The following is a 115343-nucleotide window of genomic DNA, read 5'->3' as shown; positions in this document are numbered from 1 at the left end:
GCAAAGATGCCGTGTCGCGCTTGCTGGTCGAGCAGTTTCTGACCTTCCCACGGTTCTTCCTGAGCGGCGGCTGGTGGCGCGCCTGGCGTGAGCGCCACCGTCGTCACTGATCAGGCGAAAATCGTCACCGTCTGCCGGCTCATGGCAATCAACTGACCGTCCGCGTTCCACAATTTCGCGGCCGCATGACCGTAGCCGTCAGCGGCATGTTCGATTTCAACCAGGTATTTGCACCAGTCCAGCGTGCTCAGTTCAAGCAACGGCTGGACGAATTCGATGGTCCAGGTCAGCGTGCTGCCCATTGCCGGTTTTTTCAGGTGCGGCAACAGCGCCGGAGGCCAGGCGTCGACCAGCGCCAGGATATGCGACTCGCTGACCGCTTCTTCCTTCACGTCCCCACGCAAGCGCACCCAGCCACCCATCTCGCGGGATTTGTTGCCGGTGAACGGCAGACCGCCGACGCTCCAGCGCATCGCCAGATGCTGCATGAACTCCGGGAGTACCCCTTTGATGAACGGCAGTTCCTGACAATCGTCCCAGTGCTTCATCTCGGGTGCCGGTTCGGCGATCACCGCCACTTCCGACGGCCGCGAGGCGCCGAAGCTGCCCTGGACCAACGTCACCACCTGGCCCTTCTGCATCGCCCGACCCAGCACCTGGCTGACCGCTTTGCCTTCGCGCAACACATCGACTTCAAAGCTGACCGGCACTTCAGGCTCGACCGGGCCGACAAAGGTAATCGCCAGCGAACGCACCGGACGATCCGCCGGGACTTTTGCGCGCATGGCTTCGTACTGCAAAGCGGCCACCAGGCCACCGAAACTGGCACGTCCCTGAGCCCATTCGGCCGGGATAGACAGCTCAAGCGGCTGGCGGCGGACAGCGTCGAGCAGATCGGAAAAGCGCATGGAAACCTCAGAGCGGGAAAAGGATGAAGGAATCTTAACCAGCCCGCGAGGATGGCACAGCGCTTATTCCAGCCAAAAGCACTGACAGATGAGCCGCACTTGGCTTGAACACAATCAATGTGGGAGCGGGCTTGCTCGCGAAAGCGGTCTGTCAGTCACATCTGTTTTGGATGTGCCGCCGTCTTCGCGAGCAAGCCCGCTCCCACAGGGCATCGGTAGTGTTTCAGGATTTGAAACAGTCAGCGCTGAGTTTGTCGAGGACTTGGTCGGCACGGCCTTCGGCCTTGGCCATGGCGGTTTTCCAGGCCGCGACGCAGGGCTGCAAATCGGTTTCCTGCTCGGCCATGGCCAGCCATTGCAAGCAATCGTGCCAATCGCCCAAGGCACCTTGCGCGGACTTCAAGCGCGGCATCGCCGCTTTCGGCAATCGATCCAGTTCGGGATAGGCTTCGATGCCGTAACGCACGCGCTTGATCAGCAGGCGCAAACGGTGGCGATCATGTGCCGGATCGTGCAGGGCTTTGTCGAGTTTTTTCCACTGCTTGGCCAAGCGTTTTTCGATGTGCCGACGCAACCCCTTGACCAGGCCCTGACGCTGGGAGGCCCGCAGAAAACGCGGAAAGGCGTCGAGGATCATCAGCAACTGCGCCACTTCAGGGCTCGTCGCGACCGCCGGGTAAGCCTCGGCCATCTGCGCCATACGCCGATAGGCAGCCTGGGGTTGATCATGCTCGAGCAAGCACGCCGCCAGCACTTCGCGATCGCGCAACGGCGTGGTCAAGTCGCCGACCCGGGACGCCGCCGCTTCCAGCTGTTCGACCCCGGGCAAGCCGCGCAATGGCCGCAGCAAACTGCGCAAACGGCGAACCGTGGTGCGTAGATCGTGCAACGCTTCAGGGTCGGTGCGGGCACTCAAGCGTGCCTGACAGGCCAGCAAACGGACTTCCAGGCCCAGGACATGAGCCACCAACCGGTTAATCATGGGGGTTTACTCCGTAAACAGCTGCAAGCCGCCAGCCGAATTCCGGGGCGACTGACCTATTGCTTGCAGCTTAGAGCGGCTTTCAGCGCCCTGCGCGCGATTCACGAATATAAAAACGCGCCTTCTCGGCCTTCCTGGAGCAACCCTCATAGGCTTCGAATTGCTGCTGGGTCTTGGCACCGGTCAGTAACGAAAGTGCCTTGGAGTAGCTGACGGTCCCGGCAAAGCCCTCGACTTTGGCCAGGTCCAGCTCATGCCAGGCAGCGTCGAGTTGGCTACCGCAGCTGTCACGGTAAGCGGTTTTACCGGCACAACCGGCGAGTGCCAGGGCAATCAACGGCACACAGATCCAGACTTTCATCACTCACACCTCAAAGATAGGTAAACATGCATGCAGGTAAGACGGTCTGGCGCGTGAAAAGTGCCTTGGCCCCACCTTGGAAACTCTAGCGCTCGCGAGAATACCCATTCGCCTTCCTGGAGTGTCAAAAAACGACGCACTGGCCGCGCCGAACGACCATAGCGATTGAAGCTTGCCCCTCGATGGGTGCATTGTTGAACCTTGTCAGACGAGGGCGATTCATGAAAAAGCGTGTCGCACTGGTGCTGGGCTCAGGTGGGGCCCGGGGCTACGCCCATATTGGGGTCATTGAAGAGATCGAACGGCGTGGCTACGACATCGCCTGCATCGCCGGATGTTCCATGGGCGCAGTGGTGGGCGGGATCTATGCCGCCGGCAAACTCAACGATTATCGCAACTGGATCGAAAGCCTGGATTACCTCGACGTCTTGCGTCTGGTGGACGTCAGTTTTCGTCTGGGCGCAATTCGCGGGGAAAAGGTTTTCGGGCAGATACGCAAGATCGTCGGCGAGATCAATATCGAAGACTTGCGCATCCCCTACACGGCCGTGGCCACCGACCTGACCAACCAACAGGAAATCTGGTTTCAGGAAGGCTGCCTGCACCAGGCCATGCGCGCTTCGGCGGCGATTCCCAGCCTGTTCACCCCGGTGATGCAGGGCAACCGCATGCTGGTGGACGGCGGCATCCTCAACCCTTTACCGATCGTGCCGGTGGTGTCGAGTCATTGCGACCTGATCATCGCGGTCAACCTCAACTCCACCAACCAGCGCCACTATCAACTGCCGGTGATCCAGCGCCCGGCGGCGTTCAAGACCCGCTTCGACAGCCTGATCAGCTCGCTCGGTTCAAAACTGCCCTTCCGCCGTAAACAGGCGGAACAGTTGCTGCTGCTGGAAAAGGAAGCGTTGATGGCAGAAGCGGCCGAGATCAACCCGTGGATCGAATCCGCCGAACCCGAAGCCCAGCAACCGGCTGCCGCCCCTGAACGCGCCGGCGCGCCGAAGTCCGCTACCGGCTCGTTCATCATCGACAACGTCGGTCCGGCGTCTTTGCTGGACCTGATCAACCAGAGTTTCGAGGTGATGCAAACCTCATTGGCGCAGTACAAGATCGCCGGATATCCGCCGGATATTTTGATCAACGTGCCAAAGCGAGTGTGCCGGTTTTTCGAGTTTTACAAGGCGCCGGAATTGATCGCGCTGGGGCGGGAGATTGCGCGGGATACGTTGGATCGGTATGAGAATGAGCGGGATTCCTGAGGTCCTCGCGTGAGTTTCAGGGCCTCTTCGCGAGCAAGCCCGCTCCCACATTTTGACCGTATCCAACAGGAGGACTCGGTCAAAATGTGGGAGCGGGCTTGCTCGCGAAGGCATCAGATCAGTCAACACAAAACTAAAGACTGCCTTCACTCAACAGCCGATACCCGACCCCAGCCTCGGTGACGATAAACCGCGGCTGAGTCGGATCATCCGCCAGTTTCTGACGCAGGTGCCCGACCACAATCCGCAAATAGTGAGTGTCCTCGGTATGGGTCGGCCCCCAGATATCCTTGAGCAGTTGCTGCTGGGTGATGACCCGCCCCGGATGCCGCGCCAGTTGCGCCAGCACCGCGTATTCCTTGCGGGTCAGCGCGACTTCGGCGCTGTCGAGCAACACCCGGCGATACGCCAGATCCACGGTCAACGGGCCGAACGTCAATGCCGCTTGTTGAGCTTCTCCCGCCGGAGCCTGACGCAACAACGCACGAACCCGGGCCAGAAATTCCTGAATGCCAAACGGCTTGGTCACGTAGTCGTTGGCGCCGTTGTCGAGCGCTTCGACTTTCTGCCCTTCACTGGCGCGCACCGAGAGCACCAGCACCGGCACCGTCGACCACTCACGAAACTCGCGCAGCACTTGCTGGCCGTCCATGTCCGGCAGACCGAGGTCGAGCACCAGCAAGTCCGGTTTATTCAGCGCAGCCTGGGCCAGGCCTTCGGTGCCGGTGCCGGCTTCCAGCACTTTGTAGCCCTGGGAAACAAGGCTGATGCGCAGGAATTTACGGATCTGCGGTTCGTCGTCGATGACCAAAATGGTCGCGGTCTGGCTCATGAATTCACATCAACACAAAGAAGTGGCAAGAGAGTAGCGCAAGCGCGATCAGGCTTCACTTTCGGCTCTTAATTTTCAAAAGCTGGCTGAGCCTGCAACGGCAGGTGCAAGGTGATGCAGGTGCCTCGGCCTTCAATGCCATCGGCGACGCTGATCCGCCCGCCGTGAGCACCGACCATGCCCTGACAGATCGCTAGCCCCAGCCCGGTGCCTTGCCCGCCACGATCACCGCGCGCGGCGGTGTAGAACATGTCGAAAATCTTCGCCCGTTCTTCCTGCGGAATCCCCGGCCCCTCATCGCTCACCGAAAAAAACAGTTCGCTGTCATCGGCCCCGGCGCGCAATTGCAGGCGACCGTTAGGCGGTGAAAACCGCGCGGCGTTTTCCAGCACGTTGACCAGCGCCTGTTCGATCAGCGCGGCGTGGACGTACAGCAACGGCAACTCTGGCGGCACTTCGGTGGTCACTTGCAATGGCGCCAGCACGGCGCGCAGACGATTGAGCGAACTGCCGACGATGTCGGCCGGCGACACCCAGTCCCGCGCCAGCTTCAGGGCGCCGTGCCCGAGGCGGGTCATGTCCAGCAGGTTCTGGATGTAGCGATCGAGGCGCTCGGCTTCATCGCGAGTGCCTTCAAGCAGTTCGCGGCGATCCTCCAGCGGGATCGCCTCACCGAGGGCCAACAGGCTGTCGATGCTGCCGCGCATGGAGGTCAACGGCGTGCGCAAATCGTGGGACACCGAGGCCAGCAAGGCACTGCGCAGTTGCTCGGTTTCGCCATGCAGCCGGGCGGCTTCCAGGTCTTCGGCCAATTGCGCCCGGGCCAGCGCCTGGGCCAGCGGCTGGCTCAGCGCGGTCAACAAACGCCGACGCTGACCGCTCAAGGTCTGTCCCTCTTTGGCACACACACCGAGCAGTGCCAGCGGCCCGTCTTCCACCGACAACGGCCACCACCACCAACGCCCGAACGGCAGCGTGCCGGTGCCCGCGCCGGCCGGTTGATCGTGTTGCCAGGCCCAATCGGCGGCAGCGCGCTCGGCTTCGGAAAACTCCAACGGGCCTCCGGTTTCGACTTTCCAGCCGCCCTGCCCGTCTTGATTGAGCAGGCAGATTTGCAGATCGCTCCAGCCATCGAGGTGCTGCGCCGCTGCGCTGACCACCGCCTGGCGGTCGGTGGCGGCGGTGAGTTTGCGCGACAGGTCGAGCAGTTCCGTGGTCTCTTCCTGGGTGTCGCGCAGCGCCTGCAATTGCCGCCGTTGCCGGGCCGCGAGGTTACCGGTGAGCGCCGCCATCAGCAGGAAGAACAGCAAGGTCAGCACGTCTTCTTCGCGCTGGATGGCGAACGAGAAATTCGGCGGGATGAACAGAAAGTCATAGGTCAGAAACGACAGCGCCGCACAAGCCAGCGCCGGGCCCAGGCTGCTGCGCACCGCCACCAGCAACACCGCGGCGAGGAACACCAGCGAGATATTGGGCAGCGGCAAGACACTTGCCACCGCCCAGGCCAATGCGGTGGCGAGCACCGTCGCCACCAGCGCCAGCGCGTAGTCGAACCACACCAGTGCCTGCGCCGAACGCTGGCGCGGCTGATGTTGTTCGTGATCGCTGTCGAGGACGTTGATTTCCAGCCCGCGCGCATCGCGCAGCAACCGTGACGCCAGACCGCCGCCGAACAACCGTCGACGCAAACGCTGCCGGGACTGACCGACCAACACCAGACTCGCGCGGCGTTCAGCGGCATGCTGGATCAGGGTTTTCGCCACCTCGCCGGCGCGCAGCAGCACCACTTCGCCGCCGAGGCGTTCGGCCAATTGCTGGGCGCTTTGCAGGCGCAGCCGCGACTGCTCGTCACGCACACTGCCGTTGTCCACATGCACCAGGCTCCACGGTAAATGCCGACGCTGGGCGACGCGACTGGCGTGACGCACCAGACGCTCAGCCTGTGCATCGCCATCGACGCCGACCAACAGGCGACCGCGTACCGCTGGCGCCGCTTGGCCGAGCTGGCGATAGCCCTGGGCCAAATCATCATCGACCTGAGCGGCGGCGGTTTGCATCGCCAGTTCACGCAGGGCTGTGAGGTTGGTCTGGGTAAAGAAAGCGTCGATGGCCGCCCTCGCCTGCTCCGGCACGTAAACCTTGCCATCGCGCAGACGCTCGAGCAGCTCGCGCGGCGGCAGGTCGATCAGCAGCAGTTCGTAGGCTTCTTGCAGCACCCAGTCCGGCAGGGTTTCGCGGACCTGCACACCGGTGATGCCGCGCACTTTGTCGTTAAGACTTTCCAGATGCTGGACGTTGACCGTGGTGTACACGTCGATGCCTGCCGCGAGCAGTTCCTGAATGTCCTGCCAGCGTTTGGTGTGGCGACTGCCGGGGGCGTTGCTGTGGGCCAGTTCGTCCACCAGCACCAGTTTCGGTTTGGCTGCGAGCAGGCCGTCGAGGTCCATTTCTTCGAGCATCACGCCACGGTATTCCGAGCGCACCAACGGCTGCTGCGGCAAGCCGCCGAGCAGCGCTTCGGTTTCGGCGCGACCGTGGGTTTCGACCACGCCGGCAATGACTTTCACGCCCTGACGCAGTTGGGTGTGGGCCGCTTGCAGCATGGCGTAGGTCTTGCCGACACCGGGTGCGGCGCCGAGAAAAACCTTGAGCCGGCCACGGCCGTCGCGGGGCAGGTCTGCTAACAGCGCGTCGGCGCGGCCGGAGTCACTCATGCTTGGGGATCTCTTTAATCAGATGTTGGTGTGGTGTCTGTGAGGCCGTCTTCGCGAGCAAGCCCGCTCCCACAGGAGAATGCATTCCAATGTGGGAGCGGGCTTGCTCGCGAATGGCCGCACCGCAGATCTACAGCTTTTCCAACGCCATATTCAGCGCCAGCACATTCACCACCGGCGGCCCCACCAAGGGCTGCTCGATGTGCGCATCCATCAATTGTTGAAGGGTCGCTACCGGCAGATTGCGCGCCGCTGCAACACGCGCCAGTTGATAGGCAATTGCGGCCGGTGGCAAGTGTGGATCAAGACCACTGCCGGAGGTGGTGACCATCGCCAATGGCACCGGACCCTGGCCCGACACCTGCAGTTTGTTGGCATCGTCGATCACCCGAGTGGCCAACGCCGGGTTGCTCGGCGAAAGGTTGCTGGCACTGCTCGACACGGTGGCAAATGCACCGGCCGATGGCCGTGGATGGAACCAGGCGTCACCGACGAAATCTTGCGCAATCAGCGACGAGCCGCGGACCTTGCCATCAGCGTCGTGGACCAGACTGCCGTTGGCTTGATCGGGGAATGCGACCTGGGCAACACCGGTAACCACCAGTGGATAGGCGACGCCGGTGATCAGGGTCATCAGGACAAGCAGGCTCAAGGCCGGACGTATCATTGTGGACATTTCAAAATCCTCGATTCGACTAGGAAGGCACACACATCATCTGTGGCGAGGGAGCTCGCTCCCGCTCGGCTGCGCAGCAGTCGTAAACCCGGTGAATGCAGTGTGCCTGAATAAACACTTTGGCCTGAGGGGGGGGGCCGCTTCGCAGCCCAGCGGGAGCAAGCTCCCTCGCCACAAAAGCCCCAGCCTCAAGCACCAACCGCTAAACCAAATGCAACGCCGTCAACAGCATGTCGATCGCCTTGATCCCCACAAACGGCACCACAATCCCGCCCAATCCATAGATCAACAGATTGCGTCGCAGCAATGCCGCCGCACTCGCCGCCTGCACCCGCACGCCGCGCAATGCCAATGGAATCAGCACCACAATGATCAAGGCGTTGAACACGATCGCCGAGAGAATCGCGCTCTGCGGACTGCTCAGGTGCATGACGTTCAGCACGCCCAGTTGCGGGTAGATCGAGGCGAACAGCGCCGGCAAAATCGCGAAGTACTTGGCCACGTCGTTGGCGATGGAAAACGTCGTCAGCGCACCACGGGTCACCAGCAATTCCTTGCCGATCTGCACCACGTCCAGCAGCTTGGTCGGATCGCTGTCGAGGTCGACCATGTTCGCCGCCTCACGTGCCGCTTGCGTGCCGTCGTTCATCGCCATGCCCACGTCCGCCTGGGCCAGGGCCGGGGCGTCGTTGGCGCCGTCGCCGCACATGGCGACCAGGCGACCGTCGTTCTGCTCGTGGCGAATGCGCGCCAGTTTTTTCTCCGGTGTGGCTTCAGCCAGCACGTCATCGACGCCCGCCTCGGCGGCAATCGCTGCAGCGGTCAGCGGGTTGTCGCCGGTCACCATGACAGTGCGAATCCCCAGTTTGCGCAGTTCGGCGAAACGCTCGCGGATGCCGGGTTTGACCACGTCCTTGAGGTGGATGACACCGAGCAATTTACCGTCGGCGCAGACCAGCAACGGGGTGCCGCCGCTCTGGGCGATCTTGTCGATTTCCCGGGACAGCGGTGCGGCCAGATCGGCGCGTTTCAGGCCGACGAAGGCCAGCAACGAATCCACCGCGCCTTTGCGATAGACCCGGCCCTGATAGTCAACGCCAGACAAGCGGGTTTCAGCGCTGAACGGCACGGCAGTCAGCACCTCGGGGGACGGCTCGGGTTGCGGGTGAAGACCGCGCAGGTACTCGACGATCGATTTGCCTTCAGCCGTGTCATCGGCCAAGGAGGCAAACAACGCGCCCTCGGCCAGTTCCTTGGCAGTGACACCCGGCGCGGCGTACACCGCGGTGCAACGACGGTTACCGAAGGTGATGGTGCCAGTCTTGTCCAGCAGCAGGACGTGTACATCCCCCGCCGCTTCCACCGCACGCCCGGATTTGGCGATCACATTCAGGCGCACCAGACGGTCCATCCCGGCGATACCGATGGCCGACAACAGACCGCCAATGGTGGTCGGAATCAGCGTGACCAATAACGCCACCAGGAACACCAGCGGCAGGCTGCCGTTGGCGAAGTGGGCGAACGGTTGCAGGGTGACGACCACCAGCAGGAAGATCAGGGTCAGGCCGATCAGCAGGATGTCGAGCGCCACTTCGTTCGGGGTTTTCTGGCGCTTGGCGCCTTCGACCAGGGCGATCATGCGATCGAGTGTCGACTCGCCCGGGTTGGCGGTGATCCGCACCAACAGCCAGTCGGACACCAGTCGGGTGTTGCCGGTGACGGCCGAACGGTCGCCGCCGGATTCGCGAATCACCGGCGCGGATTCACCGGTAATCGCCGCTTCGTTGACCGCGGCGATACCTTCAATCACCTCGCCGTCACCGGGGATCATTTCCCCCGCTTCAACGCGGACCACATCGCCCTTGCGCAGGCTGGTGGCCGGCACGACTTGAAAGGCGCCGTTGCTGGTTTTGCGCCGGGCACTCAGGCCTTCGCTACCGGCCTTGAGGCTGTCGGCGCGGGCCTTGCCGCGACCTTCGGCCAGTGCTTCGGCGAAGTTGGCGAACAGCACGGTGAACCACAACCACAAGGCGATTTGCGCGGCGACAAAAGTCGGCACGGCGCTGTCGGGAATGAAGCACAGCACGGTGGTCAGGATCGCGGTCAGTTCGACCACCAGCATCACCGGCGCGCGCTGCAATTGCCGAGGGTCGAGCTTGACGAAGGCTTGCACCAGCGCCGGACGCCAGAGGGCCGAGATCGCGGTTTTCGGTTGTTCCGGCGCCTTGACGGTGGCGGCTTTAGTTGCGGGCATATTCATCATTGACTCCTTAGAAGCCCATGCTCAGATGTTCAGCGATTGGGCCCAGCGCCAGGGTCGGCAGAAAGGTCAGGCCGCCCACCAGCAAAATGGTCACGGTCAGCAAGGTCACGAACAGCGGGCCATGGGTCGGGAAGCTGTTTTGGCCGATCGGTGCGCTTTTCTTCATCGCCAGGCTGCCGGCCAACGCCAGTACCGGGAGGATGTAACCGAAGCGACCGATCAACATGCCCAGGCCCAGCATCAGGTTGTGGAACGCGGTGTTGGCACCGAAGCCGCCAAACGCCGAGCCGTTGTTGGCGCTGGCCGAGGTGTAGGCGTACAGCAACTGGCTGAAGCCGTGGGCACCGGGGTTACTCACCGCCGCAACCGGACCGGGCAGGCTCGCGGCAATCGCGCCGAGTACCAGCACGCCGACCGGCATCACCAGCAAGGTCACGACCAGCAACTGGACTTCCTTCGCCTGCAGTTTCTTGCCGAGGTATTCCGGCGTGCGGCCGATCATCAGGCCGGCGAGGAACACCGCGATCAACACGTTCAGCAACATGCCGTAGAGCCCGGCACCGACGCCGCCGAAGATCACTTCGCCGACCATCATGTTGACCATCGCGACCATGCCGCTCAGCGGGTTGAGGCTGTCGTGCATGCCGTTGACCGAACCGTTGGACGCCGCCGTGGTAGTCACCGACCACAGCACCGTGGCGGTGGTGCCGAAACGCGCTTCCTTGCCTTCCAGCGGCGCGGTCTGTTCGACGGCGACATTGTTCAGGGTCGGGTTCGGCTGGTATTCAGCCCACAGCGATGTCGCGCCGCCGATCAGGAACAGGGCCAGCATGCAGGCGATGATCGCGCGACTCTGACGCAGGTCTTTCACGTAATGGCCGAAGGTGAACACCAGCGCCACCGGAATCAGAATGATCGAGCCGACTTCAAACAGGTTGCTCCACGCCGTCGGGTTCTCGAACGGGTGCGCCGAGTTGACGCCGAAGAAGCCACCACCGTTGGTGCCCAGTTGCTTGATCGCAATCTGACTGGCGGCCGGGCCGAGCGGGATCACCTGATCGACGCCTTGCATCGTCACGGCATTCACGTACTGAGCGAAGGTTTGCGGCACGCCCTGCCAGACCAGATACAGCGCCAGCAGCAGGCACAGCGGCAGCAAGCCGTAGAGGGTGGCACGGGTCATGTCGACCCAGAAGTTGCCGAGGGTCTTGCTCGACTTGCGACCGATACCGCGACACAGGGCTACCAACACGGCGAGGCCGGTGGCGGCGCTGACGAAGTTCTGCACGGTGAGGCCGACCATCTGACTCAGGTAGCTCAGGGTCGCTTCGCCGCTGTAGGACTGCCAGTTGGTGTTGGTCATGAAGCTGACGGCAGTATTGAACGCTTGCGTCCACTCCTGGCCCGGCAGGTTTTGCGGATTCAGCGGCAAGTGATCCTGAAACAACAGGATCGCGAACAACAGCAAAAAGCCCGCGAGGTTGAAGGCGAGCAAAGCCAGGGTGTATTTCTGCCAGCTCTGTTCGGCCTGCGGATCAACGCCGGCCACCCGATAACACCCGCGTTCCACCGGTCCGAGAATCGGCGAAAGCCAGGTGCGCTGACCTTCCATCACCTTGTAGTAGAAGCGCCCCAGAAACGGTGCCGGTATCAGCACCAGGGCGAAGAAGGCGAGGATCAGCCAATAGTCATAACTGTGCATAGCTGCTCCTAGTTCCGGTCCGCGCGCAACAGCGCAACCAACAGATAAATGAACAGCCCCACTGCCAGTAGCAGTGACACCCCGTCCAGAACGCTCATGGAAGTTCTCCGTGTTACGGCGTATTGCCGCGTGTGGAGTCATTGTCGGTAGGGAGGCTGTAAAGGAACGAGAGCGAGGGTGTTGGCTGGGCATAAAGAAAGCGTAAAGAGTGGGTTTATGCCGGCGTTACACGGTGACCGGACGAGCCTCTTCGCGAGCAAGCCCGCTCCCACAGTTGATCGGCGTCGAACACAAACTCTTTGTTCGTTGGAGATTAACTGTGGGAGCGGGCTTGCTCGCGAAGGCGGCATTACGGCCAACAACGCTCCCAACTGGCGCACAAGACACTGACGTCCAGCACCGAATATCCCCGATACGACAGCTTTCGGCGCTTTACGACGCACAAATACAAAATGGCACGCCCACTGCAAACGCCCTCCCCCGAGCTTTCCAAACCGTTCAGGGAGCAACGCATGAACACACAACTCAAACCCACGCTGGGCACGTTGCACTTGTGGGGCATTGCGGTCGGGCTGGTGATTTCCGGTGAATACTTCGGCTGGAGTTATGGTTGGGGCGTGGCAGGCACACTCGGTTTTCTGGTGACGTCCTTCATGGTCGCCACGATGTACACCTGCTTTATTTTCAGTTTCACCGAGCTGACCACCGCGATCCCTCACGCTGGCGGTCCCTTTGCCTACAGCCGCCGCGCCTTTGGCGAGAAAGGCGGATTGATCGCGGGGCTGGCGACACTGATTGAATTTGTCTTCGCCCCGCCGGCCATCGCTCTGGCGATCGGTGCGTATCTGAACGTGCAGTTTCCAGCACTTGATCCGAAACACGCAGCGGTCGGTGCCTACATCGTGTTCATGGGCCTGAACATCCTCGGGGTGAAACTGGCGGCGACCTTCGAACTGGTGGTCTGCGTTCTCGCAGTGGCCGAACTGCTGGTGTTCATGGGCGTGGTCGCCCCGGCGTTCAGCTTCAGTAACTTCGCGCTGAACGGCTGGGCCGGCTCCGATGTATTCGGTGCGCCGGCGATTGCCGGGATGTTCGCGGCAATTCCGTTCGCTATCTGGTTTTTCCTGGCCATCGAAGGCGCCGCCATGGCCGCCGAAGAAGCCAAGGATCCGAAACGCACGATTCCGAAGGCCTACATCAGCGGCATTCTGACGTTGGTATTACTGGCGATGGGCGTGATGTTCTTTGCCGGCGGCGTCGGTGACTGGCGCACCTTGTCGAACATCAACGACCCCCTGCCGCAAGCGATGAAAACCGTGGTTGGCGAAAGTTCGGGCTGGTTGCACATGCTGGTGTGGATCGGCCTGTTCGGCCTGGTGGCGAGTTTCCACGGGATCATCCTCGGCTACTCGCGGCAGTTCTTCGCCCTCGCCCGGGCCGGTTATCTGCCGGTGTCCCTGGCCAAGTTGTCACGCTTTCAGACCCCGCACCGGGCAATCATCGCCGGTGGCGTGATCGGCATTGCCGCGATTTATAGCGATGGTTTGATCAACCTGGGCGGCATGACGCTGACGGCGGCGATGATCACGATGGCGGTCTTCGGGGCGATCGTGATGTACATCATGAGCATGCTCAGCCTGTTCAAACTGCGCAAAACCGAACCGAATCTGGAGCGCACCTTTCGCGCGCCGTGCTATCCGCTGGTGCCGCTCATTGCGCTGGTGCTCGCAGTGGTCTGCCTGGTGGCGATGGCCTGGTTCAACACCTTGATCGGGTTGATCTTCCTGGGCTTCATGGCCGCAGGTTTCGTGTACTTCTTGCTCACGGCGCAACTGCGTGCCGATGCGCCGGCAGACGCGATGCTGACAGGGCTCTAAACAGGCGAAGTGCGGCTGTCAGAACAGGCATAGAATGGAACCACTGCGAAAATTAATCGCTCAAAGTGGTATGCACGATCGATTGGCGAAATCCGCCAATCGGCCTGCCCTCAAGGAGAGCCCTATGCCCTGGTATGCCTGGTTGATTCTGATCGTTGCAATTGGCTCGATCGTTGGTGGTTTGATGATGCTGCGTGACACCGCCAACAAGGTCGAGTTGACCGAGGAGCAACGCAAACGCGTCGCTGAACGCAACGCGCAAGCGGATGCCAAGGATGCGCAGGACCGCTAAAACAAAACCCTGTCATTCACATTGAATGACAGGGTTTTGCGTTTTACTTCTCCCAATCGGCCTTGGCGATGTGCAGGCCATGCAGCCCTTTGTATGCAGCCCGTTCCGGCTGGCTCCAGCCCTCAAGCAACGAATCTTCCAACCGATAAATCTCCACCCCGAGCGGGCGACACACGCTTAGCGGGTCCTGCGCATCCGGCCCCCACATGGCCAGCGACAGATCGCCGCCCGGGCAGGTCGAGAGCGCACACAGCAGATCGATTTCGGCAAAAAACTCCAGGTAATCGCCCTTCTGTGCCGGACAGGCTTTCATGAAGTACATGTCGTCGTGATTCAGGCCCGTGCACTGGAAAATGTTCAGCACGTCATGCACGTCGAACTCGGTCAGGCCATGAGGCAGCACCGCGCGGGTCAGGTTCGAGTGGCAGTGATGGTGGAAGTCTTCGCCGGTGAGCATTTTGTTCACATAAGGGTCGCAGCGGGTGCCGAGCAAATCGTGTAAACGACCGCCATGTTCGTCGATGCCGTAACCGGCCAGGCTGTCATCGGTGATGGTCACCAGCGGCCGCAGAAAAGGCAGGTTCGACCATAGCCGGTCATGGGTGCTGACGTGTGCGCCCTGTAACTGCCGGGTCCGCGCCGCCCACAAACGCTCCCGTGGATCGTTGGCATTCCAGACGTTGAAATCCCCGACTTGCGGGCCAACAGGCGTGGTCACCCGGAACACATGCCCGGCCGGCACTTTCCAGGCGCGACCGGTACGGATCGGCACCTCGAACTCTTCGATCAGCGTGCGCCCGTCCTTCTTGTCGCGGATCCGTTCGTAGAAGGCTTTGTCCACCTGCAAGGCGGAACCTTTGCTGACTTGATAGGCCGCCGGATAGTCTTTGTACATGGCACGAATCCTCGATCAGTGATGGGAAGAACGGGTAAGCATCTGCAACAGGAGGTGTTCGGAATCGTCGAGATACAGGCTCATGGCATCCTCGGCCGCGGGTTTGTCGCCCTCGGCCAACAACTCATGGATCTGCCGGTCACGCGCCAGCCAGGGCGCCTGAAAACGTGACTCATCGGGGGCGGTGCAGAACACCAGGCGCAATTGCGCGACGACGTTGGTGAAGAACTCGTCGAACAACGGACTGCGCAGCAATCCGACGATGTGTTGATGAAAGGCCAGGCTGTGGGTGCCGACGGCGCGCCAGTCTTCGCGCTCCCGGGCAAGCTCGGTGGCTTCCAGGGCTTCGAGCATCCGGTCGGATTGATAGTCGCGCAGCGGCTGACTCGCGCTGATGGCCTGCAACTCCAGAGTGCGCCTGACCTTGAACAGATCTCGCACGTCCTCGACGCCCAGCCTGCGCACCATCACGCCCTTGTTACGCACATAACGGGTCAGACCTTCCTGCCCCAGGCGATGCAGCGCTTCGCGAATGGTATTGCGGGAGGCGTTGTAGGCGGACACCAGATCGTTTTCCACCAACGCCATGCCCGGCAGCAAACGGCCGCCAATGATGTCAGCGCGCAACTCAAGGGTGATCTGGTCAGCCAGGGACAGTCCGCTGTTCATACTCATTGCCTCGTGATTGTTCAACAATCGTCTGTCAATGAGTAATCACTATTCGTGCCAGTTCGCTCAAGACAGCAGGACGGAGTTGGACTCATCTGCATGCTTTTTAGAAGTAGAAGTACAAACACCATACAATTTTCATTGGTTAATATGGCGCATTGTTGCGGAGATACCCGATGCGCTACTCGCAGGACCATAAAGCCCAGACCCACCAACGCATCATCAAGGAAGCGTCAGCGCGCTTTCGCCGCGATGGCATTGGCGCGACAGGTCTGCAACCGCTGATGAAAGCACTGGGCCTGACTCACGGTGGTTTCTACTCGCATTTCAAGTCCAAGGACGAACTGGTGGAAAAGGCTTTGCAAGCCGCGGGCGAGCAGGTCGATATGATTTGCGCCGAGCTCTTCGCCCAGGATCGTCCGCTGGAAGCGTTCATCGACGCCTATTTGTCCGAATGGCACCAGACTTCACCCGATGAGGGTTGCCCGTTGCCGACCATGTCATCGGAACTCGGCCTGCGGGGGCAGCAAAGCCCGACCACTGACGTGGTGCTCAACGCACGGCTTGAACAAGTGCAAGGCACGCTTGAAGACGAGGACGCCGCCGACCAAAGCATCGTCATCATGTCGACGCTGGTCGGGGCTTTACTGCTGTCACGCAGTGTCGAGAATCCCGAGCTGGCTCAGCGGATTCTCGACGTGACTCGCGCCTATCTCAAACAACCCCGGGACTAGCCCTCCCAGCGCTTGAACAGCACGCTGGCATTCACCCCACCAAACCCGAAGCCGTTGGACAGCGCGTATTCGATAGCCATCGGCCGCGCCTGGCCGTGGACAATGTCCACGCCTTGGGCGGCGGGGTCCGGGTTGTCGAAGTTGAGGGTGGCCGGCACGACCTGATCGCGAATTGCCAACAGCGTGAAGATCGCCTCGATACCGCCCGCGGCACCGAGCAAATGTCCGGTGGCCGATTTGGTCGATGTCACGGCGATTTTGTTATCCGCACCGAACAACGCCTTGATGGCCGCCAACTCTCCCAAATCCCCGACCGGTGTCGAGGTTGCGTGAGCATTGAGATGCTGCACCTGCGCCGGCGAAATACCTGCCTGGGCCAATGCCAGCGACATCGCCCGTTGTGCACCGCTGCCATCCTCGGGACCTGCCGTCAGGTGATAGGCATCTGCACTGGTGCCGTAACCGACCAGCTCCGCCAACGGTTGAGCACCACGAGCCAGGGCATGTTCCAGGGATTCGATCACCAGAAGGCCAGCGCCCTCCCCCATGACGAAGCCATCGCGGTCACTGTCGAACGGCCGCGAGGCACGTTCCGGGGTGTCGTTGAAACCGCTGGACAACGCGCGAGCAGCGGCAAACCCGGCGAGACTGACGCGATCGATCGCCGCTTCCGCGCCGCCACATACCGCGATGTCTGCCTCGCCACAACGAATCAACCGCGCCGCATCACCAATCGCCTGGACCCCGGCCGCGCAAGCGGTCACCGGCGCACCCAATGGGCCCTTGAAACCGTGCTGGATCGACACATGACCCGCGGCGAGGTTGACCAGAAATGAAGGAATGGTGAACGGCGACAGGCGTCGCGGCCCACGACTGTCCGTGGTGCGCACCGCATCCGCTATCGCCCCGAAACCACCCACGCCGGAGCCGATAATGGTTGCCGTACGCTCCTGGGCATTGGCGTCCGCCGCTTGCCAACCGGCCTGCTCCAGCGCCTGACGCGCAGCTTCCATGGCGAACAGAATGAAGCGGTCCATCTTCTTCTGCTCTTTGGGCGCCGTCGCCCGGTCCGGGTCAAAACCCGCCTCGGGATCATCAGCCAGCGTCGGCACTGCCCCCCCGACCTTGGCCGGCAAATCGGCCACCACCTCATCCGGTAAATTGCGCAACCCGGAACGTCCAGCCAACAGACGCGACCAGACGGCTTCGACGCCAGAACCCAATGGCGACACCAAACCCATGCCCGTTACCACTACTCGACGATCACTCATACCGCAAATACCTCAAGCCGATTCATGACGCCTCACGTGTAACGCGCGGCGGCCTTACTCTTGGAAAGATTCGGCGCCATGACAAGACGCGCCGCAACGAAGGCATCCCAGTCGGCCACATCCGGCAACGAAGGAATGGTGATCAACTCACCCTGATCCAGACCCGACAACGCAGCATCGACCATGTCCCCGGCCTCCATGACCATATCCGCCGGAATCTGGGTAGCATCGAAACCGGAACGCTCGAAGATTTCGGTGCGTGTTACACCTGGCAACACGGCCTGCACCTTGACCCCGGTGCCCTCCAGTTCGGCGTTCAACGATTGAGTCAGACTTAACACATAAGCCTTGCTGGCGCTGTAAGTTGCATTGAAACGCTCTGGGAACAACGCAACCACTGATGCAATGTTGATAATCGTCCCGCGGCCCGCCTTGGCAAAACTGGCGGCCGCTGCCGAGGCCAACCGCGTGACCGTTGTCACGTTCAGTTGAATCAAACGTTCCAGCTGATCCATGTCGGCATTGGCCAACAAACCTTCAGCGGCGACACCGGCGTTGTTCAGTAACAGGCTGATACTTGAATCACTGCGAAGACGCTGTTCAAGCTTCAGCACCTCATCCTTTTGCGTCAGATCAGCCTTGAGCACTTCGACTTGAACGCCATGCTCGGCGCGCAACCTGGTAGCCGCTGCTTCCAGCCGCTCTTGGTCACGGGCGACCAATAACAAATCAAACCCACGCGCCGCCAACCGCTCGGCGTAAATCGCACCGATGCCGGAAGAAGCACCGGTGACGAGGGCCGTACCTTGGGACTGGACAGAGTTCATCACTGTACTCCTGGGGAGAATGCCTAGGGAAAGACAAGCGCCTGAGTCTCAGAGCGCTTGGCGGAAAGCAATTTATTATAGTCATAATTTAAGGCGTATATGATAGCTGTAATTTTTCACGTAGCGACAGAAGGCGCACCCTCCCAGCGTTCGCCAGAAAGCAAAAAGGCCGATCAATGACCGGCCCCTGGCGCTGACGTATAAGCTTAGTTCACCTCAAGCTTCTCGCGATTCTTATCCAGAATCGCTTTACCGATTCCCTTCACTTCGAGCAGCTCATCCACGGACGCAAACGGCCCATTACCCTCACGATAAGCAACAATCGCCTTGGCCTTGGCCTCGCCCACACCGGACAACTCGCGCTGAAGGGTTGGCGCATCGGCCTGATTCAGATCGACCTTGCCAGACTGTGCCTTGGGAGAAACTTCCAGCACCAAGGGTGCGTTGCCAGCCTCGGGCTTGACCGTCGGCGCAGCAATGGCGGCAATAGAGGCGCTGGTGAGCAGGGCGAAAACCAGAGAGTAGAAATAGCCAGTACGCATAAATGAAGCTCCATGACATCGATTGAGAAAGCAGCTTTTCCGAAGCTGCCTTCCAAACTTAGGCGATATCTGGAGCCTGTCAAAAATGTGTCCGTTACAGGATGTGAAACAATCAGGGTTCGAGGCGACGTTGCTGGTAGATCCAGTCGACGATATCGCCATCAGGGGTGTAGCCGCTGACGGTTTCGCGCAGGAGCTGGCGGACGCGAGCGTAATCATCCGTATGTTGGCCGTCATGATCATCGGAAGTTGCGTCGCTGCCACGCTGTCGCCGATCAGCAACTCTTCGTAGAGTTATTTCTTGGTGAAAAGCCTCGGACAGCGCAGATAAAACAGACCAAAACATTATCATCCTGATCTCGACGTTGGCAGAGAACTTAGCACTGTCGTGCACGTCGAGATACCAAAACGTATCTCACTACTGCAAGCGTTTTTGAAGGTCCAGAGCGGGCAAGACTCAGCTCTATCAGCGCGTCAATAACGCACTGGCGTCGATCCTCCTAAACCTGGAAAACGAACGAGGAAAGACCGTTTGAGCACAAACACGACTCGATTGCGTAGCGTCGTTATGGGACACTTACTGTCGCTGAGCATCAGAAAACCATACAGCCCTACACCACCCAAAAGCCACTGTTTCTGGCTCCGCTCGCAAAAAACTGCGTATTCCAGGGCACAAGCTGTGCTCACGGCACAAAACCCCGACATCATTTGATAGGTTTACCATCATGGCTAACGCCCCTATTTTAATCACCGGCGGTGCCGGTTTTATTGGCTCCCATCTGACCGATGCTTTGCTCGCCAAAGGCTACGCAGTGCGAATTCTCGATGACTTGTCCACCGGAAAGCGCAGCAATCTGCCGCAAGAAAATCCACGCGTCGAATTTGTCGAAGGCGATGTAGCCAATGCCGCTTTGGTTGCGCGGGTCATGATCGGTTGTCGGGCAGTTGTGCATTTAGCCGCAGTGGCTTCGGTCCAAGCCTCAGTAGACGATCCTGTTCGCACCCACCAGAGCAACTTCATAGGTAGCTTGAACGTCTGCGAAGCTATGCGCCAAGCTGAAGTCAAACGTGTGGTATTTGCCTCGAGTGCCGCGGTATACGGCAACAATGGAGAAGGGCAAGCTATCGACGAGGAGACACCTAAGGCGCCGTTGACACCCTATGCCTCGGACAAACTAGCGAGCGAGTATTACTTCGACTTCTACCGACGCCAGCACGCTCTTGAGCCGGTTGTGTTCCGTTTCTTCAATATCTTTGGCCCACGCCAAGACCCTTCCTCACCCTACTCGGGGGTGATTAGCATTTTCAGCGAGCGGGCGCACAAAGGTATCCCCATTACAGTCTTCGGCGACGGTGAACAAACCCGAGACTTTGTTTATGTGGAAGATTTGGTAAAGGTGTTGGTGCAAGCCATCGAAGCACCGCAGGTCGAAGTGGGCGCAATCAATGTCGGAATGAATCAAGCCACCACACTCAACCAGATGCTGGAAACATTGGCCGAGGTAGTAGGAGAACTGCCACCAGTCAGCTATGGTTCGGCGCGCTCCGGAGATATTCGCCACTCGCGGGCAAATAACCAACGACTTCTTGAAAGATTTAAACTCCCCGAGCAGACACCGATGAAGGTTGGATTAGCCCGGCTGTTGGGCACAGAGGTTTGTTGAATTATTGAATAATACCGACACCAGATTACGTGAAAACTTAGCTTCTGACGCTTTTCAAATCAACTGCTCCACCTCTTCATATTTTCACGATGACGATAAGGAGCGGGGACATCTTGAAAAGCGTATGCAAATAAGCTGATATTCAGAAGTGGAAGATATAAACAAGACTGGTTTGGTCAAACGCATCACTTTGCACTCAGACAATGACGAAAATACCCTACATGATTCGACACTGGGTATTTTCTTTAGCCATGATTGTTGCTGGGCTTCCATAAAATCGGAGCTCACCGAGTTCAAATAACAACGTCAATTACTCGACCGACCTCAACTTTGCAACCCTCTTGCCAAGCATCACCTCCCCCATCCTTGATCTTTAGCGACTCATCCATCGACGTAAAAAGCACGCCGCTCTCAAAGTAAGTCGCATATGTGGGGATCAAGGTTCGAGGCGACGCTGCTGGTAAATCCAGTCGACGATATCGCCATCCGGTGTGTAGCCACTGACTGTCTCGCGCAGCAACTGACGAACCCGGGAATAGTCATCCAGCTCAACGGCAGCAAGCAGTTCAGTCAGCCTGGCCTTGAGCACCTCCCAAGCTAGGTGATCTTCATTGGCACTCATGATCATTGGATGCGGGGTTGCTGCCACGTTGTCACCAATCAGCAACTCTTCGTAAAGCTTTTCGCCCGGACGCAGGCCAGTGAATTCGATTGAGATATCGCCGTGAAGATTTTTCTCCGAGCGAACACTCAGACCCGAAAGGTGAATCATCCTCTCCGCCAGCTCGACAATCTTCACCGGTTCGCCCATATCGAGCACAAACACGTCGCCGCCCTGCCCCATCGATCCAGCCTGAATTACCAGCTGCGCCGCCTCGGGAATGGTCATGAAATAACGGGTGATTTTCGGATGGGTGACCGTCAACGGTCCACCCGACTTGATCTGCTTATGAAACAGAGGAATAACTGAGCCGGAAGAACCCAGTACATTACCAAACCGGACCATCGTGAATCGGGTTTTATTTACCCGAGATACGTTAGCCTTATCGCCGAAAAACACCGGCGCAATCTCCCGACTCAGCGCCTGAAGGATCAATTCGGCCAGCCGCTTGGTACTACCCATCACATTGGTCGGGCGCACCGCCTTGTCTGTGGAAATCAGTACAAAGTTCGCAACACTTGCCTGCAATGCAGCCTGAGCGGTATTGAGTGTTCCAATCACATTATTCAGCACGCCTTCGGCGATATTGTGTTCAACCATAGGAACGTGTTTGTACGCGGCTGCGTGATAGACCGTGTCTACATTCCAGGTCTTCATTACATCAAGGAGCTTATGGGGATGACGAATGGAGCCCAGGATAGGCAATAGCCGGACAGGCAGCGACTCACGGGCAATACGCTGCTCAAGCTCGAACAAGATGCTGTAAAGATTGAACTCACTATGCTCGAACAACAAAAGTGTGGTCGGACCAATGGAAAAAATTTGCCGGCACAACTCCGAGCCAATCGAACCGCCAGCTCCCGTCACCATCACCGTTTTACCCTTGATACAGCGCGCCAGCAGATCGGGCTGCGCCGGAACCGAATCGCGCCCCAGCAAATCGGCGATATCAACCTCCTGGATGTCATCGACCGTCACCCGGCCGCTGGCCAGATCAGTAAAATTCGGCACACTGCGAACGTGAAGCGGAAAGCCTTCCAGAAGATTGAGAATCTCCCGACGTCGCGCTCGAGTCGACGATGGCAGAGCCAGAAGAATCTCCTCCGCCCCGGTCACCTCGATCATCTGCTGAATATGCTTGGGCTTGTAAACCTTTAAGCCAGCAATCGAACGATCCGCAATGCTTGTATCATCGTCGATAAAAGCGACAGGCCGCATAACCCGGCCCATACGCAGAGCAGCAACGAGTTGATTGCCCGCGACACCGGCTCCATAAATGGCCACCTTGGTCAGGCCATTGTCACGACTGGTGAATGGAACGTGCTGGGCGGCGGTGAACCAGTCACCCATAAAATATTGGCGCATACAAAGACGTAGCCCGCCAATGATGACGAGGCTCAACCACCAGTAGTTGAAGATAATGGAACGTGGCACCACAGCTTCGTGGTTGCTATACCAATAGACAACGACCGCAAGTAGCAGGGATGACAGGCTGACGGCCTTGATAATGGCAATCAATGCGTCGTTGCCAAAGTAGCGCATGACCGCGCGGTACATACCGAAGCGGACGAAGAGAGGGACCGCCACCACCGGCGCGCACACGAAGAGCCAGAAATGGACCTTAAGGGGATTGTACATGCCGTCAATGCCCAGACGAACGATGAAGGCAAGCCATAGGGCAAACCAAACCAGCACCGTATCAGTGGCCACCTGTAACAATCTTTTTTGCCTACGAGGCAGACCCAGCAAAAAAACTCTAAATTTGTCCATAAGTACTTGACCTGCCAGGTCTGTCCCTCGTCACTAGATCTGTTACGTCATTGTACATAAACATCCCACCTCATCACCTTAAACCTGACGATAGAGACTGCGCTGCGATCAATGATTGCACACCATACGTATGCATGCCTGCAAGACGTTCAACGACAATGGCCGCTAACAAAAAATGATCCTGCGCCAAGCTGGCTCGGGCAGAGGAGCACAAAACCGCTTACACGTCTATATAAGGAGCTTCGCCGACAGCATGTTTGCGACAACCGCAAAAGCAGATTAGCTCATGCCCGGAGCAATTCGTGGATGACCTCGATAGGCAGTAAGCCTGTCGGCATGGTCCACCCTGGCCACTCCCGGCCAGTGTGACGACCTCCTCATCAGTCTGAAAAGCAACAGGCGGCGATGCTTTCGACTTCACTGTAGAGCGCGAGTTGTGGTGTTACAAAGCCGGCGGCGCGCCCCCTCCTAAGGGCACAACCCGGGGGCGCATGATGAGGACAGGTTCGCGACAGAAATCATGTACCTGCGTCGGCGATCAAGCCTCGGTTTGAACGTGGGGGATTATGAACGGTTACGAATGATTTAGGGGTTATACGACCGAATTCGAGGGTGTTACACTTGCTTCCATACGTTTGGATTCTGTCGCCTCCAAGGGGCGAATGTCTATCATGAGTCACCCAAGAAAAACAGCCAGCGAAGGTGCTTTGGGGAGTAGATCTGGAGATCAGCTGGTGAGCCTATTCAAGACGGCGCGGATTAACGTCGGTGTGCTTTATCGTATAAAGAAAAAATCAGGCTCGCTAGAAAGTATCGATCGTGCGTTACCAGCCCCGAAACAACCTTCGACAGAATCTGTTCAGAGAAAGCAGCCCCTATCAAAGGCTCCAATCACTCGCGACACCGACACTGGCAAGAGCTTTTTGGCGGATCCACTCAGATCATTTACTACCCCCCCTCTCAACCGCAAGATTTTAGCTCTTGTTGCGTAAAACAGGGGGATTCAGTTCCTCAGCGAGTGTTGATGGAGACCAGCAGCATTTTCCGCAACAAAGGGTCATGCCCTCTCGGCGACCAATCCTTGAAAAAATGGCTCTGTGATTCGCTTATACTAGGCCACGCAGGGATGGAGAGGTGGCTCGTGATGCCGATCCGGCATTTGCAAGCAAGCAATCAGATTGGTGTGCTGAACTCTGCACTGAAACTATGCACGCAGATTATTGACGCAGGCAGAGCAACCCCCCAAAGGATTCAAAAAGTGAGTGTATCGATGCATAAGGCAACACCGATCAATCCACATAGCAAGCATTCAGTTTCTCCGGTCACCTTGATTTCGTGTTTGTGGCGCAACCGCCGACTCACTCTACAAATGACAAAGAGAGAAGTAATCGGACGGTATCGCGGGTCAATGCTGGGTTTGGCATGGTCTTTTTTTAACCCGGTGCTGATGCTGTTGGTATACACCTTCTTCTTCGCGGTAGTGTTCAAATCGCGCTGGGGCACGGGCGGGACCGACAGCAAAACTGACTTTGCCGTTATATTGTTCGTAGGCATGATCGTTCACGGCTTGTTTTCAGAAATCCTGAATCGCTCTCCAAGGCTGATCCTGGATAATGCTAATTACGTCAAAAAAGTTGTATTCCCTATCGAAATACTTCCGGCCATCAGTATCGGCGTGGCACTTTTCCATGCGACGGTGAGTCTTGCTGTCTTATTGATCGCCTTCTTGATTTTCAACGGCTTTGTTCAATGGACCGCTGTATTTATACCGTTGGTAATATTGCCACTCATCATACTCTCGCTGGGGGCTGCCTGGTTTCTTGCTTCACTGGGCGTGTATTTACGCGACGTGGCTCAAACTATTGGTCTTTTCACCACCGTGCTAATGTTTCTTTCCCCGGTTTTCTACCCTGCCACATCATTGCCTGAGGCCGTACGTCCATGGCTAATGATCAACCCGCTCACCTTCATTATTGAGCAATCACGAGAAGTGATGATATGGGGGAGACTCCCAAACTTTCAGGGTTTGGCGATTTACACACTGTGCGCAGTCATCATTGCATGGCTAGGCTATATCTGGTTCCAGAAGACAAGAAAGGGGTTTGCTGATGTCCTCTAATGACTTAGCAATTTCGGTTGCGGGCGTCTCAAAGATTTATCATCTTTATGAAAAACCACAAGACCGACTGAAGCAAATTCTCTGGAAAGGCGCTACTAATCCCAGCGATGAATTCTGGGCGCTGCGGGATATCAACTTTGATGTAAAGAAAGGCGAAACCGTCGGTATTGTGGGGCGTAACGGATCGGGCAAATCCACGCTGTTGCAGATCATCTGCGGGACCCTTACTCCTTCGCATGGCCATGTAGAACGTCAAGGTCGTTTGTCAGCTTTGCTTGAACTCGGCTCTGGTTTCAATCCAGAGTTTACAGGGCGCGAGAACGTTTACCTAAGTGCGTCGATATTGGGATTATCAAAAGAAGAAATTGATAATCGATTTGATAAAATCGCCGGATTTGCTGACATTGGGCAGTTTATCGACAGCCCTGTAAAACATTACTCGAGCGGTATGTTTGCCAGATTAGCATTCTCAGTGTCTGTTCACGTCGAACCCGAAATATTGATCGTCGATGAAATTCTTGCTGTCGGCGATGCGGCATTCCAGCGACGCTGCCTTTCGAAATTTTACGAAATACGTGATCGTGGTTGCACCATCCTTTTTGTATCACATGACCAGTATCAAGTTAAATCGGTTTGTGAGCGAGCGTTGTACCTCAAAGAAGGCCGACAGGTCATGTTCGGTCCTGCACCTAGAGTCATCGATCAATACATGATCGAAATGGAGGCTCAGGTTGCCCAAAGTACCACCGCAGCATTCGCAGCAACACTGGCAGCAGCGGCGACGGCCGAAAGTCACGACACTTCAGAATCTGGGGAGTCAGAAGCCGACAAGCCAAAAAACGCCGCCCCCAAAGCGACTCTGAGTAACAGCGAGTCTGCGGATCAGCTGTTTAAAATTACGGATGTCCGCCTGACTGACACCGAAGGCACCGCACTGGAGACCGTGACAACCGGGCAATCCGTGAGTGTGTGTTTCGATTTTGTCGCACTGGTTGATACGCCGCCGGAAGAGATCAGTTTCGTCTTCAATCTATATAGACATGATGAGCTGTATCTATGTGGCGCTACCACATTGATGGACAAAATCCCGGCCTACCGTTCCTCAAGCGCAGGAACTGTATCGATTGACTTTGCAGATCTCCCTCTGCTGAGCGGTCAGTACAAGTGGCGGGTAGCAATTAACGACAATGTTGGATTCATAACTTACGCAGAAGCAAAAAATGCGTGCTCGTTCCGTGTTGAAGATAACTTCAAAGCGGTTGGCATGTTAAGCCTTCCGCGACAGTGGAATTTTCAACCAACGATCTCAACAGTATTTGAATAGGCCACAAATGGAACGGTTAGATATCAACTCTGCTCCAGAGAGAGCAAACATAGAAGCGTCAATCCATTTCGCGAGATACTCGGTTGCCACGCCCTTTGTTAAAAACAAGCGAGTCCTGGATATCGCCTGCGGTGAGGGTTATGGAAGTTACCTTTTAAAGCAGGCCGGAGCCGAAGAGGTCGTCGGCGTAGATGTGTTCGTCGACGCAGTGAATCGCGCTACCCGTTCGTTTGGTGGTCCTGGGATCGAGTTTACTGCGGCTGACGCGACAACCATCGAAGACAAGTTTCCGCCCGAGTACTTTGACGTTATCGTTTCGTGTGAAACCATTGAGCACATTGAAGATCCGGCAGCCTATTTGCAATCACTGAAACGTGTCGCAAAGAAAGACGCGATCATTATCATTAGCTGTCCAAATGACTATTGGTATTTCCCGGAAGAGCATCAGCGCAACCCGTACCACTTGCGCAAATACCGATTCGAGGAGTTTCAGCAGCTCGCCAGCAGCGTACTGGGAGACAACGTCAATTGGAGCATAGGAACCGCGGTCTTTGGATTCGGCTCAACGTCGCTAGATATCGAGCGAGACTATGAAACTGTTCCTGATAGCTGGATGAAATTCAACTCAGTCCAAGGTGCATACCTTGTAAATGGTGGCGAAAAACCGGAATTTAATACTGAGAACTGCAGCTATTATTTCGGCATCTGGAATGCACCTGAAATCACTAATGGTGCTGCTGTTTTCCCGATCAGTATGGACGCGTATGCGCGCATGGTTCATGCAATGGACGGGACGTTGCTTGTGGACGAAAGGTTGAAGGTGGACACTCTCCATCAGGGTTTGACGACCCTTCAAATGGAAGCTGATACGCTTAAGGCGGACTTGAGAAAAACACGGCTTAACTATCAGGCAACGCTGACGGAAAATGAACTAGTAAAAGAAAGATTGCAGGTGTTCAACTCCACTCAGCATGAATTGAATGCAGTAGTGCATGCGCTTCAGACCGAAGTGGCAAGAGTGACCGCAGAACGTGATCAAATGCGAGTCGGTTATTACCGTTATCTCCGCTTGGGAGGGCTGGTTCCTCGCCATGCTCGAGCGTTGATAAAAAAGGTCTTCAGAATTGTTCGCAGGAACCCTAACTAATGAAAGTGCTAGGGCTGGATATAATCCCGGGGCTTTCGCGCGGGCTCTATGTTTATGACAATGCGCACGCTCTTCTGGCGTCTGATGCCTGGCGGGAAACGGGGCCGAACATCGGCAGTAGTGGCGAGAACCTGACGATCTCTTTCCTTTCGATGAACCGCTCGTCGCTATCGATCAAGCTACTCAAATCCATTGAAGAGTTCTTACCGCATTTCGCCGGTGAAGTGCTGATTATCGATAACGGCTCTTCGGCAGAAGAAATCGAGCGGATGCGTGAGGCGTGCAAAACGCTATCTTTCCGCACCCGTATTGTAGAGCTTGGGCAAAATTTCGGTGTTTCAGGCGGCCGTAATAGAACCATTCCACATGTCACGACGGAATGGCTGATGTGTCTGGACAACGATATCTACTTCACGATGAATCCGCTAAAGCAGATTCAGCATGATCTAGCGGTTCTTGGCTGTCATTTCATGAGCCTTCCCTTGCTGGACCCAGATGGTCAAACAATCTTCGCCAGGGGCGGTCACGTTTATGTGTCGTATGAAGAGGGCGAACTTCATATCGGTGCGGGAAGCGCTTCCCTGCAGACAAAAATACAGGACGTTATCAGTCAGCCGTTCCTCGGGACTTTCCTGTTTGGTGGTGCTTGTGTCGTTAACAAGGACACGTTCTCTCGTGTCGGTAGTTATGACGAGGGTATGTTTGTTGGCTTCGAGGATATCGATTTTTCGGTACGCCTGTTCCAGCAAGGCTACAAAGTCGGTTGCGCATCGGTATGCGCTTTGGTGCATGACCACCCAATGCCAGATTCAGACGCTGATCGCAACTATGAAAAAGAACGTTTTTCTCGCGGTGTTCTTCACAAATCTGCGATGCACCTTGAGGCAAAACACGGTTTTAAGATCTGGGGTGATGCGGTAGACCATTGGGTCCAGTCACGGCACGATGAACTGGGGCTCAACAATGAAGCCGATCATATTTCCGCTCCCGTAAAGTTGGTACCGGAAGAGCATGAAAAGACGAAAATCGCACTAATCATCGATACAGATAACTGGGCGTTTGGAAATATCGCTCGGCAACTGGAACGCTACTTGAGTGAGCAGTTCGATTTCGTTGTGATACCGATGGACATCATCGACAACATCGACAAAATATTCATGATGACCGAAGACTGTGACATCGTGCACTTCTTCTGGAGAGAGCATTTAACACTCATCGGCACGCCGTACTACAGAAGTTATGTTGAAAGCCTTGGCATGCCATATGAGTTGTTCCATGAGCGCTTTATTGCCACTAAAAAGCTCAGCACAAGTGTTTACGACCACCTGCTTCTAGAAGAAGACGAACTCAGTGGCCGCGCCCATCTTTTTACCGAGATAGTCGCTGGCTACACTGTGGGCTCTGAAAAATTAAACCGCATTTATTCCGAAGTAAGCGGCTATCCGGAACCCACCCGCGTGATCGAGGATGGTGTCGACCTGACAAAATTCATGCCCATGAATATTGAACGCCTTCAAGAAGTCGGTCAGCGTGAACTGGTCATTGGCTGGGTTGGAAACAGTCAGTGGGCGGCAGAACTCGAAGACTTCAAAGGTGTGAATACGATCCTCAAGCCAGCAATTGAGCAGCTTCAGCAAGAAGGCTTTGCTGTAAAAAGTCTGTTCGCTGACCGGCAGGATCAATTCATCCCCCATGACCAGATGCCTAACTACTACTCAAAGATCGACGTCTATGTGTGTACGTCGAAGATAGAAGGTACGCCTAACCCTGTTCTGGAATCGATGGCCTGCGGAGTACCGGTTATCAGTACTGATGTCGGCATCGTGCCGCAGGCTTTCGGTGAATTGCAGAAGGCCTTTATCTTGCCTGAGAGAACAGTCGAAGCGCTCAAGGCCAGTATCCGCAAGCTCGTCGAAGAGCCTGCGTTGCTGACTCGGCTATCAACAGAAAACCTTGAAAGAATCAAGGAGTGGGACTGGTCTATAAAGGCTGCAAAGTTTGGTCAGTACTTTGAAAGCCTTACAGCGATCGACAGCCGTACTTGAAATCAGGGGAATGCCGCAGGTTCGGATCAGCCTGCGGCATGCAAAACGGCTCGAGCGTATGGTTGGCGCAGGTATTCCGGTATCGCAATCGACTGGACATACCTGCCTTATCCGCTATCACACTCCTCAAAACGCTAATCGACATCGATCCCCCTACACGGAATATATGCAGTGAAAAAACCTCCATCGGCGACGAGTGACATCAGAGGAGCCAGCATTGAAGGAAGATCTGATTCGTTCGAACTTTTCGGAGAAATGGCAGACACGCTCCTGTATTGGGTGAGCGAACTGCATCGCAAACTCATTGAGAACGGCGTCAAGCAGGTATTCTTTCTCTCCAGAGAGGGACAACCGCTCAAGCAAATGTTCGACTGCTACTGCGCTCGCGTGGGTGTCCCGATTCAGAGCCGTTACCTGGAGGTTTCTCGCAGATCAACGCTGCTGCCTTCTCTGAATGCGCTGAGCGAAGAGCGGTTTGAAACGCTTTTCCGGCAATATCGGCGAATGTCGCTGCTGGAGTTTCTCTCGAGCCTTGGGCTGGATGAGTTCTGCACAGAGCTGTCAGCCTTGTTGGGCCTGACGACTGAACAGTCTAATCAAAGGCAAGAGGACTTCCCCGAAAGCGACCTCTTCTCCCGACTTAAGGCGTTGCCACGATTCATTGCGGTATATGACGAGCAACGGCTGAGTCGTCGAAAGGCATTTTGGCAGTATCTATCCGCCCTCTCGGAAGGTGATGTTCCCGAAAACCTAGTGGTCGTGGACGTCGGCTGGAAGGGCACGATTCAGGACAACCTTTACGCGCTGTTGTGCAAGGGACCGGCATCGCCAGTCAAATCAGTTACGGGCTACTACATCGGGCTTATAGCACCAGGGGCGGCAGGTTCTGCGAACTCCAAGCACGGCCTCCTGTTTTCCTCCATTGCAGGCCGTACGTCGCGGTTTCATGTCTTTAATGAAAATCGCGCCCTGTTTGAAATTCTCCTGGCGGCAGATCATGGTTCAGCGGCCAGCTACCAAATAGACACTAATGGTCGGGCTAGTGCCATCCATGACACGTTCCATGAGCAGGAGATGCTGGAGTCTCTGGTGTTTCCTGTTCAGCGTCACATCTTCGCTCGTTACAACCAGTTGCTGGACGCCATGACTCTGCAAGCTGGTGCGCAGTCGTTCGGTCTTGAGCAGATCGCTCGCAGCCACGCGCGCTTGGTTTTCCAACCCTCACAGCCCGAGATCGACTGGTTTTCTTCAGTATTTCATGTTGAAAACTACGGTGTGTTTGAGCGCTCTTTCTTTACCGGCGCGCACAAGGTCCCGAGCTTTTCTGATAGGTTGAAGTTCATGCTCACCGTCCTGAGGCGCAACGGACGAGGACTGCTTGGGTTCTGGCCATGGAAGAAGCTCGATGAGCGGGTTGGCCGCCCAATAGCCAACTTATATGGATTAATCCGCTATTTTCAGAAGTAATCATAAATTGAACGATAGAAGAATTTGCTTTCTCGTAGGCTCGATGGCTATTAGCGGTGGCACTTACGTCATCATTCAACATGCCAGCTACCTGCGTAATCATGGATATGACGTAACGTTGGCGGTTCAGGAACCTTTTTCGGCGGCGACGCTTTCCTGGCATGACGAAGCGCCGAAGCTTCGTTGTCTGCCCATAGAAGAGGCCAAGCAAGAGTCTTTCGACCTGGTTATCGCCACATGGTGGAAAACCGCTTTTGAGCTTGGCAACTTCGACGCCAGAAGGTACGCGTATTTCGTACAGTCGATCGAGTCCAGGTTTTATCCTGAATCGGAAGGGCCATTGCGCGCTTTGGTTGACGCTACCTACCACTTCCCGATCGAATACGTGACTGAAGCTACGTGGATCCAGCATTACCTGAAAGACGATTTCAATCGGGATACCACTCTGGTACGCAACGGTGTTCGCAAGGATGTGTACTCACAAACGGGTGTCACAAGCGCTCCTCGCCCTACTGATGCGCAACCCAGAATTCTGGTAGAGGGACATTTTGGTGTCTCCTTCAAAAATACGGCCTTGGGTGTTCGATTAGCCAGAGAAGCCGGCGCGAAAGACATCTGGGTTCTGACGGGCTCCCCCATCAAGTGGCTTCCCGGAGTGTCCCGGGTATTTTCCCGGGTGCCCATGGTCAAGACTGCCGAAATTTATCGCTCTTGCGATATTTTGATCAAGCTCAGTACGGTTGAAGGAATGTTTGGTCCACCGCTTGAGCTGTTTCACTGTGGCGGCACCGCCGTAGTCTTTGATGTTTCCGGACATGACGAATATATCGTGAACGGAAAAAATGCGGTCGTAGTCTCCACGGGTGACACTGACGGCGTCGTCAGTGTTCTAAAAAAACTCATATGCGACCGTACTGAGCTTTCACGGCTTCAGGAAGGAGCGCGCCAGACGGCCGACATTTGGCCTTCCTGGCACGACTCTTCGACTCTTTTCTGCGAATGGGTAGAGAAGAGTTTGGAAGGTCCACTCATGGAAAAATCTGTTTTTACAGAGTTGACTGTAAAAGCGTTCAACGAGTACTCCGTTCAAGAAAAGCAGCGTCTCAATGCAAATCGTTGGGTCGTTCGCCGTCATAAACTCAGTGAACTTGCCGCCAAACTCCCCGCATGGCTCAAGCTTCGGATCAAACAGCTGGAAGCAGTGGGTGAAGTGATTTTTGGTGGGCGAGAAGTACGATGATCTACAAAATCAAGACTGTTGATGTCTGGGACACCTTGCTTAGAAGAGATTGCCACCCTGAATGCATCAAGCTGGCGACTGCTGCTCATGTATTTTTCGAGCTGGCTGGACACTTCAAACCGCTGTACACGGGCTATTGGGATATCTATCAGGCACGGGTGGATACAGAAGCCCGTCTTGCGAGGACAGCTCGAGAAGCAAACAGGGACGAAGAGTACGAAATCGTTCATGTGCTCAAGGAATGGCTGGAAACCATTTTGCTCTCTTCCTTCGATGAGAGTCTGCCCCAGCGCTTTGCCGACTATGAGCTTTCAGTAGAAGTGCGTCGTACTTTTCAGGATCCGGATATCGAAGAGTTTCTCAAGCAGCACTCTGCCGAAAGAACGATATTCCTGTCTGATTTCTACATGACCTCTGACATGCTCAAACACTTGCTCGAGCAGAAGGGGCTCAGTCATCTCTTTGAGGATGGCATGAGCTCGTGCGACGTGGGCTTGAATAAACGTTCAGGAACGCTGTTCAAGCATGTGCACGAGGTCTACGGGATCACTCCTCCCGAACACGTGCATGTAGGCGATCACCCTTGGTCGGATGTAGAGTCCCCTGCGCAACTGGGTGTTACCGGCATTTCATTCGTGCCGGACAAATCTCACGCGGCCAGGAAAGAGCGAGAGAGTCTGTTTGCTTCGCGTGAGGCGCTGTTCCAGCATCTTCGACAGCTCAGTATCCAAACAGCGGAGTCGTCAATACCTGCGCGGCAAAAGACAGAAGCGGCAGCGTTTCGTTTCGGAGTAGAGGCCGCTCCACTGTTCTTGGGCTTTGCCTTGTGGATTGCCGAGCAAGCAGTCGCTGAGCGTCTGGATCGAGTCTTCTTTCTTACCCGAGAAGGCGAGTTTTTCCGCCGTATATACGAAATTATCTTTCCAGATCAGACGCTTTTTGGGCATCTATTGCCAGCTTATGCGGAGCTTGAGGTCAGTCGACTTTCTACGTTCGTCGCTTCAATGGAAGAAATCTCGAATGATGAGTTCAATCGTATTTGGCGCCTGAATCGCTCGCAAAAGGTTTCCGGGCTGTTTTCCACATTGGGTCTGGAATGCGCGGACTTCGCTGATCTTTTATCTGAGGTTGGGTTAGAGGCTTCGGATGTTATTGACCGACCTGATGAAAACGAGTCATTAAGCAAGCTGATACGGGCGCCGGCATTCACGGCTGCCGTAAACAAAAAGATACTGGAACAACGTGAGCTATTGAATGAATACCTTACAGAAAAAGGTATTTCACAGAAGGACAAAGTCGGCCTGGTTGATATTGGCTGGCGCGGGACAATCCAGGACAATCTTGCGCGAATAAAGCCTGCTACACACTTTCACGGGATGTATCTTGGTCTGCGAAAGATGCTAAATCCCCAAGCGTCGAATGTTTCAAAGCGCGCCTACGGTGCTGATGAACGGGTTGATGCTGATACAGGCAAGCTGTTTGAAGCGTTTGCCGTCCTTGAAATGCTGTGCACATCAAACATGGGCAGCACGGAGAAGTACGTAAGGTCGCAAGGTAAGGTAACCGCGTATCGAAACGTCTCAGCCGAGGAAAATAGCTCCCACAGTGAATTTTCCGTTCACTTCCAGGAGGGTGTCGCGCTGGCTGCCCAAGTATGGGGACCGTATCTGGAGCGTTATGTGGTGAGCTCCGCGGAACTGCGTGCATCGGCCGTGCATGTCTGGAAAAAACTCAGTGTCAATCCGGATGCTGACTTGGCAAAGATCTTCATCCATACCCCTCAACACGACGTTTTTGGCTTCGGTGATATCTTCCAGAAGAATCAGGCTCCGGCACTATCTACGATCTTTCTTTCCCCATTCAGTAGCACTGCGCGTCGGCAGGTGATGGACTACATCCGTCGAGTTCAATGGACCTCTGGAATCAAGCATCTCAATGGAATTGGTCCCGTGCACAAGGCCGTGCTTATTGCTCTCTTCACTGTGGCCAACGCGGTCAAACGTTATCGGATGAAGTCTCGTAAAAGATAGCTGATTAAGCTTGCCTACAGGGAGTAACCGGTAATCTCGCCCCTAAGGATGAGATTGCTGGGTTACGTCCAACAAGGTGTGACTACCCGCCACCTACTCGAGCGCTTGTCGCATGCACAGACAGTGGCCGACTACGAAATACTACTATCTTCGAACTGCTCGTCAGAAATGCCACAGTAAAAATCTGACTCACCTTAGGGTAGGTAGGCGCCGTGGTTAGGATGTGCTCGATGGCGGGCTGAGTATCGGATGAATGCTACGGGCTGATAAACTTGTGCTCCCGTTTTGCTGTGAGCACTGCCTCCCCCGGAATGGAGTTGCCAAGTTCCCACTCTTAGCGGAACGACTCGGTTGAATAGAGAACAGTTAAATGTCAGATAAACAAAAAATTCACGGTCTGGACTATGCACGTGCCATTTTCTCGATCTTCGTCGTGCTATGGCACTTCCACGTTGCCGGAACTTCGACCATTTTCAATTCGGTGACAAATTCTCCATATAGTCCAAGCGCCTCAGACATAATCAATTTCAACGTCTTTCTACAAGCAGTTCCTTTCTTTATTCTTGCCTCGTGCTACCTGTACGCGGAAACCGCCACATCGATTCGATATCTTGGCCGTCGCGTCGTGAGAATCGGCACACTGATCGTGTTCTGGGCAGTGGCCTATCATCTTTTCTATGGAGGAGCAGATGGGCTGATCCAGGCCATTGATAAGCTGAATGAACGTCCGGTCTACCAAACCGTGACCGCGCTTGAGACATACTCATTCTTTGTTGGCCTTCTAATCTCCGTCGCCCTTTCTGCTCTCGCGGCTTACTGCAACTTAGCGATACTAATACTCTGGGTTGTCCTCGGCTCAACGGCTGTCTGCTACTTTCAATGGCAGACCATCGTGCAAGGAACTATCTGGACTGGATCTTTCTGGAACCCTCTAAATTACGTAGCATATCCGGCCGCCGCTGCGTTGGTCTATAGGCTTACTAAATCGCCCTCTGCACTAAAATTCCTCGGATGGGCCTCAGTCATACTTTTTATAATATCCACTACTCTGGAATGGAGATTCCTGGTTAATCCGTCGTTCTTTCCCGGCCAAGGATATAATCTGCCGGCTTATACGCGGCTCTCATCGATGCTCTTTGTCATCTTTGCGCTGATTCTCTGTTTGAAGGTCTCTCGGCCAGCAGGCCCGATCGTTCAGTTCATGTCCAGAAACTCGCTCGGTCTGTACTGTATTCATCCATTTTTGTTGGCACCGCTGAACAGGTTGGATCTGCCGCTTTGGGTAAGGGCGGTAGTGGCAATCGCGGCAACGTATGCAATAGTTATCGTGCTCAGAAGGTTCTTCCTTAGGGAGGAAGTCTTGGCGTAACCGATGCCAGTACATTTGGGACGGGAGGTAGGGGCCAATCGATATTGAGTGGCCAGTTCTACTGCTCGGGTAGCTCACGCGTGGTACCGCATCCAACCGTCCAGACCCTGGCTGAGCCCTGGTAAGACCTCAACGGAAAATCTTGAAGGACTTGGTCAGACTCACACCCTTTTGCGAAGTGCGCATTGCTTTTTCTTCAGGTAAAAAGTTCCGGCCACTGCCGGCGCCCTGGGAGGATCCGCAGCAACTGCTACGCAGTGATGGGTGTGGGTGTCCTTGGGGAGACTCCCTAGAAAGAGGCACTGCTTTACGATCAGGTGATACTATGTATGCTCATAAAAACCGCAAAGGAATGGTCAAATACCGTGACTAAACATGTTCCATTTGGAGAGAGAAGCTTATGGGCCCTCCTCCTTTCGCTGCCAATTGCATATTTGTTTACTTCCATTCTTGCGCCTTACTTCCTAACGCTGTTCTTTAGCGGAATCCTGGTTGATGTAGAAATAAATGCCACGGGCAAAAAAAACGACTTATCACTTGGCGCAGAAGTATGGATGGAAAAACCAATTTTCATAGAGAAAATACCAAACGGATGGGAGTCCAGAGGCGATAGACTCGTATCATATATCCCACCATACGGACCACTTAAGCTTTCCATCCCATCGAATAGCCAAGGGATAACTTTTATAAAGCAAAACAGATCTGGATCAGTAAAAATAACTTACGGACTATCAAAAACAACGATTGATCTTTATAGCCCTACCGAAGTACCAACTAAACTAACAGGTTACGAATTCCTCGCTGGATCTAGCCTTTTTTACAAAGCCCTAACACCATCTATTTTTATCGTTATATTAATAGCCGCATTCACTTCTATCCTTACAGTATTACGAAGGGATTCAGCGCTAGCGATTATCATTGATAGGCCAGCAGAATCAAAAAACACAAGGTATGAACCTAGACTTGACCATCTTAGATTCATAGCCGCCTCCATGGTGATTTTCTATCACTGCTTTACTGACAACTTTGGACTCGGCCATAGCACATACAACCCTTTCCTCGGCCTGGTTGAGCAGGGTCATATGGGGGTCGGGTTATTCATGGTACTTAGTGGCTACCTACTGACAAAGATCGCATCAGGAAAAGAGTTGAATTATTTTGACTTTATAAAAAATAGAGTAATAAGAATTTACCCTCTATATATTTTTTGCGTATTGATAATGCTTTGCGGGTGGAGCTCAGAATACTCTTTCACTCAAGCACTGAGTATGTTTTTTCCATTTGTAAATGCATTGCAAGGCGTACAGCTTCCGATGTTTGCACACCTATGGACAATAGCCGTCGAGTTTCAATTCTATCTGATCTTCCCATTCTTAGTATTATTTCTAGATAGATCAGGCTTTCGCTTCATTATTGGAATGCTCGTCTTAACCATATTTTTCAAGTATCTAATGTGGTTCAAAATAGGTTCTGTAACAAACGTTGCATACATGACGCTTCTGGGGCGAATAGATCAGTTTCTTATCGGAATGGCTGCTGCTTACCTTGCAAAAAGATACATCTCAACAAAACAGATTTCTACAAGGTGGCTTGTAGCGGCGATAGCCGTATCGGCAAGTATTATCAGTATTTTCTGTGGCTATAAGGGTTTGATTGGCATGAATCAATCCTGGTTCATGGCATTTTGGCCGTCTGTAGAGGCTGCGATGTGGGCAATATTAATTGTCAGTTACTCACACGCGCGTATCCGTATACCTGAGGCACTCGATGTTAGCCTTGCACGCCTAGGTCAACTCAGCTTCTCCATGTACTGTATGCATTACGTTGTTATCCCATTCACAAATTCTCACTTCGTAGATCTCGGAGCGGCTCGTGGTAGTGTTGCCGACATTCTAATGCAAACTGCATTTTTAACTGTTCCAGCTATCATCATCTTTTCTATGCTGACCTATGGGATTATTGAGAAGCCATTCTTCTCGCTAAGGAGTAAGTACGCGACAGGACTCAAGGTTGAAAAGGCTCGCCATCCTGAAAGCGTATCGTAGCGGGATAGAAAACATCCCTCGACGGGGAGGCTAGCTGGAAAGGCGTGTAATCCACTGCGACGAAACGAGTGTACGGGTGATGAAAGATCCAGATCCAGATCGAGAGCCAGCCAGCCAATCTAGATGTGGGTGAAAACCGGCAAGGTTATCACGGCTACCTGATGACCGATGATACGCTAGCTATAACGCTTTGGGCGCGTAGCCTGGTGTCGAACGTGGGTACGTGGGTACGTGCGCGGCGTGGCGGTGCGCTAACCGAAGCCGGTTATTTGCCGATCGAAAACAATGTGGGAGAACGTACGATCAAGCCCTTTGTGATCGAGTGCAAAAACTGGTTGTTCAGCGATACGCCCAAAAGCTGATGACCAGCGCTCAACTTTACGGCTTGGTCGATATGGCTAAAGCCAACGCCAAGAACCCTTTACGTGGCTACGCCAGGCACTTGAGCATATGCCGCAAACCCCAAGCGTAGAGGACTTCAAGACCTTGCCGCCGTGGCGGCTGCACGCCGAAAATCTCAAGATAGCAATAGATCCTCCGCCTTAAATATGGGGTTCATGAAGAGTTTACCTACGATCGACTCGCGACGGCAATTCCTAACATGATTAGAGAAACCCCAACAAAATACTGCGTACTAAATCGCTCGTCGAACACAATATGACTGCCAATAGGCACCAAAACAAACGCCAATGCCATCACTGGATAGACGCGGCCTAATTCAATCTTTTGTAAGATCCAGACCCACGCTACGGATGTGATCGCATAAAGCAACATTGCGCTGAACAACGCCGCCAAAGCACGAAATGTGAACAAAGTTCCGCTAGCTGCCAACGCAGCTGCACTGACCTTGAAAAGAATCTGGCCAATCGCCAGGCCTATAACGCAAAGTACCGCCCAAATATATAGCATGTCAGCCCTATGGCACTTCCGATTTTTCAACAATGGCATGAAACGCGACGAAAAGATTTAAATCCATTGAAGCCAATTTGCATGGCCACCATGACTCGCGTGCGTTGGGGAAATAGTGCCGCATTAGTGCAACCAAGTTATTGCACGGATTAACATGCTCTCTAGCCATTACATAATCGTAGGCAATGTTTTGTGCTATCGCACTCTTGCGCGGCCCCAGTGTCCTGCCAAGTCGCCATGCTATACCTGGATCTGTCGGAATCAATATCGACAACGTTCCACCCGGCTTCAAGACTCTACGCCATTCCTTGAGCGCAAGATGGGGATAATAGATATGTTCGAGAACATGGGTCGCAATAAGCCGGTCGTAGCTATTATCTTCAGCATCTATTCTACTTCCCTGCTGCACAGAGAAAGTCAGACGTCCCTTATGGCGGGCTGAGGTCTTTCCAGACGCCACCTCCAGAGTTTTGGCGTCCATATCCGTTAGTACATACTCATCGAAATCATGCTGCACGAAAGCAAGATGCTCTCCCGTTCCCGCACCAATTTCCAATACCCGATTGAATTTCACACTCTCGCCAAATGGACTTTCGGTCAACTTATGACTAGCCCGCATTACAAATGACTGCAACGGACTGCCATAGTTGCTATCGTCATACACATCAGCAAAGCGTGCTCGGTAGTCGAGCCATTCTTTATCTTCATTCTGCAATTTCTTTCTCCAAACTTTTAGTCATCGCAACCTTCTTGTTACGATGAAATGGCCTATCTGGAACCGATCGAATATCCTGTCCCAGAAATGCAAGAACCAATTGTAAACCCACAATAAAAGGTAATGCTGACAACATTACAGTTCCAGGCGAAGACTGCAAACCCGTATCGACGGACCGCACCCAACTATGAGTTCCGAATACAACCCCAAATAGCAGCAGCGAGCAGCCAACGGGCAGTTCTATAGATGCCAGGGACATGTCCCGCAGGTAGTAATTATAAAAAACCCGCTTGAAAAAGTTCCTGACATGCTTAACCAGGAACTCCCCGACCACCGCAGAAATTTTTAAATTACTGACCTCATCACCATATTTTGCTTCCATCGGTACATCGACAACCACGGCACGCAGGGTGTTTAACCTAAACAACATGTCCGTCTCGAAGAAGTACCTTCGACTGATTTTTTTCATTGGAAGGTAGCGGACTACGTCGCGATGGATAGCGGTATAGCCATTCGTGGGATCAAAGAGATTCCAATATCCAGACGACAGTTTTGCCATGAACGACAATACAGCATTCCCGAACAACCGCATTTTCGGCATTGCCTGAACTTTCTCTAGATCAAAAAAACGGTTCCCTTTAGTGTAGTCAGCCTCGCCATTCAATATAGGCTCGACAAAATCGTTGATCAATCCCGGGTCCATTTGCCCATCACCATCGAGTTTGACAATGATGTCCATACCATCGGCAACCGCAGCCTCATAGCCGGTCATGACAGCACCGCCTACACCCTGATTAATCTCATGCCACAACACCCTGACACGAGAGTCGGAGCAAAATTTTTCAACAAACGCGCCGGTTTGTTCAGGGCAACAGTCATCAACAATATATATACGGCACACTTCATCGCCAATACCGCCGATCACATCAAGCACGTGCCCCCGCACCTTATAGCTTGGAATAACGACCGCAACATTATGATACATGCGCATTTAATAACTCATTCTTTTCAGCAGTACCGTTTCGACCAAAGGAAAGCCCCAAGGCCATAAAAAATACGAGAAGCGACATCACCACCGAAGGCCAAAGATATCGGTAGTCCTGCGCCCCCATTAATAGAGTCAAACTCATCAAATTACATAATAAAGGAGCAAACAGTAGCCACACCGCAGGTTGCGATCTAATGGCAATGATACACATCGAAATCAAACCGATAAGCGTGTACAACGCAGGCCGGGTATACACTGTACTTCGTTGAACGAAATTCTGATTCAGCTCATCTATCCGGCTTTTCAAGGCAGGCAGAAGCGAATGCGATTGCAACCCAAGTTCCCGCTGCTCCGGCATGCTGGTTATCTCAGCTGGCGAAATGCTGAGCCATTCGTCTTCGCGACCACCAATTCGCCAGATTAGCCCTGTCACGCAAGTCTGGTGCTTTAAAAAGACCAACGGGTAATTCCATATTGCTTTTAAAGCTAACGAATTCAGCTCGGAAGTGTGTTCACCTAAGAAACTCCATTTCTTGCGAAGCTCTGGGTGCCAGAATAAAGGCACAACCGACTCGCATTTATAATTCTCACGCCATTCTTGCGCTGGAAGCAATCTCTCGAGAAGTTGCCTGTCGCCTGATTCCCACTCCACCCCTGCAGTTTCCATTGAACCCAAAACATGCATCGCAACGATGGCGCGATATTGTGGCAAAATAGGCGATACATTCAAAACTGTCAGGAGCAGGGTCTTTATCATCAAAAAAATCGCGATCTGCGAAATCAACGTAACACCTACCCGGAGGCGCGTCTGACCTGTCTTCGCAAAAAAAAGCAAAGCCGCAAAAAACATGACACTTATTAATATGCCGTTATGACGCATGGCAATAATAAGCACACCCGCCATCCCCATCAGAAATAGAGAGTCAAGCCTCAGCGTCAACCCGCGACGTACTTCACGCGTAGCCAAGGCGCTAAGAAGGATTATACCTGCGGTAAACGGAACATCTTTCCATAAGGTTGTGACAATAAGAAAGTTTGCCGGAAAAAGAGGAAATAGCAACGCCGCGAGAGCAATCACTCGTGGAGAAGCTCCCCATGCCAAGCACTCTTTAAAGAAAAACCATGTAGCACTGGTAAATATCAATATTTGCAGTATAACTGCGGATTGCGGCTGCGGATAAACATAGAACGCTAACTTATACAGTTGAGTTGAAAGAATGGGATGTGAATCGTTGTACTGACCCGAAACTATCTGCCCCCATTGATTTATCGAGTCCGGCGACATTTGACCTGGCCAATATGCAGCTAAAACCAAGCCATATACGGTCAGGCTGGATAATACAATCCACGCATGCATCCAGGCACTGGCCGACGAAGCGCTACTGGTTGGTGATACTGCTCGACGCCCGAGAACCAGCAGGAGTATGAAAAATGCGACGAATGCAATCCCAAACGGCTTGGCGGCAGAAATAGCGTTTGCCCACAGACTAAACTGCATTGGTGCGATTTTTCTGAGATCGACCTCGATCATGCCTTGATTTGGGGAATACAGATCAATGCGATGCCCTACCTGTCCATACTTGACTTCGACTATTCCAGAGTACTCACTCGTTGCAAATCTCAGGAATTTATCCGATTTAAGCGTTAATGCTGATTGCAGGACAGCGGGTTGATTTCGAAACGAAACCAACGAGTTGTACTTAGTCTCCCAACCGGGATCGTTGCGAACAATCTTTGCCTCTAATCTTTCAGAGTCAGTTGCGCGTATCCAGACCTCTGCCGACTTTGCGTCCGGATTGTGCTCACCAGTGGCCACGATCGTCAGATCCGTTGCCGCCTCCTCCTCAGAAAAAGAGATCGGTAGCATAATGACGAAAAAAAGCGAAAAAAGGGCTGACATAATTCCAGCTTTTACTGCAGACAACACGAACAATTTGTTCATTCCTTTTGGAGGCTCATTGAGTCAGACCAATCAAATCAGCTTTCGGAGCTCTTATTTTTTGTGCGGACGCCGCGATGCCTTCGCGGCTACCTGACCAACCAGTTTGATGTGTCAAAGCGGGCGAATTTCCGATAAAAAGTGAAATCGGGTCAGAGAATAGGGAAACTATCAGGACCGATTGATGCTGTCAAAACAGCGCTGCTGGAAGAATCGAAAACGATGACAGCATCCACAAAAACGATGATGTCATTGCACTACGTCTGTCCTGCGGCGTGACGGTAATCCTTTCCTGAAAAAGTACTCGTCTGAAGTAGAATTTTCTCCTGATCGGCACAAGGTTTTTTTGTGTGAAGACATCACGTTTATCTGACAGCTAAATCATTGCCCCTCGAACAACCGAGAAGATTTATCTGCCGTTTCCGGCTGAGCATGTGGTGCAGCACTGAACCAGGTATTGCCACATTGAGAGCCTTTCTACAGCTCAAGAATCAGCCTTCTCCTCCAACGCTCCCGCATTAAATAAACAGGCTATAAACACGAGCGGAGTGTACGCAATTACCATTCCGAGTATTTCATCCAGCAATCCCAGCCCGACAAAAATCGAAATTGGCACCAACCAGACAAGATTAATGACGACAACCCCAAGCGTTACGCCTCGATGACTCTTGAAACGACGGGATGCATACTGATAGGCGTGGCTGCGATGCGCCTGAGAAACTTTGTCTCCACGCATCAAACGTCGCAGCAACGTCCAGGTAGCATCAACAATGAAAACTCCGAGCAGAATCAACCAACTCCAGAGCAACTCCGGCGCTGTCCAAGCCGCATGGAGCGCTAAACCGCCGAGAATGAAGCCGAGAAATCCACTACCCGCGTCTCCCATAAAGATACGCGCGGGAGGAAAATTCCAGCATAGAAACCCGGCCACCGCTCCAGCCAAAACGAACGGAACCCATATCAGGCTGGCGTAACCACCTAGGCAATACAACGCGCATGCCCCCAGACATACGCATATAGCCTCCGCGCTGGCCAAGCCATCAATGCCGTCCATAAAATTGTAGAGGTTCAGCATCCAGACAAGGTAAATCAGCGCAAGCACAGTGCCGAACCAGCCCAAGTCAATCGCCGTACCAAAAAATGAAATGGATGCGAGGCCATTAAGCCAGTACAGCGCCCAGCCAGCTGCAATGAAATGCCCCAAGAGCCGCCATCTAGCGGCAATATGGCCATGATCATCGGCGAAGCCTATAAGCGCGACCAAAATTCCCGCACCCAGTAACCCTATAAGCAAAGGCATACCAAGCAGCCCCATGGCAGCCAACACCGGCAGCGCCCCTGCAAACGCCACCACAATAGCCACCCCACCTCCGCGAGGCGTAGGTACGGTATGGGAACTACGCTCGTTTGGTATGTCCATTAAACTCTTGGCCAAGGCATACCGACGTAAGACATAGGTCAGCAACCAGGAACTTGCGAACACAGCAGATAGCAACAACCAAAAAGTCATTTCGTCAACTTATCCAGATAATGGTCGGCGGTTTTGCGTAAAGCTTTATCCACACTTACCGAGGGGCGCCAATTCAAAACATCACATGTTTTGCTAATATCAACCTGCAACGAGCTGCACAAACGTTGAACAACTGCTTTTTTACCCAGGAGTGAGGCACTTAAACTCAATACAAAATCAGGTATCGGGAGCAACCATGCTTTCGTGCCTAAGGCACGAGCCATGCGCCGAAGCAACAAAGTTGTAGATAGATCCTCGCCATCACTAACCAGAAAGATATTGTTCGCCGCCGCAGGATGATCGATACAGGTCACGATGAGATCCACAAGGTTATCAAGCGCCACCAGACTGCGTTGATTATTAATAGCCCCCAACGGTAAAGGTATGTTTCTATGCAGCCAACTCATCATGCTTAAAAAATTGGCCTTCACCCCCGGGCCATACACAAGTGGTGGTCTGATAATAACAACCTCCATTCCTGTGCTCAGGCCAATCCGCTTCAAAGCATCTTCAGCTTCTTGTTTCGAGACTCCGTACGGATCTACAGGTGCTGGAGGATCGTCAGCCTTAAAAGAACTCCGTGGCGCGGTACTTTCGCCATTAACCTTGATTGAGCTGATAAAAATGAATCGTTTCACCCCCGATTCGGCAGCTTTCTGGGCGAGCCTAACGGTTCCGTCCACATTGACTTTGCGAAACTCCGAAAGAGAGTCCGTTGAGTTTTCGTTCATCACATGCACTCGAGCCGCGGCATGGATCACTACTTGAACGTCATTCAGGGCCAGCGATGAAGTTGTGTTAGTTAGGTCGAATGAGACTACCCGACACAAACCAAGCAATCGTGTAACACTGCGCACGGCGGCAACAGGGGTGAATTTTTTATCGAGTAAAAGCCTGAAGACCAATGCCTCACCAACGAACCCGCTGGCCCCCGTCACCAAAACTTGTGGGCCTTTCATTTATTCCTCTTTCCAACAACTGCAGTGGTACAACAGATAAAAAAGAAGAACACTTTATCGCGGAATCGCCGCCGGCATATCCAGGCGCTAAAGGAAAGCTCCAATAACTGCCTGCGCCCTAACTCCAGCCATGCTTCAACAAAAGGTTCTCTGCTCTGGCCCACCAATGAAGCAATCAATCGCACCTGAGTAAACCACCAGCCGTCATGAATCATTTTATATCGGGCAATCAAAGGAGCCAATCCAGTGTTAGCCCCTACTTGGTTACTATCATGCTGGCGATACAGCATGGATGGAACCGGGTCGATGAACCATTTGTATTGGTGACTTCGGGCGAAGGCGTAACAGTACCAGTCATGCAAACTGACTTCCTGTAATCGCTGCCAGTTGGCAAGCATGGAGTCCTTCAGCGAGTCCGCCAATCTCTTGTTCAACACGTAAGTACAACCCGGCCCAGCAGCCTCAAACAAAAAATCCCAGGCAACTTGCGGTTGTGCCTTGTCCAACAAATGTGTTCTACCGTCTGGCCAGAAAGCCGTTACATTACTTGAATACGCATCAAATTCACCTGCCAGCAAAGTCTGGGTGGCCCGTTCGAGCTTGTCTGAGTGCCAAATGTCATCCTGATCAGCAAACGCGATGAAGTCATAACCCTCGAAATCGACATCACGGATGAGACGGAAGAAATTGCGTGATGCACCACCGAAATTACCGGCAGCCGGTAGCAAAACCACATCGCTGCGTTCAGCGAAAAAGCTAGCGCACCAAGCTTCGGTGCCGTCTGTCGAAGGATCAACACTTATATAGACGGTAACATCTACCGCTGACTGACTTAGGATCGAGGTAATCTGCTCTTCGATCCACCGCATTCCGTTGTACGCAGCCAGCAAAACTGCTACCTGTGGATATTTTACTGGCATGCCAATCCTGCTTACATTGGTTTAACACTTCAAATCGAAAAGAGGACGCTCACATCTCAGTGGAAAACACTAGCCCAGCAACCTCTGCAGGTACTGACCATAGCCAGTCTTCTTGAGACGCTCTGCCTGTGCGCCCAATTGCTCTGGGGTGATCCAGCCATTGTTGTAAGCAATCTCTTCCAGGCAAGCAACTTTAAACCCCTGGCGTTTTTCGATGGTGTGTACAAAGTGACTGGCCTCAAGCAGCGACTCATGAGTACCCGTGTCCAACCATGCGAAACCGCGGCCAAGGATTTCGACGTTTAGCTCATTCCCCTCAAGATAGGCGCGGTTGACATCGGTGATTTCCAGCTCGCCGCGTGCGGACGGCTTGATGCTCTTGGCGATCTCGATGACCTTGTTGTCGTAGAAGTAAAGGCCAGTTACCACGTAGTTGGATTTGGGTTTCTGCGGCTTCTCTTCGATGCTCAGCGCCCGACCGGCAGCGTCGAACTCCACAACACCGAAACGCTCTGGATCAGACACGTGATAGCCGAATACGGTCGCGCCTTGCTCTTGATTGGTCGCGGAGCGCAGGTTTTCCGAGAAACTCTGTCCGTAGAAGATGTTGTCACCCAAGATCAGACAGCAAGGGTCCTTACCGATGAACTCTTCACCAATGATGAAGGCTTGCGCCAAACCATCCGGGCTAGGTTGTTCGGCGTAAGTCAGCTTGATGCCATACAGGCTTCCATCACCCAGCAACTTGCGGAAACACGGCAGGTCTTGCGGTGTGGAGATGATCAGGATTTCGCGCATTCCCGCGAGCATCAGCACCGACAGCGGATAAAAGATCATCGGCTTGTCGTAGATCGGCAGCATCTGTTTGGACACACCGAGGGTCAACGGATGCAGGCGTGTACCCGAACCACCAGCGAGGATGATGCCTTTACGATTTGCCGCGGTCATTTATTCAGAATCTCCCTAAGCATTCGGGTTACGCCACTTTGCCAACCCGGCAAGTGTAGAGAAAAATTGTCACGCAGCTTCTGAGTATTCAAACGCGAATTCAGAGGCCGGCGCGCAGGTGTCGGATAAGCCGTCGTTTCAATCGGATTGATCGCCGTTACGGCGAGCTGCTCGCCGTTGTCTTGGGCGAAACCGATCACATGGCTAGCATAGCCGTGCCAAGACACTTCGCCACTGGCCGCCAAGTGATACAAGCCTGACAGCTCGGGACGTTGCAGAACTTGCTGAATCGCCAACGCGGTCACGTCTGCAATCAGGTCTGCACCCGTCGGGGCTCCGATCTGGTCGGCGATAACGCTCAAGGTTTCGCGATCCTTCGCCAGACGCAGCATGGTCTTGGCGAAGTTGTTACCGCGAGCGCCATAGACCCAGCTGGTGCGAAAGATCAGATGCTTGCAGCCCGACGCAGTAATCGCCTGTTCACCGGCCAGTTTACTGGCGCCGTAGTGATTCACCGGGGCGACTGCATCCAACTCTTGCCACGGAGCAGAACCCTGGCCGCTGAAGACGTAGTCAGTCGAGTAATGAATCAGCCAAGCACCCAGAGTCGTGGCTTCTTCGGCCATGACTTGGCTTGCCTGACCGTTCACACGGTCGGCCAGCTCGGTTTCGGACTCGGCTTTATCTACAGCGGTGTAGGCTGCAGCGTTGACGATGACATCGGGCTTGACCTGACGGATCGTTACACGCAAGGCGTCGAGATCAGACAGATCACCACACAAACCATCGACCGCATGGCGATCCAAGGCGATTAACTCTCCCAGCGGCGCGAGGGAGCGTTGCAGCTCCCAGCCCACCTGGCCGTTTTTTCCCAGCAGAAGTATTTTCATGCCTTGTTCGAACGATCCGCGTAGTTCTGATCGATCCACTGCTGATAGCTGCCGCTCTTAACGTGAGCTACCCATTCAGTGTTGTTGAGGTACCACTCGACCGTTTTGCGGATGCCGGTTTCAAAGGTTTCTTCCGGCGTCCAACCCAGCTCACGCTGAATTTTACTGGCATCGATTGCGTAACGCTGATCGTGGCCCGGGCGGTCCTGAACGTAAGTGATCAGGCTGGCATGTGGACGGTGAGCAGAATCGGGACGCAGTTCGTCGAGCAGTGCGCACAGGGTATGCACCACTTCGATGTTTTGTTTTTCGTTATGGCCACCGATGTTGTACGTCTCGCCGATAACACCTTCGGTCACGACTTTGTGCAGTGCGCGGGCGTGGTCTTCGACGTAGAGCCAGTCACGAACCTGATTGCCTTTGCCATAGACCGGCAGCGGCTTGCCTTCCAGTGCATTGAGAATGATCAGCGGGATCAACTTCTCAGGGAAGTGGCATGGGCCGTAGTTGTTCGAGCAGTTGGTGACCAGGGTCGGCAAGCCGTAAGTACGGCTCCAGGCGCGAACCAGGTGATCGGAACTGGCCTTGCTGGCGGAGTATGGCGAGCTTGGCTGATACGGCGTGGTTTCGGTGAAGAGGTCTTCCGGACCTTCGAGGTCTCCGTAAACTTCGTCAGTCGAAATATGGTGAAAGCGGAAGTTGGCTTTACGCGCATCATCCAGCGCCGCCCAATAGTGACGCGCAGCTTCCAACAGTGTGTAAGTGCCGATGATATTGGTCTGGATGAATTCAGACGGCCCGGAGATCGAGCGGTCGACATGGGACTCTGCGGCCAGGTGCATGATCGCATCGGGCTGGTGTTCACGCAGGACGCGGTCGACCTGATCACGGTCGCAGATGTCGACGCGCTCGAACACGTAACGCGAGTTCTGGCTAACTTCGGCCAATGACTCAAGGTTACCGGCGTAAGTAAGCTTATCAACATTAACTACAGAGTCGGTTGTGCTGGAGATGATATGTCGAATGACTGCCGAACCGATAAATCCCGCGCCGCCGGTTACTAGAATTTTCACGCGAAGCCATACCCTTGAGTTACTGACAGGGCCGCCAAACGAGCACTGTCTAATCCATGAACTCCAAAGCCATCAAGTCAGCTGAGGCCTCTGACAGAGTCAGTCTGAGCCGACGTGGGCATAGGCCACTATCGGACAAGCGCAGCATTTTACAGCTTAATGACGGTTTTACTAATGGATATAGACAAGCTGTGGCCTCAATCGCCTCACCACCTATATCGTAATCAGACAAGATGCTTGCGTGAAACTCTGGACGTACGTCCCAGAAACCAACCTAGAATCGGCCCGATCACCATCCCGATCAGCAGCGCAACAACCATGACCAGCGATACCGGTAGTTGCGGTCCCGCCCACCCCAGAAACAGCAGGGAAACCGATTGCTGATTCTCGAGAACGAACGCCAGGATCGCCAAAACCAGCAACAGAATGAATACGGCGAGCAGTACGCGCTTGAGGTTACGCATAAGCGGTTCCTTGAATTGCGGTGGCCGTCAAAGCATCTCCTCCTCGTCCTCATTCACACGATCGCGCAATTCTTTGCCTGGCTTGAAATGCGGCACGAACTTGCCGTCGAGACTGACGGACTGACCGGTTTTTGGATTGCGACCTACGCGCGGCGCGCGGTAGTGCAAGGAGAAGCTGCCAAACCCGCGGATCTCGATGCGATCACCGGTGGCCAGACATTGGGACATTTGTTCAAGCATGGTCTTGATGGCCAGCTCCACATCCTTGGATGAGAGCAGCCCTTGATGGGTGACAATTCGTTCGATCAACTCCGACTTCGTCATATTTTTCCCTTCTTTTTCAAGCAGCTAGATCAGCGCTTCAAAGGTTTTAGCACGCCCCGATGAATTTGAACAGCCTGAGTTTTTGACATCTTCCACCAACAATGAGATGCCCTCTTCCAGGGCGCGGAACACCGCTCGCACACTCATCGACAGATGACCAGCATGGTGCGCGTCAGATAGCCCGCGGGATTGAAGCCAAAGGGGTACTCATCCTCGTCTTTGGCATCATCTGACCTGGCTACAACTTTGTAACCCGCCGCCTTGCACTCCTTGCTCGCGCGCTTGCGACACTTCTCCCATCCCGACCCCAACCCCGAACAATCGATCTCGATGCCACTGACCCCACGCACCGCGTGGGTCTTGGCATTAGTGGTACAGCCTGCCAGTGTCAATACTGCTATGACGACAATGAGCTTGTTCATTCACTTCCTCAGGCCGGATACGCCGCCCGACGGTCGCTCGCTTCAAGCTAAAGACTAGCCGTAAATAAACGATTGATCCGACTAAAGAAAGAGACAACTTGTTGAGGGGATTGGTTTCACGGCAAAACGACCGCAACGTTGCGAGACCATTGGAATCAACAAATCACAGACACAAAAAAGGGCGACCGAAGTCGCCCTTTTTCTATGGTCCGACAGAACTTAGTTCTGTTTGGCCATTGCTTCGCGCAGCAGTGCAGCCATGGTGGTGTTACCCACTTCGGCTTCCGGAGCAGTTTTCAGGCTCTGGATGGCTTCTTTCTCTTCAGCATCGTCTTTCGACTTGATGGAGAGCTGGATTACGCGGCTCTTGCGGTCAACGCTGATGATCTTGGCTTCTACTTCCTGGCCTTCTTTCAGAACGTTGCGCGCGTCTTCAACGCGGTCACGGCTGATTTCGGAGGCTTTCAGAGTCGCTTCGATATCGTCGGCCAGAGTGATGATGGCGCCTTTAGCGTCAACTTCCTTCACGATGCCTTTAACGATTGCGCCTTTGTCGTTCTCTTGAACGTACTCGGAGAACGGATCGCTTTCCAGTTGCTTGATACCCAGGGAGATGCGCTCGCGCTCTGGGTCAACCGACAGGATAACGGTGTCCAGCTCGTCGCCCTTCTTGAAGCGGCGAACGGCTTCTTCGCCCACTTCGTTCCAGGAGATGTCGGACAGGTGAACCAGACCGTCGATGCCGCCGTCCAGACCAATGAAGATACCGAAATCGGTGATCGACTTGATGGTGCCGGAGATTTTATCGCCCTTGTTGAACTGGCCAGAGAAATCTTCCCATGGGTTAGATTTGCACTGCTTGATGCCGAGGGAGATACGACGACGCTCTTCGTCGATGTCCAGAACCATAACTTCCACTTCGTCGCCGACTTGTACGACTTTCGAAGGGTGGATGTTCTTGTTGGTCCAGTCCATTTCGGAAACGTGTACCAGGCCTTCAACGCCTTCTTCCAGCTCAGCGAAGCAGCCGTAGTCGGTCAGGTTGGTTACACGAGCGGTAACGCGAGTGCTTTCTGGGTAACGGGCTTTGATAGCAACCCATGGATCTTCGCCCAGTTGCTTGAGGCCCAGGGAAACACGATTGCGTTCGCGATCGTACTTCAGAACCTTGACATCGATCTCGTCGCCAACGTTGACGATTTCGGAAGGATGCTTGATACGCTTCCAAGCCATGTCGGTAATGTGCAGCAGGCCATCGACGCCACCCAGATCGACGAATGCGCCGTAATCGGTGAGGTTTTTGACGATACCTTTGACTTGTTGGCCTTCCTGCAGGGATTCCAGCAGAGCTTCACGCTCAGCGGAGTTCTCGGCTTCGAGGACGCTACGACGGGAAACGACAACGTTGTTGCGTTTCTGGTCAAGCTTGATGACCTTGAATTCCAGCTCTTTGCCTTCCAGGTGCGTGGTGTCGCGCACAGGACGGACGTCAACCAGAGAACCTGGCAGGAACGCACGGATGCCGTTAACGTCGACAGTGAAGCCGCCTTTAACCTTACCGTTGATAACGCCCTTGACCACTTCTTCGGCTGCGAAGGCTGCTTCCAGAACAATCCAGCATTCAGCGCGCTTGGCTTTTTCACGGGACAGCTTGGTTTCACCAAAGCCGTCTTCAACCGAGTCCAGAGCAACGTGAACTTCGTCACCGACGTTGATAGTCAGTTCGCCAGCATCGTTGTAGAACTGCTCAAGCGGGATGAGTGCTTCAGACTTCAGGCCAGCGTGAACGGTTACCCAGCGAGCTTGGTAATCGATATCAACGATAACACCGGTGATGATGGAGCCTGCCTGAAGGTTCAGGGTTTTTAGGCTTTCTTCAAAGAGTTCCGCAAAGCTTTCGCTCATTTTAATTCCTGTTGAATAAGGGCGAAGGATACGCCCATCTCCACATCCCAGACGACGTGGGTTATGTTCATTTGAAGAAGCGACGCAGGACTATGACTGGTCCCCTGAGTCGCTTCTTGGTCACCCGGCGATATCGCGAATGGCGATCTCGCTCATGATGCGTTCCAGCACCTGATCGATGGATAATTCCGTGGAATCCAGCTGTATGGCGTCAGCCGCCGGTTTGAGCGGGGCTACCGCTCGCTGGGTGTCACGCTCATCGCGGACACGTATCTCATCTAGCAGACTCGACAGACTAACACCATCGACTTTGCCCTTCAACTGCAAGTATCGACGGCGCGCACGCTCCTCGGCACTGGCAGTGAGGAATATCTTCAGCGGTGCATCCGGAAAAACCACCGTGCCCATGTCGCGACCATCGGCCACCAGACCCGGAGCCTCCTGAAACGCCCGCTGGCGCTGGAGCAGCGCATCACGCACCGCCGGCAGTGCAGCGACCTGGGAAGCCCAGGCGCCGACTTGTTCGTTGCGCAAATCATCAGTGACATCGTCACCTTCGAGGATGATCCGCTGCGGATGACCTTCGGTCGCACCGACGAATTGCACGTCCAGATGAGCGGCCAGCAGCTTCAGCGACTCTTCATTGGTCAGATCGACGCCATGATTACGCGCGGCGAATGCCAGCAGACGGTACAGCGCACCGGAATCCAGCAGGCACCAGCCCAGGCGCTTGGCCAGAATCCCGGCAATAGTGCCTTTCCCCGAACCGCTTGGGCCGTCGATGGTGATGACCGGTGGCTTGATAATCACGACTGAGCCTCTTGTGCAACACGGATACCGACCTGCGCGCACAGCGCGAGGAAGTTCGGGAACGACGTCGCGACGTTGGCGCAATCATGGATGCGGATCGGTGCAGTGGCGCGTAGCGAAGCCACGCTGAAGGCCATGGCAATCCGGTGATCGCCGTGACCGTGCACTTCGCCGCCGCCGATCTGGCCGCCGTCGATGATGATGCCGTCCGGGGTCGGTTCGCATTTGACGCCAAGCGCCAGCAAGCCATCTGCCATGACCTGAATCCGGTCCGACTCTTTAACCCGCAGCTCTTCGGCGCCACGCAGGATGGTGCGCCCTTCGGCACAGGCCGCGGCCACGAACAGCACCGGGAATTCGTCGATGGCCAGCGGCACCAGCGCTTCGGGAATCTCGATACCTTTGAGTTTAGCTGCACGAACGCGCAAATCCGCAACCGGCTCACCGCCGACTTCACGTTGGTTTTCCAGGGTGATGTCAGCGCCCATCAGACGCAGAATATCGATCACACCGGTACGGGTCGGGTTGATGCCGACGTGCTCAAGCACCAGCTCCGAACCTTCGGCGATTGACGCGGCCACCAGGAAGAACGCGGAAGACGAGATGTCGCCCGGCACTTCAATGTGGGTCGCGGTCAGCTTGTGGCCGGACTCGACCGAAGCGGTCGCACCGTTGACGGTGACCGGGTAGCCGAAGCCACGCAGCATGCGCTCGGTGTGATCACGGGTTGGCGCCGGCTCGGTGACGGTGGTCTTGCCTTCGGCGTACAAACCCGCCAGCAGCAGGCAGGATTTAACCTGGGCGCTGGCCATCGGCATGGTGTAGGTCAGGCCTTTGAGCTTGTTGCCGCCACGAATGGTCATCGGCGGACGACCTTCAGCAGCGGTCTCGATCACAGCGCCCATCTCACGCAGCGGATTGGCCACGCGATTCATCGGACGCTTGGACAGCGAAGCGTCGCCCGTCAGCGTGCTGTCGAAGCTCTGCGCAGCCAACAGGCCAGACAGCAGACGCATCGAAGTGCCGGAGTTGCCCAGATAGATCGGGCCCGGCGCAGGCTTCAAGCCATGCAGGCCGACGCCGTGAATGGTCACGCGACCGTGGTGCGGACCTTCGATCACGACGCCCATGTCGCGGAAGGCCTGCAAGGTTGCCAGGGCGTCTTCGCCCTCAAGGAAACCTTCCACTTCGGTAACGCCTTCAGCCAGGGAGCCGAGCATGATCGAACGGTGGGAAATCGATTTGTCGCCCGGTACTCGAATCCGCCCAGTCAGGCGGCCACCAGGTTGTGCCAGGAAAATCAGGTCGTTGGAATTCATAGCGTCCACATAAGCCCGGCGGGCAAGGATTTTACTGAAATGTTCGCGGGCAACCCGGGCGCGAGTGAACACGCCCAACAATTGGTGCCCATCCCCTGCATCGACCGCGTCGCGCAAGGCGTCGAGATCGCTGCGAAATGTATCGAGTGTGCGCAGGACAGCTTCGCGGTTGGCGAGGAAGATGTCGTGCCACATGACCGGGTCGCTACCCGCAATTCTTGTGAAATCGCGGAAACCGCCCGCAGCGTAACGGAAGATCTCAAGGTTTTCATTGCGCTTGGCCAACGAATCGACCAAACCGAACGCCAACAAGTGCGGCAAATGGCTGGTCGCCGCCAACACTTCGTCATGACGCTCAACCTGCATGTGCTCGACATCGGCCCCCAATTCGCGCCACAACCGGTCGACCACTGCCAGCGCTGCCGGATCAGTTTGATCCAGCGGCGTCAAAATCACTTTATGGCGACGGAACAGCTCTGAGTTAGAGGCTTCCACCCCGCTCTGCTCGGAACCGGCAATCGGGTGCCCCGGAACGAAACGCGACGGCATGCCGCCAAACGCCTCGGTTGCCGCCCGCACCACATTGCCTTTGGCGCTGCCGACGTCGGTCAGAATCGCTTGCCCCAGGTCCATGCCGGCCAATCGGCCGAGCATTTTTTCCATGGCGAGGATCGGCACGGCCAGCTGAATCACGTCGGCGCCCTGACAAGCAGCGGCCAGATCTTCTTCACAGCGATCCACCACACCCAACTCGACCGCCAGCTTGCGCGACTGCGGGTCGAGATCGACCCCGACCACTTCGCGGCACAGGCCGCCTTCACGCAAGCCCTTGGCAAACGAACCGCCGATCAGCCCCAGACCGACCACCACCAGGCGACCGATCATAGGTTCAGCAGATTGCAGTGCAGTGACATCAACCACGAGCCAGAACCTTGGTCAGCGCTTCGAGGAAGCGGCTGTTTTCCGCCGGCAGACCAATGGTGATGCGCAAGTGATTCGGCATGCCGTAATTGGCCACCGGACGCACGATCACGCCTTCGCGCAGCAAGCCCTGGAAGACCGGAGCCGCAACACGGCCCAGATCGACGCAGATGAAGTTGCCCTTGGACGCAATCCAGCTCAACCCCAGCTCACGGAAACCCGCTTCCAGCTGCTGCATGCCGGATTCGTTCAGGCGACGGCTTTCGGCCAGGTATTCGGCGTCTTTCAGCGCAGCGCATGCAGCGGCCAAGGCCAGGCTGTTGACGTTGAACGGCTGACGCACGCGATTCAACACATCGGCGACCACGGCTGTGGACAAGCCATAGCCGACCCGCAATGCCGCCAAGCCGTAAGCCTTGGAAAAGGTGCGCGACACCAGCAGGTTCGGATAAGCCGCCAGGAAGTCCAGGCCATCCGGCAAATCGCTACCTTCGGCGTATTCGATGTAGGCCTCGTCCAGCACCACCAGCACGTGTTCCGGAACGTCCTGCAGGAATTCGTCCAGCGCTTCAGCGCCGAACCAGGTTCCGGTCGGGTTGTTCGGGTTGGCGATGAACACCACGCGGGTATCGGCATCGATCGCGGCCAGCATGGCCGAAAGATCATGACCCCAGTCTTTGGCCGGGATCACTTTGGCTTGGGCGCCGACGGCCTGGGTGACGATCGGATAGACCGCAAATGCGTGCTCGCTGAACACCGCGTTCAGACCCGGCGCCAGATAGGCACGGGCGACCAGTTCCAGAATGTCGTTGGAACCGTTGCCCAGCGTCACCTGATTGAGCTCGACGCGGCATTGATCGGCCAGCAGGGTCTTGAGCGCAAAACCGTTGCCGTCCGGATAGCGGGTCAGCTCGGCCAATGCTTCGTGAATCGCTGCCAAAGCCTTGGGACTGGCGCCCAACGGGTTTTCGTTGCTGGCCAGTTTGACGATGCTGGCCGGATCGATGTCCAGCTCGCGCGCCAGTTCGTCCACGGGCTTGCCCGGAACGTAAGGCGAAAGTTGTTGCACGCCCGGCTGTGCCAGAGCGAGGAAGTCACCACTCATTTGCTACCGCCCTTAGAGAACTGCTTTCGGGTAGGAACCCAGCACTTTGAGTGCCACTGCTTCCTGACTGATCTTTTCCAACACACCTTTGACCAGCGGGTCGCGGTGGTGGCCGACGAAGTCGATGAAGAACACGTAGGTCCATTTACCGCTGCGCGAGGGACGCGTCTCGATTCGCGTCAGGTCGATGCCGTTGTCGTGGAACGGCACCAGCAACTCGTGAAGTGCGCCGGGCTTGTTGCTCATGGAGACGATGATCGAAGTCTTGTCGTCGCCGGTCGGCGGCACTTCCTGGCTGCCGATGATCAGGAATCGCGTGGAGTTGTCCGGGCGATCCTCGATTTTCTCGGCCAGACGGGTCAGCCCGTACAAGCCTGCGGCCATGTCGCCGGCAATCGCTGCCGAGTTCCACTCACCCTTGACCCGCTTGGCCGCTTCGGCGTTGCTGGACACCGCCACGCGCTCGACATTCGGGTAATGCGCGTCCAGCCACTTGCGGCACTGGGCCAGGGACTGGGCGTGGGAATAGATGCGGCTGATGCTATCGGTCTTGGTGTTTTCACCGACCAACAGGTGGTGGTGAATCCGCAGCTCGACTTCGCCACAGATCACCATGTCGTGTTCGAGGAAGCTGTCGAGGGTGTGGTTGACCGCGCCCTCAGTGGAGTTTTCCACCGGGACCACGCCAAAATTCACCGCACCGGCTGCCACTTCACGGAACACTTCGTCAATCGCCGCCATCGGCTTGCTGATCACGGCGTGACCGAAGTGCTTCATGGCTGCGGCTTGGGTGAACGTGCCTTCAGGGCCGAGGTAAGCCACTTTCAGCGGCTGCTCGAGGGCCAGGCACGAGGACATGATTTCGCGGAACAGCCGCGCCATCTCTTCGTTGCCCAGCGGCCCCTGGTTACGCTCCATGACGCGCTTGAGCACCTGAGCTTCACGCTCAGGACGATAGAACACCGGCACTTCGCCTTCGGCCAGCGAGGCCATCTTTACTCGCGCAACTTCCTGGGCGCAGCGTGCGCGCTCACTGATCAGCTCCAGGACTTTCTCGTCCAGGGCATCAATGCGCAGGCGCAGTGCCTTGAGTTCTTGCTCAGACATTAACCGTGTTCCTTCTCGAACTCTGCCATGTACGAAATCAGTGCGTTGACCGCAACGATGTCGACGGCGTTATAGATGGAGGCACGCATGCCACCCACGGAACGGTGACCCTTGAGGTTCAACAGGCCACGCGCTTCGGCACCGGCCAGGAATGGCTTGTCGAGACGGTCGTCAGCCAGGCGGAACGGCACGTTCATCCACGAGCGATCCGACTTGTTGATCGGGTTGCTGTACAAGCCGCTGGCGTCGATGAAGTCGTACAGCGTGCGCTGTTTCACTTCGTTGAGCTTGCCGATGGCTTCAACACCACCCTGCTCTTTCAGCCACTCGAATACCAGACCCGAGAGGTACCAGGCCAGGGTTGGCGGGGTGTTGTACATCGAGCCGTTGTCGGCCGCGACCTTGTAGTTGAGCATGGTCGGGCACAGGGAACGGGCGTGACCCAGCAGGTCTTCGCGAACGATGTTGACGACGATGCCGCTCGGGCCGATGTTCTTCTGCGCGCCGGCGTAGATCATGCCGAAGCGCGAAACATCGATCGGACGCGACAGAATGTCGGAAGACATGTCGGCGACCAGCGGGACGTCACCGGTTTCCGGAACCCAGTTGAATTCCAGGCCGCCGATGGTTTCGTTCGGTGCGTAGTGAACGTAGGCCGCATCTTTCGACAGGTTCCATTCGTTCTGACCGGGAATAGCGAAATAGTCGTAAGGCTTGGCGGTAGCGGCAACGTTGACGTTTCCGTAGCGCGAAGCTTCTTCGATGGCTTTCTGCGACCAGATACCGGTGTCGATATAGTCGGCGGTGCCGCTTTCCGGCAACAGGTTCAGAGGAATCTGAGCAAATTGCTGGCTGGCGCCACCTTGCAGAAACAGCACTTTATAGTTCGAGGGGATATTCAGCAGATCACGCAGATCCTGCTCGGCCTTGGTGGCGATGGACACGAACTCATCACTGCGATGGCTCATTTCCATGACCGACAGGCCCTTGCCGTGCCAATCAAGGAGTTCACCCTGGGCGCGCTGCAGGACAGCTTCGGGAAGTGCCGCAGGACCGGCACAGAAGTTATAGGCTCTCTTGCTCACATCCAATCTCGCTCTGATTTGGTGGATCGTACAAACATATCAGTCGACACAGATCCAATGTGGGAGCGGGCTTGCTCGCGAAAGCGGTGCAACAGGAGACATCTGTGGTGAATGTCAGTCCGTCTTCGCGAGCAAGCCCGCTCCCACAAGGGAACTTCGTGGGTGTCGAATATTCTCAAGGGACAAACAACAAGGGGGCGAATTCTCATCCGCCCCCTGTCTGTCCGCTTATTCCTGCGGTTCTTCGTCAGCTGCGGCGTCGAGTTGCTGGTCTTCGACAACGTCGTCGATTACGACTTCGCCGTCGAACACTGCACCCTCTTCACCTTCTTCCAGTTCTTCGCCTTCGACTTCCGACGGCTCCTGAACCCGCTCCAGACCTACCAGCGTTTCATCGCTGGCCAGTTTGATGAGGGTCACGCCCTGGGTGTTACGACCCAGACTGGAGACTTCGTCGACACGCGTACGAACCAGAGTGCCCTGGTCGGAAATCAGCATGATTTCCTCGCCGTCGAGCACCTGGACTGCACCGACCAGACGGCCGTTACGGTCGTTGCTGACCATGGCGATAACGCCCTGACCGCCACGTTTGTACTCAGGGAACTCGGTGATCGCCGTGCGCTTGCCGAAACCACGGGCCGAAGCGGTGAGGATCTGGCTGCCTTCTTCCGGGATCAGCATGGAAATCAGCTTCTGGCCTTCCGGCAGACGCATGCCGCGGACACCGCGAGCGGTACGGCCCATGGCGCGAACGTCGGTTTCCTTGAAGCGAGTGACCTTGCCGCCGTCGGAGAACAGCATGACTTCGCGACTGCCATCGGTAATGGAAGCAGAAATCAGCACATCGCCTTCATCCAGCTCCAGCGCGATCAGACCGACGCTGCGTTGACGGCTGAAGGATTCCAGCGGGGTCTTCTTCACGGTGCCTTTGGCAGTGGCCATGAAGATGAAGTGACCTTCGGTGTATTCGTCGACCGGCAGCATGGTGGTGATGTATTCATCACTGTCCAGCGGCAGCAGGTTGACCAGCGGACGACCACGGGCAGCGCGGGACGCTTCCGGGATTTCGTAGGTTTTCAGCCAGTACACTTTACCTTTGCTGGAGAACAGCAGCAGCGTGGTATGGCTGTTGGCAACCAGCAGGTGAGCGATGTAGTCCTCATCCTTGACGCCGGTAGCCGATTTGCCTTTACCGCCACGACGCTGAGCCTGGTACGCAGCCAACGGCTGGGTCTTGGCGTAGCCACCGTGGGAAATGGTCACGACGCGCTCTTCTTCCGGGATCATGTCACCCAGGGTCAGGTCGAGACGGGCATCGAGAATCTCGGTGCGGCGCACGTCGCCGTATTCGGCTCGGATCACTTCCAGCTCTTCGCGGATCACTTCCATCAGGCGCGTGGCGCTGCTGAGGATGCGGATCAGTTCGCCGATCTGGTTGAGGATCTCTTGATACTCGGCCAGCAGCTTTTCGTGTTCCAGACCGGTCAGACGGTGCAGACGCAGTTCCAGAATCGCTTGTGCCTGTTCTGGCGACAGGAAGTACTTGCCTTCGCGCAGACCGTATTGCGGGTCCAGGGTCTCTGGACGGCAAGAATCGGCACCGGCACGCTCAACCATCGCGACCACGGCGGAGGATTCCCACGCGGTCTTGATCAGCGCTTCCTTGGCTTCCGACGGCGTTGGCGAGGCTTTGATCAGGGCGATGACCGGGTCGATGTTCGACAGGGCAACCGCTTGACCTTCCAGAATGTGACCACGTTCGCGGGCTTTACGCAGTTCGAACACGGTACGGCGGGTAACCACTTCGCGACGGTGACGAACGAAGGCTTCCAGCAGGTCCTTGAGGTTCAGGATCCGCGGACGGCCGTCGATCAGCGCGACGATGTTGATACCGAACACCGCTTGCAGCTGGGTCTGGGCGTAGAGGTTGTTGAGGATCACCTCAGGCACTTCGCCGCGACGCAGTTCGATCACGACGCGCATACCGTCCTTGTCGGACTCGTCGCGCAGTTCGGTGATGCCTTCGAGCTTCTTCTCTTTTACCAGCTCGGCGATCTTCTCGATCAGACGGGCCTTGTTCAGCTGGTAAGGGAGTTCGGTGATGACGATCTGCTGACGGCCACCGACCTTGTCGATGTCTTCGATTATCGAGCGGGCGCGCATGTAAATGCGGCCACGACCGGTGCGGTAGGCTTCGATGATGCCGGCGCGACCGTTGATGATCGCAGCGGTCGGGAAGTCCGGACCAGGGATGTATTGCATCAGCTCATCGATGGTCAACTCAGGGTTGTCGATGAGTGCCAGGCAACCGTCGATGACTTCACCGAGGTTGTGCGGCGGGATGTTGGTCGCCATGCCCACGGCGATACCGCTGGAGCCGTTGACCAACAGGTTGGGAATACGGGTCGGCATGACCGCCGGGATCATTTCGGTGCCGTCGTAGTTCGGCACCCAGTCCACGGTTTCTTTGTGCAGGTCAGCCAGCAGCTCGTGCGCCAGCTTGGTCATGCGCACTTCGGTGTATCGCATGGCGGCGGCGTTGTCGCCGTCCACGGAACCGAAGTTGCCCTGACCGTCTACCAGCAGGTAACGCAGCGAGAATGGCTGCGCCATCCGAACGATGGTGTCGTACACCGCGGTATCACCGTGAGGGTGGTACTTACCGATCACGTCACCGACAACACGGGCAGATTTCTTGTACGGCTTGTTGAAGTCGTTGCCCAGCTCGCTCATCGCGAACAGCACACGCCGGTGCACGGGCTTCAAGCCATCGCGCGCATCCGGCAGTGCCCGCCCGACAATTACGCTCATCGCGTAGTCGAGGTAGGACTGCTTCAGCTCGTCTTCGATATTGACCGGGAGGATTTCTTTGGCCAGTTCGCCCATGAGAAGCCTGATTCCTTTTTCTGGTGAAACTTCGTCACATCCATATGGGACGAACGAAGCTCGCCGCTGCAGGCTGAGTGCCATGCACCGACTTACGACAAATCAACGAGTTATGCCATGGATCTGCGCAGTAAAGGCAGCCACATCGGGCTACCTTGGAAACCGCCGGATGTTATCACAAGAGCCGCCACGCACCTATCCCCCTGATGCGCATGGAGCATAGTTAGTTGACCGGTGACAGGCTTGAAGGGGACGAGAGAGGCTTAGAGGCTTTTTGATTGAAGAATTTCGAAGTGAATAGGGTTGTTTGGTGGCTGTGAGGGCCTCTTCGCGAGCAAGCCCGCTCCCACACTCGACCGTGTCTAACTGGAGATCTCGGTCAAATGTGGGAGCGGGCTTGCTCGCGAAGGCGATTTATCAGGCGCCAAATATCTTTAATGCAGTCGCTTGCGGCACATCAACTGCGCCATTTTCGCGGTGTCCGGGCGTTCGACGATGCCTTTTTCGGTGATGATCGCATCGATCAAGTCAGCCGGGGTCACGTCGAACACCGGGTTGAACGCATCGACATTCGCCCCGACCCGCTTGCCGCCGACTTCCAGTAACTCGCGACCATCGCGCTCTTCAATCGGAATGTCATCACCGCTGGCCAGGTTCATGTCGATGGTCGAACTCGGCGCCACCACCATGAAGCGCACGCCGTGGTGCATGGCGTTCACCGCCAGCTGATAGGTGCCGATCTTGTTGGCCACGTCGCCATTGGCGGTGATCCGGTCAGCGCCGACGATCACCCAGGTAATGCCCTTGGTTTTCATGATGTGGGCGGCGGCGGAGTCGGCATTGAGCGTGACGGGAATGCCTTCGTTGGACAGTTCCCATGCGGTCAATCGCGAACCTTGCAGCCATGGACGGGTTTCGTTGGCGTAGACGCGTTCGACCATACCTTCTATGAACGCGCCACGAATGACGCCAAGCGCCGTGCCAAAGCCGCCGGTGGCCAGTGCGCCGGTGTTGCAGTGAGTCAGGATCGCCTGGGCGTTGCCCTGGTGCTTGCGGATCAGGTCCACGCCCAGTTGCGCCATGGTCAGGTTGGCTTCGCGATCACTCTCGTGAATGGCGATAGCCTCCGCCTCCAGCACCGCCATCGGATCGGCGTGATCCTTCAGACGTTCAAGCCGGTCGCGCATGCGGCCCAGGGCCCAGAACAGGTTGACCGCGGTCGGACGGGAATCGGCCAGCAGCGCGAAATCCTCTTCCAGCGCCGTCTGCCAGTCACCGCCCTCGGCAAACCGCGCGCGGGCCGCCAGCACAACGCCATAGGCGGTACTGATGCCAATCGCCGGCGCGCCGCGCACCACCATCGAACGAATGGCCTCGGCCACGCCAGCAGCGCTGGTGTAGGCGATCCAGGTTTCCTCGAACGGCAAAATACGCTGATCCAGCAGGTAAAGGGCGCCATCACGCCAATCGATGGCCTTTACTTTCTCCGCAGCCAACAGTCGATCGCGCATCCCTCACCCCGCACACATGAACAAAAGCCGTCGATTATAGCGATCCCCCCGCGAAGACGCTCGGGTATACTTCGCCATCCTTTACAAAAGCTCTGGAACCGACTCTCGATGCCGAACACTGCCGTTGCGCTCGACTTGCTATTGCTGCCGACCTGGCTGGTACCCGTCGAACCCGCTGGCGTTGTCCTCAAAGAGCACGCCCTGGGCATCCGCGACGGACGCATCGTATTCATCGGCCCACGCTCGGCTGCGCTGAAGCTTAACGCAACCGAAGTCCGCGAATTGCCGGACATATTGCTCTGCCCCGGCTTGATCAATGCCCACGGTCATGCGGCGATGACACTGTTCCGTGGCCTGGCCGATGATCTGCCCCTGATGACCTGGCTGGAAAACCACATTTGGCCGGCCGAAGCCAAGTGGGTCGATGAAGCTTTCGTACGTGACGGCACTGACCTGGCGATCGCCGAGCAGATCAAAGGTGGCATCACCTGCTTCTCTGACATGTATTTCTTCCCGAAGGTTGCGAGCGAGCGCGCCCATAACAGCGGCATCCGTGCGCAAATCGCCATTCCGATCCTCGATTTCCCGATCCCGGGCGCCAGCACGGCGGATGAAGCCATTCGTCAGGGCGTCGAACTGTTCAACGATCTCAAGCACCACGAGCGTATCAAAGTCACCTTCGGCCCCCATGCACCCTACACCGTGGGCGACGAGAACCTGGAAAAAATCCGGGTGATCACCGAAGAGCTGGACGCCTCGATCCATATGCACGTGCATGAAACGGCTTATGAAGTGCAGCAGTCCGTCGAGCAGCGCGGCGAGCGCCCGTTGGCTCGCCTCGGGCGCCTGGGCTTGCTGGGGCCGCGCTTCCAGGCCGTCCACATGACTCAGATCAGCGATGAAGACCTGGTGTTGCTGGTAGAAAGTAACACCAACGTGATTCATTGCCCGGAGTCGAACCTGAAGCTGGCCAGCGGGTTCTGCCCGGTGGAGCGCTTATGGCAGGCTGGCGTCAATGTGGCAGTCGGCACCGATGGCTCGGCCAGCAACAATGACCTGGACTTGCTCGGCGAAACCCGCACCGCCGCCTTATTGGCCAAAGCCGTCGCCGGCTCGGCCACCGCGCTGGATGCCCATCGCGCCCTGCGCATGGCCACGCTCAATGGCGCCCGCGCGCTGGGCATTGAATCCGAAACGGGATCGCTGGAAGTCGGCAAAGCGGCAGACATCGTCGCGTTCGACCTCTCCGGCCTGGCGCAGCAACCGGTCTACGACCCGGTTTCGCAGCTTATATATGCCACCGGCCGTGATTGCGTGAAACACCTTTGGGTCGCCGGCAAGCAACTGCTCGACGACCGCCGCCTGACTCGTCTGGACGAAGAACAACTCTGCGTCACCGCCAAGGCGTGGGGCCAGCGCATCAGCGGCCATACCGAATCGTAAGCACCCCGGACTTACCACCGGGGCAACAGGATTTTTCAAGTTTTAGAGGACTTAACCATGAGCAACGTCGACTACGCCGAAATCGCCAAATTCGAAGCCCTGGCCCATCGCTGGTGGGACCGCGAAAGCGAGTTCAAACCGCTGCACGACATCAACCCGCTGCGGGTCAACTGGATTGACGAACGGGTCAACCTGGCCGGCAAGAAAGTCCTCGACATCGGTTGCGGCGGCGGCATTCTCAGCGAAGCCATGGCCCAGCGCGGCGCTACCGTCATGGGTATCGACATGGGCGAAGCGCCGCTGGCGGTCGCGCAACTGCATCAACTGGAATCCGGCGTGAGCGTCGAATACCGGCAGATCACCGCCGAAGCGCTGGCTGAAGAAATGCCCGAGCAGTTCGACGTGGTCACGTGCCTGGAAATGCTCGAGCACGTGCCGGACCCGTCCTCGGTGATCCGCGCTTGCTTCCGTATGGTCAAGCCCGGTGGCCAGGTGTTCTTCTCCACCATCAACCGCAACCCGAAGGCGTACCTGTTCGCCATCGTCGGCGCGGAATACATCATGAAGCTGCTGCCGCGCGGCACCCACGATTTCAAGAAATTCATCCGCCCGTCCGAGCTGGGTGCCTGGAGCCGCATGGCTGGCCTGACCGTCAAGGACATCATCGGCCTGACCTACAACCCGCTGACCAAGCACTACAAACTGGCCTCCGACGTGGACGTCAACTACATGATCCAGACCCTGCGCGAGGAGTAAGCCGATGCGTATCAGAGCAGTTCTTTTCGACATGGACGGCACCCTGCTCGACACCGCGCCGGACTTTATTGCGATCTGTCAGGCGATGCGCGCCGATCGCGGCTTGCCGCCGATGAACGACAAACACATTCGCGACGAGATCTCCGGCGGCGCCAAGGCGATGGTCGCGGTGACCTTCTCCATGGACCCGGAAACACCGGGTTTCGAGGAATTGCGCCTGGAGTTCCTCGAGCGTTACCTCGCCGGTTGCGCGGTTCACAGCAAACTCTTCGACGGCATGGGCGAACTGCTGGCCGACATCGAAAAGGCCAACCTGATCTGGGGCGTGGTCACCAACAAGCCGCTGCGGTTCGCCGAGCCGATCATGCAACAGCTTGGCCTGGCCGAGCGCTCGGCGTTGTTGATCTGCCCGGACCATGTGAAGAACAGCAAACCGGACCCCGAGCCGTTGATCCTCGCGTGCAAGATGCTCGACCTCGATCCGGCCAGCGTGTTGTTCGTGGGTGATGACTTGCGCGATATCGAATCCGGTCGCGACGCCGGCACCAGAACGGCCGCGGTGACCTATGGCTACATTCATCCGGAGGATAACCCGCGGCATTGGGGCGCGGATGTAGTGGTCGATCATCCGCTGGAGTTGCGCAAGGTTTTGGATAGCGCCCTCTGTAGCTGCTGAGTGCCGGTTTCAGGTTCTGGAAATGAGGCGTGAATGCTGACGCCTTCGCGGGCAAGCCCGCTCCCACAGGGTCCTTTGGGTGGATGCAACATGTGTGAACACCTTCGATCCTTGTGGGAGCGGGCTTGCCCGCGAATGGCCGCGCCGCGATGTGTCTTCTGCTTTGTGAGGTTTTTTATGTTTGATTATTCCGCCCGCCCAGAATTGCTCAAGGACCGGGTCATCCTGGTCACCGGCGCTGGCCGTGGCATCGGCGCTGCCGCCGCGAAAACCTTTGCCGCGCACGGTGCCACTGTGCTGTTGCTGGGCAAGACCGAAGCCAATCTGACCCAGGTCTACGACGAAATCGAAGCCGCCGGCCATCCACAGCCGGCCGTGATCCCGTTCAACCTGGAAACCGCCCTGCCCCATCAATACGATGAGCTGGCAGCGATGATCGAAACCGAATTCGGCCATCTCGACGGTTTGCTGCACAACGCGTCGATCATTGGCCCGCGTACGCCGATCGAACAGCTGTCCGGCGAAAACTTCATGCGTGTCATGCAAGTCAACGTCAACGCCATGTTCATGCTCACCAGCACCCTGCTGCCGCTGCTCAAGCTGTCCAAGGACGCCTCGGTGGTGTTCACCTCCAGCAGCGTCGGCCGCAAGGGACGTGCGTATTGGGGCGCTTACGGCGTGTCCAAGTTCGCCACCGAAGGCTTGATGCAAACCCTGGCCGACGAAGTCGACACCGTGGCACCGGTGCGCTCCAACAGCATCAACCCGGGCGCCACCCGCACCAGCATGCGCGCCCAGGCTTACCCGGGGGAAAACCCGCTGAACAACCCGACGCCCGAGGAGATCATGCCGGTCTACCTCTACCTGATGGGTCCGGACAGCACCGGCATCAATGGCCAGGCGTTCAACGCTCAGTAACGCCCGCGCGTCGCTTTTGTGCCGCGACGGCTTCCCGCCGCGGCATACAAATGCGTCGCAACCATCCCCATCACACGTCAACCAACTGTCACAAAACCCGGCGACACCCCTCATCAACAGCTTCAACTCTTTGATTTAGAACGTTTTTTATCCGACTGAACTGAATGGCACGACTTTCGCTCTAAATTTGCTCAGACACGCAGTGTGAAAGCAAACGGGCGGACGCCTGAGCCGACAGATTACTTATCGTCGGCAAAGCGGACTAAACTTGGGCCAAATGTCCTACGGGACTGATGGACCAGTATGACGCGCAGCCCAAAGCCGCTCTCACCCAGCCTGTAAGACAGCCTTACTGCTTAGGGGTGCACGCCATATGAAATCACCTTCCCAGACCAACGCAATTGACTTCGATAGCGCCAAATTGCAACGCCTGGGCTTTGGTCAGCAGCCTACCCTCATCGAGAGGCCCGTCAGCCTTTCGCAACTGCGCCAGCAACTCAGTCTGCAGCTGCAAACCAGTCTTGAGCCGCAACGCATTCTCGGGCTGTTCTTCCGTGAGATTCAGCGACTAGTACCACTTGACGCCTTGACGTACGAGCACCCGGCCAGCGACTTGCGCCTGGAGTTCGGCCTGCGCGGCCATCACTCGATCAGCTACAGCCTCAGCCACGAAGGCGAGAATCTGGGCGAACTGGTATTCCGCCGCAATCAGCGTTTCAGTGAGCAGGAACAAGGCAACCTCGAGTCACTGCTGTCCGCATTGCTGTATCCGATGCGCAATGCCCTGCTCTACCGCGCCGCCACCCAAAGCGCCTTGCGCGATCCGCTGACGGGCACCGGCAACCGCATTGCCATGGATCAGACCCTGAAACGGGAAATCGAGATGTCGCGTCGGCATCTGCAACCCTTGTCGCTGCTGATGCTGGACATCGACCACTTCAAACGCATCAACGACAACCACGGACACAGCGCCGGCGATGACGTGCTCAAGGCCGTTGCAGCCTCGATCAAAAACCAGTTGCGCAACGTGGACATGGTCTTCCGCTTTGGTGGCGAAGAGTTCCTGATCCTGCTGTCCAACACGAGTCGTGAGGCAGCAGCCATGGTTGGCGAACGGCTACGATTTGCAGTGCAGGCAGAGAATTATGTGGCCGATGGCCATGTGATCGAGCTGACGGTCAGCCTTGGTTGCTCGACGCTATTGCCCGGCGAATCTGCCGAAAGCCTGTTGCGACGGGCCGACAGTGCGTTGTATGTGGCCAAGCGCGAGGGACGTAACCGGTTGGCGATGGCGGGCTGAATGCCCGGAGCGGGCACGCTGGGTTAGCGGCCCGCCACGACAGGAATCAGCGTACTGCGCCGCGCAATTCGCCCACCATCCCTTGCAACCTGGCTGGCTCTGCCGCCTCAACCGACACTGCAGGACCTGCCACCAGCGTCACCCGTGACCACAACCGGCGAAACACGCCCTTTTGCGGATCGCGGCTGAAGAAACTCCCCCACAACCCCTGCAATGCCAACGGAATCACCGGTACCGGCGTCTCTTCGAGAATCCGCGTCAGCCCGCCCTTGAACTCGTTGATCTCGCCATCAGCAGTCAATTTGCCCTCCGGGAAGATGCACACCAACTCGCCGTCCTTCAGATATTGAGCAATGCGCGTGAAGGCTTTTTCGTAGATCTGAATGTCTTCCTGACGACCGGCGATCGGAATGGTCCCGGCTGTGCGGAAGATGAAGTTCAGCACTGGCAAGTTGTAGATCTTGTAATACATCACAAAGCGAATCGGCCGACGCACCGCGCCGCCAATCAGCAAGGCGTCGACGAAGGACACGTGATTGCACACCAGCAACGCCGCGCCTTCATCGGGAATCAGCTGCAGATTGCGATGCTCCACGCGGTACATGGAATGGCTGAGCAGCCAGATCATGAAGCGCATGCTGAACTCGGGGACGATGCTGAAGATGTAAGCGTTGACGCCGATGTTCAGCAGCGACACCACCAGGAACAGCTGCGGGATCGACAGCTTGACCATGCTCAGCAAGACGATCGAGACAATCGCCGAGACCACCATGAACAGCGCGTTGAGAATATTGTTGGCGGCAATCACCCGCGCCCGCTCGTTCTCCGGGGTACGCGACTGAATCAACGCGTAGAGCGGCACGATGTAGAAACCGCCGAACACCCCAAGCCCCAGAATGTCGATCAACACCAGCCAGGCATGGCCAAAACCCAGGACTTCGATCCAGCCATGGCCTGCAACGCTGTCCGGAATTCCACCGGAATGCCACCACAGCAGCAAACCAAACACGGTCAGACCGAAAGAGCCGAACGGCACCAGACCGATTTCGACTTTGCGGCCGGACAGTTTCTCGCAAAGCATCGAACCGAGTGCGATACCGACCGAGAAGACCGTAAGAATCAGCGTCACCACGGTTTCGTCACCGTGCATCCACTCTTTGGCATAGGCCGGGATCTGCGTCAGATAAATCGCCCCGACAAACCAGAACCACGAGTTGCCGACAATCGAGCGTGACACTGCCGGAGTCTGCCCCAAGCCCAGCTTCAACGTGGCCCAGGACTGGCTGAAAATGTTCCAGTTCAGGCGCATTTCCGGGGAGGCGGCCGCGGCCCGTGGAATGCTGCGGCTGGCCAGATAGCCGAGCACCGCAACACCGACGATCGCCGTGGAGACGATCGGCGCGTAATGACTGGAGGACATCATGATCCCGGCACCGATGGTGCCGGCGAGGATCGCCAGGAAGGTGCCCATTTCCACCAGACCGTTGCCACCCACCAGCTCTTCGTCACGCAAGGCCTGGGGCAGGATCGAGTATTTCACCGGCCCGAACAGCGCCGAGTGAGTGCCCATGGCGAACAGCGCCACCAGCATCAGCGACAGGTGATCGAACATGAAACCGACCGCGCCGACCGCCATGATGGCGATTTCCCCGAGCTTGATCAGACGAATCAGCGCGTCCTTGGCGAACTTCTCCCCGAACTGCCCGGCCAATGCCGAGAACAGGAAGAACGGCAGGATGAACAGCAGCGCACACAGGTTGACCCAAATCGAGCGGTCACCGTCGATCGTCAACTTGTAGAGAATGGCGAGAATCAGCGACTGCTTGAAGATGTTGTCGTTGAACGCCCCAAGCGACTGCGTGACGAAGAACGGCAGGAAGCGCCGGGTGCGAAGCAAGGTGAACTGTGAGGGGTGACTCATCTTCCATGTGTCCCTGATGTTAGGTAGAGAGTGGCGTGGATGCAGTTATTGGAATATCCAACGACGATCCAGGCCACACATTACCTAAACTTTGCAGGTTATTTGTTTAATCCTGCAATGCACGGTGAGACAAATAACTCACCCCGCCAGGCGCCCTGCACCGTCCGCTTGGCGACGATCAGCCACATCGCCGCCAGCAGCACCACCAGCACGCAGCCGAAGGCGCTGAAAAACGTCAGGTTCAAGGTGCTGGCCAGTTTCAATGTCGCCAGGGAATAGACGCCCAACGGGAAGGTGAAACCCCACCAGCCGAGATTGAACGGAATACCGACGCGCAGGTAACGCAGGGTGATCAGCACCGCGGTCAGCATCCACCACAGACCAAAGCCCCACAGGGTGATCCCGGCCACTAACCCCAGCCCGGCGGCGATTTCACCGATGCCCGGCAGACCGTTGGCCGCAAAGATCGCCGGCGCGTCGGCGCCCAGCAGCAGCATGCCCAGCGCCCCGGTGCCGATCGGCCCCAGCGCCAGCCAACTGGAGGCGGCCATGTTTTCGTGGGGCAATTTATGCAGCGCCATGCGCAGCAACAGAATGGTCAGAATGCTGAACGCCACCGGTAGGGAAAACGCCCAAAGCACGTAGCTGGTTACCAGCACCACCAGTTGCGAATGGGCATCGACCAGGTGCGGCGCCAACAGACCACCGCTGGCAGCCGCCACTTCTGCCGCCACCACTGGCAACAGCCAGACGGCGGTCATCTGGTCGATGCTGTGTTCCTGACGGGTGAACATCAGGTAGGGAATCAGCACACCGCACGCCACAGACATCGCCACATCCAGCCACCACAGCACCTCGGCGAGATGAATCACGCCCTCGCCCCAACGCGGCAGACCGAACACCAGGAAGCCATTAATGAGGGTCGCCAGGCCCATGGGGATCGTGCCGAAAAACATCGAGACCGTGGAGTGACCGAAAATCCGCCGCGCCTCATCGAAAAACAACGCCCAACGCGCCGCGTATAGCGCCGTGAACAAAACGAACAGGGCGATATTGAACAACCAAAGGGCTTCGGCAATCGCGTGCAAACCGGCATTTGTTCCCGGCAGCTGCGCCAGCGCCAACGCCAGCACCCCGGTGCCCATGGTGGCGGCGAACCAGTTCGGCGTGAACTGGCGGATGACTTCACGCGGGTGCTGCAAATGACTGAAGGGTTTGAAACCGGCTGGGGCAGTGTTGGGGCATGTCATGGTGAACTCCTGTCCTCTGTTGAGGTGGAGCCCATGGTAGATCCGAATCGAATATCGATATAACGGGTAATATCTCTAACTGTTATCTGTTTTGCAGATATAGCGTCAGACGCTGCCTTCAGTTTCGATCACCAGGATTCTTGCCGCACCCTGCGGATGGGCTACGTGTTCGGTGCCGACGTCGGCATAGAAGATATCGCCTACGCCCAACTCCACTTCTTTCTCCTGACCTGCTTCGCGATAGCGCATCTGCACAACGCCATCCAATACCACGAACACTTCCTGCCCATCATTGATGTGCCATTTATAGGGCTGATCGGTCCAGTGCAAACGCGTGGTGATGCCGTTCATGTTGGCGATATCCAAAGCGCCCCAGGCACGGTCAGCGGTGAAGGATTTGCTGCGGATGATTTTCATGCGTCGGTCCGTCGAAAGGCAGGGCGGTGCCAAGGCTAACGGTCATCGAACATCGACGCCACAGACTTTCATGGACTGCTGACGCAACAACGCGAACAAAGCGCCGACCGAGAGCGTAATCAGCACCGCACCGTAACCATCGGTGGTGGCCACCAGCCCGAAGGTCCGGGTCAAGTTCCCGGCCAGCAACGACGGCAAGCAGAACGCCAGATAACTAAGCACGTAGTAAGCCGACATCAACCCTGCCCGTTCATGGGGTAAGGCCAGCGGCACGACGCTGCGCAATGCACCGAGGAAACCGGCGCCGAAACCGCATCCGGCCACCAGTGTCCCGACGAAAAACAGTGGCAGGCTGGCGCTGTGCACCGCCAGCAGAATCAGTGCGACGCCGGCCGGCAGCAAACTGCCACCCAGGCGCAAGACCTTGTCGGCCGGCCGATCGCGCAAGGTGTAGATCATCAACGCGCCGGTCACCGTCAACACGGCCACCGTCGCACCGCCAATCAGATTTGAGGTCGATCCCGTGGCCGTGCGCACCAGAGACGGTGCCAACGAAGCGTAAAAACCACCGAGCGCCCACACCGCGATGTTGATCGGCAGCACCAGCCACAACGTACGTCGCGCCTGGATCGGCACATGCAGTGTCGGGCGCAGCGAAGCCCAGGCTCCCGGTTGGGGGCTGACGCTTTCCGGCAAGCGCCAGACGTACAGCGCTTGCATCACAAACAGCGCGAACAGCACCCAATAGGTCAACTGCAACGGCAGCGGTGCAAACTCAGCCAACAAGCCGCACCCCATGGCGCCCGACGCCATGCCCAGCAATGGCGCCACACTGTTGACCAGCGGCCCTTGCTGACGATCGGTGTCCAACAGCGCCGCACTCAGTACGGCAGTGGCCATCCCCGTAGCAAAACCTTGAAGCACTCGTGCACTGATCAACCAGGCGACACTGTCTGCATTGATAAACAGCAGCATCGCCAGCATGTTCAACATCACAGCAGTGAAGATCACCGGTTTGCGCCCCAGGTAATCCGAGAGCGAACCGACCGTGAGCAATGCCGCCAGCAAGCTGATGGCGTACACGCCGAAAATCAGGGTCAAGGTCGCTGCCGAGAATTGCAGGTGTTCCTGGTACAGGTGATACAACGGCGTCGGCGCCGTGGACGCCGCCAGAAAACTGAGTAAGGTGATCGCCAGGAACCACAGGCTTGAACGATTAGACGTTGAACTGGACATTGAGCACACTCCGCAAAAGCTAACTTTTTGCTTTTGCGGAGTGTGCTACTGACCAACGCTTAAAGCAAATTCTTTGTGTTAAGGTCCGATGCATGGCTATTAAAGAAGGTTTACGCCCGGGTGGCCGCAGCGCCCGGGTGCAAGAGTCGGTTCACTCGGCAGTCCGCGATCTCCTCGAAGAGCAGGACCGCACCACTGTGACCGTCCCGCAAATCGCCGCGCGCGCCGGCGTCACGCCGTCGACCATCTACCGGCGCTGGGGCGATTTGTCGGTGTTGTTGGCGGACGTCGCCCTCGCTCGCATGCGCCCCGAGAGCGAGCCGGCCAATACCGGCAGCCTGCGCGGTGACGTGCGCGCCTGGGCCGAGCAGTATCTGGACGAAATGAGCTCCGAGCCCGGCCGCAACATGTTGCGCGACGTGCAATGCAGCACCACGCCGGCCCTTTGCGCGACAATCATTGGCGGGCAGTTGCAGACGATTCTGGATCGTTACCCCGATCAGCCGAAGCCGAACGTTGATCGGCTGATCAACCTGGTGGCGGCGCCGACGGTGTTTCGCATCCTGTTTTCAGCGGCGCCGCTGGAGGTTGAGGAGTTGCATCGGTTGATCGAGATTGCGCTGAATCAGTAAGGCCGCCTTCGCGAGCAAGCCCGCTCCCACAGGGGATTTGTGAACGACACAGATCCAATGTGGGAGCGGGCTTGCTCGCGAAGGGGCCGGAAAAAACACCAAAAATCCAACTGGCACACCGCCTGCGACACCCCGCCACGCCGCGACCTTGGTCGACACTGACTAACCCCTGCCATCGTGCGAGACTGTCTGTCCGGGCGGGAGTCCCGGGTGTCTTTTGTCTGGAGTTCCCATGTCGCTGTCCAGCGGGCTGATCGCCGCCGTCGCCCTGGCCTATATGGCCATCATGTTCGCCATCGCCTTCTACGGCGACCGTCGCAGCGCACCGTTGCCGCCGCGAGTGCGCGCCTGGGTGTACAGCCTGTCGCTGGCCGTCTATTGCACCAGCTGGACCTTCTTTGGCGCCGTGGGCCAGGCCGCCGAACAACTCTGGTCGTTCCTGCCGATCTACCTCGGGCCGATTCTGCTGCTGGTGTGCGCGCCGTGGGTCCTGCAAAAAATGGTGATGATCAGCAAGCAGGAGAACATCACCTCCATTGCCGACTTCATCGCCGCGCGCTATGGCAAATCCCAGTCACTGGCGGTGGTGGTGGCGCTGATCTGCCTGGTCGGCGTGTTGCCCTACATCGCGCTGCAACTCAAGGGCATCGTGCTCGGGGTGAACTTGCTGATCGGCGCCGGTGCCGACGCCATGGGCACACGCGCCCAGGACACAGCATTGATCGTGTCGCTGGTGCTGGCGCTGTTCACCATCGTCTTCGGCACCCGCAACCTCGACGCCACGGAACACCACCGCGGCATGGTGCTGGCGATTGCGTTCGAATCCCTGGTCAAGTTGTTTGCCTTTCTCGCGGTCGGCGCGTTCGTGACCTACGGCCTGTACGACGGTTTCGACGACCTGTTCGACCAGGCCATGCTCGCCCCGCGCCTCGAAGAGTATTGGAAGGAAACCATCAACTGGCCGTCGATGGTGGTGCAGACCGGCGTGGCAATGATGGCAATCATCTGCCTGCCCCGGCAGTTCCACGTGACCGTGGTGGAAAACATCGACCCCCAGGATCTGCGCCTGGCCAAATGGGTGTTTCCAGCCTATCTGGCGCTGGCAGCGCTGTTCGTCGTTCCTATCGCCCTCGCCGGTCAGATGCTGCTGCCGAGTTCGGTGCTGCCGGACTCTTTTGTCATCAGCCTGCCGCTGGCTCAAGCCCATCCGGCCCTGGCAATGCTGGCGTTTATCGGTGGCGCCTCGGCGGCGACCGGCATGGTGATTGTCGCCAGCGTGGCGTTGTCGACCATGGTCTCCAACGACATGCTGTTGCCATGGCTGCTGCGGCGCAACAATGCCGAGCGGCCGTTTGAAGTGTTCCGCCAGTGGATGCTCTCGGTGCGCCGAGTGAGCATTGTGGTGATTCTGCTGCTGGCCTACGTCAGTTATCGCCTGCTCGGCTCGACGGCGAGCCTGGCGACCATCGGCCAGATCGCCTTCGCCGCCGTGACCCAACTGGCCCCGGCCATGCTCGGCGCGCTGTACTGGAAACAGGCCAATCGTCGCGGTGTGTTCGCCGGTCTCGCCGCCGGGACATTCCTGTGGTTCTACACCTTGATCCTGCCGATTGCCGCCAACAGCCTCGGCTTGTCGTTGAGCAGTTTCCCGGGCCTGGCCTGGTTGCACAGCAACCCGTTGCACCTGCCGATTACCCCGCTGACCCAAGGCGTGGTGCTGTCGCTTGCGGGCAACTTCACACTGTTCGCCTGGGTGTCGGTGCTGTCGCGCACGAGGGTTTCGGAACATTGGCAGGCGGGTCGCTTCATCGGTCAGGAAATCAGCGCCCGCCCCAGCGCCCGTTCGATGCTGTCGGTGCAGATCGACGATTTGTTGCAGCTGGCCGCACGCTTCGTCGGCGAAGAACGCGCCCGTCAGAGTTTTATCCGCTTTGCCTACCGTCAGGGCAAAGGCTTCAACCCGAACCAGAATGCCGACGGTGAATGGATCGCCCATACCGAACGTTTGCTGGCCGGTGTGCTCGGCGCTTCTTCGACCCGTGCGGTGGTAAAAGCCGCCATCGAAGGTAGGGAAATGCAACTCGAGGACGTCGTCCGAATCGCCGACGAAGCCTCGGAAGTACTGCAATTCAACCGCGCGCTGCTGCAAGGCGCAATCGAGAACATCACCCAAGGCATCAGTGTGGTCGACCAGTCGCTGAAACTGGTGGCCTGGAACCGGCGCTATCTGGAGCTGTTCAACTACCCGGATGGACTGATCAGGCTTGGCCGGCCGATTGCCGACATCATTCGCTACAACGCCGAGCGCGGCCTGTGCGGTCCCGGCGAAGCCGAAGTGCACGTCGCACGACGCTTGCACTGGATGCGTCAGGGACGCGCCCACACCTCTGAAAGACTTTTCCCCAATGGCCGTGTGATCGAGCTGATCGGCAACCCGATGCCAGGCGGCGGTTTCGTCATGAGTTTCACCGACATCACCGCGTTCCGCGAGGCTGAGCAAGCGCTGACCGAAGCCAACGAGGGCCTGGAGCGTCGGGTCACCGAGCGGACCCACGAACTGTCGCAACTCAACCTCGCGTTGACCGAAGCAAAGGGCACCGCGGAATCGGCCAACCAGTCGAAAACCCGTTTCCTGGCGGCGGTCAGCCACGACTTGATGCAACCATTGAACGCGGCGCGACTGTTCTCGGCCGCCCTTTCCCACCAGGACGATGGCCTCTCCGCTGAGGCGCAGAAACTGGTCCATCATCTGGACACTTCACTGCGCTCGGCCGAGGACTTGATCAGCGACCTGCTGGACATTTCCCGCCTGGAGAACGGCAAGATCAACCCTGATCCCAAACCGTTCGTGCTCAATGAGATGTTCGACGTCCTCGGTGCCGAGTTCAAGGCGCTGGCCCTCGACCAAGGACTGAAATTCCGCGTCAGGGGCAGTGCGTTGCGCGTCGACAGCGACATCAAACTGTTGCGACGAATCCTGCAGAACTTCCTGACCAATGCCTTCCGCTACGCCAAAGGGCCAGTGCTGCTAGGGGTTCGCCGACGCAAGGGCGAGCTGTGTCTGGAAGTCTGGGACCGTGGTCCGGGCATTCCGTTGGATAAACAGCAGGTCATTTTCGAAGAATTCAAACGCCTCGACAGCCACCAGACGCGTGCTGAGAAAGGCCTGGGGCTGGGCCTGGCGATCGCCGACGGGTTGTGTCGCGTGCTCGGTCATACCTTGCGCGTACGCTCCTGGCCGGGGCGCGGCAGCGTGTTCAGCGTCAGCGTGCCGTTGGCTCGGGCGCAAACCGCGATCCCGACCAAGGTCGCCGAGCTCAATGGCAAATTGCTGAGCGGCTCGCAGGTACTGTGCATCGACAACGAAGACAGCATCCTGATCGGCATGAACAGCTTACTCACGCGCTGGGGTTGTCAGGTCTGGACCGCGCGCAACCGCGATGAATGCGCGGCGCTGCTCAGCGATGGAATGCGACCGCAATTGGCGCTGGTGGATTACCACCTGGACGATGGCGAGACCGGGACCGAACTGATGGCATGGCTGCGAACCCGATTGGGTGAGCCAGTGCCAGGGGTAGTGATCAGCGCCGATGGGCGACCGGAGACGGTGGCCCAGGTGCATGCGGCGGGGCTGGATTACCTGGCTAAACCGGTGAAACCGGCGGCGTTGCGGGCGTTGCTGAGTCGGCATTTGCCGTTGTAGTGCGGCAGGTTTGAGTCTTGTGGTGTGCAACTGCCGACTTGCTCGCGAAGCTTTTCGGCTTACTCCGGCAATTCGGCCAACCCATCCACATCCGTCATCGCCCGCTCCAGCAAATCTGCCGGCAGGCTCTTGCTCGCCCGTGCGCCAAGCAACTTGAGCTGCTCGGCGCGGCTGACGAGATTGCCCCGTCCTTCTGTCAGCTTATTGCGCGCCGAGCTGTAGGCTTTATCCAGTTGTTGTAAGCGATTGCCGACTTCATCCAGATCCTGGATGAACAACACGAACTTATCGTACAGCCACCCGGCCCGCTCGGCGATTTCCCGGGCGTTTTGGCTCTGGCGCTCCTGCTTCCACAGGCTGTCGATGACGCGCAGGGTCGCCAGCAAAGTGGTCGGGCTGACGATCACGATGTTGCGATCGAAGGCCTCCTGAAACAGCGTCGGCTCAGCCTGCAATGCGGCGGAAAACGCCGCTTCAATCGGAACGAAGAGCAGGACGAAATCCAGGCTGTGCAAACCGTCGAGACGCTTGTAATCCTTGCCGGCCAGCCCTTTGACGTGAGTGCGCAGAGACAGCACGTGCTGCTTGATGGCGATCTGGCTGATGGCATCGTCTTCGGCCGCGACGTATTGCTGATAGGCCGTGAGGCTGACCTTGGAGTCGACCACCACCTGTTTGTCGCCCGGCAGATAAATGATCACGTCCGGCTGGAAACGCTCACCGTCCGGCCCCTTGAGGTTGACCTGGGTCTGGTACTCGCGCCCCTTCTCCAGGCCCGCGTGTTCAAGCACTCGCTCAAGAATCAGCTCGCCCCAGTTACCTTGGGTTTTCTGCCCTTTCAAGGCGCGGGTCAGGTTGGTGGCTTCGTCGCTCAGGCGCAGGTTCAGCTGTTGCAGCCGCTCCAGTTCCTTGGCCAGGGAAAAACGTTCGCGGGCTTCTGCCTGATAACTTTCTTCGACGCGTTTTTCGAAGGACTGGATGCGTTCTTTCAACGGATCGAGCAACTGACCGAGACGTTGTTGGCTGGATTCGGCAAAGCGCTGCTCGCGCTCGTCGAAGATCTTGCCGGCCAGCTCCGCGAACTGCGCTCGCAGCTCGTCTCGCGAGCCCTGCAGGTCGTTGAGGCGCTGCTGATGGCTTTCCTGCTGCTCACGTAGCTCGGCGTTGAGCGAAGCGGCCTGGGCGTCCAGACGGCGCAACTCAGCCTCCTTGCCGGCGCGTTCCAGATTCCAGGCGTGGGCGGCATCGCGTGCGTCGTCACGTTCGATCTGCAGCAGTTCGACTTCACGGCGTAGGGCGGCCAGGTCTGCCTGTTTGGCGGCGTTGGCCTGGCCCAGATCACCTATTTCATCGCGACAGGCTTCGAGTTGCGCGTTCAATCCATCCTGAGCCAGAAGGGCCATGGCCAGACGCTCTTCCAGCAGTGCAACCTCTGACTGCGTGGTGCTCGCTCGCCGCTGAAGTTGCCAGGCCAGTACCAGTAACGGCAGCGCAGCGCCCGCCAGACCGAGCAATGCGCTGGTCAAGTCCATAGCCATAGCCACTCCTGCCAATGAAATAAAGCTTGAAGGTTAACCAAGGCGTCAGGTCTTGGACAGCTCAGTCTTCGATCAGACCCAGTTCTTGCTGGGCGCGCCGATCCCCTGCCCGCGCGGCCGAACGCAGAAGCTCCTGACCGATACGGCGATCCCGGGCATTCCCGCATTCACGGCACATCAGCTGACCGAGACGGCTTTGCGCGGCCACGACCCCTTCACGGGCTGGCTGCTTGAGCAACCGTCCGGCGAAGTGTTTGACGTTGGGGTTTTCGCCCAGGCTCGGGCTGTCCAGCAGCCACTCGGCCACCCGCATCGAAAGGCGCTTGGGCGGGGTAATGCTGGGAGGTGTGGAGGTTGCAGAGACTGATACTGAGCGAAACTTCATAAAGCACTGTGGGGCAGATCGGAAGGCGCGCCACTCTACTCTTTTTTTCTTACAGGTAAAGTCTAAAAAAACCCGGCACGCCCGTCCTAGAGCAAGCGCTCGGGACAATCCACAGAAGCTGTGGATAACTCAGTGGACAACCGCCCTTGAACTCTCGCAAAGCCGTATGGAATGGGGCCCGCAGTCAAACTGACGATTTTTTCACCAGTAAAAAAAAGCGATGTTTTTCATTGACTTAAATTTTGGTTACAGGCACCCACTGCGTTTGAAGGGATGATGACAGCGGCGTGACACCCTGCGTGACTTATGTGCACAAGTCCCTTCGAGGCAGTTATATCGATGCGCTTTTTCGGCGCATTTTTTGCCTGCACCTGGGGATAAACCTTGGCAAACCCGTGATCCAGACAGGTGTTGGCCCGATGAACCGTGACTACCAATGGTCGGAATTTGTTCTATTACAGGGCGCGTCTGCGGATCACGAGCCTATCGAGCGCCAATCCGGACGTTGAATAAGGGCGTTCTCAGAACTATTTTGCTAACACACTTCCCTTCGGCTATTCAATCCGTTAGTATCCGCGGCGTTAGTACCAAGCTGAAAGTCAATTCTGGTCGAACACATCCCCCCGGTCAGCCTTCCCAAAGGAAGCCTCCACCGACAAAGCGGGATCGACCACCTCGATGGTTTCCAGGTAAACCTTGCGTCAACACAGCCTTTGAATCGAAAGCAAAGGGTGTTGCGAAGCTCACTTACTCTGACCGAACCAACCTGCAAATTGATCAGGATCTTCACCCTGGGCCCAGAACCTTTGCCCTTGATGTGTTGCCTGCCCTCCTAAGTACCTACCTGCCAGCCCAAGCGCGCCAATTTATCAGCGCTTCAAACTGGCTGCTTTGTTCCAGTCGGGTTCTTCGTTCGACCAATGGTGGTCGTCGTCACTGGAACGTTTTAACTTTGCACGGTTCTTATCCGTGTCGCTTGTAGGAACACCCCATGACTATGTCTACTCAAATCCACACCCAGGATGCCATTCGCACCCTAACCAACGCTTTTGCACCAATGAACTGCCTGATCATGGCCGCTCGCAAAGGCTGCTTCAGCTTCACTCTGGTCAACGAACACGGCATCGCTCGTCACAGCGAACGCCTGTACCCCGATCAATACTCCAGCGCCGAGCCGCTGCAGGCCGTGATCGAGCGTACCCGTCAGGCACTGGTTGCCTGATACGCCAGAAAGACTGAAAACCTCAAAAGCCTCGCTTTAAAAAAGCGGGGCTTTTTATTGCCTGAAATTTCTCTTTTCGCCGCTGCCGCCTAAGCACAAACCGATATAACGGTTATAACTCGCAGCCGGAAATATTTTAAAAACAGGCCTTTACGACGCGAATATGACACTACACTTCAACTCAAGCGGCTTAAGCCGCTTCCGGCGAGCCTGATTCGATTCACCCGCTGCCAAGGCCCTTCAGGTATCGCCGACCATTTCATGTTTCGAGGGTTTTATGGGTATCGCTGCCAGCGAACTGTGCCGTTATGTGATCCGCCCGACCTTGATTTATCTCGGGTGCCATAGCGCAACTGCCGAATCCTTGCTGCTGGGTGTCGCCGCCAGCCAGTCAGCCCTTGGAACGGCCCTGCATGACCGCCGCGGGCACGGTTTGTACCGAATCGCCGAACTCCGCCACCAGGCACTTTGGGACCACTACCTGGCACTTGACCCGGAACGCGCGAGCCTGGTTCGCGGCCTGGCCAGCCAACATGCGTTCCTGAGTGGTCCGCACCTCGAATTGACCGTCAACCTGCGTTACGCCACAGCCATCGCCTGGCTGCTGGTAGAAGAACAGAACACCCCCCTCCCCGAAGCAGACGACCTACTGGGAATGGCCCGCATCTGGCGCCAGACCTTCCAGCCTCAAGGACGCCTGAGAGACTTCACCTGCGCCTGGCAAACCTGTGTTTCACCGCTGAATCAGGTCGCCTGCTGATCTGCTGTTTCCACAAGATCGCGAAACGGCAGCGATTTTGGTCGGATTGTCCTACAAAACCGCTCTAAATCAAGCGATACAGCCTATAGCGCTGGGACGAAAATGTTGGTAATTTTCGCCCCGGTGATCACCAGGAGTTCTAATAATGAAAAAAGTAATGCTCAAAACCACCCTTAGCCTCGCCGTTACCTTGGCATCCACCCAGATCTTCGCAAGTGGCTTTGCCCTTAACGAACAAAGCATCAGCGGGATGGGGACAGGTTTTGCGGGGCGCTCTTCATCTGCCGATGATGCAAGTACAGTTTTTGGCAACCCTGCCGGTATGGCCCGCCTCAAAGGCCAGCAAATCACTGGCGGTTTCGCAGCGATCGACGCCTCGACCGATATCAGCGATACCAGCGGCCGTTCAAGCGGAACCAACAAAGGCGATATGGTTCCGCTCACTTCAGTACCGATGGGTTTCTATACCAATAAAATCAACGATGAATGGGCTTTTGGTTTGGGCGTCTACGCTCCGTTCGGGCTGATCACCGACTACGAAAGCGGCTTTCAGGGCCGCGCTTTCGGCAGCAAGAGCGAAGTCAAAGTCATCACTCTGCAGCCAACCGTCAGCTACGCTTTCAACGATAAAGTTTCGATCGGTTTTGGCCCTACCATCAACCGGATTTCCGGCACCCTGGAATCGGACATTGCTCTCCCTGTCCCCCGGACTGGTGATAACAATGTGGAGATCAAGGGCGATGATACGGCCTTGGGCTTTAACGCCGGCGTCCTGGTGCAAGCCACCGACACCACTCGCGTGGGCCTGACCTATCACTCGAAAGTGAACTACAAGCTCGACGGCCACACCGATGTGTCTACCGGCGCTGGTGTGCCACCTCAGCTGCTCAAATCCAACCGTTACGATGCCTCGCTGAAGATCGAAACACCTGAGTCCTATGACCTTTCCGTGACTCAAGATATAAATGATGCCTGGAAGCTCTATGCCGGTGCTACCTGGACTCGCTGGAGCCGCCTGAAAGACATCACGGTCAACAACGAAGGCGTAACCGCACTTAACGGTGGTGCCCTCGCCCCACGAATCGTGGGTACCATCAAGGAAGACCAGAACTGGCATGACACCTGGGCCTACGCCGTGGGTACTTCCTACCAGTTGAACAAGCAGTGGGTACTGCGTACCGGTCTCTCCTTTGACCAGTCGCCCACCAACAACACTGATCGTTCGCCACGCATCCCTACCGGCGACCGGACCATCTTCAGTGTCGGTGCGGGCTTCAACCCAACCGACGACTGGACCATTGATGTGGCTTACTCTTACCTCAAGGAAGAATCTGTCACTGTCAACCGCGCTAACGCTTTGGGTCAGTCCTACAACGCCAAGTACGAAAACAGTGCGAACGGTTTCGGTGTTGGCGCGACCTACCGCTTCTGATGATTCACGGCGAACCTGAACCGCTCGCCGCCTGAATTGAAAAAGCCCCGCTCTCTTGTACAGAGGCGGGGCTTTTTGATGGACTCGATCAGGGTTGCGAGGCCAGGGCTTTCTCCACCGCGGCGATGAACTCGGGATCGTCAGGCTTGGTCAGGCTGGAGAAATTGGCGATCACCTGGCCCTTGCGATCGACCACGTACTTGTAGAAGTTCCACTTCGGCGCGGTGCTCTGCCTGGCGATGATCTTGAACAAGTGTGTCGCATCATTACCGCGGACTTTCTGCGGTTCAGTCATGGTGAACGTCACGCCGTAGTTCACGTAGCAGACCTTGGCAGTCTCTTCGCCATCCTTGGACTCTTGCTTGAAGTCATTGGACGGAACACCGATCACCTCCAGCCCTTGATCCTTGTATCGCTGATTCAGCGCCTCAAGGCCTTTGAACTGCGGGGCGAAACCACAGAAGCTCGCGGTATTGACCACCACCAGCGGTTTGCCGGCGAAGCGCTGGCACAGGTCGATGGATTCCTTGGCGCGCAGCTTGGGCAACGAGCCTTGCAAAAGCTCCGGGCATTCGGCCGCTTGAGTCAATCCACTAAACGCTACCAGTAACGCGGGAACTGTGAGCCAGCGCATCAGCATGTGGGGGCATCCTCGATAAGTCGTCCAAACCGAAGTTACTCGCCCTCACATCCTGCTAGCAAGCACCCATGCCCAGTTGCATCAACGCCAGCCCGCCCTGGTGCCACCCCCACCACGACAGGGCCAGCAGCAAGGCGCAGACAGCGGCGACAGCGATCCGCGGCCAGAGACTGTTCATATCGCACTCATCTGTGTTTGCAGGCGCGCCACCGGCCGCTCACGCACCGGCCAGTTCAGGGCGGCCGCCAACAGGCTCAAGAGAATCGCCACTTGCCAGATCAAGTCATAGCTCCCGGTTCGGTCATACACCACCCCGCCCAACCAGCCACCGAGGAACGATCCGAGCTGGTGAAACAGGAAAACAATCCCACCGAGCATGGACAGATTTCGCACACCGAACAAGGTCGCGACGGTGCCGTTGGTCAAGGGTACCGTCGACAGCCACAGGAAGCCCATCGCCATGCCAAACAGGTACGCAGTGGTCGTCGTGACGGGCGCCCACAGGAACAACCCGATCACCACTGCCCGCAGCAGATACAGGCCAGTAAGCAAACGTGGCTTGGACATCCGTCCGCCCAGCCAGCCCGCCGTGTAGGTCCCGAAAATATTGAACAGCCCGATCAACGCCAGCACCGTGGTGCCGACGCTCGCCGGAAGGTGCTGATCCACCAGATAAGCCGGCAAGTGCACGCCAATGAATACCACCTGGAAACCGCAGACAAAAAAGCCGAACGCCAGCAGCCAGAAGCCCGAATGGGAACAGGCCTCGTGCAATGCTTCGGACAGCGTTTGCTCATGACCGAACACCGGCAGCGGCTTGTCCTTGAGCATGCTGACCAGCGGCACAATCAGTGCCACCAACAGGCCCAACACCAGCAATGCCGCGGACCAGCCGAGCCAGCCGATCAACCCCAGCGTGCCGGGCAACATGGCGAACTGGCCGAAAGAGCCGGCAGCGCTGGCGATGCCCATGCCCATGCTGCGTTTCTCTGGCGGCACTGCGCGGCCGACCACGCCGAGGATCACCGAGAACGAGGTACCGGACAGACCGATGCCGATCAACAGGCCGGCACTCAGTGACAAGGTCATGGCCGAATCCGACAGGCCCATGAACACCAGGCCCAATGCATACAAGACACCGCCGACCAACACCACTTTCGCGGCGCCAAAGCGATCGGCCAGCGCGCCGGTGAAGGGCTGAGCCAGGCCCCAGATCAGGTTCTGCAAGGCAATGGCGAAGGCAAACGTCTCACGCCCCCAACCGAACTCGGCACTCATCGGCGCCAGAAACAGCCCGAAGCCGTGTCTTACACCCAAGGACAACGCAAGAATCAGCGCACTCCCCAACAATACCCAACCACACGTACGCCACATCGATGTCATTCTTGTTCTCCGGTAGCGGGTATATACCCGCTTAAGATCGGAAAAACCGGCATCACGCCAGTTCGTCCAGCAGTCGCAGCAAGGTTTCGCGTTTCTCGGCACCCAAGCGGTCAATCAACCGCTGTTGCGCCGCTTCCCACGCGGGCAAGGCCGCTTTCAGGCGTTCAACACCGGCCTCGGTGAGCATGACGATGCGGTTACGCATGTCTTCGCCCTCGACCAGCATCAGCAGGCCTTCGCCTTCCAGCACCCGCAGATTGCGCCCCAAGGTGCTGCGATCCAGCCCCATGGCCTCGGCCAACGTGGAAATACTCGGTTTATCCAGACGCTGCAGATTACACAGCAGAGAATACTGGGCGACGTTGATCCCGAAGCCGTCGAGAGCGCCGTCGTAATGCCTGCTGACGCCACGGGCGGCGCGACGCAGGTTGATGCATAAACATTGGGAGTCGAGCATGGTGCGTGTATATACCCGCTGTTGTGTTAAATCAAGTTACAGATGAGTTCATTCATAGTTATTGAGGATCTGACAGACCGCTTTCGCGAGCAAGCCCGCTCCCACATTAGATCTTCAGCGAACATAGATTTTTTGTTCTGCGCAATCAAATGTGGGAGCGGGCTTGCTCGCGAAAGGTCCAGCACATCCACCCAATAAACATCAGGTCAACGCCAATCCCACCAGCACCGCGACCTCAAGAATCTCCAGCAACGCCCCCGCCGTATCGCCCGTCGTGCCGCCCAATCGGCGCAGCATCACTTGCCGCAGCCAGACAAACACCAGCGCCGCCAGCACCACTGCCAACACGCCGCTGAGACCGGCAATCAAAACGCAAGCCAACGCACTCACCGCCAACACCTGCTTGCCCGCCAACCGTGGCAGATGATCGGCCAGCGCTTGCCCCAAGCCACCGGCGCGCACATAAGGCGTGGTCAGGAACAACCCCAACATCGCGCTGCGCCCGATCATCGGGACAATGATCAGGACAACGGCGTGTTGCTGCTCGATCAATGCCAGCAACGCGGCGAATTTGAGCAGCAACACCAGCACCAGCGTCACGACCGCAATCGGCCCGCTGCGCGGGTCCTTCATGATCGTCAAGGTGCGCTCGCGGTCGCCGAACCCACCGAGCCATGCATCGGCGCTGTCGGCCAGGCCATCCAGGTGCAAGGCACCGCTGAGCAAGACCCAAACCGTCAGCAACAGCGCGGCGTGAAGCAACAACGGGGTGCCGAGCAGCAGCCAGTTGAACGCCCACAAAATCCCGCCGAACAGCAGGCCGACCAGCGGATAAAACAGCAGCGACCGCCCCAATTCCTGTGGTTCCGGCATGCCCGGCAGACGAATCGGCAGACTGCTCAAAAATTGCAGGGCGATCCAGAACGGCAACATGGTCAGAGCGCTTCCTTTAACAACAGGCCGGATTCGACCGTCAGCGAAAACAACGCGCCATGCCCGACTTCGACGTTGAGCAACTGCTCACGAGGCAATCCCCGCGCCTGAGCCAGCAACAAGCGCATGACCCCGCCGTGACTGATCAGCAACACCCGCTCGCCTGCGTAGGTAGCCTGCAAGCGCTCAACAGCTGCCAACACCCGCGTCGAAAAATCCACCACCGGCTCACCCTGAGGCGGCGTAAACGAATAAGGGTCGGCCCAGAATAATCCCAACGCCTCGGCATCGGTTTCCATCAACGCGGCGGCGCTCTGCCCTTCCCAGGCGCCGAAGTGCAGCTCCTGGAGGTCTTTATCCAACTGCACCGGCAAACCCAACTGTGCACCGAGTTCTTCGGCGAACCGCGCACAGCGCTGCAGTGGCGAGCTGACCAAACGATCCCAAGACCCCTGCTCGACCACCGCCGCGCGCATCTGCGCCCAGCCCTTTTCGGTCAGCGCATCGTCGAGACTGCCGCGCAAACCGCCACCGAGTTCGGTTTCGCCGTGGCGCAACAGGTCCAGGTGCAAGGTCATGCCGGACGGTCCGCCACGGCGGCCTCGGCGAAGGTCGCCATCTGCCCGTGAAGGTCGCACGCCAGACGCAGCAACGGCACGGCCAACGCGGCGCCACTGCCCTCGCCCAGACGCAGGCCGAGGTCCAGCAGCGGTTCGGCGTTCAAGGTTTCCAGTACATGACGATGACCCGGCTCGGCGCCGCGATGGCCGAACAACAGCCACTGACGGCATTCAGGATTCAAGCGCACTGCCACCAACGCCGCGACGCTACAAATGAAACCGTCCACCAGCACTGCGACGCCTTCCTGGGCACACGCCAGATACGCGCCGACAAGTGCCGCGATTTCAAAACCGCCGAGGTTGAACAAGATTTGCAGCGCATCGCCACGTTGAGCGCTGTGCAACGCCAAAGCGCGTTCGATCACCTGCGCTTTATGGCTGACACCCGCCGCATTCAAACCCGTGCCCGGCCCGGCCAGATGCACCACCGGGCAATCGAGCAAGGCACACGCCAACGCACTAGCCGCGGTGGTGTTGCCGATGCCCATCTCGCCACCGATAAACAACTGCGCACCCGCCGCGATGGCGCGCTGCACGCTGTCGCGGCCGGCCTGCAAAGCGAGTTCGCCTTGAGCCGGGGTCATTGCCGGACCTTCGACGAAATTCGCCGTACCCGGGCCGATATTCATGTGACGCACACCCGGCAAATTCAACGACGGCGTCACCGTGCCGAGGTCGACGACTTCCAGGGAGGCCCCGAGTTGCCGCGCCAACACGCTGATCGCCGCCCCACCGCTGACGAAGTTGAGCAACATCTGCCCGGTGACTTCCTGGGGAAATGCCGACACCCCTTCAGCGACCACGCCATGGTCACCGGCAAAAATCGCGATCCACAGCTGATCCAGACTCGGCTTGACCTGCCCTTGCAACCCGGCCAATTGCACGGCCACCGACTCAAGGCGACCGAGGGAGCCGGCCGGTTTGGTCAGCTGCTGTTGACGGGCCTGCGCCTGCTCGACCGCTTGAGCATCGATCGGTTTGCACGGGTTCAGCCACCAGGATTGAGTCATAACGCAGTTCCTTTCAAAGTCAGGGGCAGGCCGGCGACGGTCAGGACGACTCGCTGACAGCGCTCGGCCAAGGCTTGATGCAGCCAACCGGCTTCATCGACATAGCGGCGAGTCAATTCGCCCAGCGGCACGACACCCATTCCGGTCTCGTTGCTGACAAAAATGATTTCACCCGGCAACGATGCCAGGCAGTCCAGCAGCGCATCACGCTCGGCCGACAGCCGTTCGGCGTCGTCGAGCATCAGCAGATTGGTCATCCACAACGTCAAGCAATCCACCAGCAGGCACTGATCAGCGCTGGCGGTTTCGCGCAGGACGCGGGCGAGCTCCACAGGTTCTTCGATCAACGCCCATTCGGCTGGACGACGGGCGCGGTGATGGGCCACCCGCTCGTTCATTTCACCGTCGAGGGGTTGGCTGGTGGCGATGTACGTCACTGCCAGACCGCTGTCGGAGGCGAGTTTTTCAGCCAGGCGGCTTTTGCCGGAGCGCGCGCCGCCGAGGATCAGTTGCAGCATGGTCATTCCTTCAAGTTAGCGGTGAGGCCACTGCCCTCTTCGCGAGCAAGTCGAATCGTCGCACCGCCGCTCCCACATTGGAATGCGATCACCTGTGGGAGCGGGCTTGCTCGCGAAGAGGCCAGCACGGTCACCCTAAAACCCACAGAGCTCACGCAACAGTCGGGTATCCAGATGCTTCTCCACCAGATCCGCCAGCCGCTCGATATCGCGCTCACGCAACGCGTGATAATCCACGTCCTGCACCGCCTGCAAATCGGCCCAGCGCAACAGCGCACTGCACGCCGCGGGCGATTCAAACAGGCCATGCAGATAGGTGCCGAAAATCTGCCCATCCACGCTTTGCGCACCGTCGCAGCGACCGTCGTCCAGTTGCACGGCGGCGTTTTCCAGCGCCGGCCCGGTGGTCACGCCAGCATGAATTTCATAGCCGCTGACCGGCGCGTCTTCGAGCGCCAGACGCCCGCGCACATTGCGCAATTGCTTCTCTTCTTCGAGCCGGGTTTCGAACGCCAGCAAGCCCAAACCGGCGCTGGAACCCGGTGCGCCTTCGAGGCCCAACGGGTCGTGTACCTGGTCGCCGAGCATTTGCAGACCACCGCAAATCCCCAGCACTTTGCCGCCATAACGCAGATGACGACTGATCGCAGTGTCCCAGCCATTGGCCCGCAGATACGCGAGGTCGCTGCGCACGCTTTTCGAGCCGGGAAGAATAATCAGGTCCGCCGGTGGAATCGCCTGACCGGGGCCGACAAATTGCAGATCCACCTGCGGATGCAGGCGCAGCGGATCGAAATCGGTGTGGTTGCTGATGCGCGGCAGCACCGGCACCACCACTTTCAGCACCTGATCGGCCTTGTCGGTCTGACGCTGGTCGATGCCGTCCTCGGCTTCCAGGTGCAAGTCCATCACGTAAGGCAGAACGCCGATCACCGGTTTGCCGGTGCGCGCTTCCAGCCAGTCGAGACCCGGTTGCAGCAAAGCGATATCGCCGCGAAACCGGTTGATAATGAAGCCTTTGACCCGCGCCTGCTCGCTGGGCGATAGCAGTTCCAGCGTGCCCACCAGGTGCGCGAAAACCCCACCGCGATTGATGTCGGCGATCAGCACCACCGGACAATCCACGGCCTCGGCAAAGCCCATGTTGGCGATGTCGCCGGCACGCAGATTGATCTCGGCCGGCGAGCCCGCGCCTTCGACCATGACCACGGGATAAGCCGCGCTCAGCCGTTCATGAGAGGCCAGCACTGCTTGCATGGCGATGGCTTTGTAGTCGTGATACGCGACTGCGTTCATCGTCGTGACCGCGCGGCCATGGATGATCACTTGAGCGCCGGTGTCGCTATTGGGTTTGAGCAGCACCGGGTTCATGTCGGTGTGCGGCTCAAGGTTGGCGGCCTGAGCCTGCACCGCTTGCGCACGACCGATCTCGCCACCGTCGGCGGTCACGGCGCTGTTGAGCGCCATGTTCTGTGGCTTGAACGGCACGACGCTGACGCCCTGACGCGTGACCCAGCGGCACAACGCCGTTACCAGCGTGCTTTTACCGGCGTCGGACGTCGTGCCCTGCACCATCAAAGTCGCGCCCTGCACCCTCAACGTAGTCATTGGGTTTCCCTAGCGTAGGCTTCGAACGCTTGCGCGAGACGTGTCCAGTCGGCTTCATCGGCGGGCAAGCCGAAACGCAGGCTGCTGTTGTGCGTGAACAACCGCAGCAGAATGCCGCGCCGTGCCATGAATTCATGCAAGGCTTCGGCGCGTTCGGTGATCATCCATTGAAACAACGCGCAGCCGCCCTGTGGTTTGAAACCGTGCTGTTCCAACAGCAGCGCCAGACGCTCGCTGGCCTCTTCAGTGCGAACCCGTTGCCGGGCATGCCCTTCGGTATCCAGCAGACAGGCCTGACCCAGTACCCGCGTCGGCCCGCTGACCGCCCATGGTCCCACTTGCTCGGCCAGCAACTTGAGCAACTTGCGCTCGGCCAGCGCGAAACCCAGGCGCACACCGGCCAGGCCGAAAAACTTGCCGAAGGAACGCAGCACGATCAACCCGACCCGATTGGCAAAAGGTGCCAGGCTCAGCTGCGGCGTGTTGTCCATGAACGCCTCGTCCACCACCAGCCAGCCACCGCGCTGGGCCAGCCGCGAGTGCCAGTCGAGCAGGCGACTGGGTGTCAGGCTCAGGCCGGTAGGATTGTTCGGGTTGACCACCACCAGCACGTCGAGGCTGTCGAGATAAAAATCGACTTCCTGCTCCAGCACTTCACGCACGATGTAGCCATTGCGGCGCCACGCTTCGGCGTGTTCGGCGTAACACGGCGAGAGCACGCCGACCTTGCCCGCCCGGCGCAATCGCGGCAGCAACTGGATCGCCATTTGCGAGCCGGCCACCGGCAGCACCTGAGCGGCGCCGTAATAATCACAGGCCGCCTGCTCCAGGCCGTCATCGGTTTCCGGCAAACGCGCCCAGGCCCGCAACGGAATCTCCGGGACCGGAAACGGCCAGGGCGCGAGGCCGCTGGACAGGTCGAGCCACTCAGCTTCGGCGATGCCGTATTCGAGCGCCGCCTTGCGTAACCGACCACCGTGCTCAAGCATAAAATTCAGCCCCCACGCAGAGGATCAGCAACCATAACCATACCCCGCGCTGGACCAATTGCCAGCCGCGGTCGATGGAGTCGGCGTCCGCCGGTTCGCCTTCGCCCAATGGCGGACGCTGATGCAGTTCGCCGTGATAAATCGCCGCTCCACCCAACTCGACACCGAGCGCTCCGGCACCGGACGCCATCACCGGGCCCGCATTCGGGCTGTCCCAGGTCGGGCCCTGGGTGCGCCAGCATTTCAGCGCCAGACGGGTTTTGCCCAGCAGCGCGTAGGTCAATGCCACCAGGCGTGCTGGAATATAGTTGAGGACATCGTCGATCTTTGCAGCCGCCCAGCCGAAACGCTCGAAGCGCTCATTGCGGTAGCCCCACATCGCATCCAGCGTGTTGCTCAAACGGTAGAGCACCACGCCAGGCGCGCCGGCCACGGCAAACCAGAACAGCGCAGCGAATACCGCATCGCTGCCGTTCTCCAGCACCGATTCTGTAGCGGCGCGGGCGACTTCGGTTTTATCCAGTTCGCTGGTCTGGCGGCTGACCAGATAACTGACACGTTTGCGCGCCTCGTCCAGATCATCACTGCGCAGCGCCTTGGCCACCGGCTCGACGTGTTCACCGAGACTGCGCATGCCGAGGGCGCAATAGAGCACCAGAATCTCGACGATCCAACCGACATAGGGCGCCCAGGAAAACGCCGTGGCCAGCAGGGTCAGCGGTAACACCGCGATGACCCAGGCAGTGACACCATGACTGCGCCAGCCGCGACCTTCACCGTTGAAACGTTGCTCGATGCGGTCGGCAAAACGGCCGAACGCCACCAGCGGATGCCAGCGTTTGGGTTCACCCAGCAGCGCATCCAGCGCAACCGCGGCGACACTCAACAACGCCACACTCATTGACTCACTCCCCAATAATTTTCATACAGCAGCTCACTGAGCGGACGCGCCTGCGCCCAGCCTTCGAGTACCAGCATCGGCGCCGGATAGAATTCCTTGACCGGCCCCAGGCAAAGAACGGCCAAGGGCTTGGCTCCGGCGGGCAAACCCAGCAAGTCCGCCAGTGCTTGCGGCTCGAACAGCGAGACCCAGCCCATGCCCAATCCTTCAGCGCGGGAGGCCAGCCAGAGGTTCTGAATCGCGCAGGATAGCGAGGCCATGTCCATTTCCGGCATCGTGCGACGGCCGAAGATATGACGCTCGCGATCATCCATCAGCGCCGCGACCAGCACCTCGGCGCAGTCGTTGATGCCTTCGACTTTCAGCTTCATGAATTCGTCGGTGCGCTCGCCGAGGGCTTCGGCGGTGCGGATGCGTTCTTCTTCCACCAGTGACTGGATCTTGCCGCGCAGGGTTCGATCGCTGATGCGGATGAACCGCCAGGGCTGCATCAGGCCGACACTCGGCGCCTGATGCGCGGCTTCGAGCAGGCGCCGCAGCAACTCGGGCTCGACCGTGCCACCGCTGAAATGACGCATGTCGCGGCGTTCGCCGATGGCTCGGTAGACCGCTTCGCGTTCGGCTTGGCTGAATGCGTTGTCAGTCATGGCCTCTTCGCGAGCAAGCCCGCTCCCACAGTGGAAGGTGTGCTGCCTGAAGAAACGCGGCCCCCTGTGGGAGCGGGCTTGCTCGCGAAGGCGGCCTCAAGGTCAGGCGCAAACAATGCGGCAATCGCCGAAGGATTGGACGGAAAATAAAAGTGCACATAAGAAGCCGTCATCCGCCCCTCACGATAAACCGCCTCCGCCCCACGCCCACCATTCGGGCTCAGCCCACGAGCAATCGGCTCAAGTTCAGTGCTGGTCAACGAATGGTGATAGGTGTGCCCACGCAACAAACCTTCTGGCAACTCGACTGCCTGCAACGCCAACGCGGCCAGACGCTTTTGCATCACCGCATCCCCCGCCAGCAAGCCGACCAGTTCAGCACGAGTGCCCTCGACATCGGTCAACGAATCGAGCAGATACAGCATGCCGCCGCACTCGGCCAACAACGGTTTACCCGCCGCATGGTGAGCGCGGATGGCGGCCAGCATCGTGGTGTTCTGTGACAGCGCTACATGGTGCAATTCGGGATAACCGCCCGGCAGATAGAGGCTGTCTGCCTCCGGCAATTGCGCGTCACGGATCGGTGAGAAAAACGACAACTCGGCGCCCATCGCTCGCAGCAAATCCAGGCTTGCACCGTAGGTGAAGGCAAACGCTTCGTCACGGGCCACGGCGATACGCACACCGGCCAGCAACGGTTCTGCAGCGATCACATCAGGCGCGGCGAATTCCACCGCCGGTGGCAGCGCGACCTCGCAACTGCTGGCCAGCGCATCGGCCGCTGCATCGAGACGCAGGTCAAGATCGTTCAACTCACTGGCCTGAACCAGCCCGAGATGCCGACTCGGCAATTCGATCCCGGTTTCCCGGGACAAGGCGCCGTACCAGCGCAAGCCTTCAGTGAGGCTGCCTTCCAGTAATTGCGCGTGACGCAGGGTGCCGACGCGGTTGGCCAGCACACCGGCAAACGGCAAGTCCGGCTGATACTTTGCCAGCCCCAACGCCAGTGCGCCAAAGGTCTGGGCCATGGCAGTGCCGTCGATCACACCGAGCACCGGCACACCGAAGTGCCGCGCCAGATCAGCACTCGACGGCGTGCCGTCGAACAGCCCCATGACGCCTTCGATGAGGATCAGATCGGCTTCGCCGGCGGCTTCCCACAACAGCCGACGACTTTCCTGCTCGCCGACCATCCACATGTCCAGTTGATACACCGGCGCACCGCTGGCGCGCTCGAGAATCATCGGGTCAAGAAAGTCCGGGCCGCATTTGAACACGCGCACTTTGCGCCCCTGATTGCGATGCAAACGGGCCAGCGCGGCGGTGACGGTGGTCTTGCCCTGACCGGAGGCCGGTGCGGCAATCAATACCGCCGGGCATTGACGATGGCTATTCATAAAGTGCAGCTCACAACTCGACGCCTTTTTGCGCTTTGATCCCGGCCTGGAACGCGTGCTTGATCACGCCCATTTCGGTGACGGTGTCGGCCAGCTCGATCATCTCCGGCTTGGCGCCGCGACCGGTCACCACCACATGCTGCATCGGCGGACGGGCCTGCAAGTCGCTGAGCACCTGATCGAGATCCAGATAGCCGTGCTTGAGTGCAATGTTCAATTCATCCAGCACCACCAGGCCGATCGACGGATCACGCAGCAATTCGCGCGACACCGCCCACGCGGCTTCAGCGGCGGCGATGTCACGCTGGCGATCCTGGGTTTCCCAGGTGAAGCCCTCGCCCATCACATGAAAACGCACCTGTTCCGGGAAGCCCCGGAAGAACAGTTCTTCGCCGGTGCTGCTGCGCCCCTTGATGAACTGCACCACGCCACACTGCATGCCGTGGCCCATGGACCGGGCGAGCATGCCGAAGGCCGAGCTGCTTTTGCCTTTGCCGTTGCCGGTCAGCACCAGCAGCAGGCCGCATTCATTCGGGGAATTGGCGATGCGTTCGTCGATCACGGCTTTTTTGCGCAGCATGCGCGCCAGATGACGTTCGTCACGATCGGGGGTATCAGTCATGGGGAGCTCTCCGTTGAGGCTGGATAACGGCGGGCAGGCACAAGAATAGACGGCAAGAAGCCTGGCATCGCCCACCGTGATGCCGCTGGATGGATCAGGCCGGTCTCCGGGCTCATGAGCGGCGATTTGCCTGACTGCGCGCCTTCCCATGTCGACGACACAGTGGCTCAAGGCGCAGCCTTCACTCATTTACCGTTGCGGGGGCAGCGCCGGGATCATGGCTCTTCGTCGCTTGAAGAGAGTCACTCACCGGCTTCCCTGTTTCACTCTGTCGACCAGGGTCACAGAGCACCTGAAACAAGCCGCGAAGGTTAGAGGGTTGGGGATGGAGCGTCAATTGAAGACGGGCAGCCTGCGAGCGAATAACTGCCGCCGATCAATTATCTGACGCCAATCTTGTGCCACACTCTCAGCAGTGATATCAAAGAGCCACAATCTCACAACACAATAACAAGGGTGAGCCACATGCAAGGCATGATCATCAGCAATCCGAAGCTGGAATTCCTGCGCCCGGTGCTGGAACGCTGGTTTGACTGTATCGACCGCTACAACGCCGTGCGCGGCGATAATGACACGCCTTACTGGTACGACGAAAAAGCCAACCTGAGCCTGCTTTCCGCCGCGGCCTGGATGGCGGAAATGGTCACGTTGCAACAAACACCGACCCGCAAACAGGTCGAGGAAGGCGAACGCAATGGCCGCGCCGATCTGTTTATCGCGACCAGCGAAGAACGCGCTTACCTTCAGGCGACGCAACGCTGGCCACGCGTCAACAGCCTGAACCTGACTCAAGCATTGCAGGACATCACCAGCGAGGCCAAACGCATCAGCTACGCCAGCGACCTGAAACTCGGCTGCCTGTTCGTTGCGCCGCAAAAAGCCCAACATAGCGCCACCCCGGAAGAACTCCAGGACATGGTCGACGATCTGCAAAAAGAACACACCTGCGCGGTGGCCTGGTACTTCCCCTATGCCTATCGCAAGTTGCGCAACGAAGCCGGCAACTATCACCCCGGCATAGCCGTGCTGTTCAAGGAAGCCCGCGGCTGACCGGTTGAACCATCGCGCACCTGCGCTTCTCTATTGATTAGGTCAATGCATTCATTAGGGAAGATCAGCATGCGCAAGCCCCCGCTCGCTCTCGCCATCGTGCTCGCCGGAGGGCTTGCGGCCTGTGGTGAAACCGCCAGGCTGCAAGTCTCCGACGGCACCGGCCCATCGCCCAAGCTGCCAGAACCGAACAAGACCCTGATCCCGACGGTGAACATCGCCCCGGCGATTGGCTGGCCGGACGGTGCGAAACCCATCGCCGCGACAGGCACTCAGGTGGCGGCATTTGCCGACGGTCTCGATCACCCGCGCTGGCTCTACGTATTGCCCAACGGCGACGTCTTGGTCGCCGAAACCAACGCACCACCCAAACCCGATGACGGCAAAGGCGTTCGTGGCTGGGTCATGGGCAAAGTCATGGGCCGTGCCGGCGCCGGCGTACCGAGCCCGAACCGCATCACGCTGCTGCGGGACAAGGACCACGACGGCATCGCCGAAACCCGCACGGTGTTCCTGGAAAACCTCAACTCACCCTTCGGCATGACCTTGGTCGGCGATGACCTGTACGTCGCCGACACGGACCGCTTGCTGCGCTTCCACTATGAAAACGGCGAGACGGCAATCAAGTCGCAGCCGATGAAGGTGATCGACCTGCCGGGCGGCACGCTGAATCACCACTGGACCAAAAACGTCATCGCCAGCAAGGACGGCAGCAAGCTGTATGTCACCGTGGGCTCGAACAGCAACGTCGGTGAAAACGGTATGGATCAGGAGGAAGGTCGCGCGGCAATCTGGGAAGTGGATCGCGCCACCGGCAACCATCGAATCTTCGCCTCGGGGATTCGCAATCCAAACGGGCTGGCCTGGGAACCCCGGAGCGGCGCATTGTGGACGGCGGTCAACGAGCGCGACGAAATCGGCAGCGATCTGGTGCCGGACTACATCACGTCAGTGAAGGACGGCGGGGTCTACGGCTGGCCTTACAGTTATTACGGTCAGCACGTCGACGTTCGCGTCGAGCCGCAAAACCCCGGCCTAGTGGCCAAGGCCATTGCGCCGGACTACGCGGTCGGCCCGCATACCGCCTCGTTGGGCCTGACGTTTGCTGAAGGCAACAGACTGCCAGCGCAATTCAAGGAAGGAGCATTCATCGGCCAGCACGGCTCATGGAACCGTAAACCGCACAGTGGCTACAAAGTGATTTTCGTACCGTTCAGCTCAGGGAAACCGAGCGGGCCGCCGATGGATGTGCTCACCGGTTTCCTCAACAACGAGGAAAAAGCCATGGGCCGGCCGGTAGGCGTGGTGATTGACCGGCAGGGTGATTTGTTGGTGGCGGATGACGTGGGCAACAAGGTGTGGCGGGTTTCTGCTACCCAATAACTGATACTCACATCACTTGTGGGAGCGGGCTTGCTCGCGAAGAGGTCATGACATTCAGCATCTTTGTTGACTGTTACACCGTCTTCGCGAGCAAGCCCGCTCCCACAATAACCGCGCTCAACGCTTGCGACACAGCGTGAGGCCATCCCCCAACGGCAACAACGACAAATCCACACGCGAGTCATCCTTCAAGGCGCGATTGAGCGCCTGAATGGCCCGGGTGTCTTCGCTCTCGGGATTGTCCTCAAGCACCCGACCACTCCACAGCGTGTTATCAAACACCGCCAGACCGCCGACGCGCAGCAGTCGCAATGCGTGCTCCAGATAGCGTGGGTAGTTGGCTTTGTCGGCATCGATGAAGATCAGGTCGAATGACTCTGGCTGATCCAGCTGAGCCAGGGTTTCCAGCGCGGGGGCCAGACGCAGATCGATCCGCTCGGCAAGCCCCGCTTCCTGCCAGTAACGGCGCGCGGTGGCGTTGTAGTCACCGGGAATGTCACAGCAGATCAACGAACCGTCATCCGGCAATGCAGCCGCCATGCACAAGGCGCTGTAACCGGTGAAGGTGCCGATTTCCAGCAAACGCTTGGCACCGGTGAGTTTCACCAATAGCGCGAGGAATTGCCCCTGCTCCGGTGCCACCTGCCAGCGAGCCATGGGCAGCGCCTGGGTTTCGTCACGCAAACGCTTGAGTAACGGCGTTTCGCGCAGGGAAACGTCGAGCAGGTATTGATACAGGGAATCGTCGAGATTGAGTGTGCGAGCGGTCATGACAACCTCTGCCATTTAGGGATTGCGTGCCAAGTGCTCAGGTTGCAAGACGCGCTTGGCGCTCAGATAGGCTTTCTGCCAGTAAGCTTTGGACAAGCTATCGAGCTTCACCGTGCCACCGGTGGCCGGTGCATGGACGAAGCGACCTTCGCCGACGTAGATCCCGGCGTGACTGACCTGGGAACCGCCATTGGTGGCGAAGAAGATCAGGTCACCGGTTTGCAGGCCTTCCTTGCCCACGCTGGCCGCCTGCATGCTGATCATCTCGCGCGTGGTACGCGGCAGAGAGATGCCGGCGACGTCACGGTAGACATAACCGATCAGCCCGCTGCAATCGAAACCCGAATCCGGCGTGTTGCCACCCCAGCGATACGGCGTGCCCACCAGGCCGAGCGCGCGGAACAAGACGTCTTCTGCCTCAGGGGAGAATGCTTGGGAGGAACTGAAAATAATGGGTGCGCGAACCACCGGCGCAGGTGGCGGTGTACGGCTGGCGCAGGCGCTGAGCAGCGCTGCGAAGAACATGATTGCGAGGCGGGCCGACATCGACATATGCAGAGCATCCTGATCTGGCTGCGGCTTTTTCTGCAGGGGGCGCAGAAAAGAAAACCGCCTGCGCAGGACGCAGGCGGTTTGCCATCAATAATAGATCGGATTCTAGCTGCTACGCGGCAAACTTCAAGTAAGACTTTAAGTTCACCTTACAAAAAGTCCGCTTACTTGCGCGCCGTGACGATCGGGGCCGCAGTCGGTGCCATCGCGAGTGCGCGCTTGGCTTCGATGAAGGTCTTGCTCCAGTAGCTGTCGCCCAGGTTATCGATCCGGACACCACCGCTTTTGCGGCTGCTGGAATGGATGAACTGGTTGTCACCCAGGTAGATCCCGGCGTGACTGACGCGGCCGCGACGGCCATTGGTGGCGAAAAACAGCAAGTCGCCCGGCTCCAGCTTGCTGCGAGAAACCAGCGGAGCGTCGACGTTGATCATTTCGCGAGTGGAGCGTGGCAGGTTCAGGCCGGCTTCTTCACGAAACAGGTAACCGATGAAGCCGCTGCAATCAAAGCCAGCTTCGGAGGTGCCGCCGAAACGGTAACGGGTACCGATCAGGGACATGCCGCGTTCGAGGATGCTGTCGGCCAGAACCGGAAGCTGGTACGACTTGCCGCCGGCGAAGTCTGCCAGTTCTTTATCGGTGGCCGCTTCTTCCTGGAAAAGAGCTTGCTGATAAAGAGCGGAAGATTGAGCGGTAGCAGAATTTTTAACCTGCTGTTGTTGCTCTTGCTGGGACACTGGAGAGTGAGCAGCGCAACCGAACAACAGGGTGACGAGTGCGAGAGGCACGAGGGGTGCAAAGCGATTTAGCATGGGCACGACCGTGGCTGATAGTTCTAAAGAAGCCGAGACTATGCCTACTATCGACCTCATTTGCAAATTCAATCGATCTTTATGTGACTTCTTGGTTTCGCGTTTACATCTAAGCGCTTAAGCCCGTTTTAGACGTTCGCGCAGCCTGCAGCCCTGTAGGAAAGCGGAATTCTTGACGCCTGAAAGATGCCGAAACCCGCCAGGGCCTTGGCTTTACCGGCTTTTGTTACCAGCCAAGCGTTTCTTTCAGAAAGGGAATGGTCAGCTTGCGTTGAGCTTGAAGGGAAGCCTGATCGAGACGCTCAAGCAGCTCGAAGAGCGCACTCATGCTGCGCGTACCGCGGGTCAAAATGAAATGCCCGACTTCATCGGTCAAGTGCAGGCCGCGACGAGAGGCGCGCAGTTGCAAGGCACGCAATTTGTCTTCGTCGGAGAGCGGACGCATCTGGAAGATCAGCGCCAACGTCAGACGGGATTTGAGGTCTGCCAGCTTCACCGGCAGCTCACGCGGGGATGTCGATGCAGCGATCAGCAGACGTCGACCGCTGTCACGCAGACGGTTGAACAGATGGAACAACGCCTCTTCCCAATCCGCCCGACCGGCCACCGCCTGCAAATCATCCAGGCAGACCAGTTCGTACTGTTCGAGGTTGTCGAGGATGGCGATGCCGCGATCAAGCAGTTCGGCCAACGGTAAATACACCGCCGGCTCCCCCAATTGCTCGAAGCGCAGGCAGGCCGCCTGCAACAAGTGCGTACGCCCTACCCCGTCCTTGCCCCAGAGATAAATCAGGCTTTCGGTCCAGCCGGCGTCGGCTTCGCATAGCCGCTCGACATAGCCGAGTGCAGCGGCATTGGCGCCTGGATAGTAATTGATAAAGGTAGCGTCATCACGCAGACGCACACCTAGGGGCAGCTGAATCGGTTTCATGCTGACTGAACAGTTCCAAAGGAACCGTTAGTGGCCTCTGTGTAAAGTTTGCGAAGTTTATACCCGTGAGGCGGGTCGCACAATGCGACAGACCACAAGCAAAATCAAAGGTTTGCGTTAACACACTGGTTTTATGCCAGTTTCTTTGGCGGCGCATGTGACAGCCGCGTGAGGGATTCGGGTCAACCTGGCAATGAACCAGGCTGCCCGCGATGTTTGATCAGGCCCTCTTAAATCTCGGGCTCATCAACACCGCTGTACATATCAGAATCTTTATACAAATCATGCACATGGCGCACCAGCACCATGATCACCGCCGCCACCGGCAGCGCCAGCAGCACACCGGTAAAACCGAACAGCTCGCCCCCGGCCAGAATCGCGAAGATCACCGCCACCGGGTGCAGACCGATCCGGTCCCCCACCAGCAATGGCGTCAGCACCATGCCTTCCAGCGCCTGACCCACCATGAACACCGCGACGATTCCGATCATGGGATACAGATCGCCACCGAACTGGAACAGACCGGCAATCAAGGCAGCACCGATCCCGATAACGAACCCCATGTACGGCACGATCGCCGCCAGACCGGCAATCATCCCAATCAACAGCCCCAGTTCCAGCCCAACCAACATCAGGCCCGCCGCGTAGATCACGCCCAGCGCCACCATCACCAGCAACTGCCCGCGCACGAATGCACCCAGCACTTCATGGCATTCACCCGCCAGGATCACAACGCGCTCTTCGCGATCACGGGGCAGCAGACCGCGGATCTTCGCCATCATCAGGTCCCAGTCCCGCAGCAAATAGAAACTCACCACCGGGATCAGCACCAGATTCGCCAACCAACCGATCAGCGCCAGCCCGGAAGCCGTCGCCTGACTCAGCACGACCCCGACAATGTCAGTGGTCTGGCCCATGTGCTCGCTGATTGCCGCCTTGAGCTTGTCGAATTTCCAGAAATTATCCGAGAGTCCGAATTTCGATTGCGCCCACGGCAGTGCGGTGTGCTGCAACCAGTCGAGCATCTGCGGCGCCAATTCGTACAAGCGAAACAGCTGCTTGGCGAGCATCGGCACCAACACCACCAGCAGTGTCGTGAAGATCAAGGTAAACAGCGCAAACACCGCCACCACGCCCCACGTCCGAGAAAGGCCGGCCTTCTCCAGCCGATCCACCAATGGATCGAACAGATAAGCCAACAGCAGCGCCACCAGAAACGGCGTCAGGATCGGATGCAACAGCCAGACAAACACGCAGAGCAGAACCACCCCACCCAACCAGAACCAACGCCGCGTATCGGCCATGTACAACTCCATATGCATCTATATAAAGAAAGAAAAACTTACCAACGGAAACGCAATTGCGGCATCGGTGCCGGCGCTGGTGCTACGGCCGGAGCCGAACCGGCGGCGGCAGGTTGAACGGGTGCGGTGGGGGCTGGCGCCTCACCTGCAGGAACTTCCTGCAACCTGGCCAGCGACAATTGCGCCTTCAACTGTTCGGCGCTGCCATTGACCCGATAGAGAATCCGGTCGCCGTCGACACTTTGCAGGCGCGCACCAAACGGTTCCAGCAAACGCCCAAGCGTCGCGTAGTGTTCCAGGTTCATGCCCTGCACTTCGAGCAATTGTTCGCCCGAAGCACCCGGCTTGACGACAAACCGCGGCGCCAGACGCTCGCTGACCGCCAGCATCACCGCATCGGCCACCGCGGCCTGATCCGCGCCCTGCACGCTGCCCGCCTCCTTCTGGTCGCCGAGCCACAAATGCCACTTGGCCTGCCACTGTCCGCCCTCTTCACGGGCATGCACCGCGAGCAAGGCGTCAGCGCTGTAACGCTCCGATACCCCGCGCAGTGGCGTCGCGTCCGTACCTTCCAGATTCGGCGCAGTGGCGACGATCTGCTCACTCAGATCGGCCAGCGGCAGGCGCAGCGGCAGACCACGGTGTTGTGCTGCTCGACGTAGCGGTGCAGCACTGGCCTGGCCATCACCGACCAGGCTTGAACCCTCGGTGGAATCGTTCAACCACCAGCCGAGGATCGAAGGCCGGTTCGCCCCCCACAACGACAGCCCGGCACGACGCAACGCTTGCTCGGTGGAGGCTGGGTCGAAATCGACCTTCAGCACTTCCGGCGGGCCGGCGTCAAAGCCGTACTGACTGATGATTTGCTGCGGGTCCTTGCGCAGCGCCGCCAACCCGGGACTTTGCGCAGCCTTGGGATCGCCGGTCAGACGCAACACCAGCGTATCCAGCGCTTGCTGGGTCGCTTGATCGCGCACTTCCGGGGTTTGACCACTGACAGGCTGACGCACCTGATACAGATTTTTGACGGTTTCGGCATGACTCGCCAGGCTGACCAATGACATACAGCCGGCAAACAAAAATCTAGAAAAAAAACGCATGGAGGATTCCTGACGACAAGAGCGGCTGGAACAGGCCGCGTGAACCGGATTGAGCAAGGCTGTGACCACGCCCCCCAGCAAAACATTCACCTGACCCTGGTAAGTTTTTGCACTGTCCTAACGATAGACGGTTAATAGCGATACCTTATACAGCCATGAAGGATGCGGCCAACACGGGCAATGAAGGTTTTTTTAAGCGGATATGCCCCTGCCGTCGGCGTGAGGATGGCCGCTGCCCCTCAAGCCTGATAAAATCGCGCGCCTTCGCAGACCGGCAACAGCCGGGCACCCTGAAATTCGCGGATGGCAATCGCCTTCGTCAGTTTCGGTGGTCCCACTGGACTCGGTCGTTACCCCTGAATCCCCCCTAAAGGCCTGGATCATGAGCAAGCAACCCTCCCTGAGCTACAAGGACGCCGGTGTAGACATCGACGCCGGTGAAGCATTGGTCGAACGCATCAAGAGCGTCGCCAAGCGCACTGCGCGCCCGGAAGTCATGGGCGGCCTGGGCGGTTTCGGCGCCCTCTGCGAAATCCCGGCCGGCTACAAGCAGCCCGTGCTGGTTTCCGGTACTGACGGTGTCGGCACCAAGCTGCGTCTGGCGCTGAACCTGAACAAGCACGACAGCATCGGCATCGACCTGGTTGCCATGTGCGTGAACGACCTGGTGGTCTGCGGCGCCGAGCCGCTGTTCTTCCTCGACTACTACGCCACCGGCAAACTCAACGTCGAAACCGCGACCCAGGTCGTGACCGGCATTGGCGCTGGCTGTGAATTGTCCGGCTGCTCCCTGGTTGGCGGCGAAACCGCTGAAATGCCTGGCATGTACGAAGGCGAAGACTACGACCTGGCCGGCTTCTGCGTCGGCGTCGTGGAAAAATCCGAAATCATCGACGGTTCCAAAGTCGCTGCCGGCGATGCCCTGCTCGCCCTGCCGTCTTCCGGCCCGCACTCCAACGGCTACTCGCTGATCCGCAAGATCATCGAAGTGTCCGGTGCCGACATCGAAAACATCCAGCTCGACGGCAAACCGCTGACCGACCTGCTGATGGCTCCGACCCGTATCTACGTGAAGCCGCTGCTCAAGCTGATCAAGGAAACCGGCGCGGTCAAAGCCATGGCCCACATCACCGGTGGTGGCCTGCTGGACAACATCCCGCGCGTTCTGCCAAAAGGCGCACAAGCGGTGGTTGACGTCGCGAGCTGGACCCGTCCTGCGGTGTTCGACTGGCTGCAAGAGAAAGGCAACGTCGACGAAAACGAAATGCACCGCGTGCTGAACTGCGGCGTGGGCATGGTCATCTGCGTTGCTCAAGAGCACGTTGAAACTGCGCTGAACGTCCTGCGTGAAGCCGGCGAGCAGCCTTGGGTCATCGGTCAGATCTCCACCGCTGCCGAAGGCGCGGCTCAGGTTGAACTGAAGAACCTCAAGGCTCATTGATGTCCCAGACCTGTGATGTGGTGGTGCTGTTGTCCGGCACCGGCAGTAACTTGCAGGCCTTGATCGACAGCACGCGGACCGGCGACAGCCCGGTCCGCATCGCTGCGGTGATTTCCAACCGCGCCGACGCCTACGGCCTGCAACGCGCCAGGGACGCGGGTATCGACACCCGCACCCTGGATCACAAGGCTTTCGAAGGCCGCGAGGCCTTCGATGCCGCGCTGATCGAACAGATCGACGCGTTCAACCCCAAACTCGTGGTACTGGCCGGTTTCATGCGCATTCTCAGCGCTGACTTCGTGCGCCACTACGCGGGTCGCCTGCTCAACATCCATCCTTCGCTGCTACCCAAATACAAAGGGTTACACACCCATCAGCGCGCGCTGGAGGCCGGCGACACCGAGCACGGCTGTTCCGTGCACTTCGTCACCGAGGAACTCGATGGCGGACCACTGGTCGTACAGGCAGTAATACCGGTAGAGTTGCACGATTCGCCGCAAAGTCTGGCGCAGCGAGTTCATACACAGGAACACCTGATCTACCCGTTGGCTGTACGCTGGTTTGCCGAAGGTCGTTTATCACTCGGCGAGCAAGGTGCTTTACTGGATGGAAAGTTACTCGCGGCCAGCGGCCACTTGATTCGAACCTAGGAGATTTTATGCGTCGTGCCCTGCTCTTCGCTTGCGCTCTGCTCGCACTGCCATTTGCGCAGGCTGCAGAACTTCAACCTTTCTCCGCCAGCTATACCGCTGACTGGAAGCAGTTGCCCATGAGCGGCACCGCTGAACGAAGCCTGACCAAGCAAGCCAACGGCGCCTGGAAGCTCAGTTTCAAGGCCTCGATGATGATCGCCAGCCTGACCGAAGAAAGCACCCTGACGCTGGACAAGGACACCATGCTGCCGCAGTCCTACCACTTCGAACGTGGCGGCCTGGGCAAAGCCAAGAAAGCTGACCTGGATTTCGACTGGACCAACAAAATGGTCACCGGCACCGATCGCGGTGACCCGGTCAAGATCCCGCTCAACCGCGGCATGGTCGACAAATCCACTTATCAGCTCGCCCTGCAGCACGACGTGGCCGCTGGCAAGAAAAGCATGAGTTATCAAGTCGTCGACGATGGTGAAGTCGATACCTATGATTTCCGAGTGCTGGGTTCGGAAAAGGTCGACACCAAGGCTGGCCAGATCGATGCAATCAAGGTCGAACGCGTGCGCGACCCGACGCAAAGCAAGCGCATCACCGTCCTGTGGTTCGCCAAGGACTGGGATTACCTGCTGGTTCGTCTGCAACAGGTTGAAACCGACGGCAAGGAGTACAACATCATGCTCCTCGACGGTACGGTCAACGGCAAGGCTGTCAAAGGCAGCTGATCCGGCTCGACACAAAAATCCGGAACCCGATAAGGGTTCCGGATTTTTTTTGCCTGCTGATATTCAGATCCGCGCCAGCGCCTGTGCCAGGTCGTCGCGCAGGTCTTCGACATCCTCGACCCCCACGGACAACCGCACCAAGGCATCGCCGATGCCGAGTTGCGCACGAGTATCCGCGGGGATGCTGGCGTGGGTCATGATCGCAGGGTGCTCGATCAGGCTTTCCACCCCGCCCAGGCTCTCGGCCAAGGCAAAGATCCGCACACTCTCGAGGAAGCGCGTGGCACCGGCCAGGTCGCAGTTCAGGTCGAGGGATATCATCCCGCCGAAACCGCGCATCTGCCGCTGCGCCAGGGCGTGCTGCGGGTGCGATGGCAGGCCCGGATAATAGACGCGCGCCACATGCGGTTGACGCTCCAGCCATTGCGCCAGGTCCAACGCGTTGTTGCAGTGACGCTCCATGCGCAGCGCCAGGGTCTTCACGCCGCGCAGGGTGAGGAAAGCGTCGAACGGCCCGGCGATCGCGCCTACCGAGTTCTGCAGGAAGCCCAGACGCTCCGCCAGGTCTGCGTTTTGTCCGACCACCGCGATGCCGCCGATCACGTCGGAGTGGCCGTTCAGGTACTTGGTGGTCGAGTGCAGCACGATGTCGAAACCCTGCTCCAGCGGGCGTTGTATCCACGGGCTGGCAAAGGTGTTGTCGGCGACACAAATGATGCCTCGCGAGCGACAGATGCGTGCGACGGCGGCGAGGTCCGTCAGACTCAGCAAGGGATTGCTTGGCGTCTCGACCCAAACCATTTTCGTGTCGGGCTGCAGTGCCGCTTCGAATCCCTCCAGGTCAGTCAGATCGACGAAGCTGAAGCGATGTCCGGCGCTGCGTTTGCGCACCTTGTCGAACAGCCGAAAGGTGCCGCCGTACAAATCATTGCCGGAGACGATGTGCGAGCCCGCATCGAGCAGTTCGAGCACGGTGGAGATCGCCGCCAGCCCGGAGGCGAACGCGAAGGCCTGGGTGCCGCTTTCGAGGTCCGCGACACAACGCTCCAGCGCAAAACGCGTCGGGTTGTGCGAGCGCCCGTAGTCGAAGCCTTTGTGCACACCGGGGCTCTGCTGCAAATAGGTGGAGTTGGCGTAAATCGGCGGCATCAGCGCCCCGGTGGAAGGGTCGGGCGTTTGCCCGGCATGGATCACACGGGTGGCGAAGGCACGTGGCACAGCGTTTTCATCGTGTTGACTCATGTAAGGGATCTCCGTAGATGAATGAGCATGTCGACTCGAGTAATCAAGCCGTAGAAGCCCGAAGCGTCGGCGATGATCGCCACCAGCCCACGGTCGAGCTCTGCCCGAAGTTCAGCCAGACTGGCACTTGGAGGCAGGGTTTGCAGCTGATCGGTCATCGCGCTGGCCACGCTCGCGCGAAAGTGCGAAGCATCTTCTTGCATGCCCAGCAAAATGTCGGATTCGTCGATCACGCCGACCAGCCGCTGCCCGCCCTCCAGCACCGGCAGTTGCGATACATCGGCCAAGCGCATGCGCTGGAACGCGGTGAGCAGCGTATCGTCCGGGCCCACGCTGATCACCCGGCCATCCTCGAAGCGCCGCGAGATCAGGTCGCGCAGATCGCCGTAATGTTTGTACTTCAGCAGGCCCTGATCGTTCATCCACTGATCGTTGTAGACCTTCGACAGATAGCGCGTGCCGGTGTCGCAGACGAAGCTGACGACCCGCTTCGGCTCGGTCTGCTCGCGGCAGTAACGTAGCGCCGCCGCCAGCAGTGTGCCGGTCGAAGAGCCGCCGAGTATGCCTTCGGCGCGCAACAGTTGGCGGGCATGATCGAAGCTTTCCTCGTCGCTGATCGAGTAGGCGTGGCGGACGCTGGACAGGTCGGCAATCGACGGAATGAAGTCCTCGCCGATGCCCTCCACCGCCCAGGAGCCGGGCGTGTTCATGGTGCCGCTGCGGCTGTATTCGGCCATCACCGAACCCACCGGATCGGCCAGCACCATGACCAGCTCTGGTTGCACGCGTCGAAAGAAACGAGTCAGCCCGGTCAGTGTTCCGGCCGAACCGACGCCGACGACGATGGCGTCCACGTCATGCTGAGTCTGCGCCCAGATCTCCGGCGCGGTGCTGCATTCGTGGGCCAGCGGGTTGGCCGGATTGTTGAATTGATCGGCGAAAAAAGCGTCGGGAATTTCCAGCGCCAGCCGCGCCGCAACGTCCTGGTAGTAATCGGGATGGCCCTTGCCGACGTCGGAGCGGGTGATGTGCACCTCGGCGCCCATCGCCTTGAGGTGCAAGACCTTCTCGGTGGACATCTTGTCCGGCACCACCAACACCACTCGGTAACCCTTGGCACGACCGACCAGGGCCAGGCCAAGGCCGGTGTTGCCGGCGGTGGCCTCGACGATGGTGCCGCCGGGGCGCAGGCTGCCATCGCGCTCGGCGGCGTCGATCATCGCCAGGCCGATGCGATCCTTGATCGAACCGCCGGGGTTCTGCGATTCGAGCTTGAGGAACAGCGTGCACGGGCCGGTATCGAAACGGCTGACGCGCACCAGCGGCGTATTGCCGATCAGTTCGAGCACGGCGGGTCGGGAGTCGGTGGGCATGTCGTCACCTCGCTAGGCAAATCAGCACTGGATGGACAGCAACCGACGGCGAGTCATCACGCGCCAGTCGCAAGTAAAGTATCGCTTGGACCATAGGCCGGGATGGCGCCACCCGCAACCTTGCACAGCCAGCCGGTAGCGCCGCCGGAACGACAAAACCGCTCGGACTTCAGACCGAGAACCGCGCCACCATCGTATTCAGATCGACCGCCAACCGAGACAGCTCCTGGCTCGCGGCACTGGTTTGATTCGCCCCGGCCGACGTCTGCAACGCCAGATCGCGAATGTTCATCAGGTTGCGATCCACCTCGCGCGCGACAGCCGCTTGTTCCTCTGAGGCACTGGCGATCACCAGGTTGCGCTCATTGATCAGGGTAAACGCCGTGGCGATTTCCTCCAGCGCCGTGCCCGCTGCTTTCGCCACTTCCAGGGTCGAACGCGCGCGCGTGTTGCTCTGCTGCATCGAGCTGACCGCTGCATCGGTGCCTTTCTGGATGCCGGAGATCATCTGTTCGATTTCCTGGGTCGATTGCTGCGTCCGGTGCGCCAGCGCCCGCACTTCATCGGCCACCACCGCAAAACCGCGCCCGGCACTCCCGGCCCGAGCCGCTTCGATGGCCGCGTTCAGGGCCAGCAAGTTCGTCTGCTCGGCAATCGACCGAATCACATCCAGGACTTTGCTGATGCCATAAACTTTCTGCGCCAGGTCCTCGACCTGGGTCGCATTGGCCGTGACATCGTCGGCCAGGGATTCGATGGACAACACGGTCTGATGCACCTGCTCGCGACCGTGCTGGGCGATCCGGTCGGATTCCCGAGACGCTTCGGAGGTGGCCACCGCATTGCTCGCGACCTCCTCCACCGCTGCGGTCATCTGATTCACCGCCGTGGCGGCCTGGTCGATTTCCAGGCTCTGCTGATGCAGGCCCCGGGTGGCCTCTTCGGTCACACAACTGAGCTCTTCCGAGGCCGAGGCCAATTGGCTGGATGAGTCGGAAATACGCCGCAGGGTTTCACGCAAACTCCCCTGCATGCTCTTGAGGGCGTGCAACAGCCGCGCCGGCTCGTCCTTGCCGCTGATGCTGATATCACCGGTGAGATCGCCGCCAGCCACCCCTTCAGCCACTTTCAACGATTGGGAAAGCGGCACGACGATGCTACGGGTCAGCAACAGCGCCAGGCCGATGGTCATCAGCGCCGTCAGGCCGATCATTACCCCGACCCAGAGCCGCGATTGGCTGAACACCCGGCGCGCCGCCTCCGTCGCCAGGTTAGCGTTGTGCTTGTTCAGCTCGATCAATGCCTTGAGGTTGGCGGTGATTTCATCGGCCAATGGACTCATCTCGCCATTGAGGATGGCGGCCGCCTCTTCCACCTGTCCTTGGGACGAGAGCCCCATCACCTGAGTCTGGAACTGCAGGTATTTTTGCTCCGAGGTTTTGAAGCGGTCGAACAGCACCCGCTCTTCGGGCAGCACAATCAGCGCATCGTAGCGCTGCTGAGGCTCATCCAATAGACTTTTGAGCTCGTTGAGTTTGCTGAGGTTTTGCGCCAGCACTTGCGGGTCCCGATTGAGCAGCAGGCGCATGGTCAATGCCCGCAGCCGCAGCATGTCCTGATTCATCTCCCCGACCGCCATCACGCTGGGCAGCCAGTTGTCATCGACCTGATCGGACTGCGCGCGCATGTTCGACATTTGCTGCAGGGCGAACGCCCCCAATCCAAACACCATCAACGCCAGCAGGCCGAAACCCAGGCCCGCGCGCGGCGCAATATTGAGACTTCTGATACTCATTGCTCTGGTTCCTTCCAAAAGCGCTGCATCAACCCTGCAGCGGGTTGCTTAAGAAGGTATCGGCCCGGAGAAATTTTGCGTAAGACGAAAACGTGATATCAAAACGCCTCAACTGCTTCGGCGCCGGGCGGTAACGATTCAGCGCACAGGAATGCGCAGTGAGAAAGTGGAACGCGTAACAGGAGGAATGCTCTATACCTTCATGGTCTTTTTTGATCGAATGACTTTTCCTGTTGCCTGCGAGGTTTCCCATGCCAGTCACCGTCAATACCCTTTCCACCGAAGGTTTTCGTCACAGCGTACAGATCGATGACCATCAACTCTTTGCCGACGTACCGACACTCGCCGGCGGCGAAGGCTCCGCGCCCGAGCCACACGATTACTTCGACGCAGCCCTGGGTGCCTGCAAGGCCCTGACCCTGAAGATGTACGCGAAGAAGAAAAACATCCCGCTGACCGGTGTCACCGTCGAAGTCAAACGTGACAACAGCGAAGAGCAGAAAGGTAAATATGCCCTCCACGTCAAACTGACCCTAAAAGGTGTGCTCACCGACGCTCAGCGCGATGAGCTGCACCGCGTGGCCGACCGTTGCCCGGTCCACAAGTTGATGACCACCACCGACGTCAGCATTGAAACGCACCTGTCTGAAGGTGCCTTCAGCCAATAGCGGCAAGGGCTGCGCAAGCGGGTTATGCTCCACGCATTACCCGCTCAGCCTGGAATGCAGCATGAACACTCCGCTCGTGATCCGTCCCCGCGCCGAAGATGTCGAAGGCCAACCCATTCTTCGCCCACTGCCGTCAGCCAAATGCCGCAGCGTCGGGCCTTTCGTGTTTTTCGACCACATGCTCGAAACCCGTTATGAGGCGGGAAAAGGCATGAACATCCGTCAGCATCCGCACATTGGTCTGTCGACCCTCACGTACTTGTTCGAAGGAAAAATCCAGCACAAGGACAGCCTCGGCTCCGACCAAGTAGTGGAGGCCGGTGATGTCAGCTGGATGACGGCGGGCAGCGCAATTGCCCACGTCGAACGCACGCCTGAGGCGTTGAAGGACAGCGGCTTCACGATGCACGGTTTGCAGATTTGGCTGGCCTCCCCGAAAGAAAAAGAGCACGGCCCCGGGCACTACAGCCACCATCCGGCGGCCACGCTGCCGGTCAGCGATAACCTGGGGGTGAAGATCCGGATGATTGCCGGGTCAGGCTTTTGCCTGGAGTCACCGGTCCCGGTGCTTTCTCCTACCTTGTATGCCGAATTGAACCTGCAAACGGCGACCACCTTGCTGATTCCTACCGAGCATGAAGAGCGGGCGCTGTATGTGCTGGACGGCGAGGTGCAACTGGATGGCGAGCTGATAGAACCGCATTCGCTGGTGGTGTTGCCGGTCGGGGAAGAGATGACCCTGTTCGCTGAAAGCGACTGTCATGCCGTGCTGTTTGGTGGTGCGCCGCTGGATGGGCCGCGGCGGATCAACTGGAACTTCGTGGCGAGCGATCCGGCGTTGATCGATGAAGCGCGGCGACGCTGGGCGGCCGGGGATTGGCCGACGGTGCCGGGGGAAAGTGAGCGGATCGAATTGCCTTAAGATATTTAGCGCCAGTTAAACCGCTTTCGCGAGCAAGCCCGCTCCCACAGTGGACCGCGATCCCATGTGGGAGCGGGCTTGCTCGCGAAGACGCCGGCACTGAAACCAACGATGTCAGATCAAAAACCAGCTATCAGCCTTTAAACACTTCATCCAGCAGATTGTGCATCGAGGTTAACGCCCGAGGCACCAGAATAAAAAAACCCGCCGAAGCGGGTTTTTGTACAGCGCAGTTAAACCGACAGTTCAACCAGCAGCTTGTTGAGACGGCGCACGTAGGCGGCCGGGTCTTTCAAGCTGTCGCCGGCGGCCAGGGCCGCCTGATCGAAGAGAATGTGCGACAGGTCGCCGAAGCGTTCGTCGCTCTGCTCGTTGTCGAGCTTCTCGATCAGCGGGTGAGCCGGGTTGAATTCGAAGATCGGCTTCGAATCCGGAACCTTCTGACCGCTGGCTTCCAGGATCTGACGCATCTGCATGCCCAGGTCCTGCTCGCCGATGGCCAGAATCGCCGGGGAATCGGTCAGACGGTGGGAAACCCGCACTTCAGCAACGGAGTCGCCCAGTGCAGTTTTCAGACGCTCAACCAGACCTTCTTTGGACTTGGCGACTTCTTCCGCGGCTTTCTTGTCTTCTTCCGAATCCAGGTTGCCCAGGTCCAGATCACCGCGCGCCACGTCGACAAAGCTCTTGCCGTCGAAATCGCTGAGGTAGCTCATCAGCCACTCGTCGATGCGGTCGGTCAGCAGCAGCACTTCGATGCCTTTCTTGCGGAAGACTTCCAGGTGCGGGCTGTTCTTGACTTGCGCGTAGGTTTCGCCGGTCAGGTAGTAGATCTTGTCCTGACCTTCCTTGGCGCGAGCCAGGTATTCGGCCAGACCCACCACTTGCTCGCCGTCATCACCGTTGGTCGATGCGAAACGCAGCAGGCCAGCGATTTTCTCTTTGTTGGCGAAGTCTTCTGCCGGGCCTTCTTTCATGACCTGGCCAAAGTTTTTCCAGAAGCTTTTGTATTGCTCAGGCTCGTTCTTCGCCAGCTTTTCCAGCATGTCGAGAACGCGCTTGGTCAGCGCCGACTTCATGGAATCGATGATCGGGTCTTTCTGCAGGATTTCCCGCGACACGTTCAGCGACAGGTCGTTGGAATCGACCACACCTTTGATGAAGCGCAGGTACAGCGGCAGGAACGACTCCGCCTGATCCATCACGAATACACGCTGCACGTACAGCTTCAGGCCTTTCGGCGCTTCACGCTGGTACAGATCGAATGGAGCACGGGCCGGCACGTAGAGCAGCGAGCTGTATTCGAGCTTGCCTTCGACCTTGTTGTGGCTCCAGCTCAGCGGGTTTTCGAAGTCGTGAGCGACGTGTTTGTAGAACTCCTGGTATTCCTCGTCCTTGATCTCGGTACGCGGACGGGTCCACAGGGCGCTGGCGCGGTTGACGGTTTCCCATTCAACGGCCGGTTGCTCTTCGCCTTCAACGGCTGCCACTTCTTTCGGCAACTCGATCGGCAGAGCGATGTGGTCGGAATACTTCTTGATGATGTTGCGCAGACGCCAGCCATCGGCGAATTCGTCTTCACCGGATTTCAGGTGCAGGACGATGCGAGTGCCGCGTTCGGCTTTATCGACGGTGGCAACTTCAAAATCGCCTTCACCCTTGGACGACCAGTGCACGCCTTCGCTGGCAGCCGCACCGGCACGACGGCTGAACACGTCGACTTTATCGGCGACGATGAATGCAGAGTAGAAACCCACACCGAATTGACCGATCAGGTGCGAATCTTTTTTCTGATCACCGGAGAGATGTTTCATGAAATCGGCAGTGCCGGATTTGGCGATGGTACCCAGGTGGGTGATCGCATCTTCACGGCTCATACCGATGCCGTTGTCTTCGAGGGTGACGGTTTTAGCGTCCTTGTCGAAGCTCACACGGATCTTCAGTTCGGCGCCACCTTCCAGCAACTCAGGCTTGGACAGGGCTTCGAAACGTAATTTGTCGACAGCGTCAGAGGCGTTCGAGATCAATTCGCGAAGGAAAATTTCCTTGTTGGAATACAGCGAATGGATCATGAGGTGCAGCAGTTGCTTCACCTCGGTCTGGAAGCCCAGGGTTTCCTTTTGAGTTTCCACACTCATGGTCATCAAACTCCAATCAGATGGCAGTGGCCGCGACCTGAAGGGTCGGCGGCGGGTTGTCATCAAAGTTGGGGGCTGAGTTCAGGATTTCAAGGGCTATTCAATTTTGAAATGGGCGCGGGCTGTGGCAATCGGTTCGGCCTCAGTACTTTGCCAGGCCGTAATCGCAACGTTCGCCACCCGGCGGCCCTGCCGGCAAACCTGGCACCTGGCCCAAGTGTCGCGAAACTGCCCGGCGCGCAGATAGTCGAGGGAGAAATCGATGATCTTCGGCACACCCGGCGAACCGGTGAAAATCAGCAGATGCAGCGCTGCGGACAACTCCATGAACCCGGCGATCACGCCACCATGAATCGCCGGCAATAAAGGGTTACCAATGTTGTCTTTGTTGGCCGGCAAGCGAAACAGCAGATCATCCCCCACCCGCGAACATTCGACGCCGATCAATTTGGCATAGGGAATCAGGTGCAGCAGAGAGGCGTAGTCGCCCTGCTCATGTGCCTGCTGAAGTTGTTCCTTGAACGCGTCAGTCATTTCGCACCTCCGGCGATGACGCCGCCGAAGCCTTTGGTGCCCTTGATGGCTTTACCCATGCGCATGAAGGTGCCCACCACATGGGCGATGGGCTGCTCGGGGTCGTCCTGGTAGGCGAAACCACGAGCAAAGATCACATCCGTGGTCACCCGATAGCACTGGGCAAAACCGTAGACATCTTTATGCGGCTCGGCGGCGTGCATGTAGTCGATGCGCAGGTCGAGGGTCGGACAAACTTCGAACTCGGGCAGCACGCAGAGGGTGGACATGCCGCAGGCCGTGTCCATCAGCGAGGTCAGCGCCCCGCCATGAATCACGCCGGTCTGCGGGTTGCCAACAATTTGAGGACTGTACGGCAGGATAACTGTCAGGCCTTCGTTGCTGGCACTGTGAACCCGCAGCCCAAGTACCTGACAATGTCGCAGCGCCGATAGAAATCGTGTAGCGCGCTCAAAAACGGGGATTTCGGCCATTTTGATAAAACTCTTCTTAGTGTTCAGCCAACGTACCAGGCGTTTTTAGTAAAAGTTCCCGTCGGAATAAACTTATATATCTGTATGAATTGAGGAACTTAACGCGATGGGCTGCGCTCGAAAGGCCAGTAGATATTTTCCATAAGGAGAAACACCCCATGCGTAAGACTTTAGCTATTGCCTTGATGTTGACCGCTTCCCTCGGTCTCGCAGCCTGCGATAAAAAATCCGAGGACAAAGCTCAAGAAGCCACCAAACATGCTGAGCAAGCTCAGCAAGACATGAGCAAAGCTCAGGATAAAGTGAACGACGCTGCGAAAGAAAACGCCGAAGCCGCCAAAGCTCAGGCTGAATCGAACGAAGCAGCCACAAAAGAAGCACCTAAAAACTAAAACAGTTTTTAGCGTGATAAAGAAAACCCGCCAAGTGCGGGTTTTCTTTTGCCTGGTTTTTTTGCAAAGCAGGCGTTACAGCAAAATAGTTTTAAAAGTCGGACTAATCATCAACAGCAACGAACACACTAATCCGACGAACCATACCAGGCTCCGCTGCCAGGCCAGATCAACCCAATAGCACAGCAAATAAATGACTCGCGTGATCACGAAGATGATTGCCAGCAAGTCGATCAGCCATCCCGCCGTCTGCGTGGTATGCGCCATCAACACCCCCACCGCGAACAGAATGAACGCCTCAAAACAGTTTTGATGAGCCGCCAACGCACGGGCACCGAATCCTGTCAGCTGCGTTTGTTGCTGGCGCGGCAAGTGGTTGTCATAACCACCCTGCTCGCTCATCGCCCTGGCGACTGGAATCCTCGACACATAAATCAGCAGTGCGCTGATAAATACACACCAGAACGGAATACTCATCAAACAGCCTCTTTAATCACCTCGGGCAATGGCGCCTCTGTAGGTGTATAGACCATCACGTCGAGAACGTCGGAATGAAACTCCCGGCGATACAACACCAGCACCACGCCGGCACTCATCAACATGAACAACCACGGGCTGACGAACCAGGCCAGCATGGTCATGCCGAAGTAGTAGGAGCGCAGCCCGAAGTTGAACTGGTTGGCGGCCATGGATATAACGCGGGCCGCCCGGGCAGCAAAGGCTTTGCGCTCCTGTTCGGAAACGTGACGCTCACCGACCATAGGCGCCGAGCCCACCAGAATGGCCGCAAAGTTGTACTGACGCATGCACCAGCTGAACGTAAAGAACGCATAGACAAACACCAGCGCCAGGCACAGCAACTTGATCTCGGACATCCCTTGAGAGGCCTGCTGCACCATCGGGATATCCGCCAATAACGATACTGCCCTTTCGGAGGCTCCGAGCACCGTGAGAATGCCGGCCAGGATAATCAGTGTGCTGGAGGCGAAGAACGAGGCGTTGCGCTCCAGGTTACCGATCACGCTGGCGTCAGCGATGCGGTTGTCGCGCAACAGCATGCGGCGCATCCAGTCTTCGCGATAAAGGTGCAGCACGCTGGCCAGGCACGCGGTGTCGCGGCCCTTCCACGTCGCATAACGGGTGTAGCCGCCCCAGCAAATGGCGAACCAGAGCGCGGCGAGGATGTGGATCATGTTGGCGTGGATGAACGACATGCAGGTCCTTGTGATGTAGATGCGGAGTACATAATTCCTGTGGGAGATTCTATGGTTGAGGGAAAGCCCTCAACTGGCTTTTGGCTGATATTCGCTTTGCCCTTTCAGCAAGGCGAATACCACCCGAGCAAGCTTGCGAGCCAGCATCACCAGCGCCTGAGTGG

The 115343-nt window shown here is 57.6% G+C and carries 104 protein-coding genes, 2 pseudogenes and 1 riboswitch (1 of these 107 running past the window's edge); of the genes and pseudogenes, 34 read left to right on the top strand and 72 right to left on the bottom strand.

Features of this window, described 5'->3' with window-relative positions; translation table 11 throughout:
- Nucleotides 1-110: the 3' portion of an Mpo1-like protein gene (locus KW848_RS14865; protein WP_111450678.1), read on the top strand. 256 nt of this gene lie to the left of the window's left edge; 110 of the gene's 366 nt are visible here — the last part of the coding sequence; its start codon lies off the left edge, out of view; it ends in the stop codon at nt 108-110.
- On the opposite strand, the gene KW848_RS14860 is transcribed toward KW848_RS14865, so the two are convergent.
- From KW848_RS14860 to KW848_RS14850, 3 genes are all read right to left on the bottom strand, one after another.
- Complete coding sequence (locus tag KW848_RS14860) at nt 111-908, bottom strand: acyl-CoA thioesterase II (RefSeq protein WP_218537312.1); 798 nt, start codon at nt 906-908, stop codon at nt 111-113. It abuts the gene before it with no gap.
- Nucleotides 909-1131: 223 nt separating this feature from the next.
- Nucleotides 1132-1890 carry a CHAD domain-containing protein gene (locus KW848_RS14855; RefSeq protein ID WP_218537311.1) on the bottom strand — a complete coding sequence of 253 codons (759 nt, stop codon included), beginning with the start codon at nt 1888-1890 and terminating at the stop codon, nt 1132-1134.
- An 82-nt stretch (nt 1891-1972) separates the two neighbouring features.
- Nucleotides 1973-2251 (bottom strand): hypothetical protein, encoded by a 279-nt coding sequence (locus KW848_RS14850; protein ID WP_111450681.1) that lies wholly within the window; start codon nt 2249-2251, stop codon nt 1973-1975.
- Nucleotides 2252-2472: 221 nt separating this feature from the next.
- Between KW848_RS14850 and KW848_RS14845 the strand changes: the two genes are divergently transcribed.
- Entirely contained in the window at nt 2473-3513 is a 1041-nt protein-coding gene (locus KW848_RS14845) for a patatin-like phospholipase family protein (protein ID WP_218537310.1), read from the top strand.
- Nucleotides 3514-3646: 133 nt separating this feature from the next.
- Here KW848_RS14845 and KW848_RS14840 read toward each other — a convergent pair whose 3' ends face one another.
- The 6 genes from KW848_RS14840 to kdpF all read right to left on the bottom strand — a co-directional run bounded on the left by KW848_RS14840 (nt 3647) and on the right by kdpF (nt 11798).
- On the bottom strand, nt 3647-4345 hold the full coding sequence (locus KW848_RS14840; protein ID WP_218537309.1) for a response regulator: 699 nt from the start codon (nt 4343-4345) through the stop codon (nt 3647-3649).
- A 68-nt stretch (nt 4346-4413) separates the two neighbouring features.
- Nucleotides 4414-7059 (bottom strand): sensor histidine kinase KdpD, encoded by a 2646-nt coding sequence (locus KW848_RS14835; protein WP_218537308.1) that lies wholly within the window; start codon nt 7057-7059, stop codon nt 4414-4416.
- A 130-nt stretch (nt 7060-7189) separates the two neighbouring features.
- Nucleotides 7190-7735, bottom strand: a complete 546-nt coding sequence (kdpC, locus tag KW848_RS14830) for a potassium-transporting ATPase subunit KdpC (RefSeq protein ID WP_218537307.1) — start codon at nt 7733-7735, stop codon at nt 7190-7192.
- A 202-nt stretch (nt 7736-7937) separates the two neighbouring features.
- Complete coding sequence (kdpB, locus tag KW848_RS14825) at nt 7938-9995, bottom strand: potassium-transporting ATPase subunit KdpB (RefSeq protein WP_218537306.1); 2058 nt, start codon at nt 9993-9995, stop codon at nt 7938-7940.
- 10 nt (nt 9996-10005) lie between these two features.
- A complete protein-coding gene (gene kdpA / locus KW848_RS14820) occupies nt 10006-11700 on the bottom strand; it encodes a potassium-transporting ATPase subunit KdpA (protein ID WP_218537305.1) in 1695 nt (564 codons plus the stop codon).
- An 8-nt stretch (nt 11701-11708) separates the two neighbouring features.
- Nucleotides 11709-11798, bottom strand: coding sequence for a K(+)-transporting ATPase subunit F (gene kdpF, locus KW848_RS14815; RefSeq protein WP_007899818.1), 90 nt, complete (start codon nt 11796-11798; stop codon nt 11709-11711).
- A gap of 414 nt (nt 11799-12212) precedes the next feature.
- On the opposite strand from kdpF, the gene eat reads away from it, so the two are divergent.
- Both eat and KW848_RS14805 read left to right on the top strand, forming a co-directional pair.
- Entirely contained in the window at nt 12213-13577 is a 1365-nt protein-coding gene (eat, locus tag KW848_RS14810) for an ethanolamine permease (RefSeq protein WP_218537304.1), read from the top strand.
- Nucleotides 13578-13701: 124 nt separating this feature from the next.
- The gene (locus KW848_RS14805) at nt 13702-13869 is read left to right on the top strand and encodes a DUF2897 family protein (RefSeq protein WP_111450692.1); all 168 of its coding nucleotides are present in this window, start codon (nt 13702-13704) and stop codon (nt 13867-13869) included.
- Nucleotides 13870-13912: 43 nt separating this feature from the next.
- Here KW848_RS14805 and KW848_RS14800 read toward each other — a convergent pair whose 3' ends face one another.
- Both KW848_RS14800 and KW848_RS14795 read right to left on the bottom strand, forming a co-directional pair.
- Nucleotides 13913-14764 carry a DUF1989 domain-containing protein gene (locus tag KW848_RS14800; RefSeq protein ID WP_008148761.1) on the bottom strand — a complete coding sequence of 284 codons (852 nt, stop codon included), beginning with the start codon at nt 14762-14764 and terminating at the stop codon, nt 13913-13915.
- A gap of 15 nt (nt 14765-14779) precedes the next feature.
- Nucleotides 14780-15433, bottom strand: coding sequence for a GntR family transcriptional regulator (locus KW848_RS14795; protein WP_218537303.1), 654 nt, complete (start codon nt 15431-15433; stop codon nt 14780-14782).
- A gap of 176 nt (nt 15434-15609) precedes the next feature.
- Here KW848_RS14795 and KW848_RS14790 point away from each other — a divergent pair, with 176 nt between their 5' ends.
- The gene (locus KW848_RS14790; RefSeq protein ID WP_218537302.1) at nt 15610-16167 is read left to right on the top strand and encodes a TetR/AcrR family transcriptional regulator; all 558 of its coding nucleotides are present in this window, start codon (nt 15610-15612) and stop codon (nt 16165-16167) included.
- Here KW848_RS14790 and fabF read toward each other — a convergent pair.
- From fabF to KW848_RS14770, 4 genes and pseudogenes are all read right to left on the bottom strand, one after another.
- The gene (gene fabF, locus KW848_RS14785; protein ID WP_218537301.1) at nt 16164-17438 is read right to left on the bottom strand and encodes a beta-ketoacyl-ACP synthase II; all 1275 of its coding nucleotides are present in this window, start codon (nt 17436-17438) and stop codon (nt 16164-16166) included. The two genes, KW848_RS14790 and fabF, sit on opposite strands and share 4 nt — an antisense overlap.
- Nucleotides 17439-17470: 32 nt before the next feature.
- Complete coding sequence (locus KW848_RS14780) at nt 17471-18265, bottom strand: SDR family oxidoreductase (protein WP_218537300.1); 795 nt, start codon at nt 18263-18265, stop codon at nt 17471-17473.
- A 206-nt stretch (nt 18266-18471) separates the two neighbouring features.
- On the bottom strand, nt 18472-18807 hold the full coding sequence (locus KW848_RS14775) for a helix-hairpin-helix domain-containing protein (RefSeq protein ID WP_218537299.1): 336 nt from the start codon (nt 18805-18807) through the stop codon (nt 18472-18474).
- Nucleotides 18808-18919: 112 nt separating this feature from the next.
- Nucleotides 18920-19101, bottom strand: a pseudogene (locus KW848_RS14770) (hypothetical protein); the annotation flags it as partial.
- A gap of 431 nt (nt 19102-19532) precedes the next feature.
- Between KW848_RS14770 and KW848_RS14765 the strand changes: the two are divergent.
- Complete coding sequence (locus KW848_RS14765) at nt 19533-20471, top strand: NAD-dependent epimerase/dehydratase family protein (protein ID WP_218537298.1); 939 nt, start codon at nt 19533-19535, stop codon at nt 20469-20471.
- Between the two features lie 436 nt (nt 20472-20907).
- On the opposite strand, the gene KW848_RS14760 is transcribed toward KW848_RS14765, so the two are convergent.
- A complete protein-coding gene (locus tag KW848_RS14760; RefSeq protein WP_218537297.1) occupies nt 20908-22902 on the bottom strand; it encodes a nucleoside-diphosphate sugar epimerase/dehydratase in 1995 nt (664 codons plus the stop codon).
- Nucleotides 22903-24190: 1288 nt separating this feature from the next.
- Between KW848_RS14760 and KW848_RS14755 the strand changes: the two genes are divergently transcribed.
- The 10 genes from KW848_RS14755 (at nt 24191) to KW848_RS32450 (ending at nt 38050) form a co-directional block, all read left to right on the top strand.
- Nucleotides 24191-25021: an ABC transporter permease gene (locus KW848_RS14755; RefSeq protein ID WP_309140074.1), complete on the top strand. Its 831-nt coding sequence runs from the start codon at nt 24191-24193 to the stop codon at nt 25019-25021.
- Entirely contained in the window at nt 25011-26345 is a 1335-nt protein-coding gene (locus tag KW848_RS14750; RefSeq protein WP_218537296.1) for an ABC transporter ATP-binding protein, read from the top strand. Before KW848_RS14755 ends, KW848_RS14750 begins: the two co-directional genes overlap by 11 nt.
- Nucleotides 26346-26352: 7 nt before the next feature.
- Nucleotides 26353-27492 carry a class I SAM-dependent methyltransferase gene (locus KW848_RS14745; RefSeq protein WP_218537295.1) on the top strand — a complete coding sequence of 380 codons (1140 nt, stop codon included), beginning with the start codon at nt 26353-26355 and terminating at the stop codon, nt 27490-27492.
- Nucleotides 27492-29537 (top strand): glycosyltransferase, encoded by a 2046-nt coding sequence (locus KW848_RS14740; RefSeq protein WP_218537294.1) that lies wholly within the window; start codon nt 27492-27494, stop codon nt 29535-29537. The genes KW848_RS14745 and KW848_RS14740 overlap by 1 nt, the downstream gene beginning before the upstream one ends.
- Before the next feature lie 171 nt (nt 29538-29708).
- Complete coding sequence (locus tag KW848_RS14735; RefSeq protein WP_309140073.1) at nt 29709-31004, top strand: hypothetical protein; 1296 nt, start codon at nt 29709-29711, stop codon at nt 31002-31004.
- A 43-nt stretch (nt 31005-31047) separates the two neighbouring features.
- On the top strand, nt 31048-32244 hold the full coding sequence (locus KW848_RS14730) for a glycosyltransferase (protein ID WP_218537293.1): 1197 nt from the start codon (nt 31048-31050) through the stop codon (nt 32242-32244).
- Nucleotides 32241-34274 (top strand): HAD family hydrolase, encoded by a 2034-nt coding sequence (locus KW848_RS14725; protein ID WP_218537292.1) that lies wholly within the window; start codon nt 32241-32243, stop codon nt 34272-34274. Before KW848_RS14730 ends, KW848_RS14725 begins: the two co-directional genes overlap by 4 nt.
- Before the next feature lie 370 nt (nt 34275-34644).
- Complete coding sequence (locus KW848_RS14720) at nt 34645-35643, top strand: acyltransferase (protein WP_218537291.1); 999 nt, start codon at nt 34645-34647, stop codon at nt 35641-35643.
- A gap of 329 nt (nt 35644-35972) precedes the next feature.
- Complete coding sequence (locus KW848_RS14715) at nt 35973-37688, top strand: acyltransferase (RefSeq protein ID WP_218537290.1); 1716 nt, start codon at nt 35973-35975, stop codon at nt 37686-37688.
- A gap of 215 nt (nt 37689-37903) precedes the next feature.
- Nucleotides 37904-38050: a transposase gene (locus KW848_RS32450; RefSeq protein WP_218537289.1), complete on the top strand. Its 147-nt coding sequence runs from the start codon at nt 37904-37906 to the stop codon at nt 38048-38050.
- A 208-nt stretch (nt 38051-38258) separates the two neighbouring features.
- Here the strand turns inward: KW848_RS32450 and KW848_RS14705 are convergent, their stop codons facing one another.
- From KW848_RS14705 to mtnA, 21 genes are all read right to left on the bottom strand, one after another.
- Nucleotides 38259-38597: a 4-amino-4-deoxy-L-arabinose-phospho-UDP flippase gene (locus KW848_RS14705; RefSeq protein ID WP_218537288.1), complete on the bottom strand. Its 339-nt coding sequence runs from the start codon at nt 38595-38597 to the stop codon at nt 38259-38261.
- 7 nt (nt 38598-38604) lie between these two features.
- A complete protein-coding gene (locus KW848_RS14700; RefSeq protein WP_218537287.1) occupies nt 38605-39312 on the bottom strand; it encodes a class I SAM-dependent methyltransferase in 708 nt (235 codons plus the stop codon).
- Nucleotides 39302-40303: a glycosyltransferase family 2 protein gene (locus KW848_RS14695; RefSeq protein WP_256365176.1), complete on the bottom strand. Its 1002-nt coding sequence runs from the start codon at nt 40301-40303 to the stop codon at nt 39302-39304. The genes KW848_RS14700 and KW848_RS14695 overlap by 11 nt, the downstream gene beginning before the upstream one ends.
- Nucleotides 40287-42242 (bottom strand): hypothetical protein, encoded by a 1956-nt coding sequence (locus KW848_RS14690; protein ID WP_218537286.1) that lies wholly within the window; start codon nt 42240-42242, stop codon nt 40287-40289. Before KW848_RS14690 ends, KW848_RS14695 begins: the two co-directional genes overlap by 17 nt.
- A gap of 481 nt (nt 42243-42723) precedes the next feature.
- On the bottom strand, nt 42724-43749 hold the full coding sequence (locus KW848_RS14685; protein ID WP_218537285.1) for a glycosyltransferase family 4 protein: 1026 nt from the start codon (nt 43747-43749) through the stop codon (nt 42724-42726).
- Nucleotides 43746-44708, bottom strand: a complete 963-nt coding sequence (locus KW848_RS14680; protein WP_218537284.1) for an SDR family oxidoreductase — start codon at nt 44706-44708, stop codon at nt 43746-43748. The genes KW848_RS14685 and KW848_RS14680 overlap by 4 nt, the downstream gene beginning before the upstream one ends.
- On the bottom strand, nt 44705-45628 hold the full coding sequence (locus KW848_RS14675; RefSeq protein WP_218537283.1) for a glycosyltransferase: 924 nt from the start codon (nt 45626-45628) through the stop codon (nt 44705-44707). The genes KW848_RS14680 and KW848_RS14675 overlap by 4 nt, the downstream gene beginning before the upstream one ends.
- Nucleotides 45629-45697: 69 nt before the next feature.
- The gene (gene rfbA, locus KW848_RS14670) at nt 45698-46576 is read right to left on the bottom strand and encodes a glucose-1-phosphate thymidylyltransferase RfbA (protein ID WP_218537282.1); all 879 of its coding nucleotides are present in this window, start codon (nt 46574-46576) and stop codon (nt 45698-45700) included.
- The gene (rfbD, locus tag KW848_RS14665) at nt 46573-47466 is read right to left on the bottom strand and encodes a dTDP-4-dehydrorhamnose reductase (RefSeq protein ID WP_218537281.1); all 894 of its coding nucleotides are present in this window, start codon (nt 47464-47466) and stop codon (nt 46573-46575) included. The genes rfbA and rfbD overlap by 4 nt, the downstream gene beginning before the upstream one ends.
- Entirely contained in the window at nt 47463-48539 is a 1077-nt protein-coding gene (gene rfbB / locus KW848_RS14660; RefSeq protein WP_218537280.1) for a dTDP-glucose 4,6-dehydratase, read from the bottom strand. Before rfbB ends, rfbD begins: the two co-directional genes overlap by 4 nt.
- A gap of 224 nt (nt 48540-48763) precedes the next feature.
- Nucleotides 48764-49003, bottom strand: a complete 240-nt coding sequence (locus KW848_RS14655) for a LapA family protein (RefSeq protein WP_218537279.1) — start codon at nt 49001-49003, stop codon at nt 48764-48766.
- A gap of 27 nt (nt 49004-49030) precedes the next feature.
- The gene (gene ihfB / locus KW848_RS14650) at nt 49031-49327 is read right to left on the bottom strand and encodes an integration host factor subunit beta (protein WP_008148724.1); all 297 of its coding nucleotides are present in this window, start codon (nt 49325-49327) and stop codon (nt 49031-49033) included.
- Nucleotides 49328-49470: 143 nt separating this feature from the next.
- The gene (locus tag KW848_RS14645) at nt 49471-49749 is read right to left on the bottom strand and encodes a hypothetical protein (protein WP_111450708.1); all 279 of its coding nucleotides are present in this window, start codon (nt 49747-49749) and stop codon (nt 49471-49473) included.
- 219 nt (nt 49750-49968) lie between these two features.
- Nucleotides 49969-51654: a 30S ribosomal protein S1 gene (gene rpsA, locus KW848_RS14640; RefSeq protein WP_218537278.1), complete on the bottom strand. Its 1686-nt coding sequence runs from the start codon at nt 51652-51654 to the stop codon at nt 49969-49971.
- Between the two features lie 120 nt (nt 51655-51774).
- Complete coding sequence (cmk, locus tag KW848_RS14635; protein WP_008148720.1) at nt 51775-52464, bottom strand: (d)CMP kinase; 690 nt, start codon at nt 52462-52464, stop codon at nt 51775-51777.
- A complete protein-coding gene (locus KW848_RS14630) occupies nt 52461-54668 on the bottom strand; it encodes a bifunctional prephenate dehydrogenase/3-phosphoshikimate 1-carboxyvinyltransferase (protein WP_256365182.1) in 2208 nt (735 codons plus the stop codon). The genes cmk and KW848_RS14630 overlap by 4 nt, the downstream gene beginning before the upstream one ends.
- 28 nt (nt 54669-54696) lie before the next feature.
- The gene (hisC, locus tag KW848_RS14625) at nt 54697-55809 is read right to left on the bottom strand and encodes a histidinol-phosphate transaminase (RefSeq protein WP_218537276.1); all 1113 of its coding nucleotides are present in this window, start codon (nt 55807-55809) and stop codon (nt 54697-54699) included.
- 12 nt (nt 55810-55821) lie between these two features.
- A complete protein-coding gene (gene pheA / locus KW848_RS14620; RefSeq protein WP_111450711.1) occupies nt 55822-56916 on the bottom strand; it encodes a prephenate dehydratase in 1095 nt (364 codons plus the stop codon).
- A complete protein-coding gene (gene serC / locus KW848_RS14615) occupies nt 56916-58001 on the bottom strand; it encodes a 3-phosphoserine/phosphohydroxythreonine transaminase (protein ID WP_192406927.1) in 1086 nt (361 codons plus the stop codon). The genes pheA and serC overlap by 1 nt, the downstream gene beginning before the upstream one ends.
- A 228-nt stretch (nt 58002-58229) precedes the next feature.
- Nucleotides 58230-60887 carry a DNA gyrase subunit A gene (gene gyrA / locus KW848_RS14610; RefSeq protein ID WP_111450713.1) on the bottom strand — a complete coding sequence of 886 codons (2658 nt, stop codon included), beginning with the start codon at nt 60885-60887 and terminating at the stop codon, nt 58230-58232.
- Nucleotides 60888-61321: 434 nt separating this feature from the next.
- Nucleotides 61322-62398 carry an S-methyl-5-thioribose-1-phosphate isomerase gene (gene mtnA, locus KW848_RS14605; protein WP_218537275.1) on the bottom strand — a complete coding sequence of 359 codons (1077 nt, stop codon included), beginning with the start codon at nt 62396-62398 and terminating at the stop codon, nt 61322-61324.
- Between the two features lie 108 nt (nt 62399-62506).
- Here mtnA and KW848_RS14600 point away from each other — a divergent pair, with 108 nt between their 5' ends.
- From KW848_RS14600 to KW848_RS14580, 5 genes are all read left to right on the top strand, one after another.
- Nucleotides 62507-63841: a TRZ/ATZ family hydrolase gene (locus KW848_RS14600; RefSeq protein ID WP_218537274.1), complete on the top strand. Its 1335-nt coding sequence runs from the start codon at nt 62507-62509 to the stop codon at nt 63839-63841.
- 57 nt (nt 63842-63898) lie between these two features.
- On the top strand, nt 63899-64597 hold the full coding sequence (gene ubiG, locus KW848_RS14595; RefSeq protein ID WP_008148706.1) for a bifunctional 2-polyprenyl-6-hydroxyphenol methylase/3-demethylubiquinol 3-O-methyltransferase UbiG: 699 nt from the start codon (nt 63899-63901) through the stop codon (nt 64595-64597).
- 4 nt (nt 64598-64601) lie between these two features.
- Nucleotides 64602-65273: an N-acetylmuramic acid 6-phosphate phosphatase MupP gene (gene mupP / locus KW848_RS14590; protein ID WP_111450717.1), complete on the top strand. Its 672-nt coding sequence runs from the start codon at nt 64602-64604 to the stop codon at nt 65271-65273.
- Between the two features lie 177 nt (nt 65274-65450).
- Complete coding sequence (locus tag KW848_RS14585) at nt 65451-66191, top strand: YciK family oxidoreductase (RefSeq protein WP_218537273.1); 741 nt, start codon at nt 65451-65453, stop codon at nt 66189-66191.
- 373 nt (nt 66192-66564) lie between these two features.
- The gene (locus KW848_RS14580; protein WP_218537272.1) at nt 66565-67491 is read left to right on the top strand and encodes a GGDEF domain-containing protein; all 927 of its coding nucleotides are present in this window, start codon (nt 66565-66567) and stop codon (nt 67489-67491) included.
- A 46-nt stretch (nt 67492-67537) separates the two neighbouring features.
- Here KW848_RS14580 and KW848_RS14575 read toward each other — a convergent pair whose 3' ends face one another.
- The 4 genes from KW848_RS14575 to KW848_RS14560 form a co-directional block, all read right to left on the bottom strand.
- Nucleotides 67538-69412, bottom strand: coding sequence for an MFS transporter (locus KW848_RS14575; RefSeq protein ID WP_111450719.1), 1875 nt, complete (start codon nt 69410-69412; stop codon nt 67538-67540).
- 98 nt (nt 69413-69510) lie between these two features.
- Entirely contained in the window at nt 69511-70662 is a 1152-nt protein-coding gene (locus KW848_RS14570; protein ID WP_218537271.1) for a TDT family transporter, read from the bottom strand.
- Nucleotides 70663-70767: 105 nt separating this feature from the next.
- Nucleotides 70768-71079: a cupin domain-containing protein gene (locus KW848_RS14565; RefSeq protein WP_008148700.1), complete on the bottom strand. Its 312-nt coding sequence runs from the start codon at nt 71077-71079 to the stop codon at nt 70768-70770.
- 42 nt (nt 71080-71121) lie between these two features.
- Nucleotides 71122-72315, bottom strand: a complete 1194-nt coding sequence (locus KW848_RS14560; protein WP_218537270.1) for an MFS transporter — start codon at nt 72313-72315, stop codon at nt 71122-71124.
- A 92-nt stretch (nt 72316-72407) separates the two neighbouring features.
- Here KW848_RS14560 and KW848_RS14555 point away from each other — a divergent pair, with 92 nt between their 5' ends.
- Nucleotides 72408-72947, top strand: a complete 540-nt coding sequence (locus tag KW848_RS14555; RefSeq protein WP_111450722.1) for a TetR/AcrR family transcriptional regulator — start codon at nt 72408-72410, stop codon at nt 72945-72947.
- Between the two features lie 232 nt (nt 72948-73179).
- On the top strand, nt 73180-76650 hold the full coding sequence (locus tag KW848_RS14550; protein ID WP_192406914.1) for a PAS domain-containing hybrid sensor histidine kinase/response regulator: 3471 nt from the start codon (nt 73180-73182) through the stop codon (nt 76648-76650).
- 59 nt (nt 76651-76709) lie between these two features.
- Here KW848_RS14550 and rmuC read toward each other — a convergent pair whose 3' ends face one another.
- Both rmuC and KW848_RS14540 read right to left on the bottom strand, forming a co-directional pair.
- Complete coding sequence (rmuC, locus tag KW848_RS14545) at nt 76710-78074, bottom strand: DNA recombination protein RmuC (RefSeq protein WP_218537459.1); 1365 nt, start codon at nt 78072-78074, stop codon at nt 76710-76712.
- Nucleotides 78075-78249: 175 nt separating this feature from the next.
- Nucleotides 78250-78573 (bottom strand): sel1 repeat family protein, encoded by a 324-nt coding sequence (locus KW848_RS14540; RefSeq protein WP_218537269.1) that lies wholly within the window; start codon nt 78571-78573, stop codon nt 78250-78252.
- A 997-nt stretch (nt 78574-79570) separates the two neighbouring features.
- On the opposite strand from KW848_RS14540, the gene KW848_RS14535 reads away from it, so the two are divergent.
- The 3 genes from KW848_RS14535 to KW848_RS14525 all read left to right on the top strand — a co-directional run bounded on the left by KW848_RS14535 (nt 79571) and on the right by KW848_RS14525 (nt 81987).
- Complete coding sequence (locus KW848_RS14535; RefSeq protein ID WP_007898912.1) at nt 79571-79795, top strand: hypothetical protein; 225 nt, start codon at nt 79571-79573, stop codon at nt 79793-79795.
- Nucleotides 79796-80072: 277 nt separating this feature from the next.
- Nucleotides 80073-80555, top strand: coding sequence for a hypothetical protein (locus KW848_RS14530; RefSeq protein ID WP_111450726.1), 483 nt, complete (start codon nt 80073-80075; stop codon nt 80553-80555).
- 145 nt (nt 80556-80700) lie between these two features.
- Complete coding sequence (locus KW848_RS14525) at nt 80701-81987, top strand: OmpP1/FadL family transporter (RefSeq protein ID WP_218537268.1); 1287 nt, start codon at nt 80701-80703, stop codon at nt 81985-81987.
- Between the two features lie 88 nt (nt 81988-82075).
- On the opposite strand, the gene KW848_RS14520 is transcribed toward KW848_RS14525, so the two are convergent.
- The 14 genes from KW848_RS14520 to cobO form a co-directional block, all read right to left on the bottom strand.
- Nucleotides 82076-82627, bottom strand: a complete 552-nt coding sequence (locus tag KW848_RS14520) for a glutathione peroxidase (RefSeq protein ID WP_218537267.1) — start codon at nt 82625-82627, stop codon at nt 82076-82078.
- 55 nt (nt 82628-82682) lie between these two features.
- Nucleotides 82683-82805: a hypothetical protein gene (locus KW848_RS31830; protein WP_007977581.1), complete on the bottom strand. Its 123-nt coding sequence runs from the start codon at nt 82803-82805 to the stop codon at nt 82683-82685.
- Nucleotides 82802-84010 carry an MFS transporter gene (locus KW848_RS14515; protein ID WP_192406904.1) on the bottom strand — a complete coding sequence of 403 codons (1209 nt, stop codon included), beginning with the start codon at nt 84008-84010 and terminating at the stop codon, nt 82802-82804. Before KW848_RS14515 ends, KW848_RS31830 begins: the two co-directional genes overlap by 4 nt.
- A gap of 52 nt (nt 84011-84062) precedes the next feature.
- Nucleotides 84063-84467 carry a MarR family winged helix-turn-helix transcriptional regulator gene (locus KW848_RS14510; RefSeq protein WP_033055842.1) on the bottom strand — a complete coding sequence of 135 codons (405 nt, stop codon included), beginning with the start codon at nt 84465-84467 and terminating at the stop codon, nt 84063-84065.
- Between the two features lie 201 nt (nt 84468-84668).
- Nucleotides 84669-85400, bottom strand: a complete 732-nt coding sequence (locus KW848_RS14505; protein WP_218537266.1) for an adenosylcobinamide-GDP ribazoletransferase — start codon at nt 85398-85400, stop codon at nt 84669-84671.
- A gap of 2 nt (nt 85401-85402) precedes the next feature.
- The gene (gene cobC / locus KW848_RS14500) at nt 85403-85978 is read right to left on the bottom strand and encodes an alpha-ribazole phosphatase family protein (protein ID WP_218537265.1); all 576 of its coding nucleotides are present in this window, start codon (nt 85976-85978) and stop codon (nt 85403-85405) included.
- The gene (cobT, locus tag KW848_RS14495) at nt 85975-87030 is read right to left on the bottom strand and encodes a nicotinate-nucleotide--dimethylbenzimidazole phosphoribosyltransferase (RefSeq protein ID WP_218537264.1); all 1056 of its coding nucleotides are present in this window, start codon (nt 87028-87030) and stop codon (nt 85975-85977) included. The genes cobC and cobT overlap by 4 nt, the downstream gene beginning before the upstream one ends.
- Nucleotides 87027-87548, bottom strand: a complete 522-nt coding sequence (gene cobU / locus KW848_RS14490) for a bifunctional adenosylcobinamide kinase/adenosylcobinamide-phosphate guanylyltransferase (protein ID WP_218537263.1) — start codon at nt 87546-87548, stop codon at nt 87027-87029. Before cobU ends, cobT begins: the two co-directional genes overlap by 4 nt.
- Nucleotides 87549-87683: 135 nt before the next feature.
- Complete coding sequence (locus KW848_RS14485; RefSeq protein ID WP_375154717.1) at nt 87684-89156, bottom strand: cobyric acid synthase; 1473 nt, start codon at nt 89154-89156, stop codon at nt 87684-87686.
- Nucleotides 89153-90145 carry a threonine-phosphate decarboxylase CobD gene (cobD, locus tag KW848_RS14480; RefSeq protein ID WP_218537262.1) on the bottom strand — a complete coding sequence of 331 codons (993 nt, stop codon included), beginning with the start codon at nt 90143-90145 and terminating at the stop codon, nt 89153-89155. The genes KW848_RS14485 and cobD overlap by 4 nt, the downstream gene beginning before the upstream one ends.
- On the bottom strand, nt 90138-91046 hold the full coding sequence (cbiB, locus tag KW848_RS14475; RefSeq protein WP_218537261.1) for an adenosylcobinamide-phosphate synthase CbiB: 909 nt from the start codon (nt 91044-91046) through the stop codon (nt 90138-90140). The genes cobD and cbiB overlap by 8 nt, the downstream gene beginning before the upstream one ends.
- The gene (bluB, locus tag KW848_RS14470; RefSeq protein WP_192406893.1) at nt 91043-91693 is read right to left on the bottom strand and encodes a 5,6-dimethylbenzimidazole synthase; all 651 of its coding nucleotides are present in this window, start codon (nt 91691-91693) and stop codon (nt 91043-91045) included. The genes cbiB and bluB overlap by 4 nt, the downstream gene beginning before the upstream one ends.
- A complete protein-coding gene (locus KW848_RS14465) occupies nt 91690-93090 on the bottom strand; it encodes a cobyrinate a,c-diamide synthase (protein ID WP_218537260.1) in 1401 nt (466 codons plus the stop codon). Before KW848_RS14465 ends, bluB begins: the two co-directional genes overlap by 4 nt.
- Before the next feature lie 10 nt (nt 93091-93100).
- Entirely contained in the window at nt 93101-93712 is a 612-nt protein-coding gene (cobO, locus tag KW848_RS14460) for a cob(I)yrinic acid a,c-diamide adenosyltransferase (RefSeq protein ID WP_218537259.1), read from the bottom strand.
- Nucleotides 93713-93791: 79 nt separating this feature from the next.
- Nucleotides 93792-94023, bottom strand: a riboswitch (cobalamin riboswitch).
- Nucleotides 94024-94177: 154 nt separating this feature from the next.
- On the opposite strand from cobO, the gene KW848_RS14455 reads away from it, so the two are divergent.
- Together KW848_RS14455 and KW848_RS14450 are read left to right on the top strand one after the other, a co-directional pair.
- Nucleotides 94178-94762: a hypothetical protein gene (locus KW848_RS14455; RefSeq protein WP_218537258.1), complete on the top strand. Its 585-nt coding sequence runs from the start codon at nt 94178-94180 to the stop codon at nt 94760-94762.
- A 69-nt stretch (nt 94763-94831) separates the two neighbouring features.
- Nucleotides 94832-96145, top strand: coding sequence for a sorbosone dehydrogenase family protein (locus KW848_RS14450; protein WP_218537257.1), 1314 nt, complete (start codon nt 94832-94834; stop codon nt 96143-96145).
- A gap of 117 nt (nt 96146-96262) precedes the next feature.
- Here KW848_RS14450 and KW848_RS14445 read toward each other — a convergent pair whose 3' ends face one another.
- The 6 genes from KW848_RS14445 to KW848_RS14420 all read right to left on the bottom strand — a co-directional run bounded on the left by KW848_RS14445 (nt 96263) and on the right by KW848_RS14420 (nt 101615).
- The gene (locus KW848_RS14445) at nt 96263-96916 is read right to left on the bottom strand and encodes an O-methyltransferase (protein ID WP_111450772.1); all 654 of its coding nucleotides are present in this window, start codon (nt 96914-96916) and stop codon (nt 96263-96265) included.
- A gap of 15 nt (nt 96917-96931) precedes the next feature.
- Entirely contained in the window at nt 96932-97468 is a 537-nt protein-coding gene (locus KW848_RS14440) for a C40 family peptidase (protein ID WP_111450740.1), read from the bottom strand.
- Between the two features lie 164 nt (nt 97469-97632).
- Nucleotides 97633-98280 (bottom strand): C40 family peptidase, encoded by a 648-nt coding sequence (locus KW848_RS14435; RefSeq protein ID WP_111450741.1) that lies wholly within the window; start codon nt 98278-98280, stop codon nt 97633-97635.
- A gap of 226 nt (nt 98281-98506) precedes the next feature.
- A complete protein-coding gene (gene hda, locus KW848_RS14430; protein ID WP_008148645.1) occupies nt 98507-99211 on the bottom strand; it encodes a DnaA regulatory inactivator Hda in 705 nt (234 codons plus the stop codon).
- 230 nt (nt 99212-99441) lie between these two features.
- Complete coding sequence (locus tag KW848_RS14425; protein WP_111450742.1) at nt 99442-100515, bottom strand: AI-2E family transporter; 1074 nt, start codon at nt 100513-100515, stop codon at nt 99442-99444.
- A 38-nt stretch (nt 100516-100553) separates the two neighbouring features.
- Nucleotides 100554-101615 carry a DUF2066 domain-containing protein gene (locus tag KW848_RS14420; protein ID WP_218537256.1) on the bottom strand — a complete coding sequence of 354 codons (1062 nt, stop codon included), beginning with the start codon at nt 101613-101615 and terminating at the stop codon, nt 100554-100556.
- A gap of 382 nt (nt 101616-101997) precedes the next feature.
- On the opposite strand from KW848_RS14420, the gene purM reads away from it, so the two are divergent.
- From purM to KW848_RS14405, 3 genes are read left to right on the top strand one after another with little or no spacing between them, the layout of a single operon-like run.
- Nucleotides 101998-103056: a phosphoribosylformylglycinamidine cyclo-ligase gene (gene purM / locus KW848_RS14415; protein ID WP_008148639.1), complete on the top strand. Its 1059-nt coding sequence runs from the start codon at nt 101998-102000 to the stop codon at nt 103054-103056.
- A complete protein-coding gene (gene purN, locus KW848_RS14410; protein ID WP_218537255.1) occupies nt 103056-103706 on the top strand; it encodes a phosphoribosylglycinamide formyltransferase in 651 nt (216 codons plus the stop codon). The genes purM and purN overlap by 1 nt, the downstream gene beginning before the upstream one ends.
- An 8-nt stretch (nt 103707-103714) precedes the next feature.
- Nucleotides 103715-104428 (top strand): DUF3108 domain-containing protein, encoded by a 714-nt coding sequence (locus KW848_RS14405; protein WP_008148635.1) that lies wholly within the window; start codon nt 103715-103717, stop codon nt 104426-104428.
- Nucleotides 104429-104491: 63 nt separating this feature from the next.
- Here KW848_RS14405 and KW848_RS14400 read toward each other — a convergent pair whose 3' ends face one another.
- The 3 genes from KW848_RS14400 to KW848_RS14390 form a co-directional block, all read right to left on the bottom strand.
- The gene (locus tag KW848_RS14400; protein WP_111450745.1) at nt 104492-105670 is read right to left on the bottom strand and encodes a cystathionine gamma-synthase; all 1179 of its coding nucleotides are present in this window, start codon (nt 105668-105670) and stop codon (nt 104492-104494) included.
- Nucleotides 105667-107043 carry a pyridoxal-phosphate dependent enzyme gene (locus tag KW848_RS14395; protein WP_192406876.1) on the bottom strand — a complete coding sequence of 459 codons (1377 nt, stop codon included), beginning with the start codon at nt 107041-107043 and terminating at the stop codon, nt 105667-105669. The genes KW848_RS14400 and KW848_RS14395 overlap by 4 nt, the downstream gene beginning before the upstream one ends.
- Nucleotides 107044-107212: 169 nt before the next feature.
- Nucleotides 107213-108838, bottom strand: a complete 1626-nt coding sequence (locus tag KW848_RS14390) for a methyl-accepting chemotaxis protein (protein ID WP_218537254.1) — start codon at nt 108836-108838, stop codon at nt 107213-107215.
- Nucleotides 108839-109089: 251 nt separating this feature from the next.
- On the opposite strand from KW848_RS14390, the gene KW848_RS14385 reads away from it, so the two are divergent.
- Nucleotides 109090-109506: an OsmC family protein gene (locus KW848_RS14385; RefSeq protein ID WP_111450747.1), complete on the top strand. Its 417-nt coding sequence runs from the start codon at nt 109090-109092 to the stop codon at nt 109504-109506.
- Nucleotides 109507-109567: 61 nt separating this feature from the next.
- Nucleotides 109568-110428, top strand: a complete 861-nt coding sequence (locus KW848_RS14380) for a pirin family protein (protein WP_218537253.1) — start codon at nt 109568-109570, stop codon at nt 110426-110428.
- Between the two features lie 233 nt (nt 110429-110661).
- Here KW848_RS14380 and htpG read toward each other — a convergent pair whose 3' ends face one another.
- From htpG to KW848_RS14365, 3 genes are all read right to left on the bottom strand, one after another.
- Complete coding sequence (gene htpG / locus KW848_RS14375; RefSeq protein WP_111450773.1) at nt 110662-112566, bottom strand: molecular chaperone HtpG; 1905 nt, start codon at nt 112564-112566, stop codon at nt 110662-110664.
- Nucleotides 112567-112662: 96 nt separating this feature from the next.
- Complete coding sequence (locus KW848_RS14370) at nt 112663-113100, bottom strand: PaaI family thioesterase (protein ID WP_111450749.1); 438 nt, start codon at nt 113098-113100, stop codon at nt 112663-112665.
- Nucleotides 113097-113573: a PaaI family thioesterase gene (locus tag KW848_RS14365; RefSeq protein WP_218537252.1), complete on the bottom strand. Its 477-nt coding sequence runs from the start codon at nt 113571-113573 to the stop codon at nt 113097-113099. Before KW848_RS14365 ends, KW848_RS14370 begins: the two co-directional genes overlap by 4 nt.
- A gap of 158 nt (nt 113574-113731) precedes the next feature.
- On the opposite strand from KW848_RS14365, the gene KW848_RS14360 reads away from it, so the two are divergent.
- Nucleotides 113732-113965: a hypothetical protein gene (locus KW848_RS14360; protein ID WP_192406870.1), complete on the top strand. Its 234-nt coding sequence runs from the start codon at nt 113732-113734 to the stop codon at nt 113963-113965.
- 75 nt (nt 113966-114040) lie between these two features.
- On the opposite strand, the gene KW848_RS14355 is transcribed toward KW848_RS14360, so the two are convergent.
- From KW848_RS14355 to KW848_RS31825, 3 genes and pseudogenes are all read right to left on the bottom strand, one after another.
- On the bottom strand, nt 114041-114442 hold the full coding sequence (locus KW848_RS14355; RefSeq protein ID WP_111450752.1) for an MAPEG family protein: 402 nt from the start codon (nt 114440-114442) through the stop codon (nt 114041-114043).
- A complete protein-coding gene (locus KW848_RS14350; protein ID WP_218537251.1) occupies nt 114442-115179 on the bottom strand; it encodes a DUF599 domain-containing protein in 738 nt (245 codons plus the stop codon). Before KW848_RS14350 ends, KW848_RS14355 begins: the two co-directional genes overlap by 1 nt.
- A gap of 69 nt (nt 115180-115248) precedes the next feature.
- Nucleotides 115249-115343: pseudogene (locus KW848_RS31825) on the bottom strand (IS110 family transposase); the annotation flags it as partial.

It is taken from the genome of Pseudomonas sp. PDM25 (genome assembly GCF_019219045.1).
In the GTDB taxonomy this organism is placed as follows: Bacteria; Pseudomonadota; Gammaproteobacteria; order Pseudomonadales; family Pseudomonadaceae; genus Aquipseudomonas.
Note: the sequence above shows the minus strand (reverse complement) of the source record. Positions and strands in the feature narration are given on the sequence as shown.

Excerpts from the sequence above, each read along its gene's own strand:
- KW848_RS14860 (WP_218537312.1), bottom strand. The coding sequence starts at position 908 with ATGCGCTTTTCCGATCTGCTCGACGCTGTCCGCCGCCAGCCGCTTGAG.
- KW848_RS14855 (WP_218537311.1), bottom strand. The coding sequence starts at position 1,890 with ATGATTAACCGGTTGGTGGCTCATGTCCTGGGCCTGGAAGTCCGTTTG.
- KW848_RS14850 (WP_111450681.1), bottom strand. The coding sequence starts at position 2,251 with ATGAAAGTCTGGATCTGTGTGCCGTTGATTGCCCTGGCACTCGCCGGT.
- KW848_RS14845 (WP_218537310.1), top strand. The coding sequence starts at position 2,473 with ATGAAAAAGCGTGTCGCACTGGTGCTGGGCTCAGGTGGGGCCCGGGGC.
- KW848_RS14840 (WP_218537309.1), bottom strand. The coding sequence starts at position 4,345 with ATGAGCCAGACCGCGACCATTTTGGTCATCGACGACGAACCGCAGATC.
- KW848_RS14835 (WP_218537308.1), bottom strand. The coding sequence starts at position 7,059 with ATGAGTGACTCCGGCCGCGCCGACGCGCTGTTAGCAGACCTGCCCCGC.
- kdpC (WP_218537307.1), bottom strand. The coding sequence starts at position 7,735 with ATGTCCACAATGATACGTCCGGCCTTGAGCCTGCTTGTCCTGATGACC.
- kdpB (WP_218537306.1), bottom strand. The coding sequence starts at position 9,995 with ATGAATATGCCCGCAACTAAAGCCGCCACCGTCAAGGCGCCGGAACAA.
- kdpA (WP_218537305.1), bottom strand. The coding sequence starts at position 11,700 with ATGCACAGTTATGACTATTGGCTGATCCTCGCCTTCTTCGCCCTGGTG.
- kdpF (WP_007899818.1), bottom strand. The coding sequence starts at position 11,798 with ATGAGCGTTCTGGACGGGGTGTCACTGCTACTGGCAGTGGGGCTGTTC.
- eat (WP_218537304.1), top strand. The coding sequence starts at position 12,213 with ATGAACACACAACTCAAACCCACGCTGGGCACGTTGCACTTGTGGGGC.
- KW848_RS14805 (WP_111450692.1), top strand. The coding sequence starts at position 13,702 with ATGCCCTGGTATGCCTGGTTGATTCTGATCGTTGCAATTGGCTCGATC.
- KW848_RS14800 (WP_008148761.1), bottom strand. The coding sequence starts at position 14,764 with ATGTACAAAGACTATCCGGCGGCCTATCAAGTCAGCAAAGGTTCCGCC.
- KW848_RS14795 (WP_218537303.1), bottom strand. The coding sequence starts at position 15,433 with ATGAACAGCGGACTGTCCCTGGCTGACCAGATCACCCTTGAGTTGCGC.
- KW848_RS14790 (WP_218537302.1), top strand. The coding sequence starts at position 15,610 with ATGCGCTACTCGCAGGACCATAAAGCCCAGACCCACCAACGCATCATC.
- fabF (WP_218537301.1), bottom strand. The coding sequence starts at position 17,438 with ATGAGTGATCGTCGAGTAGTGGTAACGGGCATGGGTTTGGTGTCGCCA.
- KW848_RS14780 (WP_218537300.1), bottom strand. The coding sequence starts at position 18,265 with ATGAACTCTGTCCAGTCCCAAGGTACGGCCCTCGTCACCGGTGCTTCT.
- KW848_RS14775 (WP_218537299.1), bottom strand. The coding sequence starts at position 18,807 with ATGCGTACTGGCTATTTCTACTCTCTGGTTTTCGCCCTGCTCACCAGC.
- KW848_RS14765 (WP_218537298.1), top strand. The coding sequence starts at position 19,533 with ATGGCTAACGCCCCTATTTTAATCACCGGCGGTGCCGGTTTTATTGGC.
- KW848_RS14760 (WP_218537297.1), bottom strand. The coding sequence starts at position 22,902 with ATGGACAAATTTAGAGTTTTTTTGCTGGGTCTGCCTCGTAGGCAAAAA.
- KW848_RS14750 (WP_218537296.1), top strand. The coding sequence starts at position 25,011 with ATGTCCTCTAATGACTTAGCAATTTCGGTTGCGGGCGTCTCAAAGATT.
- KW848_RS14745 (WP_218537295.1), top strand. The coding sequence starts at position 26,353 with ATGGAACGGTTAGATATCAACTCTGCTCCAGAGAGAGCAAACATAGAA.
- KW848_RS14740 (WP_218537294.1), top strand. The coding sequence starts at position 27,492 with ATGAAAGTGCTAGGGCTGGATATAATCCCGGGGCTTTCGCGCGGGCTC.
- KW848_RS14730 (WP_218537293.1), top strand. The coding sequence starts at position 31,048 with ATGGCTATTAGCGGTGGCACTTACGTCATCATTCAACATGCCAGCTAC.
- KW848_RS14725 (WP_218537292.1), top strand. The coding sequence starts at position 32,241 with ATGATCTACAAAATCAAGACTGTTGATGTCTGGGACACCTTGCTTAGA.
- KW848_RS14720 (WP_218537291.1), top strand. The coding sequence starts at position 34,645 with ATGTCAGATAAACAAAAAATTCACGGTCTGGACTATGCACGTGCCATT.
- KW848_RS14715 (WP_218537290.1), top strand. The coding sequence starts at position 35,973 with ATGCTCATAAAAACCGCAAAGGAATGGTCAAATACCGTGACTAAACAT.
- KW848_RS14705 (WP_218537288.1), bottom strand. The coding sequence starts at position 38,597 with ATGCTATATATTTGGGCGGTACTTTGCGTTATAGGCCTGGCGATTGGC.
- KW848_RS14695 (WP_256365176.1), bottom strand. The coding sequence starts at position 40,303 with ATGCGCATGTATCATAATGTTGCGGTCGTTATTCCAAGCTATAAGGTG.
- KW848_RS14690 (WP_218537286.1), bottom strand. The coding sequence starts at position 42,242 with ATGAACAAATTGTTCGTGTTGTCTGCAGTAAAAGCTGGAATTATGTCA.
- KW848_RS14685 (WP_218537285.1), bottom strand. The coding sequence starts at position 43,749 with ATGACTTTTTGGTTGTTGCTATCTGCTGTGTTCGCAAGTTCCTGGTTG.
- KW848_RS14680 (WP_218537284.1), bottom strand. The coding sequence starts at position 44,708 with ATGAAAGGCCCACAAGTTTTGGTGACGGGGGCCAGCGGGTTCGTTGGT.
- KW848_RS14675 (WP_218537283.1), bottom strand. The coding sequence starts at position 45,628 with ATGCCAGTAAAATATCCACAGGTAGCAGTTTTGCTGGCTGCGTACAAC.
- rfbA (WP_218537282.1), bottom strand. The coding sequence starts at position 46,576 with ATGACCGCGGCAAATCGTAAAGGCATCATCCTCGCTGGTGGTTCGGGT.
- rfbD (WP_218537281.1), bottom strand. The coding sequence starts at position 47,466 with ATGAAAATACTTCTGCTGGGAAAAAACGGCCAGGTGGGCTGGGAGCTG.
- KW848_RS14655 (WP_218537279.1), bottom strand. The coding sequence starts at position 49,003 with ATGCGTAACCTCAAGCGCGTACTGCTCGCCGTATTCATTCTGTTGCTG.
- ihfB (WP_008148724.1), bottom strand. The coding sequence starts at position 49,327 with ATGACGAAGTCGGAGTTGATCGAACGAATTGTCACCCATCAAGGGCTG.
- KW848_RS14645 (WP_111450708.1), bottom strand. The coding sequence starts at position 49,749 with ATGAACAAGCTCATTGTCGTCATAGCAGTATTGACACTGGCAGGCTGT.
- rpsA (WP_218537278.1), bottom strand. The coding sequence starts at position 51,654 with ATGAGCGAAAGCTTTGCGGAACTCTTTGAAGAAAGCCTAAAAACCCTG.
- KW848_RS14630 (WP_256365182.1), bottom strand. The coding sequence starts at position 54,668 with ATGATCGGTCGCCTGGTGGTGGTCGGTCTGGGGCTGATCGGCGGTTCG.
- hisC (WP_218537276.1), bottom strand. The coding sequence starts at position 55,809 with ATGAGTGGTGACTTCCTCGCTCTGGCACAGCCGGGCGTGCAACAACTT.
- pheA (WP_111450711.1), bottom strand. The coding sequence starts at position 56,916 with ATGTCTGAGCAAGAACTCAAGGCACTGCGCCTGCGCATTGATGCCCTG.
- gyrA (WP_111450713.1), bottom strand. The coding sequence starts at position 60,887 with ATGGGCGAACTGGCCAAAGAAATCCTCCCGGTCAATATCGAAGACGAG.
- mtnA (WP_218537275.1), bottom strand. The coding sequence starts at position 62,398 with ATGCGCGATCGACTGTTGGCTGCGGAGAAAGTAAAGGCCATCGATTGG.
- KW848_RS14600 (WP_218537274.1), top strand. The coding sequence starts at position 62,507 with ATGCCGAACACTGCCGTTGCGCTCGACTTGCTATTGCTGCCGACCTGG.
- ubiG (WP_008148706.1), top strand. The coding sequence starts at position 63,899 with ATGAGCAACGTCGACTACGCCGAAATCGCCAAATTCGAAGCCCTGGCC.
- mupP (WP_111450717.1), top strand. The coding sequence starts at position 64,602 with ATGCGTATCAGAGCAGTTCTTTTCGACATGGACGGCACCCTGCTCGAC.
- KW848_RS14585 (WP_218537273.1), top strand. The coding sequence starts at position 65,451 with ATGTTTGATTATTCCGCCCGCCCAGAATTGCTCAAGGACCGGGTCATC.
- KW848_RS14580 (WP_218537272.1), top strand. The coding sequence starts at position 66,565 with ATGAAATCACCTTCCCAGACCAACGCAATTGACTTCGATAGCGCCAAA.
- KW848_RS14575 (WP_111450719.1), bottom strand. The coding sequence starts at position 69,412 with ATGAGTCACCCCTCACAGTTCACCTTGCTTCGCACCCGGCGCTTCCTG.
- KW848_RS14570 (WP_218537271.1), bottom strand. The coding sequence starts at position 70,662 with ATGACATGCCCCAACACTGCCCCAGCCGGTTTCAAACCCTTCAGTCAT.
- KW848_RS14565 (WP_008148700.1), bottom strand. The coding sequence starts at position 71,079 with ATGAAAATCATCCGCAGCAAATCCTTCACCGCTGACCGTGCCTGGGGC.
- KW848_RS14560 (WP_218537270.1), bottom strand. The coding sequence starts at position 72,315 with ATGTCCAGTTCAACGTCTAATCGTTCAAGCCTGTGGTTCCTGGCGATC.
- KW848_RS14555 (WP_111450722.1), top strand. The coding sequence starts at position 72,408 with ATGGCTATTAAAGAAGGTTTACGCCCGGGTGGCCGCAGCGCCCGGGTG.
- KW848_RS14550 (WP_192406914.1), top strand. The coding sequence starts at position 73,180 with ATGTCGCTGTCCAGCGGGCTGATCGCCGCCGTCGCCCTGGCCTATATG.
- KW848_RS14540 (WP_218537269.1), bottom strand. The coding sequence starts at position 78,573 with ATGAAGTTTCGCTCAGTATCAGTCTCTGCAACCTCCACACCTCCCAGC.
- KW848_RS14535 (WP_007898912.1), top strand. The coding sequence starts at position 79,571 with ATGTCTACTCAAATCCACACCCAGGATGCCATTCGCACCCTAACCAAC.
- KW848_RS14530 (WP_111450726.1), top strand. The coding sequence starts at position 80,073 with ATGGGTATCGCTGCCAGCGAACTGTGCCGTTATGTGATCCGCCCGACC.
- KW848_RS14525 (WP_218537268.1), top strand. The coding sequence starts at position 80,701 with ATGAAAAAAGTAATGCTCAAAACCACCCTTAGCCTCGCCGTTACCTTG.
- KW848_RS14520 (WP_218537267.1), bottom strand. The coding sequence starts at position 82,627 with ATGCTGATGCGCTGGCTCACAGTTCCCGCGTTACTGGTAGCGTTTAGT.
- KW848_RS31830 (WP_007977581.1), bottom strand. The coding sequence starts at position 82,805 with ATGAACAGTCTCTGGCCGCGGATCGCTGTCGCCGCTGTCTGCGCCTTG.
- KW848_RS14515 (WP_192406904.1), bottom strand. The coding sequence starts at position 84,010 with ATGACATCGATGTGGCGTACGTGTGGTTGGGTATTGTTGGGGAGTGCG.
- KW848_RS14510 (WP_033055842.1), bottom strand. The coding sequence starts at position 84,467 with ATGCTCGACTCCCAATGTTTATGCATCAACCTGCGTCGCGCCGCCCGT.
- KW848_RS14505 (WP_218537266.1), bottom strand. The coding sequence starts at position 85,400 with ATGTTGCCGTTCTGGATCGCCCTGCAATTTTTGAGCAGTCTGCCGATT.
- cobC (WP_218537265.1), bottom strand. The coding sequence starts at position 85,978 with ATGACCTTGCACCTGGACCTGTTGCGCCACGGCGAAACCGAACTCGGT.
- cobT (WP_218537264.1), bottom strand. The coding sequence starts at position 87,030 with ATGACTCAATCCTGGTGGCTGAACCCGTGCAAACCGATCGATGCTCAA.
- cobU (WP_218537263.1), bottom strand. The coding sequence starts at position 87,548 with ATGCTGCAACTGATCCTCGGCGGCGCGCGCTCCGGCAAAAGCCGCCTG.
- KW848_RS14485 (WP_375154717.1), bottom strand. The coding sequence starts at position 89,156 with ATGACTACGTTGAGGGTGCAGGGCGCGACTTTGATGGTGCAGGGCACG.
- cobD (WP_218537262.1), bottom strand. The coding sequence starts at position 90,145 with ATGCTTGAGCACGGTGGTCGGTTACGCAAGGCGGCGCTCGAATACGGC.
- cbiB (WP_218537261.1), bottom strand. The coding sequence starts at position 91,046 with ATGAGTGTGGCGTTGTTGAGTGTCGCCGCGGTTGCGCTGGATGCGCTG.
- bluB (WP_192406893.1), bottom strand. The coding sequence starts at position 91,693 with ATGACTGACAACGCATTCAGCCAAGCCGAACGCGAAGCGGTCTACCGA.
- KW848_RS14465 (WP_218537260.1), bottom strand. The coding sequence starts at position 93,090 with ATGAATAGCCATCGTCAATGCCCGGCGGTATTGATTGCCGCACCGGCC.
- cobO (WP_218537259.1), bottom strand. The coding sequence starts at position 93,712 with ATGACTGATACCCCCGATCGTGACGAACGTCATCTGGCGCGCATGCTG.
- KW848_RS14455 (WP_218537258.1), top strand. The coding sequence starts at position 94,178 with ATGCAAGGCATGATCATCAGCAATCCGAAGCTGGAATTCCTGCGCCCG.
- KW848_RS14450 (WP_218537257.1), top strand. The coding sequence starts at position 94,832 with ATGCGCAAGCCCCCGCTCGCTCTCGCCATCGTGCTCGCCGGAGGGCTT.
- KW848_RS14445 (WP_111450772.1), bottom strand. The coding sequence starts at position 96,916 with ATGACCGCTCGCACACTCAATCTCGACGATTCCCTGTATCAATACCTG.
- KW848_RS14440 (WP_111450740.1), bottom strand. The coding sequence starts at position 97,468 with ATGTCGATGTCGGCCCGCCTCGCAATCATGTTCTTCGCAGCGCTGCTC.
- KW848_RS14435 (WP_111450741.1), bottom strand. The coding sequence starts at position 98,280 with ATGCTAAATCGCTTTGCACCCCTCGTGCCTCTCGCACTCGTCACCCTG.
- hda (WP_008148645.1), bottom strand. The coding sequence starts at position 99,211 with ATGAAACCGATTCAGCTGCCCCTAGGTGTGCGTCTGCGTGATGACGCT.
- KW848_RS14425 (WP_111450742.1), bottom strand. The coding sequence starts at position 100,515 with ATGGCCGATACGCGGCGTTGGTTCTGGTTGGGTGGGGTGGTTCTGCTC.
- KW848_RS14420 (WP_218537256.1), bottom strand. The coding sequence starts at position 101,615 with ATGCGTTTTTTTTCTAGATTTTTGTTTGCCGGCTGTATGTCATTGGTC.
- purM (WP_008148639.1), top strand. The coding sequence starts at position 101,998 with ATGAGCAAGCAACCCTCCCTGAGCTACAAGGACGCCGGTGTAGACATC.
- purN (WP_218537255.1), top strand. The coding sequence starts at position 103,056 with ATGTCCCAGACCTGTGATGTGGTGGTGCTGTTGTCCGGCACCGGCAGT.
- KW848_RS14405 (WP_008148635.1), top strand. The coding sequence starts at position 103,715 with ATGCGTCGTGCCCTGCTCTTCGCTTGCGCTCTGCTCGCACTGCCATTT.
- KW848_RS14400 (WP_111450745.1), bottom strand. The coding sequence starts at position 105,670 with ATGAGTCAACACGATGAAAACGCTGTGCCACGTGCCTTCGCCACCCGT.
- KW848_RS14395 (WP_192406876.1), bottom strand. The coding sequence starts at position 107,043 with ATGCCCACCGACTCCCGACCCGCCGTGCTCGAACTGATCGGCAATACG.
- KW848_RS14390 (WP_218537254.1), bottom strand. The coding sequence starts at position 108,838 with ATGAGTATCAGAAGTCTCAATATTGCGCCGCGCGCGGGCCTGGGTTTC.
- KW848_RS14385 (WP_111450747.1), top strand. The coding sequence starts at position 109,090 with ATGCCAGTCACCGTCAATACCCTTTCCACCGAAGGTTTTCGTCACAGC.
- KW848_RS14380 (WP_218537253.1), top strand. The coding sequence starts at position 109,568 with ATGAACACTCCGCTCGTGATCCGTCCCCGCGCCGAAGATGTCGAAGGC.
- htpG (WP_111450773.1), bottom strand. The coding sequence starts at position 112,566 with ATGAGTGTGGAAACTCAAAAGGAAACCCTGGGCTTCCAGACCGAGGTG.
- KW848_RS14370 (WP_111450749.1), bottom strand. The coding sequence starts at position 113,100 with ATGACTGACGCGTTCAAGGAACAACTTCAGCAGGCACATGAGCAGGGC.
- KW848_RS14365 (WP_218537252.1), bottom strand. The coding sequence starts at position 113,573 with ATGGCCGAAATCCCCGTTTTTGAGCGCGCTACACGATTTCTATCGGCG.
- KW848_RS14360 (WP_192406870.1), top strand. The coding sequence starts at position 113,732 with ATGCGTAAGACTTTAGCTATTGCCTTGATGTTGACCGCTTCCCTCGGT.
- KW848_RS14355 (WP_111450752.1), bottom strand. The coding sequence starts at position 114,442 with ATGAGTATTCCGTTCTGGTGTGTATTTATCAGCGCACTGCTGATTTAT.
- KW848_RS14350 (WP_218537251.1), bottom strand. The coding sequence starts at position 115,179 with ATGTCGTTCATCCACGCCAACATGATCCACATCCTCGCCGCGCTCTGG.